We start from the raw sequence: 115,343 nt of genomic DNA, 5'->3' as shown, positions 1-115,343 counted from the left end.
CGGCTGCTTTCAACGCTTCAATGGCTCCAAGTGCCATGTCATCATTGTTAGCCAATACTGCTTCAATCTTGTCTCCGTGGGAGGCAAGGAACGCCTGCATTTTCTCCTGGCCTTTGACCCGATCCCACATCGCCGTGTCTTCCGCCAGCGCTTCCACTTCAATTCCGGCATCCTGAATTGCCTGTACGGAATATTTAGTCCGCAGCTCAGCGTCCTGGTGGCCAGGCTCGCCTTTCAGCATGACGTATTGCAGTTTGCCGTCCCCGTTTTTATCTGCTTCCGGGTGGGCCTTCCAGTAGTCCACAATGAGCTGACCGGAGATCGTGCCGGACTCTTCCGCCTTGGCTCCAACGTAATACACTTTATCCCACTTGTTCATGTCTTCGGCAACCGGCTCACGGTTCAGAAAGACAACCGGAATGCTGGCCGCTTTGGCTTTGTCAATAATGACACCTGCTGCGGTCCGGTCAACCGGATTCACAGCCATTGCGTTGTATTTCTTGGATACAAACAGATCGACTTTCTCATTCTGGGTCGGCTGTGCGTTCTGGCTATCCACGATATCGAGTGTGGCTTTACCTTCCGCTGCTGCGGTCATTGCATTCCGTACACCCGTCATGAACGTGTCATCGAACTTATAGATCGCCACGCCAATCTTCGGCGTTTCCGTTCCTGCGGCCGTCTGACCTCCTGTATCTGTTCCTGTACTTCCGCCTGCGCTGTCTCCGCCACTGCTGCACCCCGCCGCCGCAACCATACACGCTGTAAGCAACAATGTCATCCACGTTTTCTTCATATCCTAATGACCTCCCCCAAGTTCATTCGGCTTTACCGATGTCTTTATTATGAAAGGGTTTACAATAAATTCGAATACAATATCTTCCTCTGTTTTATCGAAATCTTCCTCAATTGAACCTTTACTGTACAAAAGGAAACAACAACTTCTGATTATCCATCCAGAACATATTGTCCGTACTGACCAGCTTCGTTTCCAGTGTTACCCTGGCTTGCACCTGTTGGTTGTTCAACCGTGCAACGGCCTGATTCACACCAAGATAACCTGCACTGAATCCATTTTGCACAATCAAGTGCTGAATTCTGCCTTCCTGTAACTGCTCTAACTGCTGCTGTTCACTGCCAAATCCCACAATCTTCACCTTGTTCCCATTGTTCTCGGACGTACGTCGATTCAGTTCATCCGCTGCCCCCAGAGAAGCAGGTTCCTGAAGGGCAATCAACCCGTTCACCTGCTGCTGGTCAAGCAGTTGCTTCGCCGCCTGCCAGCAAGCATCCCGTGTGCTGCATACGGATTGGGCCTCCACATGAATGTCCGGGTATTGAGCCAGTGATTCCTCTATTCCTAGCTCCCGGTTAATCAGAACAGGATTTACAGGATCAGGACCAAGCAGGGCTATACGTCCTCGCCCTCCCAGAAGCACAGCCATGGCCTGACCCGCCTGCCGTCCAGCTTCAACGTTATCTATCGAGATAACACTTGTTATGCCTTTAACAGGAAATTCATCATTCAACAAAATGACGGGAGTAATCACTCCGTTGGCATCTTTAGTCTGTGCCTTCTGAATGATGTCGCTGAGTGTCTTCTCACTCAAGGGATCGATCAACAGGGCCGATGCTCCCTGCTCCAGTGCCAGTGATACCGCATCCACCTGGGCTTGTTCACGCTCGCTCAGTGAATAAGTCCCATTTTGCAAATGCTCTTGCTTCACCTTTCCCTGTTCTGCTGTGAAGTCAGGGTTAGAAGGCGCGTAAGTTAACCCTTCCGAGGGGAAAGCCTCCACCGTAATAAGCTCCGCTCCCGCTTCTTTGGCAGCCGCTTCGGCCCCAAGACGTATCGCTTCTGCGAGTTCTCCGGTTCCCGCTGGCGTAATCAGTGCAATACGCGGCGGCGATCCCGCCGGATCAGCATTCGACATACCGCACGCTACACATAACAGCAGGCAACAAATTGCTACTGTCATGGCCATATAACGAAGGAGAAGAACTCTCATCCGTATGACTTCCACGCGAGGGCAGATGTTTATTTTCATAACGGGATGCCCCATCCAGTCCGTTCTATTGATCTTATTAGCTTTCATGAGCATCGTCCTCCTCTCGTTCCGATTGGATCGGAATCCGAATCCAGACGGTTGTTCCTTCCTCCAGCTCACTCTCAAATTCAAGACCGTAAGCTTCGCCATAATAGAGCTGAATTCGATCATGCACATTGCGTACAGCTACACCTGATCCTGCACCACTTTTCACGATAGGACTGCCCATTAGAAGTTTCGACATCTGCTCTTCCGTCATGCCGACCCCATTATCCGTAATACGAAATACCAGCTTGTCGTCCTCCCGGTATACACGAATCTCAATACATCCCTCGTCCATATGATATTCAATGCCATGCACGATCGCATTTTCAATGAGTGGCTGAAGCAGCAGCTTAAGTGTCAGGTTGTCCAGCGTATCTTCATCCGCCTTCATGATAAAATTGAATTTGCGCTTGAACCGCATTTGCTGAATCGTCAGGTAATGGTGGGCGTGCTCCAGTTCTTCCCTGACCGTAATAATCGTTTTGCCTTGACTAAGACTGATGCGAAACAATCGGGATAACGAAGTGATCATCGTAATGACTTCCTCATTCCGGCTCATGCCCACCATACGCACTACTGAATTCAACGTGTTGTATAGGAAATGTGGATTGATCTGAGCCTGCAAAGCTTCCAGTTCGAGCCGACGCTTCTGTTCCTGTTCATGAATGATTTCATTCATCAAGGTCCGGATTTTATAGACCATCAGGTTAAAACGACGGGATAAACGTTCCACTTCCAGTGGCCCCTCAATAGGAAGCTCCACGTTAAAATCCCCTCGCTCCACGGCCTTCATCTTTCGTTCCATCCGCCGGATCGGACGTGTCAGACTGGAAGAGAGGAATAGCGAGACGAGGATGACCAGTACCAGCACAACCAGCAGTACTCGAATCAGATATCCATTGACCTCCTGGCGGGATGTCATGATCTCATCCAGATAGGCCACACCTACGATTTTCCATCCGATATTGGCGACAGACTTGACCGCATTCAACCTTTTCTGCCCATCCGCCTCATCTTCATAGCTGCCGGTTGCAACCAGTGCCTGTTCGATATTTTCACTTTTGAGCCCCATGTACATTAATTGCTGCTGCGGATGGTAGACGATATTGCCCGCACTTTCGTCGATAATGTAGACGTATCCCCGCTGCCCCAGACTGACCCGGCGGCTCAGTTCGTCCATTTGTTTGAAGTTGATATCCACCAGCAGAATGACCTGACGATCCTGACCATTTTGGCGTACAGTAATGCCTTTGCTCATGGAAACGACCCATTTGTATGGGCCTGTGTACATGTTCTGAATATGAGGCAGCGAGAAACTAAGGTGATCCGGTACTCGGAGTGCAGATTGAAACCACCCTTGCTGTGTCACATGCGCACTCGGTTTTAATTCAGCTGAAGGTCTATTCTTGAGCAGATGCCCTGTTGAATCCAACAAAGTAATGGAGATGATATCTTCGCGGCTGCTGAGCAGCGTATCGAGCTGTTTATCTACCTGATCCCCTTCCCACGTACCGTCCCGCAGCATATGTTCTTCGATGGCTCGATACAGATGCGACATGCTGCGGACATAATCTTCCAGATTGTAACTGACCTGATCCACGATCTGCCTCGTCGTCAGCTCCGCACTTCGCTCCGCGGCCTGCGTGAATTTGTCATGAAGCAGCATCGCCATGATGGTCAGCACCAATACAATGAAGACAGAGAAGGACCATGTAATAATAAAGCGGATACTGCTGACTCTTGATGAACGAAGCCTGGACCGAAGCTTGAGCCAAAGGGATCTTATCCATCCGGCAAACATTCTCATCGACTTGTGCCTTCACTAGCTGTTAGTGCAGTCTGTTTGCGATATTCTTTGGGCGAGACGCCGATATGTTTTTTGAAGCAAAAACTGAAATAATTCGGTTCCGCGAAGCCTACCTGACCAGCAATTTCAAACGACTTCATCTCTGTGGATCGAAGTAATTCCTTCGCCGCCTCCATCCGGATCTGCATCAGATATTGCAGGAAGGTAAGCTGTACTTCTTTTTTGAAAATGCCACAAAAATAACCCGAACTGATATGCAGATGCCCACATACTTTCTGAATGGACAAATCTGGATCGTCGTAGTGTTCTTTGGTAAACGACAATGCCTGTTCCACAATATCCTTGTATACATGCTGCCTTCCGCTGGCAATGCGATGTTGAACGAGCAGACAAACCTCGCTCACCTTACCTTGCGCCTCAGACAACCCAGGCAAACGGAACAAATCGGCATACAACTGGAACCCTGCCCCAAAAATGTCCTCCATGGCCTCGCCCGATGCCTGGGCTGCCTTCCAAACGTTTGTTAAAACTTCAATCAGATACAGTTGAATGTCACTTCGCCCATGCTCCACCGTAATTTCCCGGAAAATGATCTCTAGCGCGTCCTCCAGCTCCGCCTGCGTACCCGCTTTCAGACAACGTGTCAGCGTTTGCTGCTTCAACTCGTCAAAACGCAATTTGCCCGCCGTCTGCCGTTCCACATCTGCAATATAGATAAGTGGATCAGTCCCCGGTACAAGCCGATAATCCAGTGCCAGTAGTGCATCCTCATAGGCATGCTTCACACCTGCCAGTGTGTTCACGATTGAGCCCGATCCAACAGTGGCAGGGATACGCAGATAGTGATTGATGCTGCGCATTACATTTTCCAGCGCCTGCTGCTGTCGTTTCTCTCCATCTTCTCCACCCCACCGATCTACATAGAGCAGCACAATCGTCTCCTGATGCATAAAAGCATGTCCGGCCCCATGTTCCGTCCATACCTCTGCGGCAATGTTTAGCGCAGCGAACTGCTTTAGCTCCGCATCCGCGGATTGTTCTCCGTCCATATGCAGAGTTAATACGGATACACCATAACGTTCACCGTGCAGATCCAGTCCACATTGCTTTGCTTTGCCATGGATATATTCCGGCGATTTTTGCCGATGCAGCAAAGTGGCCATCAGGTCCGCCTGTAACAAGGGCAGGCTTGTATAATAATGGTCACGCAGCTGCTGTACATCCTCTCGTTCGGCCACTTCAGCCGCCATCTGCGCACGCAATCTTGTAAGCAGTTCTGTCAGATGTCCCGCCGAGAAAGGCTTCAATAAATATTCATCCACACTCAGCGAGACCGCTTGCCGGGCGTAGTCGAATTCATCATATCCAGTCAAAATCACCACTTTCACAAGCGGATTTCGTTCCCTAAGCCTTTTGGCAAGTTCAAGTCCATCCATAAATGGCATGCTGATATCCGTTACCACAATATCCGGCTCCACTCGTTCCGCCATCTCCAGTGCTTCTCGTCCATTCTCCGCCAGACCAACTATGCGCAGATCGAGTGCTTCCCAATCTACCTCTACGACCAACCCTTCGCGTACATCCTCTTCATCATCCACCAGCAATACCCGGTACACGTCAGATTCCTCCTTTATTTAAGGGGCCATAAGCCCAAGCAATAATGTATATGTCGATATGATCCAAGGTTGCCATCATAATATACAATATAAATTTAATTATGTAATCGCTTACTTTTGAGATGATAAGATTGATATAATGTGCGCTCACAAACAAACATATGGTAAATTATTGAAAGTGGTTAACTATGAAATAGGATAGGAGTCTATTAACTGATGAATTACTTGAAATCCGTAATGATAACGACCGGTATTGCCGCAATATTAATTTGCAGTGGTGCAATCACGGAGACGATTCGAACCGATCGATTAGAAGCATCCACCGGGTCTTCACGCTGGGAGAACCAACCTCAAGAACTTCAGGAGAAGTTAACAAAATCATGGAGCGGAGGAATAGAGGCGATACGTAACACGCTGAATGAGAATAGTGAAAATGAGAATATAACTGAATGGAAACTGTTTTACAGTTTGGAGGATTCATTAAACACCCTTCCCAATCAAGAGCACTCTTCCTTCATCACTGCCTTTTATAGTAACGAACGAAGAACCATGCTGGAAACCAGGGATATCATGCCTGCCTTGCTTTTACATCCCGATCATACAAAGGCAATACTTTATTGGGAAAAGCATGATGGAACATATGCCATTATTACACTAGAATCGCAAATCAATGCAAACAACAAACCTGAATGGGATGTAAGTCATTCTTGGATAACCAAACAGCCCTCATCCACTTGAAGTGGGTCAGGGCATTGATCTCTTATCCATTCGTAATCCCTTATAAAGAGTTCTGCATGTACTTTAATCCGGTTCCGTTTCTCCATCCTCTTTTGCTGATAAAGATAGATTGGCATTTAAACCCTTCACATAAATCATCGTGGTATCCGGATTGATATGTCCCATCATTTCTGCCAATTGATGCAGTGGTGTATGCTCGGCCATTGCGTATCCGAACCGATGACGCAGATCATGGGAACTTAGCCCTTCCAGACCGGCTGTAGTCATCACCTTTTTGATCAAATGGCGCAGCGCCCTCTCCGTTAAGCGATCACTGGTTTTCTCGGAAGGAAACAGGTAAGGACTACCCGGTGCGAGGCCAGCCATGTATATCTTCAACAAAGCAATACATGTCATGTTCAGCGGAATTTTCCGTTGACCGTTTCGTTTATCGGCCCGTACGGTAAGTTGCCCGCTTCTTTTGCCCAATTCAATATCATCGGGAGCGAGATTGCATATCTCCATCGTTCGCATACCGGTATGATACATGAGCGTAAGGATGGTCTGATCCCGAAGCGAGTTGCCGTCCTCGACCGCAGATATGAATGATTGTTCTTCCTCAGTTGTCATTCGGCGGGGGCTGACCTTGTCTTCCGGAATGAATTTCAAAGGTTTGGAAGGATCACTGTTGATCCTGGATTCCGATGTAGCCCACTTAAAAAAACGCTTCAATGTAATCAGTCTGCGATTAATGGTAGATGGCTTCAATTGCATTACTTTTTGAGAATCTTCCCGGTAACTGACCAAAGTCGATGTATGCACTTCTTCGATATGAAATGAAATCTCTTCACCCCGAGAATCATTCCCTTTATACCATTCGGTAAAATGCTTCAAATCACTCGCATATTCCTTCAAGGTTTTAGGAGTCAATTCTCCCTGGATCGTAAGCATATGTATGAATTCCTGAACAACCATTTCCCCTTGTACCGAAGTACCAGATACCTTATCCATTAGAAAAAACCTCCAAATCTTGACTTATATTAGCGGACATGGTATTATCATATTAATCGATACATTAGCGGACATCAAGTCTGTGGGTTGAATATACCTGATTAGCGTTGATTTCTAAAATTAGCCTTTTCAAAATGGTCGTTTAAAAACTTATTTTTTGGAGGAACTACATGCAAACAGGTACAGTGAAATGGTTTAACGCGGACAAAGGATTTGGCTTTATCGAAACTGAAGAAGGAACAGACGTATTCGTTCATTTCAGTGCAATTCAAGGCGACGGTTTCAAAACATTGGATGAAGGACAACGCGTCCAATTCGAAGTAACTCAAGGTAACCGTGGTCCACAGGCTGAGAACGTTACTAAAGTTTAATTATATTAAAGCTGCCTTGTACAAGGCAGCTTTTTGTTTTATTACATCCAAAAACGAAAAGCGAGGTATGACAAATGGATAAAGAACAATTGATCACAGAAGTAGCCAAAAACGGCGGATTCTCCAAAAAGAACGCTGAAAAGGCCGTAACAGTTGTACTGGATTCGATTTTGGAAGCATTAAAAGAAGGCAAAGAGGTTCAACTGGTTGGATTCGGCAAATTCGAAGTGCGTAATCGTGAAGCACGTATGGGGAAAAGCCGTCGAACTGGTAAGGAAATTCAACTTCCAGCAGGTAAAGTTCCCGTATTCACTGCAGGATTAACCATGAAAGAAGCTTTAAACTAAACAGCAACAACAAGATTGGAAAAGAGGTTTTTATTCAAACACACAATGAACATTTTGATGTAAATTTCGTGTTTTCTACGGTTGATGATATCATTAACTTTTATTCCGGCAAGCAGACAAACCAGAATAACGCGGAAGAACACACCCATTCAACACCCCCATCAACAGAGTCTGCACAGACGCCACAACCACCCACTCGCTAAAATGAACCTTTCATCTTGGACAATAAGAAGCCCTGTTCCGCTCAAAACGGTCCAGGGCTTGATTTGTGTTTTTTGTGTCAATCGAGCACCCAGGGAGAATGAATTTTGGGTACGTCATTGATTAATTGTTTGGTATAAGGATGCTCCGCATGGTGAATAACTTCCTCCGCTCTCCCCGCCTCCACCATTCGTCCATGCTCCATAATACAGATCGTGTCGCTCACATAATAAGCCAGACCTACGTCGTGCGTAATAAACACAATGGTCATGCGGTTCTCGTCGCGCAGCTTGAGCAGCATATCCAGAATCGTTGAACGCGAGCATGCATCCACCATGGACGTCGGTTCATCGGCGATCAACACCTTAGGATGCAGCATGAAAATGCGGGCAATCATGAGCCGTTGCATCTGTCCACCGGACAGTTCAAACGGATATTTGTTATATAACTCTTCGAACTTCAAGTTGACGAAAGAACAGGCTTCCTTCATTTTGGCATATTCCTCGTCCTTGTTCAGCTTCAATCCCTGAAGTTTGATACAGTCTACCAGCAGCTTTTCCACCCGGTGAAATACGTTGAACGAAGAGAACGGGTCCTGGAAAATGGCCTGGATATCCTTCCAATAGGCTTTACGCTCACGATACCGCTTCAGTTGTCTAGGCTTGCCATCGTATTCGATCGCTCCACCCGTTTCCTTGAGCAAACCCATGATCATTTTCGCGAGTGTCGTCTTGCCACTGCCGCTCTCTCCGACAATGGAGATAATCTCCCCTTCATGAAAATCAAAGCTCACATCGTCCACCGCTGCCTTTTTGCGATTGCCTGTACCGTACACCTTGGTCAGATGGCGGCCGCTGATCAGTACCTTGCCCATCGCCATACTACCTCACTCCTTTCGGGAGCCTTGATCCGAGCCCATTAAAACCCAGAGAGAATCGTTTCATTGGTCTGCACTATCATCTGTGGCAGTTCGAACATCTTGGATTACATCTTTGTTTAAGCCGCTTTCCTCCTGATTTTGTTTCGTCTCCTGGGAATGTTCGTTAATGCTCTCCTGCTCAAAGTGACCGTCCTGCTCCTGCTCCCTGATCTGCTCCAGCATCTCCGGTGTCAGAAGACAGCGATATATGCGCCCATCGACTTGAATGTTCTCAATTTTCCCTTGGCGGCACTCGTCGGTCACCAGTGTACAGCGCTCTGCAAAGCGGCAGCCTTCCGGCACATTCTTCAGATTCGGTGGCGCACCGGGAATCGCCGCCAATTTATGCTCCTTCATGCCCTCTTCCGGAACAATGATGGAACCCATCAGCTTGCGAGTGTACGGATGCAACGGATTGAAAATCATCTGCTCTGCCGTGCCTCGTTCCACAATCTCCCCGGCATACATCACCATAATTTCATCCGTGACATGGTACAGCAACGGCAGCTCATGTGTGATGAACACCAGTGATTTGATTACTTTGCGCTTCAACAAATCCTTCAACAGTCGAATGACCGCCTTCTGGGAGGTTACATCCAGTGCCGAAGTAGGTTCATCCGCAATAAGCACGTTGGGATTCAGAATCGTTGAGATAGCGATAACCGTTCGCTGCTTCATGCCGCCGGATAATTCATTTGGATACATATCCAGTACATCCGGCGACAGATTCAATGATTGGAAGCGCTCCGTAGCCATCTTCCGCACATCCGACCGTTTCATCTCCGGACGATGCTCCTTCATGATATCTTCAATAAACCTGATAATACGCAGCGTTGGGTTCAGTGCATTCATGGCTGCCTGCGGAATATAAGCAATTTCCTTGCCCAGAATGCGCGAACGAAGCTGCTCTTTGTTTAGCTGCATAATATCGGTACCATTGATGCGGATCGAACCACTGCCATAATGAAGCGGCGGGAAATAAAAGCCCATCAGGCTGAGCGCCAGCGTTGATTTTCCACAGCCCGATTCACCTGCAATGCCCAGCGTCTGCCCCTCTTTCAGTCCGAACTCCACCCCGTCGACGGCAAAGACGTTCTCCTTGAGCCGGGTACGGTAATAGGTTTTCAGACCGCTGACCTGAAGTATAGGTTGGTTCATGGCCTTAGCTCCTTATTTTCGGATTGAAAATTTCGTCCATGCCCGTATTCATCAGATAAAGCGAGAAGGTAATGACGGCAATTGCCAGCGCCGCAGGAATGAAAGCCCACCACGCCCCTGCTACCGGCGCTTCAAACACAAGTGCCCAGTTCATCAGAATGCCGAGCGAGATCGTATTATACGGCCCCAGTCCCAGCATGGAGATGGAAGCTTCGGACAGAATGCCCGATGCCGTCTGGAGCACAAAAGCCATCACCACATAAGACGCGATATACGGCAAAATCTCATGGATAATGATACGCGGCGTACTGTGTCCCGAAATTTTCGCAATATGCACATGATCCCGGCTGCGCAGAGATGTCGTCTGGGCTCGCACAGCCCGGGCCGTCCAAGGCCAGCTGGTTATACCGATAATGATCGCCGTTACCAGGGAACTGCGTGAATCAATGCTGACCGAGATCAAGATCAGGATGATGAACGAAGGAATAACAATGAAAATATTGGTGATCGCCGTCAGAAAGTTATCCAGCATTCCCCCGATGTATCCCGACACCAGGCCCATAACCAAACCGATAACGGTAGCAAACACACCTGCAATCAGCCCCACACGTACGGATGTCTGGATGCCATACATCAATTCAAGGAAGATGTCCCGTCCAAAATTGTCCGATCCTAATAACAGGCCATCGCCAGGTGGCTGGAACGCCATTGCAATCATCTCAAGGGGGTCACTGCGATTAATGAGCGGATAGATCGTAACCAAGAGCAGCATGCCGACAAAAGTCACCGCACCGATCATGAATTTGGGTGACTTCAGCAAAATAGAGATCGAATGCTTCATATCACTGTTCCTCCATTTGAGCGGCCTTGATGCGCGGGTCAATGAAACCGTAGATGACATCAATAGTGAAATTCGCAAGCAATACAGCAATGGCAATCAGCAGCGTACACCCCGAGATTAGTGGATAATCCAGCTGCCTTATGGCCGTGAACAACCATGTGCCGATGCCCGGATAACTGAAGACAATCTCACAGATGAGTGAACCGCCGACCATCGTACCGATGGAGAGCGCAAGTCCCGTAATTTGCGGCAGCATGGCGTTACGGAACACATAACGCGCAATTCGGCCGTCGCGAATACCCAGCAGTTTGCTGTATAACACATAGTCTGAATTCAGCTCATAGATGGACATCTCCCGCATGCCAATGGCCTGACCACCAATGGTCACAAGCACAATGGAGAGAAACGGCAAGGTATGGTGGCGAACCACGGACATGATGAAGTCGAAGCTTAGCTGCGGCACCATCTGGAAGTCATATCCGCCTGATAAAGGGAACCATTTTAGTGATAACGCAAAGACATACAGCATAATAATAGCCAGAGTAAAAAAAGGAATGGAATTGATAAACAATGCTACCGGAAACAGTACTTTATCAAAAACACCCTTCCGGTACGCTGCAATCGCACCGAGCAAATTACCAATGATCCAGCCGACCAGGATGGCCGGAAGTTGAAGCCCCACCGTCCAAGGGACGGCGGAGGCCAGAATGTCCGTCACAGGCTTCGGATACAGTCCAAAGGACGTGCCCAGATTGCCAGTGAACAGATTTTTCAAATAGATGCCGAATTGGGTCCATAGTGGCTGATCAATGCCGAATTCAACCGTAAATGTCTCATACACCCGCTTGATGGAATCCGAGTCGGTCATCCCTGACGTCATTTTGGAAGCGATCATGCTCACCGGGTTACCTTCAATTAGTCTTGGCAAAATAAAATTCAGTCCGATGGCGATGACCAGGGTCAGGCCGTACCAGAATACTTTTTTGGCGACATATCTGGAATAGGCATTCATAGGATTTAGCACCCCCGAGTTTAGCGGATAAGGGCCTTATGTCTGAAGTGGCGTGTCACTTCATCATGTCCTGATTCAATATGAGTTCCTTAATTGTGGATCTGATATAATGCCTTAATACCTGCACCGTCCATCGAGATTTGCGGCGGAATGTTGGTTCCATCTCCTTCGGTCGGGAAACCTTTCCAGACTGATTCGTTCACCGTGTCAAACACCCATGGTCTGTACATCAGCGGAATGGAAGGGATATCTTTCAGCCAGATCGTATTTAGTTCGGTATACAGTGACTTCAGCTTCGCCTCGTCAGACACAGATGGAATCTCTTCAATAATGGCGTCTGCACGGTCATTTTGATAACGTCCCCAGTTCCAGAATGCCATCTCACCCATTGGGGCAACCCCTTTGGAGTACATGATTGTCATCGCGCGGTTCCATGGCTGGCTTGGGCTGACCCCGCCTGCAGGTGTGTTCATGATGATATCGAATTTGCCGGTTTGCAGATCATTGGTCCATACCGGGGATTCCGGGAATTTGGTACGAATTTCAATCCCTATGGCCTTGGCGCTCTGCGCTACGATCTCCAGGGCAGCGTTCCAGTCAGACCAGCCGTAAGGACATTCAACCTCGAAAGGTCCGAGGCGTGTGCCGTTAAGAACACGGATGCCGTCTTTGCCTTTGGTTGCTCCAATCTTGTCGAGCAGAGCGTTGGCTCCTTCAATATCCATCGTCCACTGCAAAGACTTGATGGCATCTTGGTCAATATATTTGGACTCGGCGTCCGAGTTCAAGGTCAGGGAAGGCTGCATTGGTGCGGAATATCCGCTCATGGCCAGCTCCGAAATTTTTTCATAGTTGATGCTCATGGCTATTGCACGGCGAACGTCAGCATTATCGAGTCCGGCTTTGGACAGATTGAAGAAAATGCTTGGCATGGAACCGGGCAGATAATACGGCGCATCTTTCAGATACGTTTTGACAGCAGCCCCGCCTTCCCACATCTTCCACACTTGAGGGATGAACTGCTGGGAGACGTCCACTTGCCCACTCTTGAACGCCAGATCTCCTGCGGCATTATCCTTGTAGATTACATGGGTGATGTACTTCGGTGCAGGCAGCTTGCCGAACAATTTCTGTCCCCAGTAGTTGTCGTCACGTACAATCGTAATTTTCTGGTCGTTGTAAAAGTGAAGCTTATATGCTCCGGTTCCCACCGGATTATCATTAACCTCTTTGCGAATCGCGGTCAGATCATTATTGTTCTTCTTCTCGATCTCTTCCCAGATATGCTTCGGCAGCATCGGGATCAGTTCAATGCTGTCCAGTACAGTCAGCTTGTTGGGGTTATCAGGATTCAGTTTAATTTCCACGGCCTGCGCTCCATCCGCTTTCACTTCACTGATGTAGGTCCAGAAGCTGCTCCAGTTGATATCGTATTTTTTGCCCAATTCATAGGTGTACACAACATCATCTGCTGTAAAAGCCGTTCCATCGCTCCACTTCGCATCCGCATTCAACTCAATGCGCAGCGTGGTTTCATCAGTCCATTCATACGAATTGCCCAAGAGAGGTTCAAGGCCACCGTCAAGCTGGTTCACCATAAACAGTGTCTCGTACACCAGTTCCCTGGAGTTGCCGTAATTCACTGGGAATGCGGGATTTCCGCTCAACAGATTGAAGTTGGTTGGTGGCCCCCATTGCAATCCATTGATATACAAGGTCTCATTACGCGGAGTCTCCTTGTTGGTCTGTGGTGCAGGTTCGTTCTGGGTTGTCGTGGTCGGTGTATCCACCGTCCCTTGTGGTTCGCTTACTGATGGTGGCTGAACACTTTGGCATCCGGCAAACAATGTGACCGACATGAACAGAGCGACGAGCGGTGTGGCAGCTCTTTTAAATCGCATTCTGAACCCCTCCGTGAATTCATATTGATGTTATTGGAAGCGCTTACTTAAAGTTATTCTATGACTTATCTCACACCAAACATTCCATCTCTTTTCTCAATTTTGAGACATTGTTTTTGCGGACAAACGAAATAACCAGCTCCGCATAGGGCAGCTGGTTATTTACCGAATAATGATTACTGATCCACAGAAGGCCAAGAAGAACGGTTTACTTGACGTATCCATTACGAATGGCAAAGACGACCGCCTGTGTGCGGTCTTCCACCTGAATCTTTTGCAAAATACGATGCACATGAGTCTTGACCGTACTCTCTCCAATAAAAAGCTTGCGAGCAATCTCCTCATTTCGTAATCCATAGGCCATCTGCTGCAAAACCTCCAATTCCCGTCCGGTAAACGGTTCCGGCAATGGTTCGTTTGCTACCGTCTCCTTCACTGAATCCGAATGACTCGGGGTTGAACGAATGGCAAGACTGATTACCTTGGCTGCCACCGCCGTGCGGTAAATGGCTTCCCCCCGGTATGCAGCACGAACCGCATCAACGAGTTCATCCGGCGCCGCATCCTTGAGCAGATAACCAACAGCTCCGGCACGTATTCCTTTGTACACATAGTCCTCATGATCGAATGTGGTCAGGATGACCACTTTGCAGTCAGGCAGTATCTTCATTAGCTCCGCTGTCGCTTCCAGTCCGTCTCCTGCTTCCATCTGTACATCCATCAATACGACATGTGGACGAACCTCTGCTGCCAAACGGACTGCTTCATGTCCCCCGCCCGCTTCGCCTACCACTTCCATATCCTGCTGTGCATTAATAATAAAACGTAAGCCATGCCGGACCAGATGCTGGTCATCCACGAGGAGTACACGTATTTCCTGTATGTCCTGCTCCATTAGTGTTCATCACCTCCTATAATCTCCTTCACATCTTGAGGAATAGTCAGGGTTAACTTCATTCCATGTGGATCGACTGCATCAATGGATAAGGAACCGCCTGCCCTTTCACATCTTGCTCTCATACTTGATAGTCCGAAACCGGGAGAGATCGGATTTTCTTTGCGATACATTCCGTTATCTTCCACAATCATATGTAGCTGGTGCTCCTTCTCCAAGATGTCCACCTTCACTTGCGAAGCCTGGGCATGACGAATGATATTCGTTAACGCTTCCTGGAGTACACGATACAATAATTCAGACGTTTCTGGCGTCCAATGACTCGTCTGCTCTTGGGGGGTGAGTTTGATCGTGAAACCTGCCATCTCCCGTATCTCATTCACCAGACTCGTCAAGGCGACCAGCCCGAGGCCTGCTTCATTGCTGCCCATCTGATGAGCAACAGTTCGAACCTCCTGGAGACATTGTCGGACTACTTCAAGCACCGTACCCATCGCTTTGTCGGCTTCCGCTGCATCCATCTTCATCATATATGGCAATGCCTGAAGCTGAACAATAATGGAGGTCAATCGGTTGCCAACACTGTCGTGCAAATCCATCGAGATTCGACTTCGTTCTTCAAGTACGGCATACTGCATCAATCGCACGGTAGCCTGCTCCAACTCCTGATGTGTATCCTGAAGCTCCTGATGGGCCTGTGTCAGTTCAGCGTGCACCTTCTGCAATTCCTCATAATGTCGTTTGCTGTCCTCTCTGCTTTCCCGCCTGATTCTCGCAGCCCAGCATAGAATATAAGTTACAGCATGAGCCATCGAATATACCAGAATCTGATTGGCTTCGTATTCATCCATATAGAGAAGCGCTGCATTCCCGATGATGATAACGAATCCAAGCAACGAAGAACGATGTATAGGCAATTTTAACGCAGTATATCCGATGAGATAAAAGGTTAATTCAAATATGCGATACTCGGCCTCGAAGAACTGGGCATAGAGCAGCGTTACTATCCAAATCACCAATATTCCTAACGTTCGCATCCGCTCATTTCGAAGTGACTGTGGAACCCAAACCAACATAAGGTATGGCAGCCTAACGATCAATCCTGCAACCAACTCGGCCCACGCCAATTCTTTGAAGGGCTCGATCAGACTGTAAAGCAGCAGCAACGTTAAAATAATATCTGCGGTATGATCCAGTACCACCTTTTGAATCTGCATCCATTTTGAATCGTTCTGCATAGCCATCCTTTCCAATCCTAAAGTTTGAAACGATTATACACCTCTGCCTTGAAAGCGCTGGACTTTGGCATACAGAAAATAACGCCGGGCAGCGATGCTTCCCAGAGGTAGAAACAACAGAGCATTGCTCAGTGAAACCACCGTATGATGCACATCCCATTGGCTGGCAAGCTGTCTCAGCACCATAACTGCGATTAGAAGCACGCTGCTGGCAAGCGACCCCTTGGACATCATTTTGCCTGTCGTTGGATGGATTCGAAGCTGTTCCAGATGTACCCGCCACGCACCAATTCCACAACCTATAATGAGAAAAACAATATATAACAGAATGTTGCCCACTGTTAATGGTGTGTTTACTACGCTCGACAGCACCCAATACGCAATGATCGCTGGCAAGACCCATAAACGGGATGTCTTCACTTCCTTCTCCCTTAGCGATAACAATAGAACAATGACAGCTACAATCACAATATTCATCATGTTTTTTTCCTCACCTTCTCCACGTGTTCTCTGATCTACATTCAGTGTAGCCGAATTCAACGGGAGTTAAGTCCACCTATAGATGGATTGGCTCTCTTAACTTCTTCCATCCAGGGGCTTAGTGTGGATATGCATGGTTCCATGAAATGTCATAATGATGAGCAAATGGAGTTCAAAATAAAAAAACTGGCTCCATAAGGAACCAGCGATAGTCTCGTTTTTTACATATCAATTCACGTACACCAACCTACCTGCTCTTCAGAAGCTCACGCAATGTCTGCGGATCGTATGTAGAGACCAGTCGTTCCAAATATGTGTCCAACCACACCTCATCCTGATCCCACCATTTCAGTTCCAGCAATAAAGCAATGATCTCGTCGTCGAAGCGCTTTTTGATTGGTTTGGCTGGATTGCCACCCACAATGGTGTAAGGCTCGATGTCCTTGGTGACTGTCGCATTGGAAGCGACGATGGCACCGTCTCCAATCGTGACACCCGGCATGATGGTTACATTTTGTCCAATCCAGACGTCATTGCCCAATACTGTGTCTCCCTTAAAAGGCAGCTGATCCAGCGTAGGAGTTACTCTCTCCCAACCACCACCAAAAATATTGAAGGGATACGTCGTCATCCCCTCCATCCGATGATTGGCACCATTCATAATGAATGTCACACCTTCGGCAATTGCACAGAATTTACCGATCACCAGACGATCACCCAGGAAATCATAATGATGCTGAATGCGGTCATAAAATTGCTCGGGTGGACGACTGTTGTCACTATAATACGTATAATCACCGATCAACACATTAGAGCGCGGCGGCAAATTTTGAATGTAACAAACGGTACGAATATTATCGTTAGGGAAGAGTTTCGTTTTATCGGGAGCCATATGTGTTCCCTCCTTTTCCTCATTGTACCAAAAAGGGATTCGATCTGACCATCGAATCCCTTTTCTCGTTCTCCATAGAACAACGCTACTCTACCGGAGAATTTTTTTTATTTGGATGTAAGTGTTACTTGTGCAGCCGTTTGATCCCAATCCACGGTCAGTCCCAGTCCTTCAGAGATGAAGCGTACCGGCACAAGTGTGCGACTATTCTTGATAATCGCTGGTGCATCGATTTCGAGCGTTTCACCATTCACCGTTGCCGTGCTGCTTCCGATCTGGAGCACAAGCGTCTGGTCATTCAGAACGGCTGTTACCGTTTTCGCTGTTTTGTCCCATGTTACTTCTGCACCCAAAGCTTCAAGGATGGCGTTCACGGGTACCATGACCCGGCCACTTTGCTCTAGCGGGTCCTGATCCGGGAACGTAATCGCTTTTCCATCAAGGGATACAGTAATTGCTTTGTCTGTTGTTCCTGTTCCGTTATCCGTGCCCGTATCTTCGGAAGTCTCAGGCAAAGGTGTTACTTCACGTCCAAGCTGCTCTTGCAGATTGGCAAGTCGGTTCAGGGCAAACGTCGTCAGCGATCCCGCTGCCATGGAGCCCATGCCTCCGCCTCCGCCAAAGTTACCGCCAGGACGTGTCTGGGTATTGCCTGTGCTGTCTGTTGTTCCTGTTCCCGTTGTGCCATCCGGCGGTGTTGTACCATCGGGAGGTGTCATGCCTTCAAAACCTTCCGGAGGCGTCATGCCTTCCATGCCCTCTGGTGGTGTCATGCCTTCGAATCCTTCTGGTGGTGTACCACCCATGCCACCCATACCGCCTGTTGCATCAGCGTTGGCAGAGTATGCAATGTTGGATTCAAACTGCTCAGTTGTGTAGAATTTCGTTGGATCTGCTTCTACATATGGACGAATGATATCAGCCAGACCTGTGATACGGTCCTGAATGCCTTCCATATAATCCGTCAACTCATTGACGTAGCTCAAGTATTTTTCCTTATACTCAGGCACGGCCAGCAGGTTGTTGATCATCGGTACATTTTCCATGCTAATGCCCAGTACTGGTTCGTCCACAGATACGTTCGTTGCGTTGGTGTTGGTCGTCGTTGATCCTGCTGTTCCACGTCCGCCTCCACCGGAGTATCCATTAAAGGACATGTTAAAGTCCCAAGGTACAACTGTGAATTTGCCAGCCGCATCGCCGTAGAGCATGTAGTTATGCCCTTTGTCACCGCTATAGCTGTCATAGTTGCCAAAGACCATGTTGCCCGCGATATATTTCAGTGCCGAATCCACATCCAGCACACTCTCGATATCACCTTTTTCGCCTTCAGGCATGTCATTCAGCGTTTTGATGAAGTTTTTGAGTTTGGTTTTATTCTCGTCCGTACCCAAATCTTCGGTGATGGTGCTGTAGTCACTACCTTCTGAATATTGCAGGTAACTCTTCTCATCCGTATCGTAGAGGACACCGTCCTCATAATCTTCACCGTAATTGCGTTCCAGGTAACTGTCATCTACTGCTTCGACCCCGGTATAGAAACCAACCAGTTCGCCGTTGATATACAGATTTACGTAGTTCGTCATCGGTACATCCATGCCAATGCTGCGCAGCGCTTCATAATGAAGAACTTCACGCATGTACGATGGATCGGCGTAGTTGTTGTTCAGGACCATTTTATCCAGACCGAGCAGGGATTGTGTTTTGTCGTATTTATCGAACTTCAGTCTGAAGCTGTAACGGTCGGAATCTTGCATCGAGGCTACGGATTTCAAAGTCAGATTACCCTTGGTGGAGAAACCAACGTTATCCAGCTTGTTACCGTCAACTTCCACACTTACCTTCTTATAATCCTTATCCAGCGGGCTTTCGAGCATGCTCTTCCAGTCTGCATCATCAATCGTAACATTCACATCAATGACGTTGTCCGTTTGGAACAACGATTCATAGGCTTGCGTGACGCCTGTGCTAGTGCTTGTATCCTCTGCGGCAAACGCAGCGTTTGGGCTTCCTACCAAAACAAAAGAAGATGATGTTACCATCGTCACGGACAAGGCCGTTACTGCAACTTTACGTAGTAAACTATTCAAATGATGAATCCTCCTTCTTGGTTTCTGTTAAGCACCTTAGGCTTATGAAACCATGGTAGAGGACAAACCTTTAATGAATCTTAAATCAATGATTCACAACAAAAAGTAGCCCATCAGGCTACATAAGTTGAACTATAAATGTTACACCTTATCACTCCGATTGCAGTACCATTTTCCGATCGCTCTTATCCCCAGATTTTCATCATTCCCTTTGTCCAAGGGAAAAAATCCGGTGATAAAGGCGAACGCTTCGCTTCTTCAAATTGGTTCTGCACTCTCCGTTTAAGTGTAAAATTGAGCTTCAACTTATATAGACGCCTGCCAGGCTACTTGTTCTGATCCTTTACTGCTCGGTAACGGTAACACCTGCTGCTTTGTAGTAGTCCTCATTCACGTTGTTTAGAATGTTGGACTTCAGCAGAATGCCTACTCCGGCAAAGAGTCCTATTCCATTTGCGTTACCTTCGATTCGGTTATTTTCAATCAACACATTCTCCGGGTTTCCTTCGCCAATATTGCCCGCTCCAGCATCGCCTTTGTCGCGCTCAAGCCGCACGCCCCAGTAGCCGCTGGCAGTATTGTTACGGATCACATTGCCGCGTATTACTGTGCCCGGTCCGTTCAGCACTTTGATTCCTGCTGCATCGGCAATCGTGGTTGTATTCTCGATGAGATTATTCTCGATTAATGTATCCGGGGTGCCCATGGTTATCGAAATGCCGATTTGGCTGTTCGTAATCGTGTTGTCATGAATGTAGTTTCCTTTACCCGACTTGCTGTGGTTGCTGGGTGCTGAACCCCCTGTATTGCCAAGTCCGATCCCTGCACCTGTCAGCACATCCGTAATCACATTACCGGAGATTTCATTCAAATACTCCAGTTCACCATGAAGATCAATAGCATCCAGCTTTGTTCCGCTAAATGTATTGCCGCGCAGCACGTTGTTATGGGCTACAAACTGGATCAATGCTCCATGTCTGAGATAAGGTCCCTCAAACGTACTATTCTCCACCACATTCCATATCGTATCATTGTCAAAGCCGAGCCGATCGGTCTTGGCCGTTCCCTGAATGGAAATTCCGTAGCCTGAACCCCCAGGGCCCAGATCTGTTGCATTACGGAATGTTGCATGCTTCACAACGACATCTCGGCTGTGTTCGATGCGAACAGCCATTCGTTTGAATTTCTCCACAATTACGCCGTCGATCGTAATGTCATACGATGGTTCCTCACCATAGTTGGCGATGTGGATCATGCTATCCGGCCCCCCTGCGGAGGGATTGTTGGATTTGTGATCGGTTGTGTAGCTGCCAGACCAGGATGATGTTATGGTCATGTTGGATACGAGAATGCTGTGCTGAGCCGATGCTTTCAGGACGGCGCTGCCCGTCACCTGATCCAGCGATGTCTTGAGCACGGTTCCTCCACTGCTCTCTCCTCTCAGGTTCACCCCGGATTTGAGCATCAGGTTGGTGGTTCCATCCGGCCCGGACAACAAATTGTACACTCCATTAGGCAAAAACACTTCATCACCAACGTTAGCCTCATCAATGGCGGCCTGTATTGCAGGTCGATCATCACTCGTATTATCAGCCAGATTTGCTCCGTAATCCCGTACATCAATCGTACGTCCGGTTACAGCATGAGGAGAATGGATAGTATGCGATGTTCCATCTGTCTCCGTCAGTCCTGGAGCGATAAAGGGCACCGTCCCTTCAGGTGGTTGTGGCTCAATGTACGGAATCAGGGCAACAGGCGTTCCTCCCCCTGCATAAGGAGCATACAGATGCACATCGGTCAGACTCGTATAAATACTGAAATCAGAATTGCCATGCCCAGTAATCCGTACATAACGTGCAGAAGTGTCCGGGATATCAAATGCCTGCATTTCTGTTGTATCCCCACTGCTTTCGCCATTGAATACCTGGGTCCAATGATTCCCGTCAACAGACGTTTCTACCTCAAAAAAGGTCTTCCTGACATCCCCTTTGTAAAAACCAATCCCAACATAGCCCACTTGCTGAGCCTGACCCAGATCAAACGTGATCCATTGCCCCTCTCCGGCAACAGACCAGCGTGTATAACTGTTATTGTCGATGGTATTGGTCGCCAGGTTGCCATCGCTACCGCTTGCCGAGACGAAAGCAACAGGCAAGGATGATACCGGAAAGGCAAGGGTGGTTATATCGGTTGATAAAGCACTGCTGACGTTTCCGGCTTCATCAATCGCCCTCACTTGAAACGTGTACGATGTTCCGGCTGCAAGTCCGCTGTCACGAAATGACTGTTTGCCTTGTTCAGCCAGCAAAACTCCATCCCGATAAATCCGGTAGGCAGATACAGCTGTATCATCGCTGGCCGCTGGCCATCTCAGTTCCGTAAAATCCGTTCCCCAGTTTCGAATCTCAAGTATAGCTCCCTGCTCCCATTCTGGTGACTGCGTGTCACTGCCTTCTTCGATTAAAGCAATGACCGATAACTGTGGACGCGGATTACTCGTTCCGTTGGCTTCCTTGGTGTATACGTTCACGGAAACACCTGTTGATTCCGCATCTGCGAGCAAAAATGCAACCTGCCCCGCATCTGGACGACTCTTCACAACATCGGTTACATCCACTTCATAGACGGCTGGGCTTCCACTACGATCTGCAGTGACCTGGAATTTGCCAAGCAGCGAACTTTCGCTGAGACTTTGGACCGGAGCATTCGACCAGGTTAACGATGATTCGCTCCAGTCTATTTCATCCAAACCGTAAAGAGACAACTCTGTATCAATATTCGATGTGCCTTTTTTGGCGGCAATCCGTAGTCGATACCGATCTCCTTCGGGCTCATTTCCGGACATATCAAACTTGAAATAAACATATTTCTTGGTCGACGAAGCGGAAGAGATGCTTAGTAATCCGGTGCTGGAGCCCGTGGCCTGATTGAAATTCAGATCCGGCTTGCTGCTGTCAATCGCCGCATCGTCGCTTGGCAGCTTGCTTGCGATGACCTTTTCAATCAACGGTTTTTCTTCTTCCTCTTCTTGATCTCCAGGCGAAGTGTCTTCGGGATTGTTTTTGAAAATAATGGGCTCCGTAACAATCCGGTTCTTCACATGTTCATCAAGGAAGGTCCATGCCTCCGCATTGGCAACCTCGGAAGCCGTCCCTGTAAATCCATGGCCTTGACCGGGTACGATTTTCATATCCACAATCGGGACACCCACAGATTGGAGCTGTCCCGCGAAAGTAACACTGTCGGTGTAAGGAATGGTGGCATCAGCATCACCGTGCCGAATCCAGAACGGTGGATCATCCGGTGAAGCATACGTGCCCGGCATGGCAAGTCTGGCCTGCTCCGGAACATCGAACGCACGATGCCCGCCAAGCAGAGCTGTGACCGAGCTATAGTTATTGGCAAATGTCGTCGTAAAATCAGCGGGTCCGTACCAGTCGGCGACCGCCTGCACTTTGTCGGAATACTCAGGCCATCCGCCAGAACCTTCAAGATCAGGTACATCTACCGTCACCCCTGTATCGAGCTCTACAGTGTCACCAGCGACCATGTCTCCTGTTGTGCCGAGTAATGCAGCCAGATGGCCGCCCGCAGATGATCCCCAGACGCCGATACGACTCGGGTCCAGATTGTACTGGGCTGCATGGGCCCGCAAATATCGGATAGCGAGCTTTACATCCTGAATCTGGGCAGGGAACGGCGCCTCAGGCGTCAGCCGGTAGTCCAGAGATACACCGATATAACCGCGTTTAAGTACATAATTGCATATGGAGTTCAATGCCTGCTTCCGGTCCCCGTGATTCCATCCACCTCCATGGATATAGACCATGACCGGCATCGATTCAGCTGCCGCTGTCTCGGGAACAGCAATGGATGAATAGATTGCTCGCCCACCAGCTGTGCCAATCTCCACATCCTCGTATAAAGTCACTCCTTGTGGTGGCGTAAATTCAGTATTCTCCTCTCCAGGCGGCACTGGGGATGGGGCAGGCGTTATACCGGGAATAGCCTGACCGTAAATGGCAACATTGTCGATATACATGTTGGCCTGCATGGCATCTCCTGTCCGAAAACGAATTTTCACTGTGCTGTTATTGTTCGCTTCCGAACCCAGCGTCCAGCTTTTTAGCGTATTCCCTTCCTTGTTCTTCACGTCAGGAGTGCCTGGGGGAAGTTCAAATGTCTCCAGCGTTGCCCAGGAACTGCCTCCATCCTTCGACCATTCGATAATGATGCTTCCGCTTATATAGGACGACGCACGTGTGTAGTAGCTCAGCCGAATATTTCCGTATCCAGTCAGATCAAGTGGCAGCGCAAGTGCGTCTGTTCCGTCAATCTTGATCATGTTGGGCAACGAGGGGGCGGTTGTGGAAGACGATGTTTTGGCCTTACTTCCACCTGCCCCTTCCTGCAGCCAGGGAGCTCTCAATGCAATTCCGCCTGTAGAGCCAAAATTGTCCGGATCATCAAAGTTTTCCGCGTAAATCTCCAACTCTGGGCCCTCCGGATCTGGGATATTTTCTTCCTGTGTAGCATTTAAAATAGAATGAGGAACAGCGTCTTCCATCGCCCGGACTTCATGCACGGGAACGGCAATACCGCTAATGAGTGTGACAGACATGGCAACAAGTACAACCCGCTTCTTCCACGTTTTGAACACGTCATTCACTTGTATCCCCTCCGTATTCAGCTGACTCACTACACTGGTTCCATCCCGCTTAGTTAGCGACGCGGTGCCGACACGCCTTCACCTTTTTTAAATTTCTCCGTGGCTTCCTCGATTGCCCGATCGCCGCCCTTGGATTTCCATTCTTCTACCACTTTCGGCCAATCGGAAATTGGCTCCTTACCATAAACCATCTTGATCATGTGTGTGAGCAATACTTGAGGAGGTGTATCCGAATTGGGAGCAATATCGGGATTCTGTACAAAAGCTTCCAAACGCGGATCAAAGTTAATCCCATCCCGACCTTCTTTGGCTAAGATGGTATCGTAAATATTCATCAGCTTTCTGCCTTCCTCTGTCAGCGATAACGAGCCTTTATTGTACGTTGTGTCCTGTACGAACCATAAGAACGACTGACGGTAACGCTCTTCGTCCACACCAGCAGAGTCTGTTGGCGCTGTGTATGAAATCACGCCATTATCCTCTGTATAGGTCTCTCCTTCTGTGCCGTATGTGAAAAACTTTTCGGCTTCGTCAGACACCATCCAGTTAAAGAAACGGATAATGGAAGCCGGATCAGCCGCATCCTTATTAATAAAGTAGGCACGTGTCACCGGACCGTACAAATAATAACCGCCCTTTCCGTCAGGACCGACAGGGGAAGGAATAATCTCGATTTTCGCATCGGGAACCGACGCTTTAATCTGCTTCTCCCATTGGATCAGTTCGTTGGCGTTCATGGACCACATGCCCGCCTTGCCAGAGAGAATCGTGTTTTTGAATACGGTGGAATTGATGGTCGCGAACTCTTTGTTGATCAGCCCTTCTTCGTACATCGTCTTATAGACAGTGAGGGCTTGCTGCATATTCTCGTTATCCATGAACTTCGGTACAACCTGGTCGCCCTGCTGCTCCATCATGGACAGGAATTGCTGTACGTCATAGGCACCGAAAAAGGTATCTGCATATTTGAAATCCTCACGCCCCATATATGGATTCTCCACGCCGAGCTTCTTAAAGGCCCGCAAAACATCCATTGTCTCCTCAACCGTAGTAGGCACCGGCAGTCCCGTTTGATCCAGCAGATCCTTGCGAATCCAGGTTGCCCGGCGGGATGGATTGGATAAATATTCGGGGATGGCATAGATATGGCCGTCATGAGTTACCTGGTCCCAGGCTTCCTTCGGTACGGCTTTGAGCAAATCTTGCCCGTACTGCTGCAGCAGTTCATCCAGCGGCTGAAATACCCCGGCTTCGACCGATCCGGCCATCTCTTTGCCGTTGACGCCGCCGTCACCCTGCACCACGTCAGGAATATCATTGGTGGCAAACATCTGAACCATTTTCTGTTCATATTCCTTATGGGGCACCAGGACAATTTTCAGATCGGTATTCGTCAGATCCTCGAGTTTCTTCACCCATTGATCCTTGTTAATGTCTGGTGACTTCTCCACATACGTATACGCCAGCGTACGTAGTGAAATGGAGAATTTTGTTTTGCCGTCTCCCCCGCCCTCACCGGATGCCGCTCCGCTGCCTTTGTTGCACCCCGTCATGACAGCTGCCGCCAGCAATAGCGCCATGCCTGAGACCATCCACTTTTTCATGCTACCCCTCTTTTCATCCTGATTTAGGTACCACTCGTTGATGAAGCGCTTTCAAATAGATGTTAAAACATCCCCACCGCCTGCAACAATGGGGATGTTTTAGATGAGATTGCGTTTTCTTTAGGTCAGCACTCAGCGCTCCACAGCATCCAGTCATATAGCACTATATAAATTGAACGTACAAACTTTACACTCATCCACTGCGATTGCAGTACCCTCTTCCGATCGCTGTTATCCCCAGATTTTTTTGATTCCCTTTTCAGAGGGAAAAATCCGGGGATAAAGGCGAACGCTTCGCTTCTTCAGATGGGTTCTGCACTCTTCGTTATTGTGTAAATATTCAGTTCATCTTATCTAGTACGTCTTGGATACCTCGATCTTCTTCGTTACACCGTTGTCGGTAAAATAGAGATGGATGCCGTGATCCTGGTCATCAATGAAATAGGGGACATACTTCGGCTCCTCGATCTTATATGGTACCAGCAGCGTTACAATTCTATGGCTTGAAGCAGGGCGCGTTTCTGCGCTCAGATGATAATGTCTTTCCAGCCCTTCGTACTCTTTCGGGTCCACCTCTGCGAATTGATCCGTCTGGCTGAGCGACAACTCACCGGAGGATGCATATACAAACGTGCCCTCAAGCCCCGCCTTATTACCGTTCAGACGGAAGCTCTGCCCTTTCAGCTGTAGCGGGTGCAGTGCATGGAATAGCCATTGAACGCTGTCCGGCTTCTCCAGGTCAATGTGGTCCACAATGACGAAATAGGATGATTGCAGAAAATGAATCTCCCGTACAACACGCTTCACATGGGGCACGGTGCTGGCATAGGCATCGGTCGCTATCGCGCGCACATAGCCATCGCCGTCCCGCCAATAGGCCTCCTCGATCTGCCCAGTTGCGGCCATATTCAGCACCTTGTTGTTCTCAGCATACTGACCTGTTCCACCAATCAATAGGTTGTTTTTGGAGCGTGTCTGCCTGCGCCATTCCCGGTGAAAGGAGCTACCGTGGGCGATATAATAGCCTGTGTCCGCCGCAAGCGGCTCACCGAATGCATGTAGGGTGAAACTGTTTTGATCCGCATGACTGTGGCTGATGGAGCCATAACGGCTCGACTTGAGCAGCAGCATAACATGCTCATTCGGATCATCCATCCGGTGATGCATGGCTACCCACCCCACATCACGGAACCACTTAAGCGGCTCGATGTCCACAGGTGACTCTTCCTCCACCTGCGGATAATCGTGGCGGTATACCAGATCGTCAAAGTTAAAGTCCCACCAACCGTAGTTATAAAAAGCTCCCTCTGTCCCCGGATCGGATTGGCGGACACGCTCAAAGTACCACTGGTACCAGCGGTTGCCTGTAACACCTGCCAGTTGGCGGACAAGATAGCCTGTTTTCAAGTTTACCGGGTCACCCAGCGTAGACTGATCTCCAAAGCTGGCGCGCCGAGCGTCGGGCGGGTACACGTAGAGTGGAAAATCTCCGGTACGCTGGAAGAACGGCCGACGAAAGAAATCGATGCCCGCATAGTTTCGCAACAAATTCATCGCTTCGGTCACATAGGCCATGCCTGTTGTCCAATACATTGGACCTTCAGCCCAACCTCCATCACTTCCTCCCCAAGGGGAGTACAGACAGGCATAATAATCGACCGCATAATCCAGCCACTCTGCAGCCTGCTGCTCCTCATGCAACAAGGCCATACAGCAGGGCACAAGCACGGAGGATAATGAACGCACGGCATGGCTGTCATAAGGCACATGATGGATCTTCGAACGGACCATCACATGATGGGCTACCTGTTCTGTTCGCCGCAGCAAACTGCGCCTTACCACCTCTTGCTCTTCACTGTTCAACTCATCATGCAGCCAATCATAGCCCCAAGCGAGCGCAGCTGCGACCCGAAAGGCCGCCTCATCGTTATAATCACGGGAGGTCGTTCCCTCCGTATCCCAAGCCGCCACATGTAACAGCCAGGTTTTGGCTGCTTCAAGCAACCGTTCGTCACGTAGGACCCGCCCAGCGATGCTGAGATGACGAATCGCATATAACGTTTCCTGACAGTCAATGTACATTTGCCTCCAGAGCGGAGCGACACGTTTGTTCTCCGGGTAAGGCATCGGTTCGCTGATCAGCTCGCGGTTGGCCCACGGTTCCACAGATTTCTCCATAAACACATCCCAGCCGCAATATGTAGCATCTGATGCAATACCATCCGCAAGTGTCCTTAGCCCACTCTCTCCGAGCCATAGCCGAGGGTGAGACGTGTCCGTGGCAACATACCGCTGAGCTCGAGAAGGTAACGGTGTCTCTGGCAATCCCGCTGGCACCGTAAACCGCCTCACCTCACTCCATGCCGAAATTTCCTGCTGCTTACCCAGCACGGCGTCCGCTTTGACTTCGCTATCTTGCTGCACTGGTTGATCTACAAGCAGCGCATATCGCCAATAATACTCCCCAGGTTGCAGCACCCGGTTAGGCGTGAAAAAGTTATACGGGAGCGGCGCAAAGGTCATCGTCTCTTCTTCCTGAAAAGAAGGCCCCACCGACACCTGCAGCAGATAAGCATTCTCATCCTCTTGCTGCGCCGCCATCCAGGTAAATCTCGGCGGATTTTCTGCCAGAACGGTATGTTCATCAGGAGCGTAGTCCACATGGAACGGCCCGCTGATTGGTTGGTACAACGGTCTTTCTGCAAGCTTCCGCTTCACTTCCATCGTATCGTCCCCTCCTTATCGCAATGGTGTTGCATCAACGCATGTACATTCCGCCATTGATTTCAATCGTTTCTCCGGTTATAAAAGAACCCAGCTCGGAACACAGGTACAGCGCCGCTCCTGCGACATCATCGGGTGTCCCTTCCCGTCCAAGCGGAATGCTGCTTACGGCAGAAGTTCGGCCTTCCGCCGAGGTGAACGTAGCATGGAATGCCGTTTGCCCAATGAAGCCCGGTGAAAGGGCATTGACCGTAATCCCGCCTGGAGCCAGTTCTTTGGCAAGCCCTTTGGTTAACGCAATGACGGCCGCCTTGGAGGCTGCGTAAATAGCTGCACCCGGGCCGCCTCCATTATGAGCCGCTACCGAGGTCAGATTGATAATTCGGCCGCCTCCAGCCGCCCTCATGCCAGGAATGACCGCTTTGGATACAAATACGGCGCTCTTCAGATTGACATCCATAATCCGGCTGTAAAGCTCCTCGCTCATCGTTTCAATGGGGCTCCGTTCCACCAGATGCCCTGCATTATTAATTAACAGATCAATCGGACCGCCGAAGCGGAGGGTGATATCCCCAACCATCGATTCTATGGCATTCGTATCGGTCACATCTGCCTGAAATGCAGCTGCTTCACCGCCAGCATTACGGATGGCGGCCACGACCTCCTCCGCCCGATCCATATTATGCAGGCCATTCACAGCCACCTTTGCTCCGCAACGTGCCAAAGCCCCAGCAATGGCAGCACCAATTCCTCCGCTGGAGCCGGTAACCAGCGCAATTTTGCTCTGCAAGTTGATATTCATGTTCTATCTTCCTCCCTGTTATAGATTTAATTAAATCCGCTTGCTATGCTGATCTGCGGGAAGCGCCATCGTAATGGTCGTTCCCAAGCCTTGCTCACTCTCAATCATCAAGCCATATGTTTCTCCAAATACCAGCTGAATCCGGCGATGAACATTCATGAGTCCGATGCCTCCGCGATGGTATACATCATCGGAATCTTCGCCTGCCAGACGATTCAATTCCAGACGGTCACGCAGCTTCTCCAGGCGTTCCTCGCTCATACCCATACCGTTATCCTGGACGATGACAAGAAAGCGATCTTCCAGGCGCCGAGCATCGATACGGATAAAGTGACCGGGCTCCATGCCTCGTGGAAATGCGTGTTGTAGCACATTTTCGACCAGTGGCTGAAGAGTGAGTCGAACCATTTTTTCCAACAACAGATCCGGTGCAATGATGACCTCAACTTCAAGCTCCCGATCCATGCGATGTTTCATGATGGAAAGGTAGGCCAGCACATGCTTCAACTCATTGGCAACCGTAATTTCCTCCAGATTGGTCTGAATGGAATAACGGAGCATATGAGCCATCGATTCCACCATCTGTGCAATTTCTTCGGAGTCCTGTACGACGGCATAACATTTGATCGTTTCCAGGGTGTTGTAGAGAAAATGCGGATTGATCTGCAACTGAAGCGCCTGAAATTCCGCACGGTGCCGTTCCAGCGCCTCCTGCTGAAGCTCGATTTCCGACTTCTGGCGGCGCAGCTCCGACTCGTATACACTCTCAATCATGTCCGACAGGCGGCTGACCATCAGATTATAGCTGCGGATCAGCACACCAATTTCATCGCGCCTTTCCTTCATCTCCACCTTGTTCCAGATTCCCTTCTCCGTCTGTCTCATTCCGTTCATCAGCACACGAATGGGCTCCACTTGAGATGCTCCGATTCGGTAGGCCACTACAAGCGCAGCGAGCAAGGTCCCTGCACCAACCCATAAGGTCGCCGAACGGATCGTTGCAATCGGCCTTTGCAGCTCCGACAGCGGCACGGAAGCGACAAAACGCCATCCCGAATATGCCGAAAGCTCCGATATGAGCAGCCGTTTGGTGCCATCCGTGTTCTGTTCCAGTGATCCTGCCTCCATGTGCATAAGCCTGTTCACAGTGTTGGACGGCATCGCTGTCTGCGCCTCTTCATCCCCGGGTGTGTAGATTACAGTTCCGTTCTGATCCATCACATACTGATACCCACCTTGACCGAGGTCGAGTTCTCCCCATATTTTGTCAAGCTCCAGCACATTTACTTCCATCGCCAGTACTCCGTTAGGCGTATAGGAGGACACCCCTCTAATCCGGCGCGCAATCGTAATCACATTGGCACTCTGTCCACTGCGAATACTCCGGGTAAGCAATGTCGATTCGCCATTTGCAGGAGTTTCAGCCAGCAACTCCTTATACTGCTGTGCTGCGTCGATATCCGGTATGCCGGCTGAATTCTGGTTGTCATCAATGACAACACGCCCGTTTTCCCCAATAACATATAGGAACTTGATCTGTGGGTATAACATAAAAACAGGCGGGAACACGTTCGTCTTAATCTGACGGCTGTACTCGTAATAGGCATAACTGTCCTCCGAATTCATATCGAGAAAGTGCTTCACACTTCCGTTCGAGAGGATGGAGTAGGTCGCACGATCGTAATTTTGCAAATACAGATCAGTCTGGTACGCCGTATTGCGCATCGTTTGGGCGATATTGTCCGCAAGCTGGTCGTTCATTTCAGTCGAGGCATAGGTATAGGTGAACAGGCCGATGGCGGACAGAGACAACGTAATCACGACGGCAAAATGAAAGAACAGGCGGATGGACAGGCTGCGCTTCATCATTCAATGCCCAACTTGCTGCGGTATTCGGACGGTGTCAGTCCGGTAATTTTCTTGAATGTTTTCGTAAAATGGGGATGGTCCGCATATCCCACTTCGTAGGAAATATCCGTAATCCGGTTGCCCGGCTGTTCCAGCATGCGTTTGGCCAGTTCCATTTTGCTGCGTATCCGGTATTGGATAAACGTCTGGCCTGTCGTCTGCTTGAACAGCTGGCTAAAGTAGGACGGGTTAAGGCCCAGCTTGGCAGCAATCTCGTCCAGCGAGACTTCGCGGCGCAAGTGCTTCTCTAGATAGGCTTTTGCTTCTTCCACCGGATGTTTGCGCTTGCCACTGCGCTTTTCCTTGATCGTCTTCATTAACATGTGGATCTCGTTGCCCAAAGCCTCGAAGCACTCTTTTGAGGAAGCGCTTTCATTTATCTTGCAGGATGTACTCATCGTTCCGTTGCCACGTGCATTCATTCGGGCCACAATCAATTCCAGCAATTCCTGAAAAAGCTCCGCTGTCTGCTCAGGCATTAACGAATATGCCGGATAGCGACCAGACCATGCTGCGAGCAGCTCCGTGACATCGGACTGTCTCAGCTCCCATATAGCCTCTTCCAGACGCATCGCCCAATCATTCAGCTCCCTCACGGGTACAAGGGACACCGTAGGTTTATCCTCTTCGGTGGCCAGCAATTTGAGCAGCAGTTCATGTAGCTCCTGTCGTCCCACAGGCTTTAGCAGATATCGCTTTACTCCATAATCCATACAAGCTCTTGCATATTCAAAGTCTGAATAACCGGAAACCACAATAATGCGCATCGTACTTCCTTGCTCGGATAAACGTCGGCACAGCTCAATACCATCCATCGTCGGCATGCGGATATCCGTAAACAGGATGTGTGGCCGAAAGGCCCCTACCACCTGAAGGGCCTCTTCCCCATGCGCTGCCTGTCGTATCTCACAGTCGAACAGCCCCGCTTGCTTGATCATTTTTGCCAGACCCATCCGAATCATCGGTTCATCGTCCGTAATCAAGATTCTGAACATCGCCATTCCCCCGTTTCCGTCAGATCTGTATGCTTCTTGTACTTAAGATTTGACGGAGCCGACCATGATTCCTTTTACAAAATGCTTTTGCAGGAAAGGGTAAATGATAATGATCGGCAAGGTGGCGATGATGATGGTTGCCATTTTGATGCCTTCCGGCGATGTATGTGCAAGGGTGCTATAGACGGCAGAACCTGGATCGACGGAAATATCGTCACTCTCAAACAGCTTCTTGAGTGTTACCTGGATCGGCCACCAGGCCGGATCATTCAGATAATAAAGCGCGGTGGAATAGGCATTCCAGTGGCCCACCGCATAGAAAATGCCGAGTGATGCCATGGCTGGTTTGGACAATGGGATGACGATACGCCAGATGATGTCGAATTCCCCACAGCCATCGATGCGGGCAGCATCGATCAGTTCACCCGGCAGCTGTGCAAAGAAAGAGCGCATGACGAAAAAGTTAAAGGCATTAATCGCTCCTGGCACAATCAGTACCAGCGGATTGTTGACCAGATGCAGCTCCTTCATCAAGATGAAGTTCGGAATGAGCGGCGCCGAGAACACAACGGTCACTAGGACAAACATGACAACCAGGGAGCGCCCCTTGTACTCTGGACGGGAAACGGGATACGCCAGCGATGCCGTTGCAGCGAGATTGACCAGCGTCCCGAACAACGTCACCCCAACCGATACCGCAAATGCCCGCCAGAACGAAGCATCGCCGAATACATATTCATAATTGATCCAGGTAAAAGCAACAGGCCAGAAGCTGACCTTTCCGCCCATGATCGCTTCCGAGCTGCTAAGAGATTGAGCCAGCACATTAATGAAAGGCAGAATCATCGTCAACGAGAGCAGCGTAAGAAAAACGAGATTTCCAATGCGGAATATACGGTAACGGACACTGGGGGTACGCATCTATCTCGCCTCCTAATACAGGCTTTCGCCGGTTGTTTTTTTGCTGAAGAAATTACCGAGTAGAACAAGCATCAAACCCACGACCGACTTGAACAACCCGATAGCCGTTGTATAGCTGTATTGCTGTGAGAGCAGGCCAGCTTTGTAAATATACGTATCGAGAATTTCGCCCGATCCCAGATTGAGCGGATTCAGGAATACGAACACACGCTCAAAGCCCAGATCAAGGAACTTTCCGATGTGCAGCAGCAGCAGGATCATAATCGTCGGCAGTAAGGATGGCAGGGTAATCGACCATATTTGCTTCAAACGTCCGGCTCCATCCACCTCTGCCGCCTCATACAGATCGGGATTAATTCCCGCAATGGCAGCCAGAAAAATAATCGTTCCGTAACCGGAGTCACGCCAGATCCCGGAACCGATCAGAATGGAACGAATGTACGAGTCTTCTCCAAGAAAGTAGATCGGTTGCATGCCCAGAAATCCAAGTGCCTTGTTCACCACCCCGGCATCCATCGAGAAAATACCCATGAAGATACCACTAATGACGACCCAGGACAGAAAGTGAGGCATGTAAACAATCGTTTGCAGCAAACGCTTAAACACAATCATGCGTACTTCATTCAGCAAAATGGCCAGTAAGATCGGAACCGGGAATGCAATCACCAGATCATATAGTCCGAGCAGAAGTGTGTTGTTGAGAATTCGTAAAAAGTCATAATGGCTGAACATCTTCTGGAAATGCTCCAGGCCTACCCAATCACTTCCGGTAATGCCTTTGAAAATGTTGTAGTTCTGAAAAGCAATGATCGAGCCGAACAGAGGCACATATTTGAAAAGGAAAAAATACAAAATGCCCGGTACGGAGAGCAGATATAGTATCCGGTATCGCCACAGATAACGTCCCGCATCTCCGAGCCGAGTGCCCAGACCAGACGAGTGAAGTCTGGCTGTTCCCCGGCTTGGCGGCGCAATATCCGCCGGCTTCACGTCTTCTCCCCTCCTTGCTTCTGTGATTGCATGGCTTTCAAATTATCAGGAACGTTCTCATCCCATGGGATTTCATTGAATTCAACGGAAATATAATCTGGCTCCCGGTCGATAATACGCGAGAGCTCGCGTGTGAACACCTCCACTATCTCCTGCTTTTGCTCATTCGTCCTGCCTTCATACAGCCTGATCGTAATTTCTGGCATCCGAGTTAAGCTCCCTTCACCATATAATGTAAACGCTTCAACAACTTCATCTTAGCGTTCCTGTGAGAGAGCAACAATGGACTGTCTTTTCGTTCACTTGTGTTTTCTTTAGGTGGGGATGATGGTAGAGGGCTAATATTTCGGATGGGCTTATGACAAACATCACTTCCTTCCTCCCCATTCAATGATACATTTGTTTACGACCAATTGACCAAATAAGTAATCCGGTCAACTCCGAGTTGTCTTTTATCATTGCATACGATCAGGAGGTGCATATGCCATGAAAACTATCGATCGAAGGCAGCAGGTCATTGACTCTGCTGAGAAATCGTTCGCGTTGTTTGGATACAAAGCCACTACAATGGAGCAAGTTGCAAGACTGGCTAATGTGGGCAAAGGTACGATCTATACTTTTTTCGAGAACAAGGAAGAACTGTTCGGAGAGATCCTCCACTCGATCATTACTGATATGAAGCGGATTACAGAGCACACTGTGCAGGACGACAAACCATTTCTTGAGAACGTACACCAGAGCATGGACGCTTTGCTGGAGTATAGAGAGGAACATGAGTTGTTAATCAAGCTGTTTCAGGAGGTGAACGAATTCGGCACGCCTCAGGCGAAAGAAGGTTTGCAGAAAGTAGAGACAGCCATTCTCGAATATTTAGAACGTCAAGTTCAGCGCGCTATGGAACTACAGCAAATTCGTGAAGACGATCCCAGACTGGTCTCTTTTGTCCTGCTGAAGCTGTATGTCACCTTAACTTCCGATTGGAACAAAGCGCATCCTTCGCTGCACAAGGATCAGATCAAGGATTTCGTGGGCCTCTTTCTCAAAAGTGGATTATCCCCTACATAAAGAAAGATGTGAACATGAATCCTTTATCAATTAGAGATAGATATAGCAACAGAGTAGCGTAATGATGGGGAGAGAACATGATGAAATCATTCACTGTATTTGGGCAGGATTTGAAATCTGCCTTCAAGAAACCAAAAGTATTTATTCCGATTCTCGTGGTGCTGTTCATTCCGGTACTGTATAGCGGTCTTTTCCTCAATGCGTTCTGGGACCCTTATGGCAAAATGAATGAACTGCCTGTTGCCGTGGTCAACACGGATCAGGGGGCAACCTACAATGACAAATCGCTGGAAGTCGGACAGAATCTGGTCGATGAATTGAAAAAAAGTGATGACTTCAACTGGCAATTTGTGACCCGAGAAGAAGCCGAGCAAGGCATGGAAGACAACACATTTTACATGACGATTGTTATTCCGGAGGATTTTTCCGAGAAAGCAACCACTCTGATGGATGACCACCCACAACCGGCAGAGCTGATCTATGAACCCAATGAAGGATACAACTTCCTAGCGGGGCAGATTGGCGGGACAGCGGTCAAACAGATCAAATCCAAAGTCTCTGCGAAAGTGACGGAATCATATACGGAAACCCTGCTGGATCAGGTAGAGAAAATCTCTAGCGGTTTGGCAGATGCCGGAGACGGCGCAGGTCAGATCAACGAGGGTGCGGTTAAGCTGGATGAAGGTGCCTCCAAGCTGAAAGAGAACCTATCCAAACTGGCCGATGGAACCAACCAACTCGAAACAGGCATTACCCCGTTAAAAGAAGGCACGAACACCTTAGCTCAGGGTATTGGTGAGCTTCATACGGGAGCCAACTCCCTTTCCAAGGGTTTGTCCCAATTGGCGGCAGCAGGTACGAAGCTCGGTGACGGAGCAGCACAGGCTGAAGCTGGCGGCAAAAAGTTACAGGCTGGGATTCAATCTGCTCAGGAAGGAGTCGCAAAATTGGATGCTGGACTGGCAGCAACCGAGGAAGGCAGTGCCAAGCTGACCGCTGGATTGCAGACTTCAGTCGGAGGCAGTGGCAAAGTAAGTGAAGGTGCCAAGGCCGTTGCGCAAGGTCTTGCCCAATTAGCTGAAGCTAGTCCAGAGTTAGCTGCTAACCCGGCTGTACAACAGTTGCTGGCAGCAAGCCAGGCTGTTGCCGCTGGTAGCGAACAGGTATATCAAGGTGGACAGCAATTGCTCGAAGGCAGCCAAAACCTGCAAGCTGCTCAACAGCAGCTGCACCAAGGCAGCAGCCAGTTAGTGCAGGGTGAGCAGCAGCTTCTGGAAGGAGCAACGCAATTGTCCTCTGGTCAGGTACAGCTTGCGACTGGCCTGCAGCAGTTCAACACCAAGTTGTCTGAGGCTGCCGCTGGCGGAGCCAAACTTTCAGAGGGTTCGAGTCAATTAAACGCAGGTGCAGGGAAACTGGTTGATGGGTTGAGCCAACTTTCAGACGGAATCACCACCATTGCCGACGGTTCCCGCAAGCTGGATAACGGCGCAGGAGATTTAAAAGAAGGTACTGCCAAGTTGAGCGACGGCTCTGGTGAGCTAGCCACCAAGCTGAATGATGCCGCCGATCAAACAGGTAGTGTGAAAAAGACGGATGAGCTCGTAACGATGTATGCAGAGCCTGTTCAGGTGGATGAACATAAACACAATGAAGTGCCCAACTATGGTACAGGATTTTCGCCATACTTCCTGTCATTGGGACTGTTTGTCGGGGCATTGATTGCAACGCTGGTTGTACCAACTCGCAGCAGCTCGGTTACCGATGCGAGTGGCTGGAATCGTTTTGTGAGCAGAACGCTGGCTTTCACGATCATGAGTGCCGTGCAGTCCCTGCTCGCTTCCTGGCTTGTCTTGTCTGGCTTGGGACTGGAAGTTCAAAGCGTGCCTTTGTTCCTTTTATTCAGTTTCGTTACCAGCCTGACCTTCATGTACATCATTCAGGCTCTGGTTACTTGGTTGGAGAATCCCGGCCGCTTCCTGGCGATCCTCATGTTAATCTTCCAATTGACCACCAGTGCAGGTACGTTCCCGTTGGAGCTCATTCCGAATTGGCTGAAAGGTTTCAATCCATGGCTGCCAATGACTTATTCGGTAACCGGGTATAAAGCTGTTATTTCGAGTGGACAGTTCAATGTGGCATGGGATCAGATCGGAATTCTGTGTATCTTTGCGGTGATTGGTCTGGCAGCTACCTTTACCTATTTCATGATGCATCGCACAAATGAGGTAGAAGAAGTAAATAGTGAGGCAGTGCTTCGCGTGTAGGGATGGAAAAATAAAAAGCAAGGCGTGTTACAAGCAACGTCCCCGCCACAACAACAGCGGGTGTTTGCTTAAACATGGCCTTGCTTTTTTTGATCATGAAGAAAAAGAGGTAGTAAACTGCTCAAACACTTAGTATGTAGAAGTAACATTGGTACTTACCACAACTGTAAATAGCAGGACAAGTATAATGAGAATAGCATAGAGAGCCGTCCCAATAATTCCACAGACGAGACCCGCAATGGCCAAACCTTTCCCTTGTTCCATACGAATTCTGAGTTCTTTCAGTGCCAGCGACGCAAATATGATAGCTACGATACCAATAAAAAATCCCAAGTATGGTATGGTGAGCGACAAAATCCCCAAGACAAGAGCTGCAATAGACTTGCTATTGGTTTTTGGTACTACATAAGGTGGTGGCGGAAGCGGATCGCTATAATAACGGTCCACATCATTGTGACGTTGATCCAAAGGTAAATCCTCCCTGTTTATTAAGTAGTCTTATTATACTTGATTAACTGGAAAAACATGCTCCATTATTTGTAAATATTCCGATTTTATTATATTTATTTACTTATTTGTCCGGAAACACGAAGCATTTAAGAACACAGGAATTATGATATTCTATTTTAAGTATAAGGAGGTTTATTATGTATAAATTTGCGCCTTTTCTATTGTCGCTTACTTTTCTGATGACGGGTTGTAGTGAAACGGATAAATCGTCCGATGCTTTGAAGTCGGTAGAGCTTCATGAGGAAAATATCCAAACTATCAAGGAACTACGTGAAGAAAACGCTCGTCTTCAGGAACAGATCATTCAACTTCAAGAGAACGTACATAGCGAGGAGCTCAGAAACAATTTAAGAGAAACTCTAAACATGACGTTTAAACTGATCAATGCCATGGAGTCTGGTGATATTGCGTATATTGAGTCCGTATCTTCCCCCAATGTAGTTATTTCCAAAAACAGCAGTACCATGATTATTTATAATGCAGGCCACTCCTATGAAGTCGATTTCCTTAAAGGCATACAGTGGGATGAATTCGAATTTAGAGGTTATGACCAAAAGGATGCGGACCACTTCATGCTGTTCATAGCCAAATACATCACGACAAAGGGTTCGGAAGGAAATATCGCATATGAGTTCTCTTTTGTCCGTTCCCCAGAAGGAAATTGGCTATTTGACGGTTACATCTCTTGAATGAAACTTAGTCAAAAAAATACGTGATGCTACATTTGAATGTAACATCACGTATTATAAAAATTTCTATGTTTGCTTACCCTTCCACTTCCACCCGCTGCAAGAACGTGCGCGTGCGCTCCAGCTTGGCATTGCCAAAGATCTGCTCCGGCGGACCCGCCTCGGCGATTTCGCCGTTATCCATGAAGAAGACGCGGTCAGCGACATCGCGGGCAAAGCTCATCTCATGGGTGACGATCATCATCGTCATATTCTCCTGTGCCAGCTGCTTGATGACACGCAGCACTTCTCCGGTCAGCTCGGGATCGAGTGCCGAGGTCGGCTCGTCGAACAGCAGAATTTCGGGTTGCATCATGAGTGCGCGTGCAATCGCTACGCGCTGTTTCTGTCCACCGGACAGATTGGCGGGATAAGCATCCGCCTTGTCAGACAGTCCGACTTTACCGAGCAATTCCAGACTTCGCTGCCGGATGATCGCTGTGCTTTCTTTTTTCAACGCCTTCGGTGCCAGTTCCAGATTCGCCTGTACCGTCAGATGCGGAAACAGGTTGAAATGCTGAAAGACCATGCCCATACGATCCGTAATCTTCCGAATATCCGCGGCACCAGCATACGATCCGTTCTCAGCCAGCGCCTGCCCTTGAATGCGAATGGTGCCACCCGAAATATCCTCAAGATGAATCAGGCTGCGCAGCATCGTACTTTTACCCGAACCGGAAGGCCCGATTACGGCAATGACTTCACCAGGCTCCACGTTGAACGATACCTGCTTCAGCACATCAAGTGTACCGAATGATTTTCTTAATTGATTCACTTCTATAATATGTGTCATATGCAGACAGTCCTTTAATTGATGAGATTGGATAACTTCATTAACTTCTGTTCCATGCGCGTTTACTCAAATGTATAACGTTTCTCCAGTGCCTTGAAGAACAAGGTAAGTACCATGGTCATCAGCAAATACATAATAGCTGCAATCAGGAATGGTGTCAGACGGAAATCCCGGTTTACTGCGGCCTGTGCGTAATGGAGCAGCTCAGGTACAGCAACAGCATACAACAATGCCGTATCTTTGATAAGGCTTATGGATTCATTTGCAGTGGCAGGTAATGCTACCCGAAACATCTGCGGGATGATGACTTTCGTCATCGTCTGCCATTTGCTTAGGCCCAGTACCTGTGCAGCTTCATGTTGTCCTTTATCAATCGAGAGCAATCCACCTCTGAAAATCTCGGCAAAATAGGCACCATAATTCAAAATAAAAGCTAGTGCTGCCGCCGTGAAACGGTCAAATACAAGATACTCCCCTACGCCTGGAAGCAGCGGCAGACCGAAGCAAAAGAACAACAGCTGAAGCATCAGCGGCGTTCCCCGCATCACATATACGTACGTATGAGCGATCCATGCCAACGGCTTGAATCGGCTTTTCATCAATAAGGTTACTCCAAATCCAAGTGGTACTGACACTATAATGGCCAACAAAAATAAAAAGATCGTGGTCTGTGCCCCTTCAAGCATGGGCTTCATGATGCCCAATAAATACTCCCAGCTCATCGCAATCGGCTCCTCTAATCTGTTAACCCCGCATTCCGCAGGAGACTTGCTCCTTTTTGGAATCCGGGGTCATGTTGTTTACTACATATGTCAGGCAAGTGGCCTGATCCTATTTCAAAACTTCATCTTCACCAAACCATTTGGTGGAAATCTCGGCTGCTGTGCCATCGGCATTCAGCTCATCCAACGCTTTTTGCAGCTGATTCAGCAGTTCTTCATTGCCTTTTTTCACACCAATGCCGTATTGTTCCGGAGCAAGGGATTCATCCAGCAGTTTGAACGTTCCCTCTTCCTTGGACATGTAATATCTCGCGACCACTTCGTCGATGATGACAGCATCCAAACGTTTCGTCTTGAGATCGGTAAGGGCCAGTACATTGTCCGGGAATTCGGAAGCATTCACTTTATCCTTCAGAGGACTTGCCGCGAGTGCATCTGCTGCAGAGGACAAGGCCTGCAATCCTACATTTTTGCCATCCAGTTCATCCAACTTCGTAATCGGTGAGTCCGCGAGTGTAACTGCAACCTGGCTGTTCTCCAGATACGGCTTCGTGAACAGCACTTTATCTTTCCGCTCATCCGTAATCGTGTACCCATTCCAGATCAGGTCGATTCGGCCGCTGTTCAGCTCCGATTCTTTGGAAGACCAATCAATGGGCTGGAACGTAATTTCTTTACCCATTTTCTCCGCTGCCGCTCTGGCATAATCAATATCAAAACCAACAATTTCATTCTTGTCATCCCGGAAGCCCATTGGAGCAAATTTATCATCTATCCCAACAATAATGGCATTATCATCTTTGCTTCCCGAGCTGGAACATCCCGCAACAACAATCATGCATATGCTGATCAATAATAGAAATATCGCTTGTTTTCTCATCTCTCTAACCCCTCCATGTCTATAACCAAAACCCAAACGCTTTAGTTCGTTACCACGTTATCAGAGTCTTATAATAACATAGCATAGGAGAAGAGTCGAGCCTCTTACCTTTTCCTTATCTTAGAACCAGCTTAATTGTCAACAATTTGTGAAAAAGCTGCTTTCACTTTCATAGGCTCTACCAGCTTCTTACGCACCGATATATCCCACTCCCCCGGTTCCTGAAGCGTCTTCAGTTCTGTACAAGCTTATGACAATGAGCAACATTCTTCTCTTGTTCTTCGTCTGGAAGATATTAGGGAGGTGGATAAAATAAAAATCTTCATTACTGTGAGAACGTTGGCTTCACTCGTGTTCCTTACAACTTTGCTGATATTATCCGGCTGTAATCCTACTCCAAGCAACGGCACAAACGAACCTCCCTCTTTCCCATCGCCCAATACAAAGGAAACCGAAGTGGGTTCACTAGAGGAGAACGCTCAGGAAGTGGAGTCCAACTTACCTCAAGAACTGCCTACGCCAACTATCCAGAGCGAAAGCGGCATCTCTATTCCTGCTATACAGGGCAGTTATTGCTGGGGAGGTATGTGTGCTGACTATGCGGGTGATGTGGAATTGCTTGAAGGTAAAGTACCTGTCTCGGTTTTGGTGGGCGAGAACATATCTATTCACTTGAGTACGGATGTACCACCTAACGAGTTCACTCTGGTTGAATATGTGAACGGGGAGGCACGTCCCATCTCTTTGCGAGAAGGATCATTCCAGTTTGCACAGGAAAAAGGTACTCATTATTATGGAGCCTTTGTCGGCTGGTCTTCCCCAAAAAATTCGCAGGTTTCCTTGGGTGATACCTCTTTTGCCTTCGTAATCCGTGGTGTCGAAAAAAAATAGACCCAAACAAGGCCCCTCCAATTTTGGAGAGGCCCTACTCATTTTGTTCTATTGCTGCACTTTCTCGCGATCTTTCCCTTTATCCGATTCGCCCGCATTTTTGTTGGCGGCATCGCGATCCTGCTGCATCTCCTCAACGGTTTTCACTTTGAGACGTGCAGCACCTTCATATTCCTTCGTTGGAATCAGGTTGCCTGCAGCAAGTCTTGCTTCTGCCGCGGCAATCGCATCACCATATTGTGGCAACCATTCGGCTTGGGCGACCAGCATCTCGTCGACCATTTGCCAGATTTCTTTTGGATTACATACGGCACCCACGAGTGGGTCCATCATGAACGCCTGACGCAATAGTTTGTCGTCACCATGTACCGCAGCTTCCACCGCAAGTCGTTGTACGGAAATGCTCACATTACACACGGCAGCCGGGCCGAGTGGCAGGTCGCCTACATGTGGCATCGAAATGCCGTTACGGTCCACATATCCCGGTGCTTCGATGATCGCATCATCAGGCAGGTTGGAGATCACACCGTTATTGACGGTATTGAAGTGTCCGCGGTATACGCGTCCCGTTTCCAGCCCTTCTATAATGTAGGAACCATGTTCTCCGCCTCGTTTTTCCGGGGCAAATTGCATTGGCTCATCCTTCATCCAATTCGGGAAATCAGTCTCAAACCAATTTCTTCCCTCTGTACATACACGCAGATACCCGCCCGTCTCGCCGTTAATCCAGCTGTCCAGATCAATCCAGTCCTTGATCTCTTCCGGACGTTTGCGATACCAAGGCACATATTCGCTAAGGTGACCATTCGATTCCGTACTGTAATAACCAAATCGGCGCAGCATATCAATCCGCACTTTCTCGGTACGGCTATACTCTGGATGTTTCTCGAAGGCTTCGAGCAAATCACCCGTAAGGTCTTTACCTTCATGGGATGCTTTGATGTACCAGGTCTGATGATTAATTCCGGCACATACGATATCCACTTCATTCATTTTCAGTCCAAACGCTTCCGCAATCTGGTGATGCCCATGCTGTACCCCGTGACATAGTCCAATCGTGCGAACACCGCCATACTTGTTGCAGGCCCATGTCAGCATAGCCATCGGGTTGGAATAATTGAGGAGCAGCACATCCGGTGTGCTCTGTTCACGAATATCTTTACAGATGTCGAGCATTTCGGCAATTCCACGCTGTCCATACATAATCCCACCTGCACACAATGTATCGCCGACACATTGATCTACCCCATATTTGAGCGGAATATCTACATCGGTTGCAAAAGCTTCCAACCCGCCCACACGGATTGTACACAGCACATACTTCGCATCCTTGAGCGCTTCTCTCCGGTCTGTTGTCGGCTGAATCTGAATATTCAGTCCATTCTCGCGAATATCGCGCTGACACAGCTCGGTAACCATGTCCAGATTGTGCTGATTGATATCACAGAACGCTATCTCAATATTGTTGAATTCCGGTACCGCGAGCAAATCCCGCAGCAACCCCCGTGTAAATCCGATACTGCCCGCCCCGATAAATGCCACTTTAAACGACATGCACAGTTCCTCCCGTAATCCGAGTATATTCGCCCCGGTTAATGATCTCACTTCATGAAATCATTGTAGCAACGGGTTGTAAGGAAGCGTTATCAAAATCATGACCTCTTCGCAGCGAGGTTGTCAAAAATCCTCACTTTTGCTTCAACCGCCGTACTTTCCAGATAAACTGCACGATTTATTCTTCAGCGGGATAATGACTGACATGTCGTTCCATTGAAGAACGACATTCAACCGGAGTTCGGCCTGTATATTTCTTGAATAACATATGAAAATATTGTCTGCTCCCCACGCCCACGTAATCGGAAATTTCAGAGATTGGAATATTGGTCTGCTGCAGCAGCATCTTCGCCTTTTCCATTCGGAGCATCGTGAGATAATCGGTAGGCGTGCGCTTCGTCTGCTGGCGAAAAATACGGTGCAAATAGCCTGGATGCAGATTCACCGCTGCTGCGATATCCTTCATTTGAATATTGCGATCCATATTGTGATGCATAAATTCAATCGTCCGTTTTACGTACAGCTCTGTCTGATCCAGCGCACTTCGGTTGATTTCCCCGCGTAGTCTTGCGACCCGAACCAGCAGTTGGATAAACAACGTGCGTACCAGCGTACCTTGCTCAGGCGACTTCAGATCACGGGCTTCGCGATGATGCGAGCGTTCCTCCGGCGGAATGATCCGCATGGGTGCAGAAGATCGTCCCTGCTCCATCAGTCCACGCTGATCCAGCTCCAGCACCAGGCTTTTCATAATGTGGTACACCTCTTCCGGGTCAGGCAAAACCAGATAAGGCGAGGCATGGGATAGAAAAGCATGGACTTCTTCCTCTTCCAGCGCGAGCTGGCGAATGGATGGATGCCCTGGCTCCGAACGGGCAACTCCAAATTCCACATTGAGCATGCGGCACGGTACGCCATCCTTCACCAGCAGACGGTGTGGAACCCCCGCGTCCAGCAGAATGAACTGCCCTTTTTTCAATACTGCCTGTTCCGAGCTGCCATCCTGCATCTGTACATCGACCCGGCACATTCCCGAAATAATGTACATGATCTCCGTGGAATCATGATCATGATAGGACATCTGGTAGTTGTCCCATTGCTTGTAATAATACGCGTAGAAACGCGGTCCATAGTCCTCAGTACGCAGTTTCTCCTGAAACAGACTGCCTGTCCAATGTTTTGCTTCCAATGCCTGCACCTCCGTTGCTGCAACGATCCTCACTTTTCTCCATTGTAGCAAGTCTGGGTGATGTATTTCACCCGTGCAAAAGAAAAATAATTGCGATTTTAAATTAGATAATCATATAATTAGTTATAAATCTAATCAATTTTGTTTCATCCAATCTATAGCCAGGAGGTCTTGAGACTATGAAAACTACATTTTTTTTGGTGAGGCATGCATTAAAAGAAAAGTGCATCGGTGATGTTCCCATCACATCCGAGGGAGTAGTACAAGCTAAATCAACAGCACTTCATTTAGCTAACGTACCTGTCACCAAAATCATTACAAGCCCACTTCAAAGAGCGATCGACACTGCGGCACATATTGCTCTCCAAACAAACATTACAGTGACTGAAAACTCGCGTCTGCGGGAACGCGCCAACTGGGGTGACCTGCCTGAACAAACCTTTGAAGAATTCATCGCGATGTGGGACCGATGCACAAATGATCCAGACTATCTCCCACCCGTAGGTGATTCCTCTAAGCAAGCAGGCGAACGTTTGGCCTTTTTCCTAACGGAATTGACGAGTGTAGAGCCACCAGACAGCTATATCGTTCTCGTTACTCATGGAGGGTTAATTACAGATTTTCTCGTAAACACATTCCCAGAGCATGAACTTAACGTCTGGCATCCTGATTTTATCGCGATGCAAAGTCAGTTGATTCCCGAATGCTCCATCACCACATTGATTTATGGAAACGGGAAGTACACCATTCAAGATTTTGCATCCGTATCACATTTGGAAGGGTGAAGCCGTATGTTGCTTCGTTTAGCCATATCAAAAAAACTCCGGGTAACCTCCCGTACGCCTAAACGCACTGAGGTTACTCCAGAGCTTCACTTAATACAATAGTAAACACTTCCTATAACGAAATAATACTTTTGAAAACCTATCGCCTATTACTTCTCACTTTTCACCCTTACCCGACTTGGGCGTGTGGAACTTGGGCAGTGTAACCTTCGACCAGTCGATATCCGATGCCATGTAGAAGGACGGGTAGGACGGCTGATTGTATCCACTGTTCTGTCCAGCAATGCCGACACGATACATAGCATCGTGCATCAGCGTGTACAGTTTACGGTCAGTCTTCTCGGTGCTCAGGTAGATGCGGATCGCTGAGCTGTCCTCAGTTCTCACCAGCATCTCTTCCCGCCAATCCCCGAAGATATCCGCAACGAGAGATGGCGTACCCTTGGTATAATTGTTAGTCAACGTTCCGGTTGCGGTCAGCAGCGTGCCGCGATTCCAATCTTTAATCGTAGGTGTAACATCGATGGCACCGTCCACGATCTGAGTTGTCATATCGGCGGCCCATCGTATATTCATATTCGTGCCCGGGGCTTTATCGCTTATTTTCTCTCCGCTGGCTGTCCACAATCCTACAGCCCATGTCTCCAACCCGCGACGAGTCGGGTCCACATCACCGATCATGCCACGTCCGGTATCTTTGCCCGTGTATCCGCCATAGATCACTTCCCCAGTCTTCGCATCCCGCAGGGAATATCCGTATGGCGCCCATGGACCGCCCTCATGCACCATGAAGATTTCCAGTCCCGGACGATCCGGATCGATATCCGCTACATGAAGCGCATCCCCATGGCCCAGACGTGCAATCGTTCCCGGAGCAGCACTCTCCGCAGGCATCAGGTCCTTGGAGCTGTACAGCACACTGCCATCATGATCAATCGTGGCCGAGCCGTACACAATCTCCTGTTTACCGTCTCCATCCACATCAGCAACACTGAAATAGTGCGCACCTTGCGTTGTAATGGAGCCATACTCTGGATCAGTACCGTCCACCCCATGCGGACCGTCATTGAACGGGTTCTTCATCGGTGTCCAGCCACTGTCGACTTTCCATTCACGTTTGAGCTTTTTGCCATCCCAGTTGTAGGCCACCATGGTCGAACGTGTGTAGTATCCGCGTGCAAAGATCGCAGACGGTTTCTTTCCATCCAGATATGCCACGCCTGCCAGGAAACGATCTACCCGGTTCGCTGGTTCAATACGCGCCATTGCGTAATCGCCCCACATCAACCCATCATCCTGCCGTCCCGGTTCATAAGGAATGGTCTCCAGCTCTTTGCCTGACTCTCCTTCGAACACCGTTACATACTCAGGTCCATCCACGATAAAACCTTCGAACTTGCGCAGCTCATTCTTGTCACTGCGGCTTGGTGCATACACATCGATGAAGTAATCGGCCAAGCTCTCAGCATCCTTCTGAGACAATGGATAACTATACTTTTTCTCAATCCCAAAAGCTTCCTCCAATGTAGCAGGCCAGTTGCCCTTCACGACCTCTTCATGTTTATGCCAGTTTTTGAACATATCCACGACATGATCATAGTAACCATCTGCACTTAAACGGTAATCATCTTCGTTGGAGTATCCTGCCTTGCGATCCTGCTTCGGAAGGGTGATGTATTTCTCGGAAGTGACCTTTCCTTTTTTGTTATAATTGATAATCTTGGTTCCCGGTGCGGTCTTGAACATCAGCTCAGCCTTACCATCCCCGTCAAAATCATAAACGAGCATTTGTGTATAATGAGCACCCGAACGGATGTTAACCCCGAGATCGATCCGGTACAACAATTGTCCGTCCAGCGTGTAACAATCCACGTAAGTTTTACCGGTGTAGCCTTTTTGCGAGACATCCTTGGAATTAGAAGGGTCCCATTTTACAAAAAACTCATACTGACCGTCCCCATCCACATCACCCACACTCATGTCATTCGCAGAATACGAGTAGGCTTCTCCCACTGGCGTCACACCATCGACCGGTTTTTGCAAAGGAATATCGACGTAGCCGTTCGCCCAAGGTTTGACAGTTGCACTGCGTTTGCTCTCCTTGCCCTTATTGCTTACTGCTGCCACTTCATAACGGGACGACGATTTGCCTGAGGCATCAACATAGTTGGTGCTGTCGGTGACCGTAGCAATCTTCTTGCCATCACGATATACGTTGAAATCCGTGCCTGTCAGACCTTTATCGCTATACCCTGTAGCCTCGTCACCAAGCAATCTCCAACTGAGAAAAATACCCTCGGAAGTAGACGCCGCAACCAGACCGCGATCAAGATACTCAAGCTGAATGTCTTTCAAAGAACTACCTCCCTTATGTGACTGCACACTGGCCTCAGCCGCGCTGTTCTCACTGGAAGCTGCTGCTCCGCTCGCACCCGCTGTTCCCGCAACGAGCAAAGCAACGCTTAGTGCCGAAGATAGCATTTTGGCTGCAAGTGGCATACGCACCTTTCTGCGATTGGAGTGCATACCTGAAACCGATCCCTTATGTATCGGCGCTGTTATTTTGGATTTCATCGACCTTCACTCTCCTTGAGACAGAATGGGTGATGCTTATGGCTGTGCTTCGATCGTGGCGACATCCGTCAATCCATACAGACGTTCATATCCTTCAAATTTTACTGAATACGCTTACAAAAAGTGCAAGAGAAAAACTTCCTCCTATACTGATTCTCTCGACTCTCCCCCTTCCATTTTGTCATCAATCAGAGCAGCTTCATCCTGCCCATCGGGTATTATTATAGACATCCTGCCTGCTGCTAACATAGGCAAATATCCGTCCAAAACGATCAATATTCAGTGTTGTTCAGGACTCTATCGAAACGAGCACACCTTATTCCGAAGATTAGCGGGCAATAGAAAAACTAACGAACTCCAGTATCGTTAACTGGTAAAAACCATCGAAACAGCGTGACCACAGGGCGAAAACCTGGTAATAACGTGTATACGATTCGTTAAAACACTGCACCGTCTCCATTACACAAAATAAGACGCACTCTATTCGTAAAAATTGAAAAAGGGGCGTCCCCCAGTCATGAACATGACTGGGGAACGTCCCTTTTACGTATTCGCTCCTTTTAAGGCTCAATGCCCCAGACCAGGGTACCGCCTTTGTAGAGGGTCACCTTGTTCCAGTCCTGATAGGATGTTTTGGTTGGATCGTAGGAATAATCATTGGTTTCATCAAAGTTGCTCCAGTCCGTTTTGTACATGCGGAGCTGGATATCCCCCGACTGTCCACCTGCCTGGATCGCACCTGCTCCAGAAGTAAAGCTCAGCTCTACATAGGAATCGGTAAATGTGCGTTGGATGTTATCTCCACCGACCTGAGCCCAGTCAATTGCAGAGTCCATCGCTGCGGTACCTTCTTTTGAAAAGTAATAACGGATTTTCAGATCACTCAGGTTTACAGCCGTGTTACCTACGTTTTTGATGTTGAAATACGGTTTGATTTGGTTATCTGCCGCGTTGGTATCTCCCGCACGATATTGCAGAACCAGGTCACTGGTCGGAACAACTACACTTTGTGGTGTTGCAGAAGCTGCGGCAGAATTGACACTTTCCCCAGCAGCGTTCACGGCACTAACCACATAATGATAGGTTGTTCCATTGATCAGACCTGTGTTGGCATACGATGTGCCGCTCACGCCCGTAGCAACCGTAGTGAATGGACCTGATGCACTCAACGCTCGTTTCACGTTATAACTGGTAGCTCCTGCAGAAGCCGCCCAGGATAAACTGATTTGAGCATTACCTGCCGTAGCTGTCAATGCTGTTGGTGCGGCAGGAGCGGTTACGCCTGCAACCGGCACAGCACTTTGTACTGCCGAATTCACACTCTCACCCGCAGCGTTCACGGCACTAACTACATAATAATAGGTTGTTCCATTGATCAGACCTGTGTTGGCATACGATGTGCCGGTCACGCCCGCAGCAACCGTAGTGAATGGACCCGATGCACTCAACGCCCGTTTCACGTTATAACTGGTCGCACCTGTGGAGGCTGTCCAGCTCAGGGAAACCTGTGCGTTACCTGCTGTCGCAGAGAGTGTTGCGGGAGCTGCTGGAGCTGTCGTTCCACCCCCTCCACCATTGCTGGCAGGAAGAACAGGGAATGAGTTTTGCACCAACATGACGAATTGGTCATGGAACCAGTGACCTGACACTGGTGCATTAGGTAGCGCACCCGTCAATACACCATCACGAGTTGTAAACGTTGGATCACACATCCGGTCGAAGCCTTTACCTTCGTTGTTCGGAATTTCCGAGCTGGAGCCATCAGACTCCCCTGGAGGCTTGACCCATACATAGGCATCCAGATGGGCTGGTCCTGGTGCTGCTTTAGGTGCTTCACCTATGCCTGCCCCACTGTTATTACACCAGTTCCCCCGGTGATCGCGCTTGTCCACACGCCCGGAATTCACGTACGTGTTCATATCACTGCCTGTGGCAGACGTTGGACGGTTCACCCCGCCCCATCCATTGCGGCTGGTATCAATCAGGAAGCCTGTGCTGGCCGGCCAGCCAGCTTGTACAAATCCGCTATACAGCGCCGCAGTGAAATCAGTTTCGTCAAAGTACGGATTCCACTCATAAAACTTGGAGGACTTGATCGGTTGTCCACCAATATTCAGATCCGGATTAGGCAGATTCGGTTCATTCAGCGGTGTGCTGTTCGCCGTGTTCGTAATGAAGCCATCGGCGCTGTTCAGACCTGCTGCTGTTCCTTGGACAACGCTGGTATACAGCGAGATTGCACCTGTACGGTTGTTATCCCAGCCCAGCCAGCCGGAGTGACCAATATCCAGGTAGTTGTACACATTCGGAATGGCATGCAGCTTTTCCAAGGCGTATTTCACACCAGCTTCATAAATGCCTGTTGAACTCGCCTGCGCACAAGCTGGTGTGCTCAGATTAGTTACCAGATTGGGCAGACTGTCCGGCTCAATGATGGCGATGATGCGAATGTCCTGATACTTGGGCTTTGCAAAAATATCGGCGATTACATTGATATAATCATTTTTATACGTCTGCAGTGCAGCCTGTGTTAGTGGAAGTTCACCATTGGACGCAAGTGCATGACAATCCCGCCCAGGCAAGTTGTAGATAACGAATGAAGCGGTAATTGGAGTACCTGCCTTCTTTTGTGCCAAGGCGGCATCCAGATGCTGCTCCACACTTTTACGTCCGGCATTGTCTGTTCCACCATTAATAGCGGCAATACGGTCGATCCAGACTGCCGTTGGATAGGATTTGACCGTTTCCATCTTGGCTATTAACGACGTATCACTGGTGAGAGCGATGGACGTATCCACGAGAGCCGAATAATCCTGGTTTAAATACGCTGTAGCTCCAACAAACGGATTATCCACATGCGCTTCAGCCGCCTGACTCACTCCTGGAGCCATGCCCGGGAAGATTCCCGCCGCGAGCAGCGTTGCTGCCAGCATTTGTTTTACACTTCTGCGAAGGAACTTTCCGCCTTTCGATAAGGTTTTCGATCTTGTCATTAGGGTTCCACCTTTCCTGTACTTGGATTGGGTATATACTCATGTCTGATCCTCTGTGTCGGCAAGATGCTATGCACGGTAGAGAACATATGGATGAGCTGTAGGATCTTCACCTCCATGAATGTAGAAACATTTGGGACAAGTAGGTCAACAACAATAAGGTGTGAAACAAGAAACAGAAATGGTGTCTTACACTGAGGTTAAGCGACAAAGCAAGGGGGATAACATATGTAGGTGTGTGCGGGTGATCTTTGGTGAACGGCTTTCAAGGCATTGCTCAGACTCAAACAAAGTAAGCGCTTACTTTTAGAGGTTTTAAAAAAAGGCTTACCCTCGATACAAACCTCACATCGCGTGTCCACCTCCTTATGAATCGATTATACTCCATGTAAATATTACTGTAAATTGAATTTATTAAAAATTATTATATTTAATTCCATAAATCTAGCAGGAATTCCGAGATGCGCCTCCCCAAGCCATAAAAAAGGCCCATCACAGGCTTATTCCCCGTAATGAGCTATTTCACATGCCATATTCTCATGCTCTCTTTTTTATGGAAGCACTACAATATCACCCGGTTTCAAGCCGTTCAATACTTCAGTCTTGTCATCTGTCTCGATGCCTGTTTGAATCGTCTGCTGTGCATATTGCCCGTTGCCCTGATCCAGCATCACATATGCCGTATCCTGATCCCGCATGACCGCGAGCGTCGGAACGACCGTTGCTTTCTCCTTACGCAGCGTTTCAATCTTGCCCTCCAGACTTAATCCACCGATCAGCTTGGCGTTTGGCTTCAGATCAATGACAATATCGAATTGGGAAGGCTGTTTCAGATCGGTTTCTGTTCCCTTTTTGGCAAACTTGGAGATTTTGCTGACCTTTCCGGTTAACGGAACCTCCTTATTGCCCGTCATATGTACACTTACAGGCATACCTGTTTGGATTTTGAATAGCTCCTGCTCGCTAATGGTCGCCACAAATTGTAATTTGCCCGTGTCCACAATGGTACCCATATACTGACCTTCTCCCACCATACGTGTCTTGGTCTCCGAATCGTTCATCAGAAACACACCGGATACCGGCGCGTACACAGTGGATAAACCAATGACCGCTTTCTTGGCCTGAACCTCCTGCTCCTTTACAGCGATGGATTCCTTGTTCATTTCGTTGGTCAGTCGTTTTGTTTCCCGCTCGGCGAAGGCTTTCTTCCGTTCTTCTTCGGTAACCCCCAATTGCTCGGGACCCTCTCCTTGAGCAAGACCAATCTCATTCAATTGAGCTTCCAGCCTCGATTTCTCAATATCGGTTTCCAACTGCTGCACTTCCGTCTGCAATGCTTTCGAATCAAGTGAGAACATCACGGCTCCCTTGTGAATGGGCTCCCCATTCTCGATATTCCACTGCTTTATTTTCGAGGCAAAAGGAGCGTACACATCCGTCTGTTTGGCATAAGCAGACTTGCCTTTGACCTGAATTTCCTGCGTGATCGTCTCCTGAGTAACTTCAAATGTAATGGGCTGCGGGGCCTCGATGGGCGCTTCGGGTATCGGTTTATATTGCTGGTACAGAAAGTATCCAGCGCCCGCGAGCAGTCCGATCATGATGATTCTCTTTATCCATTTGCTTATTGCCGAGTTCTTCATTGCCGTATGTCCCTTCATTGAATCTGTCTGTTCAATCCCTAAACTGTGCTTCCCCTATATCTCTGCTTTATTTATGCCGATTTTATCACCTGCAACGCATTTGTACGCGAGGCGCTAATCGCCGGATAGATTCCCGAGAGTACTCCGGTCAACACCGCAAACGCTATACCAGCAGGTAGGGTCGACGTCTCAATAACCACTTGGAGAGGTGTGCTTGCCTCCATCGAGATTTGTCCTTGGAGTAGTCCATTTACCCCCTGAATGGCTCCGTAAGCGATGAAGACGCCAACAATGCCACCCAACACTCCAAGTACAGCAGCTTCAGTAATGAACATCTGCCTGATCTGCCACAGATTGGCTCCTAGCACCTTCATGACGCCAATCTGTTTGCGGCGCTGATGAGTGGACATGATCATCGCAACAATAATGGACAGCGAAGCCAGCAGCATGACGAATATCCCTATGCCCATAGCGGCCTTCTGGTACATGCCAAGCTGTTCCTTCATCGCCTGCTCCTGATACAGATTGCTGTCTGTCATTAGCGTCAGCTTCTGAATCTGCTCCTGCACTTGTGCCACATACTTCTTGTCCTCTACCTTCACGAGCGCCGAATTCAACCGTCCTGCTGCCGCGGCCTGTGCCTGACTGCTCTGGAACTGTTCCGCGAGCATCCGGGCGGTTTCGAGGGAAACGTAGACCTTTTTGTCATACATGGCATTGTTCTCACTCATGCCGCCAGGCACCTTCAGTACCCCCGTCACTCGCAAAGGCGAACTTGTTGTGGCTTTGGCGGAATCATTCATGTCCTGATATTTCAGGTTAAACTGTGCTTGAAACAGCTCGGTTTGGGTAGACATCAACGCCATGTACTGCTGTAAAAACTCGTCATTAAACGAATCCTCCATGAGCTTGTTGTTCAGTTCGCGTATCACCTCGGCATCTACAAGTCCGAAGGTTGCACCGTAATTCACAATAGCGGCTCCGCTAATCCCCGATGCCCCGCCTTTGTCAAAACGGTAGCCGAAACGGCTCAATGATCCAAGCTCTGTACCGATGACTTCCACATTGGAGCTTTTGCCATCCAATGTAGCCATCTCCAGCATATCCAGCTTCAGCATCGGAGCAACGGCGACAACATGCGGAAGGCTGGCAATAATATCGATTTTTCGAGCCGTTAGCGCTCCTCGTTCGAAGGTGGACGTCTGCCCATTACTTCCGCCCGAACCGATTCCCTCATTGGGTGATACCGTAATCTCATCCATTTTGTAATTCTCATTTAACGTTTTCTCACCATAGACCTGTACCGACTGCCCCACGCTTAATGCAATAATCATGGCCGCACAGCCGATGGACAGGCCAATCATGCACAGTAGAGTTACCACCTTCCTGCGCACAATCTGTCCCCATGACATTCGCAACACATCCAGAACTCTCACAACCGCTCTCCTTGCTCTACTGCCTTGGACTGGCTACTCTCCACCAAGCATCCGTCCTGCAATGTAATGACAACCTGCATCTGCTCCGCCACTTCAGCCTCATGCGTGACAATAACGAATGTTGTATGCATCTCCCGATTCAGCTGTTGCAAAATGGAAATGATCTCTTCCTCCGTTCGGGTATCGAGGTTCCCGGTAGGCTCGTCCGCGAATATGACGGACGGCTCCGTAATCAGTGAACGCGCAATGCTGACGCGCTGCTGCTGCCCTCCCGATAGCTGGGAAGGGAATAATTCGGACTTGCCGATAAGGCCAACCTGTTCCAGCAGGTGCATCGCCTTTTGCTTACGCCGTGATGGGCGAATGCCCTGAAACACGAGCGGCAGCTCTACATTTTCCCGAATTGTCAGGTTCGCCAGCAGCTCATACGCCTGAAAAATAAAGCCAATATGTGTCCGGCGGAATTCCGCCAGTCGGTTCTCACTCATACGCACAATATCCTGATCTGCTATAAGGATCTTGCCTGTGTCTGGCTTCATCAGACCTGCCATCAGATGCAATAACGTCGATTTGCCTGAACCGGAGCTTCCCAGCAGTGCAACCATCTCACCCTTACCCACGGATATGTTAATGTCCTGCAACACGGGAACAGTCCCTTGTGTATTGCGGAATGTGTGTGACACCTGTTCAACTCGCAGCATGAATCTGGCTTCCTCTCATCGATGTAATAGAGGTAATTATAGCCATCAGATGTATCGGTCCAATCTGGACTTGTATCCAATTTGTAAAATCAGCCTTTAGCTGCATTGGATTGAAAGGCCTTCTTTGGATTTATGCAAAATGTTCAAATCACAAAAAGGCCCTATGGGTTCAGTCCTTAACATAGCGACTTGATTCCATAGGGCCTAATTTCTGAGCTTTCATATTCACATCTTTACCAAGCACGGAAGCTAAACCGGTATAACTCGCTTTTTTCCATGGAGCTCCCGACAACAAAAAGATTGCTGTCATTCCATTTCAACTTGATAAAGTAATCAATATTTCGGTAGATAACCGTATCGGACCCCAGCTTGCGGTCATTCAGATAGGCAATGTGCACCTCGTTCTTCTGTCCTTCGAGTGTCAAAAAATAGGCAATGCGGGACTCCTCCTCATCCAGATCGAAGCTCCAGATGGGCCCTTTCACCAGCAGCTCAAACTTCTTGGTATCCGCTCGATATCTATACAATCCCTGTTCGTTGTTGATCATGCCCTGAATCAGCATGTCCCCATTCTTCAATACCTTAAACTGCTGTATATCCTGGGCAGGGGTGTATGCGGTGATATCATTTTTGTCGTTCAGAGAGAAGCTATAGACGGCGTAATTTTCTTTCAGTTTGACCAGCACATACACCCGTGATAGATCCCGGCTAATCTCATATGAATCCAGCATAATCAGGGTATCATCCGGACTTGAAATGTTACTCACCTGCGCAACCTTGGCAACTAACTCATCATAACTGTACAATTCATGTTTCTTTCCTGTATCCAGATCCACCATGTTGAACACCAGGTCATCATATCCGATGTAGGATTCATTACCTACAAAGACACGTGAATAGGAGTTGTCATTCTTCAGCTTATGATGTTCTCCTGTTTTCAAGTCATATTCATAGGTTGTCTTCTGCGCCTGACTCGATCGGTATTGGGAGTAAATCAGCTTGCTCTGATCCGGACTCAAGGTAATGCCATACTCTGTATTCGTGGCGATGTCCTTCAAGATGTTATCATCCATATGCAGCTGCGACAGCTTGATCCCGGTATAGGAACGATCCGGCCGATTCAATATGACCGTGTTGGGATCTGCTACCTCAAAATCATAAATGGCAAAGTCATTGGGCAGCTTGGTAGCCGACTCAATCTGAATGGTGCTGCTTGGCGGCGGGGTGAGGCGGCTGTTGAACTGTTTATCCGGCAGAATGACGGTTCTGGGCTTCCCATGTCCAATGCTGAACAGGCTACCAATGCCAAAGATACCTCCGACAAATACAATCAGCAAACCGGATAACATAAGCATATCGCGATATCTGCTCCAAAATCCTCGTTTCTTCATACGTCCGATTCTCCAGGCAGACTGATATTCACCTGTGTTCCCTTGTTTAATATACTCTTCATCTCCACCGTTCCCCCATGCTGCTCCACCGTGTTTTTCACAATTGACAAGCCCAGCCCAGCGCTTCCCTTCTCTGTCCTGTTCATCCCGTTATCCCTGTAAAAGGGTTCAAATACATGCTTCAGCGCTTCCTCCGGAATGCCTTCTCCTTCATCACGAATCAGTATAGCTACTGATTCCCCCAGCCGAAATGATTGGACCTGAATGATGGAATTCACATTCCCGTATTTGACCGAGTTATCCAGCACATTCAAAAAAACTTCCTTGAGCTTATTCCAGTCCCCCTGGACATACAGCATTTCTTCCAGCTCATAGCGAATGCCAATATTGTACTTGCCCGCCTTGATGGACATGTCTTCGCAGGCTTCCCGAATAATATTGGATACATTCACCTGCTCAAAACGAAAGGTCTGAATCGGTGTGGACGATACGGTCACTTCCAGGATATCCGCAACCATGACGTTGAGGCGTTGGCTCTCGTTGATAATATATTTCAACCCTTTGTCGAAGAAAGCTTGATCCGTAAATCCATTATCCCGCAAAATCTGGGCATACCCCAGTATCGTGGTCAGCGGTGTCTTTAATTCATGCGTCACATTGTCAAAAAAAACCTTGTTGCGTGCCTGTAAATGCTTGACCTCATCCCGTTCTCTCTCAATCACGTCAATCTGCTCCTTTACCCGAGCAATCATGACCGTAAAGCTGGAAGCCAGCTCTCCAATCTCATCTTTCGTGGAGATGTGGATGTCTGCATTCAGGCTGCCTTGTGCAACTTCGGCTGAACGTTTTGTCAACACACGAATCGGCTTCGTAATCTGGCGTGAAATAAAGACAGATCCAATGAAAACAAACACAAAAATGACGGCTGCAAAGCCCTTGATGGTGTTCTGAAAGCGCAGATGCCGTTTGAACAGATCCGTATAATCCCTTTCCAGCTGGATAATGCCAAGGATGCTCCCCTCCGACAGCACAGGGAAAGACAGATTCCCTGTTACTCTGCCTTTGTCCACCACGGTTGTATAGGCGATCTTTGATTTCATGGCAGCCTGTAGATCAGAGGTTTGAGCAGCAGCCAGCTTCGCCTTCGCACCCGTGCTGCTAAAGGGAGTGCCATCAGACCGATAGACCACGACCTTGCCGCCTACTGCGGAGCCGATCTGTTCTGCGAGGTCTCGATTCCCTGTTCCCAGGGAGTCCTCACTAATCCGTTTGTTATGAATCAGGAAGTATTGATTGAGCGCGATATCCAGGTTTTTTTTGGATTGCACCATGTCCTCCTGCACTTCCCTGTACATGTTCTCCTCACCCACTTTATTCGAAATAATGAGCAAGGCCGAAAAACCGATAAATACGATGACCGAGAAAAGAACGACCATTTTGAACTGGATCGTCCACTTCATGTATGCACCTGAATATTCAGTTTGTAACCTACGCCGAAGACCGTCTCGATAAGTGAAATCCCCTGCTCCCCACTATCCAGCTTCTTGCGGATGCGCTGAATATGAATGTCTACCGTCCGGGTATCTCCGGGAAAATCAAATCCCCACACTTTATCCAGCAACTCGGACCTTGTATGTACTTTGCGGTGATGGTTGACCAAATATAAGAGCAGATCATACTCCTTATTGGTCAGTCCGGCGCGTTCCCCATCTTTCCAGACTTCACGCTCATCCTTGCGTATCTCAATATGTCTGCCAAGCCGTACCACTTCATAAGACTGATTCTCCAGCGTCTCGCTGATTAGATCAATCCGGCGGAAAATGGCCCGAATGCGCACAACTACCTCACGAATGTCGAATGGCTTGGTAATATAATCATCCGCCCCCAGCTCCATGCCGAGCACCTTGTCCAGCATATCGGACTTCGCCGTAATCATAATTACGGGAATCTTCGAATTCACAGAAAGTTGTCTGCATACATCGAACCCGCTCATATCAGGCAGCATCAGGTCGAGCAGGATCAAGTCTGGTCTGGACTCTCTGAGCAGATCCAAGCCCTCTCTGCCTGTTGCTGCTTCAATCATCTCAAATCCTTCCTTGCGCAAAGAATAGGACAGGATGTCGCGAATGGACTCTTCGTCTTCAATAATCAAAATCTGTTTCGGTCTCATGATGAATCTTAATCTCCCTGCTCTATGAATTTCATCTGCCTTATATTTTGTATCTCTGCTCCAGGATTGAACAGAGGTTCACCGGAAATGTTACAACTCGGATACAAGTCTGGCGTCTTTGGAAACATCATCCCGATATACTTGGAACACAGAGAACAAACCAGACCGGACAAAGTCAGATCGGTATCCAAAGGGGAAAACATCACGTGAACAAAACAACCATTCATGATGCTTATGTAAACTATAAATCAGAAGTGACACGGTATCTATCTCAGATCGTCAAAAATCAACAGGATGCAGAGGATCTCACGCAGGAGTGCTTCATCCGAATGATGAATGTATCGGCAGATATTCCGGAAGAGCGGCTTCTCTACTACCTCAAAAGAATTGCCCGCAACCTCGCCATGGATACATTCCGCAAGCGGACCCGTACACTGAAGCGGGACAGTAAGTTGGAGATGCAGACGTATCACTGTGATACATCCGAATTGGAGATCACTGAAGGTGTTAACGATCTTGTGTCGATCATTAATAATACAGAGCATCGCAAAATTCTTGAATTACGCGTGATTCACGGGTACAGCATCAAGGAAACCGCCCAGCTCGTCAACCGCAGTGAAGGCATGATCAAATCCTCGGTATTCCATGCTGTCAATCGGATTCGGGCCAAAGTCATCTCATAAGAGATGGCTTTTTTCATGAGTAGAAATGACGTGAAATCAACATCTGATGTTAGAAAGTATCAAAATTTGTTCTATGGAGCATGACAAAGGACTCATTTTTACAAAAGTCGAGTTCGTTTTTACAAATTGTTATGACTATGTGAGATTTTGGTGTGTTAGAATATGGACGAACTCATGTTTTAACTAATATTTGGGAGGGATTTGGTTGGGTAAATTGACACGTATGCGAGGAGTATGGGTAAAATCACTCCTGGCATTATCCATGGCATTGCCGCTTCAGATTGGATTGTGGAATGGAGATGCATCGGTTCAGGCCGAATGGGCAACAGACCCTGCACCGTTCATTCAGGCAAAGGTTGTTAATGGAAATGCAGGCAAGAAAGTATTGTTCGACAATACTCATGCACAGACAGCCGGAGCGGCTGACTGGGTCATTGACGGAGGCTTCTCAGACTTCGGCAATGCACTCGCGAACGATGGATATTATGTAAAGGAACTGCGCAAGACGTCTCCTTTTACCTATGACGATCTGAAAGATTATAACGTGTTTGTTATTGCTGAACCGAATGTTCCCTTCAAAACAACAGAACAGGCAGCGCTGAAAGAATATGTAGAAAAAGGCGGCAGCATCTTCTTCATTGGAGATCACTACAATGCTGACCGTAACAAAAACCGTTGGGACGGTTCTGAAGCGATTAACGGCTATCGTCGTGGCGCATTCGAAGATCCAGCCAAAGGCATGAGCACAGAGGAGCGTAACTCTGAGGCGATGCAAAATGTAACCAGCACGGACTGGCTGTCCGATAATTTCGGCGTACGCTTCCGTTACAACGCATTAGGCGATATTAACGCCACTAACATTGTGCCTGCTGGACAGGCATTTGGCATTACGGAAGGTGTATCTGCTGTAGCCATGCATGCAGGGTCCACACTTGCGATCACCGATCCAACAAAAGCTAAAGGTATTGTATACCTGCCGAAAACGAATGCGGCTTGGCCAAACGCTGTTGACCAGGGCGTATACAACGGTGGTGGAGTTGAGGAAGGTCCTTACGTAGCCGTATCCAAGCTGGGTGCAGGTAAAGCAGCGTTTATCGGGGACTCTTCTCCGGTTGAGGATGCTTCACCGAAATATCTGCGTGAAGAGACTGGCGCTCGCAAAACAACATATGACGGCTTCAAAGAAGTGGATGATGGCAAATTGCTGGTCAATACCGTTAACTGGCTTGCTACTCAAGAAAATTACACTAGCTTGACTCAAGTGAGCGGACTTCAACTGGATAATGCAACAGCATTGCTTCCGTTCGAACAACCTGCTGCTTCCACAGAACCACAGGCTGAACCTTGGGCTGCACCAGCTGCAGGATACAAGTGGTATGATCGTTCCACGTTCAAAGCAGGTTCTTATGGTGGACCAGCTTCAAGCGCGAACGCTTCCTACAGCTTCGTGAAGCAGGACACCCTGCCTAATGCGGAGGATTTCCAGATCCGTGTGGTTGTAGAGAACATGCCTGCTAACACAACCGTTTCCGGTTACAGTGCAGGGATTTACCTGACTGGCGGAACACAGGTCGCCATGATTCAGAATGAAGGTGGTACATGGCCGACTTCGTACGGTTACAGCTCCAACTTTAGCGTAACTTCCGACAGCAAAGGTCGCGCAATCAAAGACCTGAATGTTCGGATCAAACCAGGCACAACCGGTGCTGCCAGCCTGCGTCTGCGTTTGAACGGCAGCAACCTGATTACCAATGCAGTTACCGTCGGCAATGTTCCGGCTGAGCAGCTTCCGGAAGAAGAAGGACCAATCCCGGCAACAATCAGCATTGCTGATGCTCGCACCAAAGCAGCTGGTTCAACAGTTACGGTTGAGGGCGTAGTTACTACAGAGCCAGGTGCTTTTGGTGGACAATCCTTCTATCTTCAAGACACAACCGGCGGCCTTTATGTTTTCCAAAGCACTGGCGGCTTCCACGCTGGAGATGTGGTTAAAGTAACCGCAGCAACGGCGCTGTACAACAGTGAATTTGAGCTTACGGATATCGTAGCGATCGAGAAAACGGGTACAGCCTCCATCCCTGCTGCCATTGAAGTGCCAGCAGTTACGGCTGCAAACCAAGGTCAACTCGTTCAATTGAAAGAAGTAACTGTTGAGAACATCATTAGTGCAACACCGGTAGGTTCCTTTGAATTTGATGCAGTTGCAGCGGACGGAACAAGCACGCATGTTCGTGTGGATACACGCACAGGTGTAACGCAAACGACCTTCCCTTATGCAGCAGGCGATAAAATCAGCGTGACTGGTGTTGCCGCTATTTTCAAAGATGTATTTCAACTGAAGCCTAGAAGCTTGAATGATTTCGTAGCAGTTGAAGAAGGCGGCGAAGAAGGACCTTCTACGCCAGCTGTTGGCGCACCAGGTAAACCGGCGCTGACATCCAACAATGGTTACAGCAACGGTCTGTCTGAAGGATCTTATACGGTTACGATGAACCTCTGGTGGGGTGACAATGGCACAAGCTATAAGCTGTATGAAGATGGCGTGCTGATTGACACACAAAAGCTGACTGACGCTACACCAGGGGCACAATCAGCCCAAACAACGATCAGTGGCAAAGCTAACGGTACTTATACCTACGTAGCTGAGCTGACGAACTCCAAGGGTACAACTCGCAGTGAAGTACTCACAGTACAAGTTGCGAATGCTGCACCTGGCAAAGCCGTTCTCTCCCAAGACAATTGGGATGGGGACGGCAACTACAAAGTGACGATGAATCTGTGGTGGGGAACAAATGCAACAGAATACCGTCTCTATGAGAATGGTCAACTGATCGATACCAAAGCACTGAACGCAGTAACACCTAATGCACAAAGCGCTGTGACAGATGTATCCGGTCACACGAATGGAACGTACACGTATCGTGCCGAGCTGATCAATGCAGCGGGTGTGACAAGTACGGAAACGATTACGGTACAAGTAACGAAATCCGCTGTATCTCTGCCAGCAGCAAGCTAAATCTCAATAAGGAATGCCTAACGTTTTAACCAAGCATTGAAAAACCGAAGCAAGTTTGCCGGGACTCCAGGCACTCGCTTCGGTTTTTTTGTTATTTTTCTCTTAAGATTAAATTCTCTTCAAAGTTGTTACCATTCATATCTGTCCACTCAATGACAATAGTTTGGTCTTCATTCCTACTGACTTGTGAACCTTTTGTTCGCGTTATAGGAAAATCTATCGATTTCGAAGTTAAATCGCTTTCTTTTCTAATTATTCTTCCTTCATTTATGTTAATTTTATATTCTTTAATATCTTCTAAATTATCTTTTTTATAAAATATAGTAAAGGCTCCATTTTCCGCTCTTTCATTTGTTACTGTGGTATCTAGCTCGCCTCTCCAATGTTCACTCTCTCCCATCAGATTAATTCTTGTTTGCAATTTGGAACAACCCGTGAGAGACATGGCGACTATTAAAATAAGTATAGTTATAGATACCCTATAAAATACAAAAAGCAGCACCTGCTAATGCATGGGCTGCTCTTCCGATAGATCAATAATGGATGGAAACATATCCATCATGTTCTTTATTTTATTCGTCTCTATACCAGCTTCTTGCGAATGTATCCCGAGATCAGATCAATGATCGTGATCATCACGATGATCCCCAGCAGGATAATCCCTACTCGTGGCCAGTTCCGAGTACTGAGTGCAAAGATCAGCGGTGTACCAATCCCCCCTGCCCCGATAACCCCCAGAATGGTTGCGGAACGCACATTAATCTCGAACCGATACAACGTGTAGTTAAGGAATCCAGGTAAAACCTGTGGCAGTACAGCAAACCACAGCTGCTGCATACGAGTCGCCCCGGAAGCGAGCAACGCTTCAGAAGGACCATAATCAATATTTTCCACTTCATCAGCGAACAGTTTACCAAGCATCCCGATGGAATGCAGTCCAAGGGCGAGTACACCCGCGAAGGAACCCGGACCCACCGCCTTGATAAACAGCAAAGCCATAATAATCTCCGGGAACGTACGGATAAAGCTGAGCACCATTTTGCCCGTACCCGATAAAGGACGGAAGCTGCTCATATTTCGGGCAGACCAGAATGCAAACGGGATACACAGTACAGCGGAAATGACGGTACCCAGCACCGAGATCGCCAACGTATCCAGCAGTCCTCGCAGCAAATCCTCACCCTCAGGCAGATAAACAAAGTCCCAATCCGGGGAGAAAATCCCGGCGACAATCGCCTTCATGATCTGACCAGCGGTTTCTTTCAAACCGGTGAACGGTACACCGGCAAGTGCCCAAGCATACACAAGAATAAGCAAGATTACAATGACCCAACGAAGCGGGTTCTTCCGTGGTTTGCGCCGGATTACGCTTGTTTCATTTTTCATCATAACAATTTCTCCCGCAGCTTAGTACTTACATAATCAATGATCAGAACAATGACAAGGGTAAACAGAATGATTACACTCGTTTTGTCATATTCCAGAAATCCAAGTGTTGCTTCATAATACAGTCCGATACCCCCAGCTCCAACCAATCCGAGAATCGCAGCGGCACGCACATTAATCTCAAAGGCATACAGTACATAGGAAGTAAACTGAGCGGCCAGTTGTGGCACCACGCCATAAACAATCAGTTGAATCCGGTTCATACCGACAGCCGTCATCGCTTCAAGCGGTCCCTGATCAATCGTTTCCAGCGTTTCGTAGGTCAACTTGGCAATCAGTCCCACCGAGAAGACGGCGAGTGCCAATATACCAGGAATCGGTCCCAGTCCAAATACAGCAACGAACAGCGCCGCAAGCAGCAGGTCAGGCACGGTACGGATCAGGTTCAGTACAAAGCGGGCTGGATAATAGATCCAACGGCTAGGCATTAAGTTGCCTGCACAGATGATCGAGACCGGAATTGCGATGATCGCACCGATCGTTGTACCAATCAGAGCCATACGGATCGTCTCCAGCATGCCCTGAACGATGTTGTCAAAGTAACTCCACCGCGGCGGGAACATCTCACGCAGCAAATCCAGCATGTTGGGCAAACCTTCAAACAGCTCACTGAAGCTGGCATCGGTCTGTCTGGCACTTGCCCACAAAAGCAGCAGAATGATAACTAGCGTGAGCAGATGTTTGGTACGCCCCGGTGGTTTGGGACGGTGGATAGCCGAGCCTGAACCTGTGCCAGGACGCTTTCCCTTTCCTGATTCATTCTGCAATGATCCATCTATCGATACGTTTACGGGTTGCTTCATACCAGAACTTCTCCCCGCTGTTCCTGTACAGCCTGTTTATCCAGCAGCTCGTCTGCCAGAATAGGTCTGCCATAAATTTCTGCAAAACGCTCATCCGTTGCTTCGGATACCGGACCATCAAACACCACTTCGCCGGCACGCAATCCAACAATACGGGTCGCATACTCTCTGGCTAGGTCAATAAAGTGAAGGTTAACGATCGTTGTAATACCGAGATCCTGGTTGATGCGTTTCAGATCATCCATTACCTGCTTCGTTGTTAGTGGATCGAGTGAAGCGACAGGCTCGTCTGCCAGAATGATTTTAGCTTCCTGTGCAAGTACTCGGGCTATAGCCACCCGTTGCTGCTGCCCACCGGACAACTGATCTGCACGGGAATAGGCTTTTTCTGCGATATTTACCCGTTCCAGTGCTCCAAATGCGAGTTCTGTATCTTCTTTTGGAAAACGACCCAGAATGGTACGCATCGTGGAATGATATCCCACGCGTCCAGCAAGCACGTTACGAAGCACACTGGAACGTTTCACGAGATTGAAGCTCTGGAAGATCATGCCGATATCCCGGCGAATCATGCGAAGTGATTTGCCATGAGCTTTCGTAATCGACTTGCCATTAATCAAAATCTCACCGTCACTGATATCATGAAGTCGATTAATGGAACGTAGAAGCGTCGATTTTCCCGCACCAGACAAACCAACGACGGCAATGAATTCTCCTTGTTTAAATTTCAGATTAATATTATTCAGGCCCTTGGTGCCGTTAGCGTATGTTTTCGTTACATTGTGAAGCTCAATCATGGCAGTAATCCTTCTTTCATTAATATGGTATTTCGCAGGGTCACGCTGTAATGGGACAAGCCAGCGCAGCGTATGTCACGCTGAACTGGCCTGCCCGCTGATACGATGAAGTTATCCAATGAAAAGATAATCAATGCAAAGCGATCATTAACGATCTTTCTTTTGATAGAAAACTACTCGGTTTTTACTTTTTCGTTGTATTGACGAACGATATCAAACTTGCTGTCATCAGACTCTACATAACCTTCGTGTGTGTAGATTTCTTTGATAATTTCGTGACCTTGTGGATCTTTACCGATGTCGATGAACGCTTGTTTGATCTTCGCTGTCCAATCTGCATTCATGTCTGTACGTACTGCGATTGTATCGTTAGGAATTGGCTCAGTGAACGCCAGTACACGAGTATCTTCAAATACAGTCGGGTAGTCTTTCGCTACAGTGTTACGAGCATCTTGGAAAATTGCTGCAGCATCAACGTCGCCGTTCAGTACTGCCAATACGCCTTGGTCATGGCCTTTAACCGTGATTGGCTGTACATCTTTCAAAGGATCAAGGCCTCTGTCGAGCAACAGGGCTGCCGGCCATACATAACCTGCGGAAGAAGTTACGTTCTGGTAAGCGATTTTTTTGCCTTTCAGATCCTCAACGGATTGGATCGGCGAGTCTTTTTTCACAATAATCATGGATTTATAAGAATCTGCCAGTTCCTCAGTTGGAGCGCCAGTCTCATCATTTACACCAAAACGTTGTGCCTGAAGGATAACTTCAGCTGCGCCTTTTTCTTTGGCAAGTACATAAGCCGTCGGAGGCAGGAAACCTACGTCCACTTTATTGGAAGCCATTGCTTCAATAATTGTGTTGTAGTCTGTGGATACGCTGACCTTCACCGGGATACCCAATTTGTCACCCAGCAGCTTCTCGAGCGGTTTTGCTTTGGCTTCGAGTGTATCTGCATTTTGTGATGGAACGAATTGTACAGTCAGCTCAGTCGGCACATAACCTTCAGCGGCTTTGTCTGTCTCTGCCGTATCAGTACTGGATGAATTCGAGCTCGTATCAGCCCCGTTAGCCGAACCTGTTGTACTACTGTTAGACCCACAAGCACTTAGAAACAGAACCAAAATCAACAATGGTAAAAATAAAGCAGACTTCTTCAAGCGAACACCCTCCAAAGAGTTTCTATTTTTCATTACTTGTCTACTATAGTCGTCAATTATTTGCGCGATGTGAAACGAAATTTGGAGTTTTGTAAAGTTTCCTGTCAGGCTGTCAGAGCGGCTTTGATCTGTTAGAATAGCCTCATTACGGTTGATAATCCAAGTAGAAATGGTGATTCCCTTGTACTCTGCCGCTAGAATGACCTGTGATTTGATATGTTTAAACTTATATATTTAGAGGAGATTGTAAAATGACATCCATAACAACTACTGCAAACTTCGACATCATGGTAACCAGTGACCTTCATGGGGCCATTCGTCCCATACATTACAACACCAATGCCTATCGTCCAGCCGGACTTGCTTTGCTTGCTTCGCTGATCCGGCGTGAACGGGAGCGTTCACCCGAATTGCTGCTCGTGGATAACGGTGATCTGTTGCAGGGCTCTCCTTTAGCCTCGTATGCTGCGTCCTTTGTTTCAGATCACGAAGTGCATCCCTTCATTAATGTTCTGAATGAACTTGGATATGATGCAGCCGTGATGGGCAATCATGAATTCAACTACGGTCAGGACTTGCTGCGTAAAGCCGTTGAAGATTCCCATTTCCCTTGGCTATCTGCAAATATTGTTAATGAAGGAAAGCCTGACGAAGAGGTACCACACACTGCACCTCCTGTAGCAGGCATACCCGCCTTTGGTCCTCCCTATCTGATCAAAACTTTGTCTTCGGGTGTAAAAATTGCTTTGCTGGGTGCAACGACACACTATATTCCGAATTGGGAGCATCCGAAAAATATAGAAGGTTTACAGTTCCTTGATGCTATGGAGACTATTCGTGCGTGGGTTGGCTATATTCGTGAACATGAACAGCCGGATGTGCTCGTGGTCAGTTATCATGGTGGTTTTGAAAGTGATCTGGAGACAGGCGAACCTGCTGAGCGGTTAACCGGAGAAAATCAGGCGTACGCCATCTGCCGTGACATTCATGGGATTGACGTTCTTCTTACCGGACATCAACACCGTCAGCTTACCGCTGAAATACATGGTGTGACCGTGGTTCAGCCTGGATTTAGCGGGAACGGTGCGGGTCATGTATCCATTGAGTTGGACCGGTTATCGAATGGAAAGTGGCAGATTGCAGGAAAACAGGCTAGCTTGCTGCTCTTGGACGAGAATAGTGAAGTTCAGCCCGATGCGGCTGTCATGAGACTGACGGACGAGCTGGAAGCAAAAGCACAGGCATGGCTGGACCAGCCGATTGGCGAGGTGGCCGGAGATTTATCCATCACCGATCCTGCCGCCTTGCGGCTCGCGGCGCATCCCTTCATTGCTTTTGTACATCAGGTGCAGATGGAAGCAACGGGAGCTCAAATCTCCAATACCGCATTACTCAGCGAAGAAGCCCGCGGTTTCGGTTCCCTCATTACCGTTCGGGATGTGTTGTCTAACTTTATCTATCCCAACACACTAACGGTGCTGGAGCTTCGGGGTCAGGACATTCGAGATGCATTAGAGCAAACGGCGCGTTACTTTGAAATGGAGCCTTCAGGCGAAGTAGTCGTTAATCCTGCTTACATGCAGCCGAAACCACAGCATTATAATTATGACATGTGGGCGGGCGTCGAATATGAGCTGGATATCTCCAAACCTGTAGGAAGTCGTGTGGTGAAGCTGGAACGTGAGGGCATACCTGTTGCGATGGACGCGACGTACTCTGTCGTGATGAACAGTTATCGCGCGGCAGGTGGCGGTGATTATGCGATGTATCCAGGCAAAAAGGTACTTCACGAAGGCGCCACGGATATGGCGGCACTGGTGGAGGATTATATTCGCAGACATCAACCACTAACAGTGGAGCAGGCGAATAACTGGCGGGTTGTTGGTCGTACTGAGTAATTTCTGTAATTGAAGGAGTTTAATCATTACCCTAAGTCGTACTACTTCAGAAATGCAAAGAGCAGAACCTACATCACAGGTTCTGCTCTTTCTATTATAATGAAACCAATGCCCCACGCTCATCCGCCGAGCGCATCTCCGCTTCAATTAACTCAAGTGTGCCTGTTGCACTCTCCGGTGTACATACAGATACAGGCGTACCTGCTTGAACAGACTGGATAAAATATTTGAGTTGGTGATAATATCCCGAGTCGGGTGACAGCTCAGCGACAAAACCGGGAGCATCGTTCGGATTTACTTTCAGCTCGCCATTCTCAAAGACCAGATTTCCCTGCTCCAAATTAACGCGATAGGTCATCGAGAAACCGTAGTCTCCCCCCAGCGTCCAGTCAGCTTGGGCATTCAGTACTTTTCCGTCAGGGTATACATAATTGGTCGACACGGTATCATAGCCACTTCCCGGAATGACGTTGCGAGCCAGCGTGGATACTTGATCCGGTTTGCCGAACACCCAGTGAATAATATCCGCATCATGGATGTGCATATCTAATATGCAGCCACCGCTTTTCTCCCCATCCAAAAACCACTCTTGAGGCAAACCTGAACCCCTGAAGAAATAACCTGCGTTGACCGCTCCATAACGACCGTCTTCTACTACGGATTTCAGATAGGCATAGGCTGGCCAGAAGCGTAAACATTGACCAATCATCAGTGTTTTCCCGGTCTCTTTGGCCGTCTGTGCCATCTTCCAGCCTTCCGCCGAATGACGCGCAACCGGTTTCTCACACAACACATGCAAGCCTTTCTCCAGCAAGGAACACGTTAATTCGGCATGCAGTGGCGTAGGCAGCGTAATATCAATGATATCCAGTTCTTCTTGCTCTAGCATCGCGTCGATGTTGTCGTACAAACGATAAGGTGTGAGATCATATACCTCTTGCTCTGTCGCCATATTGCCGGCTGCTTTACCGTTCTTCAGTTCCTCTATTCTCAGATCGCAGATGGCTACCAATTCCACGGGTTCCCCTTCTGAGGCAAGGCGTACATAGTTATCAAAATGCATACGTCCCATAAACCCAAAACCGATCAATCCCACTTTTAACATATTTCTACCTCCCATATAAAAACAGAATTATTTCCTTATAAACGTTGTTATCTGAATTCATTCCTGAGAACGTCCAAGAATGGCATCCATCGCTCTGGATGTATTGAATATGATTTGCTTCGAATGATGAGTGTATGGTGGAATCATCTCAGCAGTCACATAGTTGTCGTAACCAATGGCCTGTAATGCCTGCATCACCGCCGAATAATTCACATCTCCAGCCAGCAGATCCACAAATCCATGAAGTCCTCCCGCTTGACGACGGTAATCTTTGAAGTGTACCTTTTTGATCCGATGACCCAGAATGCGAACCCACTGCTCCGGGTAACCGTTCTGCACCACATTGCCCACATCGAAATACGAACCTATATAATCTGAGCTAAAAGAATCAATAAAGGTACGCAGCTCTAGCGGTGACACCAAGAATTTGTTCCACACGTTCTCAATGCCAATCGATACTCCAGCACTTTCCGCATACGGCAGCAGATGCGCAAGGGCTTCTTGTGCCCGTTCATAGGCAACTTCATAATCCGTAACTTCACTGTCTGGAATAAAGTCCACACCCACCGCACCCGGAATGACCAGAATGGTATCCACACCAAATGCCGCGGCAAGCTCCAACTGTTTTTTACACACATCCAGTGCTTTCGTGCGAATCTCCGGACGGGCGCTCGTCATCGGGTAATCCCAGTACAATCCGGTTGCAAGTCCCGCGATTTCGAGTTCGGCCTCTTCGAGACGTCCCTGAATATCACGTACCTCCTGATCCGTCGCAGACAGACTCAGCTCGCCTTCTCCATTAAGCGAGAGTTCAATCCCTTCAAAGCCAGCTTGCTTCGCCGTCTGAATACAATCCGCAATAGAAGCATCTCCTGGAAACGACCATATGTTAATCCCTTTTTTCATCCGAATACCCTCCTTCAAAATATGAATACCTGTTCTTCAGCATCGCATCGCTATCCTAACTGAAAATGACCAAACCGGGCAGGCAAATGAAAGTTTACAGCCCCCGTGGGCTGCCATGCCTGAAACTCCCGATCTCCCTGCACATTCTCATCAATACGGTAAACGTTGACCCTCCAGCATACGCCTTTAGTCAGGGGCGACTTGAAGTTACTCGCTGGAATATGGATCACATACACCCGATGGCCCTGAGGATCCACTTCTACAGCCGTTTGCAACCCCTCCAACTGCCAGGTTACATCTGCCTTCAATTCTGAACCTTCGCTGTTATTGTGAATGAGTGCATCAAATATTACGTTGTGCGGACTGACCTCCAGTTCGATATAATTCCTGCCATCGCCCTGTTCATCAATGAACAGTTCAACTACATCCTGCTCGTACAATGGCTGATCCCTTTCCGTGAAATCAGATACAACGTAATCATCCTGGCATACAAAGCGAATATGCAAGTATTCGGGACTCCAGCCAAAACGGACTTCTGTGGATTGATGAGGTGGTCTGCCTGTTACCGTGTCCACCAGTTCCACTGGAACACATCGTTCCCAATCCGCAGTCGAGGGAAATCCACTCTGTGCAACTGACCTAAGTGGTTCGCAGCAATAACTCGGGCTCCGTTCCACAGGGAGAGAGCGCATCTTAATCCTCTCCTTTTTTAGCTTAATCCGTGATGTTGTCTCTCTCGTAAAGACATGTGATAATACATATATTATAAATAAATTATGTGATTATTTATTTAGGAGATAAAGAGATTATTTGCACAATTCCGTTCAGTTTTAATTAAATCTGTTTGTGCCAATCTCATTGAAAAAGGAGATGGGATTTATGTCTCTCCAACAAGGGGTATATCCTCTGCAACGCACCGTCACTTACAAGGAATGGTCTCCCAACGTACATTATGCTCAGTTCCAGAGCCTTCCTCCCGGTAAGCTGGCCAGGCGGCGTTTGTATGATTTTGAACTTCTGTACGTCTCTCAAGGTGAAGCTGCAACTTATATGGACGATAAACACCATATTTTGAAGGCGGGTCAGCTAATCTTGCTGCCTGCCGGGGTCTATCATCAGAACGAGGTGGTTTCGAACCCGGAAGCATGTTTCATTGGCATTCATTTTGATTTTTTCAACGAATTGACCATTCAGACCGAGGCAGATATGGTTGTTAACGAAGAGACTGTTCTGCACCATAAATTTGCAGTGGAAGCTTGCGCAGAGGGCATGACGCCGCTATCTATCAACCCGGTGTATACCCCTTCTCCAGCTACCGTGCAGCTTATGGAGCAATTGGTACATGAATTTACGATGCGCCTACCGGGATATGAACTGGTATGTAAAGCCTTGATGCTGCAAATATTGACCCATCTGCTGCGTTCATCCTGGCGAAGTTCGTCACGCCATGATTCGGTACACGGAGAGAAGCTGCTCGAACTCATGAAACATATAGAGGCTGCCCCTTCCGACCCGTGGACCAATTCGGGCATCGCCAAACAATTGAACCTGAGTGTGGATCACATGGCCAAATTGTTCAAACAGATTGCGGGCATGCCGCCCAACGAATACATTCAATCCATCCGCCTGAGTGAGGCACGTAAGCTCTTGCGGGAAACCGATCTTTCCATTGAGGCTGTCGGTGTACAAAGTGGTTACCCGGACATTCATTATTTCAGCCGCATGTTCCGCAAATATGAAGGCATTTCACCTCGGGAATACCGGAAGTTATCCAGAATGTTATAAAAAAAGGAGCAGCCTGCCAATTTGCAGTCTGCTCCATGCTTTTTGAAATATCGCTAACCCAAATGGTTCATTTTTCCGTGCCAAACTATACCCTTTAATTCAGCCTATATAGGTAATTTCCGCTCAATATCATTCTTTCTACTTATATTGTAACGTTTTTTTTATGTTTTTTATAGACTGTTTTTTGGGCGATTCCTACACTATACTGCTAAATACAAATCAAAAAAAGAGGTGCTTCAGTATGGATAACCAAAAAAATCTCTTAGATAATGGGCCTTTTTTTCATGGTACTAAAGCAGAACTGAACATTGGAGATTTATTAGAGCCGCAATACTTATCCAATTACCAAGATAAAAAATCTAACCATATTTACTTTACAGGAACATTAAATGCTGCCAAGTGGGGTGCTGAATTAGCAAAAACGAATGCAAAAGAAAGAATCTACATTGTAGAACCATTAGGAGATTTTGAAAATGATCCTAACTTAACGGATAAAAAATTTCCCGGCAACCCAACACGCTCATATAGATCTAAATCACCTCTAAAAATAGTAGCTGAATTAGTTTCCTGGGAAAGACACTCCGATGAAGAGATCAATCATATGCTTACATCTTTAAAAAAATTAAGTGAAGAAGGGAAAAATGTGATCTACGATTAATTCTTAACCAAAAAAATTCCCTTCGTCCAAATCAGGACAAGGGAACTCTTTGGTTGATAGCTATTCGATTTTGCCATTGGAAGACTGGCGGAATATGCAGCGGTACGGGACGATCATTTTGACAGCCACTTCATACGAATGATCCAGATAATCGAGCAGCTGTTTAACCGCGAACATGCCCATCTCCAGCTTGGGTACATGAATGGTCGACAACGGCGGAGAGGTGAATTCGGATATTTCAATATTATCTACCCCAAAAAAGGCGATATCCTCCGGAATACGGAGTCCCTGTTCGGTTGCAGCACGCATGGCCGCAATCGCCATCATATCACTGGCTGCAAAGATGGCTGTAGGTCTGTTCGCATTGTTGGTAAATGCCTGCTTGGTCAATTCATAACTCAGCGAAACATCCCATTTCACGTCGATCACCCAGTCATTATCAATAGATAATCCCGCATCCGTCATGGCACGGCGATAACCAAGAAACCGTTTTTCCTCCAGAAAATCATTTTTGAATTCTGCTCCGCCAATGTAGGCAATGATCCGATGACCTTGGGCAATCAGATGATTCGTTGCTTCCCTCGCTGCCTCTTCACGATCATATCCGACGACTGGAATGTTCGGGTCCGTAATATCCACACCCACAACAGTCCGTACATTGGCCTTGAGCCAGCGATAGGCTTCCGGATCAATCCGTTCCACCACAATCATGCCGTCAATCTGATGTTCCTTCACCAGAGACTGCAGCTGCACGATATCCCCATCATTTTCGATGCTGTACACAAATTCCAGACGCATGCCCGCTTCAGCAAGCTGCTTCTCAATCCCTTCCATAATGACTGAAAAATAGGGACTGTTGTATTTATTTTGAGGAATAGCCACCACACATCCGATCGCATATGCCGTTTTGGGCTGGACCTTTTTCTTCTTGGCCGGACGCTGTGAACGATAACCCAGTTCCTCAGCGGTGTCCCATATTTTTTTGCGGGTTTCATCGCTGACCGATCGATTGACATCGTTCTTCATCACACGTGAAACGGTAGAGATCGATACACCAACGCGGTCTGCAATATCCTTCAATTTTGCCATGTGAAGTCCCCACCTTTCCTCTACCTATGTATTTAAACCCCATTCGTATTGGGGCAATTTCATCTCTGCAAACACAAATTTGCGGCAAATATAATTCTATATTTCTACTGGCCAGAAGTCAATGAAATGGTGCACGGGCGCAGTTTTTTATAAAATAATAGCGGCAGTCAGGGAGCTTGATGTCCCCCATAACTGCCGCAATTTTAATCCTTTTTAAGAAAACGTATGAAGCATTGCCACCTCTTTATCTGCTTATTGCATCTTGGAGGCCAAATCCTTAAGCGCTGCGTTCAGATCACCATCTCCGGCAAGTGGAAGTTTGAGTGATTGCTCACCATACGTCCAGACCAGATCGGTTTTTTTGGTTGTAAAGGGAGATATAATGCCATACTGCTGCGCATCCAGGAAGATTTTATTATCTTCGCCTACAGTGGCAATATAAGCATCCGCTGCGGCCTTGTTCGCGGGAATCGAGTACCCCTGCTTCGCCAGTTCTGTCTGTCCTTCCGGACCTGCTAGCCAAGCCAGCAGCTTGTAAGCCGCCTCTTCATGCTTTGTATTGGAGCTGATTGCAAGACCTGCTGGCTGAACAACGGTTTGATTCGTCTTGAATTTTGGCAAATAAGAGATGCCGTAATCCACGCCAGCCTCCTGGTAGTTGGTTGTATTCCAGCTGCCACCCGGATTCATCGCTACTTTGGATGTAGTAATCGCAAGGTTCACCTGTCCACCCAAACCTTCAATCTGTGCAGGTGTGGTGTTGATCTTTTTATTTTTGGTCAAGTCGATAAAATAGTTCAACACTTCCATCGCTTCAGGTGTCTCCAGCGCAAGGGAGCCATCGTCATTCACCAGCTTCGCGCCGTTGGACCACAATTCCGGCTCCAGGAACCAATCCATCGTTGATCCTGGTGAAATGGACAAGCCCCACTGCACAATGTTTCCGGCGTCAAAACCCGCTTCGTCTGCGCTTTTCCCGTTCTTATCCAGCGTCAGCTTGGTTGCAATGTCGGTAATTTCATCCCACGTTGGCTCAAGCGATGGAAGGGGTGCTTTATGAGGATTCGTGGCTTCATTCTCAAAGATCGCTTTGTTGTAATACCATACGATGACGTTGGCATCGATAGGCAAGGATACTTGTTTGCCCTGATATTGGTGAAGACCGAGCAGACTTTTGTCCACATTGTTCAGATCAAACTGATTTTCCGCGAGCAAGCCGTCCAATTCCTTGAAAATGCCCAGCTCGGCGTATTTCTCCACGTATGCATAACTCGTTTTGAACACATCTGGAAGTGTGCCCCCCGCTGCATTCGCTGTTAGTCCGTCCCAGTAGCTGCCCCAATCCTTGCCTTCGAGTTTGACCTTAATATCGGTATTGGCCTTCATGAACTGATCCAACAGTTCCTGTGTACGATGAAGCTCTTCTGCCGTCCCCCACTGGGAGTATGTGATCGTTACAGGTTCACTCTGGCTGCTGCCGGAACCAGAAGAGTCGGCGTTTTCGGACGATCCCCCATTTCCACATCCACTGATCACCACCATTGTAGCAAGTACAAGTGCCCATACATTGAATAGCCGTTTACTCTTCGCTCTCATATACACAGCTCCCCTTTAAGTCATATCAATAAGTCCTGTTCACCTGAAAACCGGAAAGCAGGCAGCCACTCTACCCTTTGGTGCCCGTAAGCACCACCCCCTCGACGATATAACGTTGTGCAAACAGATACAGCAGACCGATAGGTACAATACTGATAAATGCACCCGCAGCAAGCGCCGGCAAATCCTGGCTCGTCTGACCAATTAACAGCTGTAGACCCACGCTCAGCGTAAACATTTCTGCGTTTTTGATATACAGGAACGGCCCCAGAAAATCGAGCCAGGAGTTCACAAAGGCAAAAATAATGGTCGTCATAATAATGGGTTTGGACAGCGGCATAATGACTCGTGCATATACCGTCCAGCGATTGCCGCCATCGAGATATGTAGCCTCGTCCAGCTCCTGGGGAATAGTCATGAAAAACTGTCGGAACAGGAAGATATAATAGGCACCTCCAAGCCAGGCTGGCACAATGAGCGGCAACCAGGTGTCAATCCAGTTCAGCTTGGAAAAAAGAACGTACGAGGGAATCATCATAATGGATGGAGGAATCATTAAGGTAACAAGTACAACCGGGAACAGAATATTCCGATACTTGGTTGCAAAACGGGAGAAACCGTAAGCGACAAGTGAACTGGACACCACCGCTCCCGCTGCCACAAAAAAGGAAATGATAAATGAGTTCTGAATCCACTGCCACATCATCGGCTGCACAGCGAACAACCGTTCAAAGGCTTCCAGGCTGAATGTGTCTGGCAGGATGGTTGGAGGTACCTTGTAGGTTTCCGCTTTGGTTTTCAGCATGGTCGAGAGCATCCATACAAGTGGCCCTGCGAACAGCATTAATGCTACAATCAGCATGGTATATTGGGACGCTTTTACCGCTATTTTTCGGCTGTTCATGTAACTCTCCTCCTATCGTTCTCCCTCGTAATACACAAAGCGGTTCGATACTTTCATCAGGATCAGGGTGACAAGCGAGATCACGGCGAACAGGAAAATCGACTGCGTCATCGCCATGCTGAATTTCAGATCGGTAAAGGCCGACTTGTAAATATTGTAGACAAACGTGTAAGCAGAGTAGTTCGGGCCACCCTTGGATAGCAGCAGCGCTTCCGTAAACATCTGAAAGTTATACATCGTCTGAATAATGATGACAAACAGGATGGAAGGACTAATCATCGGCAGTGTAATTTGGAAAAATCGGCGAATCCCACTTGCACCGTCAATTGCAGCAGCTTCATACAAATGTCTGGGTACATTTTTCAGGGCAGCCAGGAAGATCAGTACTCCACTGCCCGAAATCCAGACTTGAAGCATGATGATAACAGGCTTGATCGTATGCTCCCCGCCAATCCAGTCCACTTTGCCTATACCCAGCGCGCCAAGTCCGGCGTTCAGGATGCCGAATTCGGAGTTGAATACGAGCCGCCAGATAATAACCGTTGCCACAATGGGCACCAGTGTCGGTAAATAGAAGAAGGTGCGGAACAAGGCAATACCTTTGACATTAAAATTAAGCAGCATCGCCAGACCCAGCATACCCGCCGTTACGATCGGAACACCGAATACAACGAAAAACATCGTGTTCATCAAGCTTTTCAAGAAGATGGGATCATCCATCATGTGCGTAAAATTATCGATCCCGACAAAATTAAAGTTGGTCGCTCCCGGAAGTCTCGCATCCGTAAAGGCGTAGAAAACCGAAGTCCCGAAAGGAAATAGGAAAAAGGTGATAAATCCGATAATCCAAGGCAAAATGAAGAGAAAGAACAGCAGTGTGTCATATTTTCTCAACCTGTTCATGATGACACCCCTCAGCCTGAAATTTCTTCTAAATAGACGTACCGTTCTTCCAAAATAGATTTCTCTGCCGCCAGGGCAATAAGCAACGCGTTACGACCAACCTGAGCACTAGCAAAAGGCTGTCTGCCTTCCTGTACACATTTCAGAAAATCAATGCGTTGGGTCTGTCCACCCGTGTGTCCACCCATAATGGAATCCGACGTCACATCAATCTCCAGATGGTCCTTCGTCCAGTCCTGCCCGCCAACGATATCAATCGTTTTGTCATTACGGGCCACCATCTGGCCGCCGTTCTCTCCGATCAAGCCAATCTCAAGCCCTTCTCCCATCAGATTGCGCGGTTTCAGATACATGCACAGGCCCAGATTGGCCTTACTGCCGTTATCATAATCAATGGTGATAAATGCATGGTCGACGATGGAGGTATCCGAAATTTCTTTCGTGGGATAGTGACTGTATGAATTCTGAATCCGATTGGGCTCTCCTTGCTTCAAGACATGCTGGCCTCCAGAGGCAAACACACGGATTGGCTTCGCCTGGATCATCCAGTTGAAAATATCAAAGTGATGACAATCCTTCTCTACAATCGCGCCCCCAGACTTGGTCTTGTCATAGAACCAATCCGCAGGTGGGAACGGATCACGGAATTCCTTGCACCACATCAATTTCACGTCACCAAGACGTCCGTTCTCCAATTCCTTCTCCATTCGGCGATACAGATTCGAATATCGATAAACCAATCCGATCTGCAATACCTGTCCAGAGGCTTCCGCCGCTTCTATAATGGCATCACAGTCCTCAATGGTATGCGCGACCGGTTTCTCCAGAAATACATGCTTGCCAGCTTCCAGAAAAGCGACTGCCACTTCGCGATGCAAATAGTTCGGAACACTGATGACCACCGCATCCAAATCTTCCTTGGCAAGCAGTTCACGATAATCGCTAACTATGGTGGGGTTGCTATTCTTGAGTTCAGCCAGCGTACGTGCCACATTGGCTTCATTCATATCACAGATATAACGAACCTCACTCTCCTCGAGCAAATCAAAACCAATGCAATGATGTGACCCCATGTCTCCTACACCGATAAAAGCCATTTTTATCTTCCCCATGCTTACACTCTCCGTTGCTCGTTAATTTGCGGCAAATGCCATGAAACCAATTCGATGTTAAGAAATCTAACAGGACTGTGACTATGTAACGATAGTAAAATAGTTTTAATCCCTTGTCAATTGATTTTGGCTAAATTTTTAATTATTTTGCGGCAATATATTTGCAATGCATTTTACATACTACTAAACAGTATAACTCTTTATTCATCATAAATTAAGCGTTTACATTTTTGTTGTATTATCATATACTTTAATTTGTATTTATTTTTATTTGCGGCAAATATTATATTCAAGTTATGAATACTCATGTCCAAAATTCAATAAAACACGCCTATTTCCAATAGAAAACATAATAAATTCTGGAAAAATATCTGTTGTATCTCCTGTACCCATCCCCTATAATGCAATTTAGACACGGAATCCAAGAACCAAAAACACATTTTGTATTTGCCGCAAACCAAAATCTCATCTTCCAGTTGTTTATTTCCCCATTACTACCATGACTCTTACATAAAACGTTACTATTCTGCTACTTCATGTGGATCAGAAAGGAGTTGAGCTCTCCTAACTCTCCCCTCATAACGAATTTCGGGGTGGGCAGAACGAGGTATCATTCAAAATCCATTATTCAGGAGGTATACCATGACAAGATTGTTTGATAAAAGCAAGCGGAGCCTTGGATTGTTTTTGGCTTTTGTCCTCATGATTACCCTGCTATTGCCTGCGGGAGCCTTACCCAAAGCCTCTGCTGCAACCATCACCATTGATGGCAATGTCAGTGACTGGAGCAGCGTTAGTGCTCTAACCACCAATAGCGGCACTGCCCAGACGCTCAAGGTGACCAATGATGGAACCAATCTCTATCTGCTTATTCAAGGCTCTGGTCTGAGTACAACGATGGGCAACTTCTGGATCAATACCGATAACAATACTTCAACCGGTTACCAGGCTGCGGGCTGGGGAGTTACAGGTGTGGAGTGGCTGCTTGAAAATACGGGGTTATACCGCTATGGCGGCAGCGGAACCGACTGGGTCTGGAACTTCAACAGCACGTTGACCAGCTCCCAATTCTACCGTAGCTCCACCGTCATTGAGGTCGCTATTCCTCTCTCTACACTGCAAATCAGTGCTGGCAGCACAGTGCGAGTCGGGTATATCGACAACAGCTCGGATACATCGAGATTGCCCGCGTCTGGACAAACACTGCCAGCTTACCTTCTGACCTCGGCCGGATCGGGTGGTGGTACGGGGAACAATACCGTAGTGAATCCCGTAGAGCTGGACAGCCCACTCAACAATCCATTCAAAGGCTGGGCGCCTTCGGCCAAGAGCACAACATATGCACAGCCACACAGGCTCGTATATGCCGGAGTGACTTGGAAGGAGCTGGAGTCTACCAAAGGCACATATGATTTTAGTGCGATTGAAGTCGCCAACAATTTTGCCTACTGGAAAAGTAAAGGCGTCAAAGTGGTGTTTCGCTTCATTCTGGATAGCCCGACAGGACAGGCTCACAGGGATATTCCCGACTGGCTCTACAATGACATGATTGCACGCGGAGAATCGCCTGGGACCGTATACAACGATACAACCGGAGGCATGGGTACGGGAAACAACATGGGCTTCTCTCCCAACTACAACTCCACCTATCTGCAAGAACGGCACAAATTAGCCATCGAAGCCATCGCGGCAAGATACAACACCAATGATCGTCCGGTCGCCTTTGTTCAGATCGGTTCACTCGGACACTGGGGCGAGTTCCATACATGGCCTTATGTCGGACCAAATGGTGAAACCAATTACACAGGCGCTTTCCCTACCAATGACATCTCGAACAAGTATGTTCAGCATTATATTGATGCCTTTGCTGGCAAAGAGGACAAAATGCAGGTTCTGATCCGGCGCAGTATCGCCCTGGCCAAAACCAATAATAAAGGCATGGTCATGGGCATGTTCAACGATGTGTTTGGACATAAAGACAGCTTCGATGCGGATTGGGGCTGGTACACAGGCACCCAGAATGGCTATTGGGATGATATCGGTCAACAGCAGCCAGCACATGCGAACTTCTGGGAGACACGTATCTCAGGCGGCGAATTTTACGGGGGAGCTTCCGGTATGCTTGCGGCATTAACTACCGGTAGCGGATTTACGGAAACGTTGCGTCAGACGGAGCTTAGTAAACCAAGCTGGCTGGGACCAAATTCCCCTGCGTCGCTTCCGCTGAATCATGCCTTACAGGCCAATATCGATGCACTCAAGAAACGAATGGGTTACCACTTTGTAGTGAAGGAAATCTCCCATCCATCCACCATTAGCGGAAGCACGTTTACAACAACGATTAAAGTGGAGAATAAAGGCGTACAGCACTTCCCGTTTGCCTGGCCAGTTGAAATTCAACTGCGCAGCGGCAATACCGTGGTCGCCAAGAAAACAACAACCGTTAATCTGACCACGTGGAAAACGGGTACCTACACCGTGACCGATTCCATTCCGGTCTCCGGTCTTGCTGCCGGAACCTATGATATCGCGATTGCGATCATTGACCCGGAAACGAATAAACCTGGTGTAGACTTTGCCAATACAAATAAATTGACCGACGGCTCGTTCAAACTGAGCAGTGTAACGAAGTAATCTCAAATTACTTCGACTAGTGAAAATGTAAAGAGCAGGAATGGGGGCACTATGCTCTCATTCCTGCTCTTTTTCGAGTGAATCATCATTGCCAACTTACCGAACAACCGTCATTATGATTTTTTCCAATAACTATTGCGCCTTATTCCGCAGCTGACTGTAATACAGTTCGCTGTAGAAGCCACCTTGTTCCAGCAATGCGTCATGCGACCCCTGCTCCAGGAGCTGACCATCCTTCAGTACAAGAATACGATCGGCTTGGCGGATCGTGTTCAGTCTGTGAGCAATAACAAAGCTGGTGCGGCCTTGCATCAGGCGCTGCAGCCCTTCCTGGATTTTGATCTCCGTGACGGTATCGATACTGCTGGTCGCCTCATCCAATACAAGAATGGAAGGATCGGCCAGAATTGCCCGGGCAATCGCAAGTAGCTGCTTCTGTCCCTGACTTATGCCACTTCCGTCGGCCTGAAGCACTTTATCGTACCCGTCCTTCATTCGCACAATGAAGGAATGAGCATTCGCCAGCCTCGAAGCGGCTTCTACCTCTTCGTCGGTCGCATCCAGGCGGCCGAATCGGATATTTTCACGAATCGTGCCCTGGAACAGGAATGAATCTTGAAGAACAAATGCCATGTGTGAGCGCAAATTCTCGCGCCGAATGGTCGTAATGTCACGTCCATCCACCGTTAGTGTACCGGCTGTAGGATCATAGAAGCGGGATAACAGTTGAATCAATGTTGTTTTCCCCGCCCCGGTCGGACCTACCAGAGCAATCATCTCGCCCGGCTTGGCTTCAAAGTTAATTTCATGCAAAATATTGCGTCCCTCATCGTATCCAAAGGATACCTTGTCGAAGCGAACGGCTCCCTCCACCTTTTCGAGAGATACTGCTGCGCCTTCATCCTTCGCTTCCTCATCCTCATCCAATACCTCGAACACGCGCTCCGCACCAGCAATCGCAGACAACAACGTATTCCACTGGTTGGCCAGATCGTTGAGCGGCCGGGTAAACTGACGGGCATATTCTACGAAAATGATAATCACGCCGACGGTAACGGAACCTTGAATCGCCAAGATCCCGCCGATGCCTGCGACAATCGCAAAGCTCAGGTTGTTCAGGCCATTCATCAGCTTTGGAATAAAACCGGAGATGGTCTGTGCCCAGAAACCGGACAACCGGATCTTCGTATTTCGTTCCTCAAACCCGCGAATGACCCGTTCTTCCTGCGAGAACGCCTTGATAATCTTCTGTCCTGACAATGTTTCCTCAATATACCCATTGAGTTCGCCGAGATTACGCTGACGTTGTTTGAACAACGGCCCGGTTCTACGGGTAATCCAGCGCATGCCAATGGCCATCAGCGGTACCACGATAAATGTAAGCAAGGTCAGCAGCGGACTTAACCAGAGCATCACGCCAAACGTTCCGATCAGAGTTAACACACTGGAGAAAATCTGGATGGCCGAGCTGTTCAGCGTACCGCTGACATTCTCAATGTCATTGGTAACCCGGCTCATAATCTCCCCCTGCTGACGCTTGCCGAAGAATGGAATCGGCAGTTTGTGCAGATGGGAGAACAGATCATACCGCATGCGGAACACGGTCTCCTGTGCAATTTCAATCATCCATATATTTTGCAGCCATGACGACAAGGAAAAGAGAACATAGACTGCCACCAGACCCAATAAAAATGTCGTCCAACTGGAACTCGTTGCTTCTCCATCAATGAATTTATCCACAGCTACACCGACCATATATGGTCCAAGCAAAGCGAGCGCAGAACTGGCAAATACCATCAGCAGCACCATCGTCAGCTTGACCTTGCGACGGGCCAGATACGTCCAGATTCGGCCTAACGTACCAGACCAGTTCTTCGCCCGTGCCTTCGGCTTGCGACCTCCACCTGCATTCAGCGTATCGGGATCAATCGGCGGCGGGGGCTGACGGAAAGGTTCAATGAATGCTTTGAACATGTGGTGTACCCTCCCCGTATTGTGATTCATAAATTCGGCGATACAGTTCAGATGAATCCATCAGATCTTCATGTTTCCCCTGTCCAATCAGACGCCCATCGTCCAACAGCAGAATCAGATCGGCAGAGGTGGTTGAACTGATTTTCTGCGTGATGATAAACGTTGTACACGACAGCTCTTCCAGTGCACCCAGCAGCCTTGCTTCCGTGGCTACATCGAGAGCACTTGTACTGTCATCCAGAATCAAGATGCTTGGACGACGAATCAATGCACGGGCAATCGAGAGCCGCTGCTTCTGTCCACCCGACAGATTGACTCCTCGCTGACCGAGCTGTGTATCGTAGCCATTCGGCAGCTTCTCAATGGTCTCGTGAATCTGTGCACGCCGCGCTGCTTCCTTAATCTCTTCGAGCGTTGCGTCCTCCCGGCCCCAGGCGATGTTATCCCGTACCGATCCGGTAAAGAGGACTACTTCCTGCGGCACATAACCGATTGCTCCGCGCAATGTGGCAATGTCCAACCGTTCTGCGTCATTACCATCTATACGAACCTCGCCTTGATCTTCGGTATAAAGCCTTGGAATAAGCTGTACCAGTGATGATTTACCCGAGCCTGTCGCTCCCATGATGGCGATACGCTCACCTCGTTTGGCTGAGAACGTAATGTCCTCCAATACGGTAATTTCACTGCCCGGATAGCTGAATCCTACACCTTGGAAATCAACTGCACCCTGGATAACAGAATTCCCTTTCCCAGCTTGTGCAGAACTATCTGTGTCCATGGATTGACCCGAATCCGAAACTTCCTCCGTGTCAAAAACTTCGTTAAGCCGTTGTGCCGAAGCACTCGCTCTGGAGAAGGTCACCAGAATCCAGGACAGCGCAGACATGGCGCCAATGGTGCGGAGCAGATAATTAATGACTGCGACGACTTCACCCACGGTTGCACTTCCGGTAGTGATATCACGTCGTCCAAACCATAGCACGGCGATGATACAACCATTCATCATGAGCAGCATGAATGGCATTGTCGTCTCCGTCAAGCGCAGCGCGGAAATCGTGCCCTTCATCAGCTTGCCGCTATATCCGGCAAACCGTTCAATCTCGTGGCCCATCCGGACGAAGACACGGATCAGCCGAATGCCTGTCAGATTTTCCTGGATGACTCCGTTGACGGCATCCAGCCTGCGCTGCACATTGCGGAACAGCAGCGCTGCCTTTTTAATCATCCAGATGACAAACACGAGCAGTACAGGCACCATCACAACAAGCAGCAGACCAAGCTTCGGATTTACCACAACCGCCATGATCATGCTGCCAATCACCACCAGCGGCACACGCGTCATGAATCGCAGACTCATAAACACCGTATCCTGCACCTGTGTGACGTCCCCGGTCAATCGGGTAATCAGAGATGATGTGGCAAACCGGTTAAATACGGCATAAGAGAACGCTTGCACTTTGTCATACAGCTTCTCCCGCAGATCGTAACCGAAGCCAAGACTCGCATGTGACGCAAAAAACGAACTCGCAATACCCGCGGCAAACGCCACGACGGCACTGCCCACAAGTACTCCACCCCATACCCAAACCACTGACAGATCTCCTTGCTGGATACCGTTATCAATGATCTTCGAGATTAAATAGGGTTGAGCCAATTCGACCGTCAATTCAATCAGCATCATGACCAGTGCTGCGATGGCGGCGACTCGATACTTCTTCAAGTAGTACAACAGCTTGATCATAACCATTCCTCCGGCCCAGAGCGTTTAATCTTCGTGACGATTTGGTATGTTCACGCAGCCAGCTCCGTTAGTCTCTTTCCATAACTCTATGTAAAATTTCACGTATCCAATACGCTTATTATATCGCATTTTGAACCTTCAAATCGCTAATATCTTCTTTCCTTTTTATTATTAACCTGAAATAGACTTGGAGTGAACATGCATCTACAACAAAAAACCTGGGCAGATTGCCCAGGTTCCAATTCGAATATGTTTGTTGACACTCAACTCATTCCAGCTGTTTTACTCCGACTTCTGAAAATCGGCCTGCTGCTGTTCATAGATTTCATAGAAATCATCCCAGACAAGTACATTGTCCTTTTCCTTGCTCCACCATTCTTTGTACCACGTTTCAATCTCCGGGCCACCACCTTGTTCCCACTTTTGCTGCGCTTCTGCAGCAGCCTGCTCAACCGTATACTTACTACCGCTAATAATGGAACGGGTGAAAATATCATTAATGGCTGTTGTCACATTGGTAAGCTTCACCTGAAGCTCTTTGGGCAGCTGCGGCATATGTTCCGAATGGGTAACGCCTTCTCCCACTGGCAGATCGTTCATGTATACTTCCCGTGCTTCCTTGAAAAGACGAAGTCCTTCCTTCTGGGATGGGATTTCCTCACTGAACAGCATTTCGGTGTAACCACATTTGCCTTCCTCCAGGCGGCTGTACAGCATCGCGTAATCTCCAGCCCAGCTTATTTCCTGTTTGTACTTTTCCTGGTCAGATATACGCGGGCAGCCCTGTTCGTTCAACGTATAATGAGTGCCTTCGAACCCGTTCTTGACCGTTCGGCCTGTCTCGGTTTTGGTCAGAAAATCGATATATTGAATGACGGCTTCCGGATTTTTGGCACGGGCATTCACAACGGCCGTCATCTGTACCGGGTTATTCCATACCATCGTATATTGACCCACCGATGTGGAAGGCAGAGCAATGACCTTCAGCTTGGCATCAGGCACATTTTGCATGAGCGTATCCAGTTCCTTGGCCGCAAATCCGGTGTAATCAGCCGTCATTGCCGCATACATGCCTATTTTCCCGTTCAGGAAATCCTGCTTGGACTTGGCTCCATCCTTGTCGGTCAGAAAATCCTTGTCTACTACCCCCGCCTCAAACAATGCCCGCTTAAACGCTGTCATTTCCTTCATGTGATTGGGGCCGACCACGATCTCCCCGTCCTCCACGTTCACCCAATTGGCATTGTACATGTAGCGGAATAATCCCGCAGTGTCCCCAAATTGCAAACCTCCGATTCCAAAAGTATCGTCTGCACCGTTCCCATCCGGGTCATTCTCTGTGAACGCCTTGGCGACCGCCAGCATCTCTGCTTCGTTCGTTGGCACCTCCAGGTTCAGCTTTTCCAGCCAATCTTCACGAATGAAGAAACTGGTCAGCGGAAATACCTCGTTCATTCGGCCCACTTCATATAATTTGCCATCGCTCTTGATCCCAGCCTTCTTTAACTGTGGATACTTCTCCATCAGCGCTTTATATTCCACACTGGAGTTCTCAATCAGTTCATCCAGCGGCATCAGTTGTTTTTGATTAAATAACGTATTCCGAATAGGCGTTCCGAATTCAAAAATAACATCCGGTGCACTGCCCGAAGCGAACAGAACGTTTAATTTGGACTGCGATTCCCAGCGGGGCACCGCCGTATATTTGACATTGGCCGGGCCGTTCTCATTGATCCACTTTGACCACATGTTATCCTCAATCGTTCCCATACCGCTTGGTACGGCGCCCCGATCATAGATCGTCGACGTTATATTGCCGCGCGCACCATCCCCTTCAGCCTGCTCACTTCCACTTCCTCCTGAACACCCTGCCAGTATTCCGCCGATCAAGCCCAGAACAAGACCAGACTTCATCCATGCCTTGATGGATATCACCATAAGATCAGACCCTCTTTCTTATATAATGTGAAATGAAATAAGCGAATAGCTTGCAGCCTGCACTACCCTTTAATGGAGCCCAGCATGACCCCTTTAACAAAGTACTTTTGCAAGAATGGATACACTGCCAAAATGGGAATGACCATCACGATTACGGCCGCTGCCCGAATACCTTCTGGCGTTAGATTCGAAATCATCGTCGGATCGGTAAAATCCTGCACGTTCAGATTGGACATAATCATATTTTGGACCAATACAGTCATGTTGTACTTGGAGGTATCATTGATGTAAATCATCACACTCATGAATGAATTCCAGTACCCTACACCATAGAACAGAGCAATGGTCGCCAGCAACGGTTTGGACAGAGGCAGCACGATCCGAAATAACAAACCGAGCTCTCCGCATCCATCGATGCGTGCAGCTTCGTCCACTTCCCCTGGCAGATTTTCAAAATACGATCTCATAATCAGCATGTTATACGTACTTACCAGACCTGGCAGCCAAAGTGCACCATAACTGTTCACCAGCCCAAGGTTCTGCACCACCAGATAAGTCGGAATCAATCCGCCGTTAAAAATCATCGTGAATACCATCGCCATCGTAAAAAACCTACGGTGGTAAAAATGCCTGCGCGACAGCGGATACGCCGCCATAATTGTAACAGCCATACTCAGCCCCGTACCGATTAACGTAATCTCGACACTGTTCCAGAACGCATTCAGGATCGGCGTCCCGGTCAATAGACTGTGATAGGAAAACCAGGTGAAATCGACTGGCCATAACCCTACTTTACCGGATACTACGGCTCTCGCATCACTCAACGACAAAGCCACAATATTCAGAAGGGGCAGGATACAGCTGATAGCGACCAATGTTAACAACACATAATTGATCATATAAAAGACTTTTTCTCCTCGTGTTTTTCTCACTCTGCTCCGCCTCCCTTACCACAAACCTTCGTTAAATCGACGTGCAATATAGTTGGCACAATAGATGAGAATAAAAGCGACCAGCGATTCAAATAATCCCATCGCCGTCGTCAGGCTGAACTGTGCTCCCTGAAGACCTGTGCGATAAATATACGTACTGATAACATCGGCAACCTCGTTCACGTTAGAGTTCTGAAGCATATACACTTGGTCAAATCCAACTTCCATCACGCGCCCCATCGACAGAATAAGCAGTAAAATAATGGTGGAGCGAATGCCCGGAAGGGTTACGTGCCAGATCTGTCGCATCTTGCTCGCCCCATCCATCTGTGCAGCTTCGTACTGGCTTGGATCGATGGTCGTTAGTGCCGCCAGAAAAATAATCGCGTTAAAGCCCATGTCCTTCCAGATACCTGACCCGACAAAAACAGCGATCCAAGAGCCTTTGTTGTACATGAACGGATACGGCTCTCCCGTCCAGGCTTCCACCCATCGGTTCACGATTCCGTTCTCCAGTGAAAATACGGTCATGATCATCATTGCAATGATGACCCATGAGAAAAAGTGCGGCATGTACACCACGGTCTGCACGGTCCGCTTAAACGCCATGTTTCTCACTTCATTCAGCATGACAGCCAGAATAATCGGGATGGGAAAACCCACGATAATGCTAAGCAGACTGAGAAATAGAGTATTACGGATGATCTCCACTGTGCGCGGATCGCTGAACAAGGTCTGAAAATGTTGAAAGCCCACCCATGGACTGTTCCAGAGCCCGTCATAGAAGTTATAATCTTTGAAGGCGATGACCAGCCCCCCAATCGGCGCATAACGAAAGATAAGATAAAACAGGATCACCGGAAGAAACATCAATAGTAGCGGAATATTCGTCTTGAAACGGCGAAGCCGCTGCTGCCGGATTCTCTGCCTCACTTCGCTGTCAGGCGGTTCCAACCTTGGCGGCCCTGCGGCTAGCTCTCCCTTCATGTTCATCACTCCTCTCTGCTGTGGATGTCTATAGTTGTATTTTAGATAAAAATGTAAGCGTAAACATTCGATATTTAACGATCCTTTTTTAAATTTCTACGCAAAATAACCCCACATCGTGGGGCTGTGTTCGGTAACGGCTTCTACTCGCTGCTCTCATGGCTCGGCTGCTTGCGAAATTCGCGGGGCGACAGCCCGGTCATCTGTTTGAACACGGTTGTAAAATAACTGGAGTTATCGAACCCGGTCTGTTCGGCAATGTCCGCCATGCTCTGCCGGGTACTGTGCAGCAGTAACTTCGCCTTATCCACTCTACGCTTGCTGACGTACTGACTGAAGCCATGACCGGTTTCTTTTTTGAACAGGTGACTGAGATAATTGGGGGTCACGTGAACATGTGCGGCTGCCGCCTGAAGATTACAATTTCTGGAATAGTTCATCTCGATGTACTGAAGGACCCGTGTGACCACGTGATCCTGTTGTTCCTGCGTAAGCCGGACTAGCATACCAAGCCATTCATCACTTTTGCAGCGTGCCCAAGCCATCACTTCCGCTACCGTATGAATCCAGAGCAACGGATCTGGGCCGAACTTGTCGACACTCGCAGACTGCTGAACACGGAACTGCTGCATTAACAGATCGGTCATCACTTTCATGAGCAGCTGAATCTCGGCTTTGCATTCAGGGAGAGGCATCCGGGATGCATGGCTGAACAGTTCATCTATCCGTGCAGCCATTTGCGGCATCTGCTGGTTCAACAAGAGTGCTGCCAACTCATCACGCAATTGATCCGATCTCTCTACCAGACTGTACTGTTCCCTAATTCGGTTATCAGATTGTCGCTGGCAGTATCGCTCATGCGCTTTGCGCAGAACACGACAGGCCTCATCCAGAGAGAAGGGCTTGAGCAGGAACTCCATCGCACCATAACGGATGGCGCGCTGTGCATATTCAAACTCCCGATAGCCCGTCAAAATAATGATCATAATGTCCTGACCACGATCATGGATCTGTTCTGCCAAGTCCAAGCCATCCATCACCGGCATGTTGATATCCGTAATAATTAGATCCGGTGTACAACTGTTTACGGCCTGCAGCGCTTCTTCTCCGTCGGCAGCTTCACCAACTACTTCCCACCCGAGTGGATTATTGGAAACCAGATGTATTAATCCTTGCCGAAACATCACTTCATCATCGACTACGAGCATTCGTCCATTCAATGAATGTATTCTCCTCTCAGCATGTTATCTGTTCACGTCCAGCAACCTATCCAAGCTGATAGGGCAAACGAAGCCGCACCAGCGTTCCCACTTCAGCAGTAGATTCGATCTGCACACCATAAGGCTCACCATGAATCAGTTCGATTCGTCTGAGTACACTTCGCATGCCAATATGTTGACGCTCCTCATCAGCGTGTGCCAAAGGTGCCAAAATACGATTCATCATGGTTGGGTCCATCCCGCATCCGTTATCGGCTATCTCCAGAATAAGCATGTCCGATTCTGCATCATTTCCCGCGTATCGGAACCCGCGAATCTCCAGACGACGATTGTCCCTTTTGTCCGCAAAGGCATGAACAAACACATTCTCCACAATGGGTTGCAGCAGCAGTCGAATCACCTGGCACCGGAGCAGTTCAGGAGGAACAGAAATCTCGATCGATAAGGCCTCCTGATATCGGGCCTGCTGAATCTGCAGATAATGGTCAATCTGGGTCATCTCATCCTGTAGGGTAGTCAACCGCTGGACTGGCTCCAGTGTATATTGCAGCATCTCGGACAAGGCCGTAACCAGACGCGCCGACTTCTCATCTCCTAGCATATAGAACTTCCAGAAAAACATGCTTAATGTGTTATACAGAAAATGTGGATTCAACTGGGCCTGTATAGCCTTGAGCTCAGCTTGCTTTTCACTTAACTCGCGCTCATAGACTTCATGAATCAACGTATCGATCCGTGATGCCATCGCATTGAATCGTTCTCCAATGAAGCCCAGCTCATCCTGTGTCTGAATCTGAACGCGTGTATCAAATTGTCCGTCGCGCACTCTTTTCATCGCGTTAACCAGGCTGGCCAGTGGACGCAGCAGCCTGCGGCTGATGATGGTAATAATGATCCACGAACACAGAACCGTGGCTGCCGCGGAAAATACAGCGACTTTGACGATAATCTTGCCCTTATGCTGAATCTGAGCCAAGGATACTTTGCTGATCAACGTGAACTTGGCTTTGTCCGACGTTTGTTTTGTATACAAATGAGCGGTCCCCTGCTCGTCCCTAATCTCGGTTGCCCCCATGCTTAGTTGTGTAAGCGGTGGTGGGTCCGCATCTTGATTATGAAACGCATATACCAGTTTCCCATCTGCATCCAACAAATACGCGGCAATATCTTCATTAAGACGCAGGTCCTTGAGATAGGATTCAAACAGAGAGGTATTAAAGAGGATTAACATGACTCCATACGTCTCCAGATCAACAGAACGCATTAAGCGCCCTGCCAGAATCCAGTTGGATTTCTCCTCTTGAAGAAAAGCATCTGCGTCCAGACGGTTCCATATATATTCTCCTCCCGTCCCTTCCAGCTTATGGACCATCTCAGCCAAATATGAAGGGTCCATCTGTTGAAACGAGCCGGCAAACGTACCGAGATTAAATATGTTTCCCTTAAGATCATAGATTCGAATTCCCATGATCTCCGGTGCATCGAGACGAACCTGATACAACTGGTCATCCAGTTCATCTTCCAGCTTCATCTGATCATAGGAGGAAATGCCCGCAGCCTGCGCCTTAATTGCATTTTTCACGGAGGGATTCAGCGTAATGTAGTCCGTCACTTTATACATGTCGTGCACCCTGGAATCGAGTCTTGCAAGTACCTGTTCTGCGGTAAGACTATACTGGCGACTCACTTCTTCATTAAACAGCGAAATATGTATGCGATAAGTAATTAACCCCGTGATGCCTGATATCAATACAGTCGCCGCCGACAGAAACAAAATCAGTTTTGTTCTGAATTTAAAGCGTTTACATAATTGAATCCATCTCATCACTCTTCGCACCTCACCCTTGTCCCGTACCACTTTATTCTTAAAAAAGATATCATACCCCTATGTAAAACAACAGAAAAACCCTGACCCCGTATCGACGGTAGTCAGAGTTTCTACCTGCTCTATGAAGGATAAGCCGTAAGAACATTTTTCGGAACAGTATTTCCCATAGAAGACTATTTGCCGTATGTCTGCTCCAAACGTTCTTCTTCATTGGTGGATAACAAAATGTTCAGCAGCCCCATCACGTTATTCGCTTCTGTTCTGGCTTCCGTATACTTCTCGGCAAATGCAGCTTCGTCCTGTTCCGGATCTATTGCAGCCAGTTTGGCCCACGACTCGCGGGCTTTATCGTAAAGTTTCGTTAATGTGATGTCATACGTATGCTGCGCAACAGGTGCCATGGAGTCGAACTCCGCTGCATTCTTGAAAAATACCATCGAGTCCTTAAAGGACTGACTGGTGTAATCCTTGTTCTTCATGGCATCCTCCGTGAGTAACAGCGCCTGACGAGAGATAAACAATGTCTTCACCATGGCACGCTCCAGATTGGTTGCTTCTTCCCATGACACATAGGACACTTCCGGTGCCTGAACGGTTGTGAAAAAAGGAAAGGCATCATCGATCAAACGCTGTGAATCGGAATGGATTGGAATACCTGTATTCATATTCACTACCGCATCACTATAGTTGGCGATGTTAATATTTTTGGAGCCTTCTTCACTTACCCTGCGAACCGGATGATCGTTAAGCGGGACACGGATATAGCCAAGCTTGTCTGCATACTTCTCCTTCAATTCCTCCAGTGTAGAGTCCACTCCGATTTTGCCTTCTTCAGGCGAAGACCCCACTGTATCGGAAGTTGAGGAGGTGCCCGCAGAGTCTTCAGCATTCGTATCTGCTGCCGACGAGTCAGTTGTTGACGTGGCCGAGCCATTGGTTGCTGTAGCCACCGTGCCAGCATCCTGAGCAGACTCCTTCGTCGTTGCTTCCTTCGTCCCACCGCCACATGCAGTCAATATGGCAACCAAGCTGAAAATGGCCGTGAACATCTTGATTCTATGATTCCATCTCATTTTGTAATCTTCCCCTTATCTTATGTATGTACCTGAGTTCAATTAACCTCTGCTTCAATCCATGAATAGTTCATTCCATAAATATCCTTTCGGATAACATAGATATATCACTGTGTAATCTGGTCTTTATTTTATCATAAGTTAAATACTGGGTGTATACGACAATGTGCCTGCATGCTCACCTGCACTTCTGGCTGTCCCATTCTTACTTATGGAGAGAACAAAAAACACGGTCATCCATGAAATGAAGGACAACCGTGTTGATATGTATGCTTAGTGATCTGCATTATTCGTTTCAATTCATCGCGCATGGATGATGTAACAGGTTCAGGTTCCTCTTATTTAATGCCTTTGGCCTTCTCCATATGATCAGCCCGAATCTGGGGATCCGTGGAATTGACTGCGGACAGCATGTTGTAGATCGCCTGAATATCCTGTTCTTTATACAACGTTTCGGGGACTTCGGTCTCAAGCCTTTCCGTTTTACGCAGAATGGTCTCCACCAATTCATGATCATAGATAATCAGTTCATCCGAATTGACATACCGCACAGCTGGATCAACACTGATCCGGCAGCGATTGGTGAAGGTCACCATGGAGACGAGACGAACTCTTTTATAATCGCCCAGGTGTGCCTGAATGGCCTCCACATGCCCCCGGTGCTGCATCAATGGGTTATACATCTTGATTCGGCTGCTGCTGACTGTCCAGTTGGCCTCTCTTCGGCCTCCACGAATCTCACCCGTCGTCAGGTTTCGTGTCTCAATCACGAAGATCCCCCGCGGACCGATGACAACATGATCAATCGATGAATAACCCGAGCGGGACTTGGTATTGGCAACAAGCAAGTCGTTCAGAACTTTGTATTCACCCGGAAGAGCATGCAGCTGCTGGGCAGTGCTTGGTTCCTCTGGCTGACGGGTCCAATCTCCATCTGATTTCGTTTTTTTACGTCTACTGCGGACCATACGTGTGGGAATAGGGGCCGTTGACGGTAAAGATGAAGCGGAAGCTGATATCTGGTTCGCGAGCTCTGGCTGTGACTTGAACAGAGACAAGATTTTTTTGAACATGGGCAAGCTCCGTTCTATTGTAGTGTGGGTTTCGCACATCCATTATGTATACTTCTATTACTTATGTCGGATAAAGAGGGGCAAAAATAAAGGGAAGAGGGCCAAAAATCCATTGTTTAACTAAAGTATATACGATTCTTTAACCAATACTGTGACTTTAGACGCATACGAGAAGGAAAATTTTATAAAAACAGCGTATTCCTTTCTATTGAAGAAAAAGAACACGCTGTTGTCTTGGGTGTGAGGATTAAGCCTGTAAATAATATGTGTAAAGCACCTGTGTACCCTTCTCATCCAGACCGTTGCTGGATATTTCCTGATACAAAGATTCAGCCAAGGCCAACCCTGGTGTCTTCATGCCCATGGCTTTGGCAGATTCGAGAGCGATACCCATGTCTTTGATAAAATGTTTCACATAGAATCCAGGCTCATAATCGCCTGCGATCATGCGCGGACCTAGATTGCTAAGTGACCAGCTTCCGGCTGCACCGGTAGCGATGCTCTTCAACACATTCTCCGCGTCCAGACCGGATGTCTTGGCATAAGCGAGCGCCTCGCACACACCCATCATGCCTGAAGCAATCGCGATCTGGTTGCACATTTTGGTATGCTGTCCTGCTCCCGCCTTGCCTTGCAGCACAATATTGGTGCCCATTTGCTCGAACAACGGACGAACCGCTTCAAAGGCCTCCGTGCTGCCGCCAACCATAATGGACAGCTTGGCATCCCGTGCTCCGATATCCCCACCGGAAACTGGTGCATCCAACGCATGCAGTCCTTTGGCTTCCGCGGCTTCATAGATCCGTGCAGCCAGCAGTGGACTGGATGTGGTCATATCAATCAGGTAAGAGCCCGGTTTCGCGTTCGCCACGAGACCATCTTCACCAAGATAAATCTCCTCAACATCCTTCGGATACCCCACCATCGTGATGATGACATCACACTCGGCTGCCAGTTTGCCTGGTGTGTCATGCCATACGGCACCTTCCTTCACCAACGCTTCCGCTTTAGCGGCCGTGCGCGTATAGACATGCAGCGGATAGCCTGCCTGCTGGATGTGCCCTGCCATGCTTTTGCCCATTACGCCTGTACCGATAAAGCCAACTTTCGTCTCTCCAGGTGCCTTCGTTGTATTTGTCATCGTAGGTTTCCTCCTATTTCTCTATACTTCGTTTGGAGCCTGTCTTCTAAACTTGCTATATCTGTATGTTAATGCTTTCTGTCTCTTCCGTCTATCTTGTTTCGTCTTCTATTGTTCAAAAAAATAAAATAGGAATCGAAAATCCATTTCTTGTACAACCTAACGGAAACTTCCTTGAACGGAAAGGAGAATTCCCATGAGCCGTGAAAAGGGAGAAATCACGATATGGCTGTCCTTTTCCATCATTTTGTTAAGTGCAGGCCTCGTGTGCCATGTTCTGTCCATTCCGGCGATTCTGGATTATGCAGGCAGAGATGGCTGGCTATCGGTAGTCGCTGCTGCTCCCTTCTTTTTGTTATTTCTATGTATGATGTTCGTTATTATCCGACGGGTACGCGGGCAGCGTTTGACGGACTGGATTACGCGGGAATTTGGCGCAATTCCTTCATGGATTTTCCGTATCACTGCCTCACTCATGCTGCTTGCACTTGGATCACATACCTTATATGAAACAACAAACTGGACGGTATCCACCTATCTGCAATTCACCCCACCCTATGTGCTCGCAGGCGTGGGAGCACTGGTTGCTGCCTGGGCGGCTGCCAAAGGTATCCGTTCCATTGCCATGACTTCAAGTCTTCTGCTTCCATTTGTGATCCTGCTTGGATATTTCGTGATGTCAGCCAACATAAAATACAAGGACTATGGCCAGTTGTTTCCCATCATGGAATATGGTTCCGGCCCCGTCCTAAGGGGCATGATCTATTCGCTTGCTGGACTGATGGAAATCTGGATCTTGATGCTGTTCCAACACGATATCAAAAGTAAAATTCGCTGGTGGCATCTTCTGCTGCTCGGGTTATTCATGCTCAGTATGGCGATTGGTCCAACGCTGGGAGCCATCGTTGAGTTCGGTCCGGAGGAAGCAGCAAAACAGCGAAATAGCCCCTATGAGCAATGGAAGCTGGTGAATATAGGAAAATTGCTCCAGCACGTGGACTTCTTGTCCATCTATCAATGGCTAAGCGGTTCATTTGCCAGAGTGGCGATCTCCATCTATCTTATCGTCGATCTGCTCGATTTTCGCAGACCCAAGAAAAGGTACGTTGCCGTTCTAATTGTAACCTTCATCATGTGTGGAATAGCTGTACAGTGGTGGAGAATTGATTACGTTGACTATTATGTAAACCATATTCAATTCCCCGTGATGCTGGCCTATGTATCCACGGTAACAATCCTGTTGACCCTCGCCGCATTCATACACAAAAAAGACAAGGAGGCTCCCGCCCATGCCGCTCACAACCACACCAAAGAAAAACCCCCATCTGGCTGAACCATTCCGAATCAATGAGCATAATCTTACGACGTTTTTTACAGGTTCAGATGATGTGATCATCAGCAGCCATATGATTGGGGAGTCTCCACAGCAGATTGTCATCGTGTATTGCAGCGGTATGGTCGACAGCAAATCCATATATGATATTATTCTTCCCGAACTGACGCGAACGTACGAGAGTACTCACTTTGTTCGTGCATCGGACATCGAGAAGTCCATTACCCTGCAATGGACAAGTATAGACATACAGAATAATCCGCTGGGAAAGGAACTCATGTCCCTGCGAGTGTTTGAGGGGCATATGCTCATCTGCATTCCTTCCATCCAGAAGATGTGGAGCATGGATATATCCAACATTCCTACACGGTCGCCGGATGAATCCACTACGGAAGTATCGATCCGCGGGGCACGAGATGGTTTTATCGAACGACTATCAGTCAATATTGCGTTAATTCGTACACGCCTGCGTACGGCCGAATTAGCCTGTAATATTGAATTAATTGGTTCTCGCTCCGTGACCAAAGTCGCCCTGATGTATATTAAGGACATTGCCAATCCCGAGCTGATTGATGATGTGAAGAATAGGCTGCGCAAAATCGATATCGAACGCATTATGACCGCCAATGAACTAGAGGAATTATTGTCCCCTTCCAAAGTCACATTGTTTCCGGTAACCCACTACACGGGCAGACCTGATTTTGCGGCGGAATGTCTTCTGAACGGACGTTTCGTCATTATCGTGGATGGCAATCCCAGCGTCATCATCGGACCCGTCAATTTGTTTCTGCTTCTCAAATCCCCTGAGGATGCCAGCTTCCCTTTTCTTCCGGTGAATGTGGGCCGTATGCTGCGTTTTATCGGGCTATTAATAACCGTGTTCTTGCCTGGTTTCTATATTGCGCTGACTTCTTTTCACATGGACCAGCTACCCTTTCCACTCGTAGCCACGATCTCGGTTGGGCGCATGGGTCTACCTATGGAGTCTGGTGTGGAAATGTTTCTCATTATGCTTCTGATGGAGCTATTCCGGGAAGCAGGGGTGAGGCTTCCCAGCGCCATTGGTCAGACGCTGACCGTTGTTGGCGGATTGATTATTGGGGATTCGGCTATCCGTGCAGGCATGGTTTCCCCGCTCATGATTGTCGTCATTGCTGTAACCGTAGTGGCCGGAGCAACGATTGTGAATCAGGTCATGACCAGTTCTGTTCTGATTCTGCGTTTTTTCTGTTTTGTACTGGGGGCATCCCTTGGCATCTATGGGTTCATTCTGTCCATTATCCTGTTCCTGATCTATCTGACCGATCTGAAATCGTTCGGTATTCCTTATCTGACACCGCTCAGTCCGCTTAATTTCAGACAGGCGCTGGCCTCGTTGTTCAAACTTCCGAAAGGATGGATGAAACGCAGACCTGTCTATTTGGAAACGCAGGAGCCGCGCAAAGAAGGGAATGAGCGATGAAGCGGCTTATACAACGATGGTTGCTAGGACTGCTAAGTCTCTCTCTTTGTTTTGTGACCAGCGGGTGCTGGAGTGCCTATGAGATCCAACAGGTGGACTATGCCAAAGCGATCGGGATCGATTACAAGGACGGGATGTATCACATGTATGTTCAAAGCATGGACTTTGCCAGTGTAGCCAAGAGCGAAAATTCAACCAAAACTGCGGAAGCCCCACCCGTGTGGGTTGGACATGCATCGGGGAGAACATTGAATCTGGCGGTAAACGAACTGTTCCGAAGTTCCCAGCTCCATATCGCTTGGGGCCATGTGACGGCCATTGTCATGGCCGAAAATGTCCTGACAAGCAAGCATATTACGGAAGTGTTCGACATGCTTGGACGTTTCCCTGAATCACGTTATACAACTTGGGTATACGGCACTCGCGATCCATTGGAAAATATTCTGAGCGCCACGTCCATATACAATATGTCGCCGCTGGACAGTATTCTGCATAACCCTCTTCCCTCATTCCTGGAAGAATCGCTGTTTCCTCCAGTGCTCAGTTTCAAACTCATTGCCACCCATAATGATGCGTCCACGACAACTTATCTTCCTTGCATCACCATGAACAAGGAACACTGGTCGCAGAACAAAAAAAATTATGAATTGTTTATGATTGACGGTGCTTTTTTTGAAAGAACCGGGGATAAATTTGAATATTTGCCCCATAGTACAATTCCTGGATTCCATTGGTTACTTAAGGATATGCGGCGTGCGCCATTGATTATTGAGAACGAAGGAACCATCTATGGCGCGCTCAGCGTTGGTTTGCCCAACGTCAAAATTGTGCCTGTCATTCGTGGGAATGAGGTTTATTTCAACATCGATGCCAAGTACCTGACCGCCTTGTATGAATATATCACCCCTGTTTCCTATGACGAGATGGTCCAATTCAGCGAGAAGACATTGCGGGAGCAAATTTTGCAAACGTATCGCGAAGGTCTGAAACGTGGGGTCGATGTCTATGGACTTCAGGAGAAGGTTTATCGCAAAAATCCAAGCCTATGGCGCAAGCTGTCCAACAACGGCTCAAAGATGATCCTGACGGAAGATTCCATTCAGAAGCTGGACATTCATATTACCATTCCATATACGGGTAAATTCCGTAGGAAGGTATAGCCATAACAACTCCCCTGCCGTATGAAACGGACTAGGGGATTGTTTGGTTTATGCTGTGATTAATATGTGTAGGGGGCTGAAACGTTTCATAACTTTCGTGAGATCTTCTAATCTTCGTTGTCCAGGGATGTATGCATCCCTCTTTTCTTTAAAAGCTAAATTTCAATCCTAAATATTCGACTATTATCCATGAAACAGGCCAAAGTAATGGAACATGAACAACCCAGTAAGGGGCTTTATATCGCCCATTCTCGTAACTGATCCCACAATAAAAAATCGCAAATAATACACCTAAAGGATAGGTAAAGAGAATTTTAACCAATAGATCACGGGAAGTATCATATGTATGTGGATACGGTGCCGATAAGGACATACCAAGTCCAAAAAGAGCCATAGGCCAAATGAACAAAGTAACTCCATAGAAAATCAAAAATAATAATAAATAATTGTATAACTTCTCATTCTTCCTCTTGCTCATATGCCCTCCTGATTGCATGAACGTATTCGCACAACGTGAAAAACCTTTATTAGAAGATTTTACAGGATGGATATGGAAATATAAATAGTTTATTCCTTGCTGATTAATAAAAAGACCTCCAACCATACAGGTTAGAGATCTTTTTATGATGTTAAATTATTGTATTTACCCTATGCAGCGACCGTCTATCAGACTATTTTCCATTCTGCCTATAGTACTCCATTATACGCATGCGTGTGGTCAGTATTAGGGTCTGTGGCAGTAGCACCACAAATATAAAAAGCGGCACGATCAGTACCAGATGAGCAGCAAAATTCTCTGCGCCAAACGATGGTTTGGGAAGTTCAATGAAGTACCACCAGCACGGGATGGCAACAAACCAGGTCAGTCCGGTAGAGATGAATAACTCCTTCACCCCACTCCATAGAAAACAAAACACAATGGCAATGGTTAACGCGAACCATGGATGGGGCTGCCCCGTCCAACTCCTATCTAAAAAAATTAGCAGTGGATACAACAGTGTCGTGCTCCATCGCCAGATGCTGTTGGTGTACAGTTTCATGAGATTCCCCCTTTGTAACAAGCAACCCTTTTACTTTATAAACAATACCTTTGCTAAAAAGTTGGACCTTCTGATCCATTGGTTTGCATGCATAATTACCAATTTACGGCTCATACTACCATAAGGAAATTATATAAGGAGTGACAACATGAGGTTAAAAAGCATCATCGCCGTTGGAACAGTGTTAACTTGCTCGACTCTGTTATGGGGCTGTGGCAATGCCAATATGAACCATGCTTCGCAGCAGAAGGATACTGTTCAAACCGAGAGCTGGAGCGATCCCAAACGACTGGAGGCTTCCCATCTTGAAGCGCTGGAACGGATGGAAAAGGATCATATTCATCGCATGGTTTCGCTAAATGCGAGCATGGATGAAGACAAAGTAATGACCACTCTTGAACGATCCACCCAAAAGCTGGAGGAAATGAGACCGCTCGCTGAAATGCTGCAACATGAGGGCCATCCAACACTGTTACAACGAATTCAGGAGATGGCTGGAGATATTCAAGGCTCGAAACAAGTGGTTGCTGAGATGAAAAAACTGCCTCAGGACGGTAAAATTAAGATTCAGTCTGAAAATTCCGATTCCTTGCACCACATCAGCAGTTTTCGCGATTACCACCAGTACATGCAGGAGAAAATTCAAACGTTGAACAAGGAGAAGTCAGCTACACGTTAATCAGTATCGGCTATTCGGAAAGCATTGCTCCACTGTATAAAAAAAAACCATAATAGTTAGGTGGGAAGGTTCATTCCTATCTAACTATTTTCTTGTAAAGAGGTATTACTCTACCCTGCTGCGATCCCTGCGATCTTCTCTGTCCGCTTCCTCCATTTTACGAATATATCGCTTCAGTTCTTCTTTATGAGCTTCGAGTTCATTCAGCTTTGCAGATGCCCCATCCATAAATGACTGCATCTTATGTGTCAACTCTGTTGCGGATGTACCGATCCAGTCTTGCTGCAATCGGCCATGAATGGAGCGCATTTTCTGTTCCTGCTGCATGAGCCGTTGCTGCAACTGCTCACACTGCTGAACAGCCCTTCTTAAATCAGACAAGGATATGGATATTCTGCCCATTTCTCATTTCCTCCTGTTAATCCTTCTATGTAGAAATGCATTAGTGTTGGTCTGCAATTAAAAATTCTTCTCTTTTACGTTCAATATATTCCGCAATTTCGCTAATGGATTCCTGATACCAACGATTGATTGCTTGTAACGTTGCTGTTGCGTTATAGGCGATGGGTGTAAAGGACTGACTTTCGCTGGTAGATATATGTGTCTGAAACATCTGAATCGAAGTCTGGGCATCATTCGAGAAGCCACTTAAACTTAGCCTCATCTCCCTAGCAGCCTGCGCTAACTCTTCCGGTGTTAATTGAATCTTGCTCCCGCCTTTTCCACTAACAAATCCTGTAGCTGCTGCGATCAACGGAGGAACAATACCTGCCATCAAATTGGAGAAGGTGGCAAATGCCTCCTGATGGGCCGTCCACCTAGGAGAAATATCAATGGTTTCACCAGTGTTCCGGTCTATTAGCGGTCCTTTTAGATTCCCATTCTCATCAAACTCGTATTGATCCATGGAATGATACCCTTTGCCTTCGTCCTTCGAGAATGAATCAAAAAATCTTATAATATCACCAACATGAAGCTTGTCCAGATCCACACCTATTCTTACGTCATGAACTAACATGGGCGAGCCTGCACCCAGAGGCTGAAAAGGAACCTTTAACTGAAACTGAAATTTCCAATTCTGATACATCGCATTAGCGGTGTCAAAGTCCTGACCCTTATACACGGTACTTCCTACGTGCCTGTCATATTCACTTATTCCCCCAGCCCCTACAGAATCATTGGGATGAACCACGTTAACCATTTTGTTATCAAAATGACCCTCATTGACCTTGGACAAACTGACATCATCCAGGAGATTCGTTACACTAGGAGCACTATACGTCATCCCAGACACATCCTGACGAGCAGCTACATATTGAGCTAAACCGCCACCCAGGGAATGACCCGTCAATGAAATGTCTGAATCAGGGTACGCCGCCTTCACCGCCTCATACAATTCCTCAGCTTGGTGAAACTGATTATTTTCCCAATCCATGTTATCCTTCATAAGCTTGAAGGGACTATTTTTAAATATATTATGACGTTCTGGATCGGTTATCGCATCTTCAAGCCTTTTGGTTCTACCACCTACGACATCGAAGGCATCTGTCTCAATATCAGCTGCTTTTCCAATAATACCTTCAGGTTCAGTACCTCTATAACCGATGATAACTTGATTTGTTTTGGGATTCTCAAGAACTATAGCATCAAATCCTGAATACGCACTATGCAGACTTGCACCCTTTGGTTCAACCGTTCTCCAATCCTTGTACTCATCCTTGTCCAAAATATCACTACGACCTGCAGGAACATCCGTATATGCAAGCTCAGATATTTTTAAATATAATTCGTCAGTCATGTATTTATCCATCCTATTCACCCTTTCTTCTAGTTAACGGAAGTTGTATAATGCACATTATCAAACGACAACATTAGGAATATGAGGTGATTACTTGAAAAAATCAGGATTACTTTTTATATTAATGATCTGCGCCATATCATTCACTTTAGGAGGATGTATGTCAAACGAGAAAAAAGAGATTATTCAAAAAGCTCAGGTAGCAAGCCAAGCCTATTTTAAAGAAAAGTATGGAATTGATGTTGAATTCACAGACCATAAATTTATTCCCGCTGATTTATCCCATACCGTTTCTTTAACTGGATATGTGAAAGGAAACAAAGATCAGGAAATATTCACTATGGTCGATTATGATACCTATGAAGTCAAAACGGGTTCAGTGCCAGATGAAATCAAGCCTCTTCAATAAATGAATTCTACTTAACTCAAACAAACATATACGATTTTTTTATCTGAGAGCCTTGTAGATATACTCGGCTCTTTAATTATGTAATAAGGAACCACTTCACTAGATTCCATCCTCTTTTTCCAAAAGAAGTAGAATCATTATAGTGCATCTTCGGCGTGACGTGTACATAACAACTGAAAAATGAATACAAAGTCTTTATCCTTTTGGGTAGTAGACAGTAGGTACATTCAAGTACTTAGGCAGTTGTTACCAGTAATAAGCTCACACTTTTGCGTGTATACGTGAGGAAATAAATTTAGCTTTATCCTAATAAAGTTAGTAGGCAGTAACTGTCCACATAATTTCTATATATGCCACTGCCCTCACTTTAACATGCTATTCATTCAAAGGTATTTACCCTAATCATTCATGATTCATTCCACCCACAAGGATACCCATATAAAAATGCTGAACAACATTACTGGCATAAGCGCCCCAGTGGCTAACATGATCCAAAGTGTTACTGGCCTTACATTCAGGAAGTATTGATCAAACCAGTGAAATCTTTCTTTCCGCCATTTGGCAAACTTGAGTTGCCTGATCATACGCTTCAACATTTTCTGCCGCTGCTTTCCTTCTTCCACTTCTTCCAGCGTACGTCGCAACTCGTCATACAAACGCGCCTCTTCCTGCTCAGCCAGTGTGGTTGTCGTCATTCTGCATCCCCTCCCTTACCTAATTAACACGGAAACGCGTCCAAAGTTTGGAATTATATAGAGAACTGAACTTAAGATTGCTCACGTTCCACAATCATCTTCGCCAACTCCTGATCTGAATTTATTAATAACGGACCGTTCCCTCAGAAAAAGTCCGGAGCGAGCTATCTCTCCTAATGTAGACAACAAAAAGCGATCCTCTTCCATGACTAGCGTCAAGCTGGAGAACCGCTATAATGTACTGTTTAATACTACTTATACAGGTTAAACATCGCAGTGTGTTACACCGACAAGATTAACCCACGTTTTCGATTAATGTGTTCAAACATACCGCACCCTGCGCACGCACATTAACCACAATAATTGGCGTATCCAGCATGCCGTGCATCCAGGACATATACTCCTCAACTTTTTCGTTGGGAAGAATCGTCAGAATGACCCCTGCAAATCCACCGCCGTGTATACGGCAAGCGCCATCACCCAGCTTTTGCAGATAATTTTCAGTTAACGCCAGTGCGATACCAATCTCCTGTTCCTTCACCGAGCCGCTCTGATATACATTCTGGAGCCACTTCCAGGATGAGTTCCCGGATGCCGTAATCAGATTCAGGAAATCAGCAAAACGCCCTTCCCGCAAGGCCTGTACCTGACCGTCCACCCGATTGTTTTCCTCCAAGAAATGCAGCGCACGCAGTACCGCACGATCCCCCGCTGCTTCACGTACCTGTTTGAGATTGGCATAAATCGCCTCGGCCGTAATTTCTCGGACATATTCGCTGCCCAACGCTTTAGCAACCGCTCTCATCTCATAAGGAACTGCAGCGTAGTCCTCAGTCAGATCCGCGTGATTCCCACCTGTGTTTACAATGACCAATGAGTAGCCGTTTTGTTGGAAATTCCATTGAACAGGCTCAATTACAGGCCCGGCCGGATTCTCAAAATCAATCGCAATTAGCCCTCCATAGGCACAAGCCATCTGATCCAGCAGACCGGAAGGTTTGTTCCAATATTGATTCTCCGCATACTGACCAATCTTGGACATGACCACCACATCCAGTGATCCATCGTTGTAGAAATGATTCAGAATCGTACAAATCAGCATCTCGAACGATGCCGACGAGCTCAGCCCGGACGCCGAGAACACGTTACTGGAGATGTACGCCTGGAAGCCGCCCACTTTGTATCCGAACTTCTCAAATCCCGCAGCCATACCACGAATCAACGCCGTAGTACCGTCGTCCTCTGCTTTCGGTGCCAAATCCGTGAGATCGATTACATATTTCTGGTCATAGCCTTCTGAATAAAAGGTAATCACCGAATTCGTCGTTGGCGCAGCCACCGCAATCGTATCCAGCGTAATACTACCAGCCAGCACCTTACCATGGTTATGATCCGTGTGGTTGCCTCCAATTTCGCTACGTCCAGCCGCGCTGAACAATTTGCTGCCATCTTGTACGCCAAAATACTGTTCGAATGATTCATTGAGCTTGGTGTAACGTGCTGTCTGTTCTTCTAGTTGTTGCTGACCGTACATTTGGGCAAGCAACGCTTGGCCTGAAGTGGATTGGATCAGTTCCAGTGGTTGAGTAGTCATTGATAATCCTCCTATGGATATGCAGCATTTATTTTTTTGACGTAAATGATGAACAATACGGGGAACAATCTATGCCCCTTTACTCTCCCATTATCTCAGCTTCGTTTCGTAAAAGGTAGGGTAGAATTGAAAGTTCAAATTAATTATATTTCACAATCATAGGCTTAACTTTGCTCCAATTTACGTTCGCTTATTTCAGAAAGGGTGCGATGCTATCCTTCAACGAAGTTACCGGATGACCCATCAATTGTTCAAGGTCCTTCGATGTAGATACCGTATCTATACTGCTTAAAAAAGGGTAGATCCAGTGCTGCACCGACACATCCTCGCTGTGAATAACGGTCTTTCCTGCAAACGCTGTAAGCACTTCAGCCAGATCAGCAAAGGTCCAAGTTTTTGACGCGGCCAGCTCATAGATTTGCTGCTCATATCCTTTGCCTGCGAGTACGTTCGCAATTGCCTGTGCAAGATCGCTACGTGTTACAGCATTGAATCGCCAATTTCCTGGACGAGTTGTCAGTACACCACTTTGTATTGCCTCATTTAATCCGAGTACATCCACAAAATCAATGTACAGCCCGTTGCGCAAAATCGTATACTTCATACCTGAATCAAATATGACCTGCTCGGTAAGTCTATGAACGCTTACTGGAATTTTAAGACCCGTCTGCGGAAAAGCAAAGCTGGTATAGAGGATATGTTCAACCCCTGCTTTCCTCGCTGCATTAATTACACTAGTATGTTGAGTTAGCCGTACTGTATCATCGGTATGTGAGCTAGAGATCAACAGCAATTTATTCACACCGGTAAAAGCTTTCTGGCATGTTTCCGGACTATCATAGTCCATGAAACGAATCTCTCCACCCTGATCCTTCAGAGCTTCTAAGGTTGAGGACATCCCCAAATTACGGACACCTGCAATAATTTGGGTAGCCGGGATCTTGGCTAGCAGATTTGCGATAATCAGATTGCCTAGTTGTCCATTCGCTCCAGTAATCATAATAGACATCGTGTTCTTCCCCTCCTATAAATGAATTACCATTAAGTAGTTAAGCTATTAACTAAATGGACAGAATGATCAGCTGGACTTCAACATATTCCTCGCTGAACTAATCATATTCCTTTCCACATATCCGACCCCAGAATCTTCTATTTTAACACCTTTTCAAACAGCATTAAGACCTGTTCAGCTTCTGTAATAAAGCAATTAACTGATGCTGCTCCTGTTCATCCAACTTGCCCATCTGGCTAGCCACAGCTTCACGGTTACCCGGCAGATGCCCACTTAATAATGTCCTTCCAGCATCGGTAATGGAAATCACTGTCTTGCGACCATCTCGTGCATGTTCAGCTCTTGCGATATAACCATCACGCTCCAGTGGAGTTAGCAGTAAGCTGATGTTGGCCTTGGTAACACCAATTTTTTCGGCAAGCACTGAAGGAAGCATTGTTCCCCCATCTTTGGCAATCTCTACGAGTATGCGGATTCTTGCTCCGTTCAGCCCTTGGGATTGCCAGTATTTTTCCGATACGGCTACCAGGTTGGCAGTCGCCTCAACCATCGTGAAAAAAGCTGCATTTGGCAGCGGCAGATGAAGTAAATACTCCTGCAGCGCATCTCGTTTAGAGTCAATTAATGGCAAGTTTTCTTCTTGTGAATGATCCATACGTTCTGTTCCTCTCCATTTAGTTAACAACTTAACTATTTAGACTAAGATAACTTTCCCCATTGAAAATGTCAATTCATTAAATTTTGACCATGAAATTAATTCATTCAAATTGCCCAAAAAGCTTGCCCCATAATTGGAACAAGCTTTTTATCTATTTTTCAACAGGTTCAACTTCAATCTGATCAACAATAAATTCATTGTCGGCTTTATCGAAGGTATACGTGATATTGAAGTCACACACATATGTAGGAGATATGCCAATAGAGCCGGGAAGACTTAATTTTATTTTGTGATTATCCAATGTATAAATAACCACACCGCCGAAAGCAAGCTTACCTTGATGGTAGTCTGGTGCTGGATCAAAATCATAATTGAAGTTACCTACTTGCCCTTGTGAAATCACTGTAATCGCTAATGTACCATCATCATTTTTAGATATACGCGATTTAATATGCTCAGCAACAATATCCTCATAACGCTGTACTTTAATTTCAGATAAGTTATCGGAGTTAACGACATGAATTTCATAGTTATCCAAGCCTGTCCCTCGACCAGTCTGAATGATTATTACAGCCTCTTCCTTACCATCACCGGTAAGATCGGTATAAAATAACTGCGGCTTCGTTCCCGAATGATGAGAAATGCTCCAATCAAAATCTTTTGTGCGCCCATTTATATCTAGAGTTACGCTTTCAATTGCATCTTCCGTTTCTTTAATTGCATAAAGTTTTACTTGTTCATCCTCAGAAGATCCGATTAATTTCAATTTTGAATTTGTCTCTTGTTCCGGTTTCGTTGTTACCTGCTTGGTGGGAGACACAACCTGTTCCAGATGGACAGCGCCTAACGATTCGGTTTGGCATCCTCCAAAAAGAACTACACTCAACAACATCAATGAAGCTATTTCTTTTATCAAATCACTGTCCCCTCTCACTAAATAGCTAAAATTAATCCAATGAATTTAACCGAATGGTTACCTTCCTCGTTTCACGATCATTAGAATCAAACCAGTCTTTAAGTACGTTATATTCACTTGTTTCTAATGCTGCTGTTTCAATCGTGAAATGGTTATTGTCTATCCATTCATAAGAGATGATGGGCCAGGTTGGTTTCAACATGAAAGCTTCTTCCAAATCAGTTGATGTATATGGGATGATTTCTAATTTTTTGAGATCCACGGCAACAAGGATTTGTCTCTTAACCAGACCGCCTTCATCATAAGCATATCGAATTAACACCTGCTGATAGTCAGAGGAAAGTTTATAATCTTGTAAAATGCCCTCAGGCATCGGCAAGCTATGCGTCCCTCTATCATCAGTTTTCACCAAAAGGGTATAGCAAGCTTTGTTTCCACAGCCATACTTCAGCATTGAATATGTTTCCGAAGAAGGCACCTCCAATACTTCCACATGTGTACGATCTATTTCAGTTTGGAAGTCCTGTTCATTCATCAGGTAGCGCCTATACTCTGGGACGTCGTTAAGAGGTAATTGCAGGGTTGCTTCTTCATTCGTGATTTCAATGATATTGGGTAATGAAGATGCCTTGTTATACAAGCCTGAAGAGTTGGTATCGTTATCATTTTCCACCTGATATGTGGGAGGTTCTAACCTAGAAAACCATATCATTATTACCGCTGAAGTAACGAGTACTATAACTAGTAGCAAAAAGAACATTTTCTTTTTCATAGCACTCCTCCTTCGTGCATGGTTTCGATCCAGAACCAAATGGATTATACTACAAAGATATCCATTTTTGGTGTCAGATCGGTTTCAATGTTATTTTCATGAGATAACCCACTATTCAGGTTAAGAGGTGAATCTATGAACGTTTTTTTAAACAAACAACCAGATAAACGTCGTATAAACGTAGCGATGCTTATGTATCTCGTACTAATGATTTTATTTTATGGCATTTATGTTTCCTTGGAATCGGATCGGATAGCTCAATCACAACAGTGGACTTCCGGTGGTTCCATAAGCGACCAAGCGATCGAGTCAATGAGTCAGCTGGGAAGATGGACGTCAATTACTGAATTACTGTTTCTAATTCTTTTCATACTGGTGATGATTATCATGATTACGCGGTACCCGAGAAATGTAGGAAGATTACTCCCTTTTGCCTTATGGAATGTCGCTTTGTTTGTCGGGGTTGGCACGGTCAGTTTGGTGGGTTCACAGGTCACGTCAATGTCCGTTGGCAACTTGGCACAACCAATCTTCGTACCTGCGTTTCTATTGGTAGCGTTGTTCATATATGTGGTTTGGGGATTAATGAAACGTGGATAACGTGCGGGAAGATTAAAAATATTCAAAAACCTTTGATTATATTCCAGGATGTCTGGTGAGCAATCAAAGGTTTTTTGTCTAAAATATATATGTCAGTTTAACGTTAAGCTTCGTCAACATCGATCAGATACACCCGCTCCTGGAATCCACCCCGTGCCTCGGCTTTGTCCGCCCGTAGCTTATCAAGCTGCGCTATATTAACACCATGCACCTCAGCTAGCGCCCGAATCACTTCGAGCATGTCAGCCAGTTCTTCCAGAGCTTCCTGATCGCTTTCTGCATTCAAGTACTCATCCGTCTCTTCTTGCAGTTTCGTTCTTAGTTCTTGCTTATACTCCTCCGGGTCGAGAATGCGTGTGCGGCATTCCTTACCACTGGATGTGATAATATGCGGAATCTTGTCCCGTACCAATTTGTTGTATGTAGGCATGTGGTATAACATCCTTTCTGCTGTGAGAGCTTTCGAGCCTCGATCCAGAATCTCCCTTTTTGCCATTATACAAGTTGCCATTAGAGGATGGGTTGATTTAATAGAAAATAATTAACAAACACACCAACGGACACGAAGTCAACAATGCCGCTGTCAAACTGATCTGTGCCGCAACTCGTCCTCCGGTAAACTCTTGCCGTGAAAAGAACATCCAGATCGAGAGGTACGTAGCGCTTAGTGGAAATGAAATTATCCCTCTAAACGTACTCGGTTCCATATACCCATGCATCATACTTTTACCGATTAGGATTAAAGTAACCAATTCCAATATAGATAATATAAAAAACGCAATAGCAATCACTCTTTTCAAAATGTACACCTACTTTCCAAATGCAAAGCAAGGAGTATCCTTGTATTCCCTGCATGATATATCCTTTATTTGGATGATGTCATCTTGTAAGCGTAACATAGATTAATCAATCTTACTCTGATGAATTATTTATTATTCGTTTGGATAACTCGTACAATATCTCTTCTGTTCGTTGAAGAAGCTTTTCGATGTTGTTCAGTTCTAGTGGCTGGTCATGTGGATAATCCACTAGGGATGATATATGTTGCATCGTGCCGATGAACAAGGCAATATCTAGTCCGGGTTCAGTCTCCGTATGCACTAAAGGCAAGATTTCATTCATGGTGAGTTCTTTGGGTGGATGAACTGAATGATACTTATGGATATAAAGTGCCTTAATCATGGAGGTTAGAGCCCAATCACATAGAATTAGGCAGGCTTTGAACTGATTGTGATTACACATGATGGCGGCAAGTTTGAGATGATACTTAGCATGTTGGTGATAGGCCATTATTGTGGTACGTAGCATATGGTAAGCAGGAATGTGTTTGGACCTAGGTTGTGTGGAGATATCATGGTCTTGCAAACGTGGGGTAAAATCTACTTGGTGATTACAATGTGCTTCGGTTATGGACCAATTTCTTGCCATCGTCATCCCTCCAAAGAGTTAATCCCAATATTATACATTAAATAAATATTCAAAGATATAATTTTATTAAAATATACGATTTATATACTCATGTTTAGCCCCCAAAATCTTGTCTACACTTTTACATAGAGGGGGTGCATAGTGTGGATGATAGAAAAATTTTAAAATTAGTCGGTGCACGAATTAAAGTTTTAAGGAAAGATAAGGGACTATCACAGGAGGCACTTGGAGAAAAAGGTGGATTCCATTTTACATACATTGGACAAGTTGAACGCGGAGAAAAGAACGTTTCTTTAATTAATCTTGGTAAAATTGCAGAGGCGTTGGATGTAAACGTTTCTCAACTTTTTGCTTATGTGAATGATGAAATTGAATTGACCGAGACGGATATTATGATTCAAGAAATAGTGGACATGTTGAGAGATGCATCTTTAGATAATATTCAATTATCCAGGAACATTCTAAAAGAGATACTAAAGAGTTACGGAACAAATCAAAAATAAGGCAAAGCAACTGTTTAACTAGTTGCTTTGCCTTATTTTCCCGTCATTTTAACATACTCAGATAGCTTTCGTTTTTCTACAAGTAGGGTAGTTGCTACATCCCCAAAATTCCGCCCCAGCTTTATTCTTACGTTTAACCATTGCAGCACCACAACTGCACTTGATATTAGATACGGTTTTAGATAAAGATTGCTCTTTCTTGGTCGTAGTAGTTTTTACTTTTCTATTGGAAGGCGTCCATTTCCCCCAACTGCGTAGCTTGCTGTCTACTAAACCACCGTGCCAATAATCCACTTTGAATTGATCAGCTTCTTTTCTTGCTGGACCCGTAAGATCAGATGTCGTCACGATCAGAGACAAAATACAGTCATGATTCCTTTTCGCACCTACCAGCTCACGAACAGTCATTACTTGCACCTTATTATGATCAGCATAGCATTTTGCCTGAACCGCTGTTTTTTCGCCACGCTTATCAGTGATAACCAAATCTACTCCTCCATCTTTACCCCCAACGCCAACTTCTTTTACGGTATAACCGTTGTCTCTAAAATAGAGTGTAAGTAAACGTTCGAACTCTGCTCCGGTCATTTTATCTAGTGGTAAAGTTAGAATCACTTCGTCTGTTCTACACGTAGAGGAGGCACGATTAAATCCGCTACTCACAGGTTTTTTAGTAGTCTGTTTCTTGTGTAGGTTGGACTTTTTTCTTTTCTTTTTAGAAGGCTGTAATAGTCCAGCAACACAGATAATGTAACAACACCAATAACGAGCCATATAATCTCATTCATATTCATGATGTACTCCTTAATAATCAAGACTACCAAATATCAGAGAATTTCCTTTTAGGTAAAGGTAAGCTTAGATTTACTTCTTCAAAATATGCTAAGTCAACTAATTCCGTTAATCTTTCATATAAGTTTCTATACTCATATCCATCTTCTATTAATTCTACTATTAGCTCTTTTAGATAAATTTTATTAGTTTCATTAAATTCAGCACTACACAATACATCTATCCACTTTCTTTGTTGCTCGCTACCCACTGACTCTCTGATATAAGAACGAATAACCTGTGAAATATTTTCCCAATCTAAGCTAGTAGAACAAAGAGCATTTATACAATTGTCTTTAATGATATCCATTTCACTATTTTGTATAGATTCGAATAGAATTTTCCCTAAAATTTCCTTTGAGAAATTTCTCGTTCTCAAAGAGGCTAGAATATAACTCGATAAGGCCCTTGCAATTTCATTATCACTTTCAACTAAATTTTCTAATGATCGGCCATATCCAATTATATGAGGTAGTAATCTTTTCCTGCGTCCATCGACATTATCTTTCTTCAAGTGTTTGAAATATAAAACAAGATGTTCTTGAGTTAATAGCTCTTCTCTGTTAAGTGCACCAATTAAGATACTCGTTGTAAAACCACTGAATCCATCTGTATTCTCTATTTGCAAAAGTTTGGTTATTTCATTTTTCAAAATATTTACTTTTTCTTTTTCAGGATCTACCAATAACATACGATTTAATAATGATGCTAGGGAAAAATATATTTTCTTTTCATTAAGAAAATATTGTACTATTTCATTGAAGAGTGAAACAGATTCTCCATCATACTCTTCTGGTAAACTTACCTTCATCAAAGGTGGTAATATTTTTAAACTTATCGACTTTTTTGAAGTCCATTCATGTAAATCATTTAATATTGATTCGTCCAAATAAGGCTTCTGGAATGCTGGAAAACCGGCTTGTATCCAACTTCCGATTTTATAAATCCCATCAACTTTATATGATTTTTTTTCAATAATTTTATCTAAACCTCTAAAATATTCAATGTATTCGTTGTAGTCTTCAAATGAAAAGTATAAAGACACTATATCATCATGATCATGGGTAAGAAGATTATTAGAAAAATTGTATATGAAACTTGATCTTGTGTTCTGAATTAATTCCTTCAAGTATGGAACAGCACTTTTATAGCTCTTGGGATTCATTAAGAATTTAAGAACCTCAACTATTATTTTCAATTCCTTATCTGAATTTTCATGTGTTGAAATAAATTCTTCTATTCTTTCTTTGTTTGTGATTATAGCTTCTCTAACGCGTGGGTTAGCTACTAACGGGTAACGTTTTTCTCTCCCTTTTGTATCCGACATAATTTTATGAGTAAATAAAATAGCAATCATAATTGTCCATTTTTTTTCTTTATATTGTTCAACTATTTCACTTGTATACTCTATAAATTCATTTTCTTCTTCATCCTCATCTTCATGATCAATAGATAGTTCGAGAAGATTCATTAGGATTAAAATGATATTATCTTTAATTTTTAAAGTTTCCTTACTTAGAATTCTAAGTAATTGAATTCCGTAATCATTAATATGGATGGATTCTTCAAACAAATCTCTTTCTGGTATATTCTCACAAGCATCTATAACCCACTGTTCTAATATTTCGTATTTTACCCCAATATTGAAAAGTAGTGCTGCGTCTTTGCGATCTTGTAATGTAACTAATCTTGATAATGCCTCTTCTAAGTAAACATCGTAACCGAATACTTTTTCATAAGTACTTATATAACCATTTAATTCTGTACTGATTATGTTTTTAAATCTATGATGAAAAAATTCTTTTATACCCTTCTCAGCGTAATGTTCGGGTAGAGTTTTAATTTTTATATGAATTTCATTGGGTGAGATCACCTTATGATAGTCAAGTATTTTAATTGCATTTTGTAGTGCACTAATTTCTTGAAATGGTTCTCTAAAGGCTCTATCATTGAGAATATCAAGCAATAGTTGAGAACCTCTTTTTAGTATCTTATCCTCATCTTCAGAGTCAATTTGATTACATATAGTTATTATTCCAGAAGCCTCTCCTGGCAAATTCCTTCCAATCCTTCCAACAAAAAAAAGAACAACATTTCTCCAATGAGCTGATCTAGAAATAGCTTTAAATCTGTCTAATCTCTCAAGTGTATCTTTAGCGCTATCCACTAAGTGACATGCTGTGAAGAACTCTCGCATAACAGTTAGTGAAAATCCTATCTTTCCAAGTTGGGGACTTTCAAGCAATACAAGTCTATCCTGAACCTCTGTTAAAATATTCCCTACCTTCTTAACTAATTCTTCATCAGTTATATAAGGATTGTCATAATATAAATAATCAATAACACTATCTCTGAATTCACTAGTGTCCATTAAAGCATTTGAATTGCTTTGAGTAGCAAGATAGTGCAATTTATATGCGATAAATTTATGAATTCCATATATCAAATTTTTATCTGTAGGTACTAGGTTAGCATTCTTATTCTGTTCTCTATTATAAATAGTGTCCATATATTTTTGATATAGTTCTTCTCTTTGTTTTGGTGGAGTAGCACCAGCACGAATGATTACAAGTAGAATTGTAATTTGCAATGGCGTCTTTGTTAGATCTGCAACGACATCATCTTCTAAACAACTCGTTAAAACTTCAATTATTTTCCCGCCTCGTTTACCCAACTGTACTCCTTCACGATTCTCAACCCATTTTTTCGCATATTGTTGAGCTTTGTTTTTTGAGAGTTTATCTAATTTTAAATGCAAATAATGGTCAGGATTGAATTCTTCAGAGTACCCTTGCGGACGAGTTGAAGCAAGAACCTTTAAATTACTATTATAAACTGACTTTATTTGTCCTATAAAAGTTATAATTGCATTTATCATTTTACTTCGCACATTTTTTTCAGGAACCTCATCCAAACCATCTAAGACTAGTAAAATCGGATTATTCTTCAAGATTTGATGTACATTATCTGTTGTTACTTTCTTTCCAGTGCTACTACTCATATCATAAGAAATATAACTAAATAAGTTAGTATTCTCTTCATTTAAATTAAACCAGTGAGCAAGATCTTTTAATAGTATTCTGAAGGGGATTCTCGGAGTACAATCATCTAATGCAACTCCATCGATAGAGAATTCTGCCAACCTGCCTGTCAACCTTGCACGATGAACCTGAGATACAAATTGTCCAACAGTTGATTTTCCTTGCCCTGGGCCTCCAACAAATACCATTCTCTCAACTGAATCATCAAACAAAAACGATAATGCAGAATTTCTATCTTCATCAGTGCTGGCTTGTTTAAGCCATTTGGGTATACTGTCAGAAATTAATCTTTCATGACTCAACGTTTCAGGGATCACATCAATATCAAAAAACACGTTTTGTAATGGAACTGTTGAGTCCTCATCACCTGCATCATCTAAAGCAGCCGCCTGATCCTCAGTTAATCCTTTTTGACAATATAATTGCACAAGTTCATCTAGGCTATCATTTTCTTGATCTACATTGTTTAGAAGTCCCAGTAGGCGTGCTATGATATCCCCACTAACTAAAAATTGA

96 protein-coding genes (2 of these 96 cut by a window edge) are annotated in these 115,343 nt (G+C 46.9%); 21 read left to right on the top strand and 75 right to left on the bottom strand.

Translation table 11 applies throughout. The features are described from left to right. From CS562_RS10835 to CS562_RS10820, 4 genes are all read right to left on the bottom strand, one after another. Nucleotides 1-796: the 5' portion of a galactose ABC transporter substrate-binding protein gene (locus tag CS562_RS10835; RefSeq protein WP_076290272.1), read on the bottom strand. Its footprint begins 266 nt before the window's first position; 796 of the gene's 1,062 nt are visible here — the first part of the coding sequence; its start codon is at nt 794-796; the stop codon falls past the left edge of the window. Between the two features lie 121 nt (nt 797-917). Beyond that, a complete protein-coding gene (locus CS562_RS10830; protein WP_180287096.1) occupies nt 918-2,096 on the bottom strand; it encodes a sugar ABC transporter substrate-binding protein in 1,179 nt (392 codons plus the stop codon). Next, nucleotides 2,086-3,894, bottom strand: a complete 1,809-nt coding sequence (locus tag CS562_RS10825) for a cache domain-containing sensor histidine kinase (RefSeq protein WP_373561721.1) — start codon at nt 3,892-3,894, stop codon at nt 2,086-2,088. Before CS562_RS10825 ends, CS562_RS10830 begins: the two co-directional genes overlap by 11 nt. A 2-nt stretch (nt 3,895-3,896) precedes the next feature. After that, a complete protein-coding gene (locus CS562_RS10820) occupies nt 3,897-5,516 on the bottom strand; it encodes a response regulator (RefSeq protein ID WP_099855594.1) in 1,620 nt (539 codons plus the stop codon). 216 nt (nt 5,517-5,732) lie between these two features. Here CS562_RS10820 and CS562_RS10815 point away from each other — a divergent pair, with 216 nt between their 5' ends. Then, nucleotides 5,733-6,254: a hypothetical protein gene (locus tag CS562_RS10815; protein ID WP_099855592.1), complete on the top strand. Its 522-nt coding sequence runs from the start codon at nt 5,733-5,735 to the stop codon at nt 6,252-6,254. 63 nt (nt 6,255-6,317) lie between these two features. On the opposite strand, the gene CS562_RS10810 is transcribed toward CS562_RS10815, so the two are convergent. Next, nucleotides 6,318-7,244 (bottom strand): tyrosine-type recombinase/integrase, encoded by a 927-nt coding sequence (locus tag CS562_RS10810; protein ID WP_099855590.1) that lies wholly within the window; start codon nt 7,242-7,244, stop codon nt 6,318-6,320. Between the two features lie 170 nt (nt 7,245-7,414). Here CS562_RS10810 and CS562_RS10805 point away from each other — a divergent pair, with 170 nt between their 5' ends. Together CS562_RS10805 and CS562_RS10800 are read left to right on the top strand one after the other, a co-directional pair. Beyond that, complete coding sequence (locus CS562_RS10805) at nt 7,415-7,615, top strand: cold-shock protein (protein ID WP_062320808.1); 201 nt, start codon at nt 7,415-7,417, stop codon at nt 7,613-7,615. Between the two features lie 74 nt (nt 7,616-7,689). After that, nucleotides 7,690-7,962 carry an HU family DNA-binding protein gene (locus CS562_RS10800; protein ID WP_053783990.1) on the top strand — a complete coding sequence of 91 codons (273 nt, stop codon included), beginning with the start codon at nt 7,690-7,692 and terminating at the stop codon, nt 7,960-7,962. A gap of 280 nt (nt 7,963-8,242) precedes the next feature. Here CS562_RS10800 and CS562_RS10795 read toward each other — a convergent pair whose 3' ends face one another. The 19 genes from CS562_RS10795 to CS562_RS10705 all read right to left on the bottom strand — a co-directional run bounded on the left by CS562_RS10795 (nt 8,243) and on the right by CS562_RS10705 (nt 34,408). Next, nucleotides 8,243-9,043: an ABC transporter ATP-binding protein gene (locus tag CS562_RS10795; protein WP_062320810.1), complete on the bottom strand. Its 801-nt coding sequence runs from the start codon at nt 9,041-9,043 to the stop codon at nt 8,243-8,245. A gap of 60 nt (nt 9,044-9,103) precedes the next feature. Next, nucleotides 9,104-10,240 (bottom strand): ABC transporter ATP-binding protein, encoded by a 1,137-nt coding sequence (locus tag CS562_RS10790; RefSeq protein ID WP_083678983.1) that lies wholly within the window; start codon nt 10,238-10,240, stop codon nt 9,104-9,106. Nucleotides 10,241-10,244: 4 nt separating this feature from the next. Beyond that, nucleotides 10,245-11,081, bottom strand: coding sequence for an ABC transporter permease (locus CS562_RS10785; protein WP_063567844.1), 837 nt, complete (start codon nt 11,079-11,081; stop codon nt 10,245-10,247). Between the two features lies 1 nt (nt 11,082). Next, nucleotides 11,083-12,093 carry an ABC transporter permease gene (locus CS562_RS10780; protein WP_063567843.1) on the bottom strand — a complete coding sequence of 337 codons (1,011 nt, stop codon included), beginning with the start codon at nt 12,091-12,093 and terminating at the stop codon, nt 11,083-11,085. 89 nt (nt 12,094-12,182) lie between these two features. Then, nucleotides 12,183-13,994 (bottom strand): ABC transporter substrate-binding protein, encoded by a 1,812-nt coding sequence (locus CS562_RS10775; protein WP_099855589.1) that lies wholly within the window; start codon nt 13,992-13,994, stop codon nt 12,183-12,185. Nucleotides 13,995-14,202: 208 nt separating this feature from the next. Continuing rightward, a complete protein-coding gene (locus tag CS562_RS10770; protein ID WP_099855587.1) occupies nt 14,203-14,889 on the bottom strand; it encodes a response regulator transcription factor in 687 nt (228 codons plus the stop codon). Continuing rightward, nucleotides 14,889-16,133, bottom strand: a complete 1,245-nt coding sequence (locus CS562_RS10765) for a sensor histidine kinase (RefSeq protein ID WP_099855586.1) — start codon at nt 16,131-16,133, stop codon at nt 14,889-14,891. The genes CS562_RS10770 and CS562_RS10765 overlap by 1 nt, the downstream gene beginning before the upstream one ends. Before the next feature lie 27 nt (nt 16,134-16,160). Further along, nucleotides 16,161-16,667 (bottom strand): DUF1453 family protein, encoded by a 507-nt coding sequence (locus CS562_RS10760; protein ID WP_099855584.1) that lies wholly within the window; start codon nt 16,665-16,667, stop codon nt 16,161-16,163. 187 nt (nt 16,668-16,854) lie between these two features. After that, nucleotides 16,855-17,499, bottom strand: a complete 645-nt coding sequence (locus CS562_RS10755; protein WP_099855582.1) for a Vat family streptogramin A O-acetyltransferase — start codon at nt 17,497-17,499, stop codon at nt 16,855-16,857. Between the two features lie 107 nt (nt 17,500-17,606). After that, on the bottom strand, nt 17,607-19,589 hold the full coding sequence (locus tag CS562_RS10750; RefSeq protein ID WP_099855581.1) for a CotH kinase family protein: 1,983 nt from the start codon (nt 19,587-19,589) through the stop codon (nt 17,607-17,609). Nucleotides 19,590-19,932: 343 nt separating this feature from the next. Beyond that, nucleotides 19,933-24,288, bottom strand: a complete 4,356-nt coding sequence (locus CS562_RS10745) for an alpha/beta hydrolase fold domain-containing protein (protein WP_257219451.1) — start codon at nt 24,286-24,288, stop codon at nt 19,933-19,935. Nucleotides 24,289-24,311: 23 nt separating this feature from the next. Next, complete coding sequence (locus tag CS562_RS10740; protein WP_179087188.1) at nt 24,312-25,862, bottom strand: extracellular solute-binding protein; 1,551 nt, start codon at nt 25,860-25,862, stop codon at nt 24,312-24,314. A 354-nt stretch (nt 25,863-26,216) separates the two neighbouring features. Continuing rightward, nucleotides 26,217-28,586: a DUF4962 domain-containing protein gene (locus tag CS562_RS10735; RefSeq protein ID WP_099855577.1), complete on the bottom strand. Its 2,370-nt coding sequence runs from the start codon at nt 28,584-28,586 to the stop codon at nt 26,217-26,219. Between the two features lie 34 nt (nt 28,587-28,620). Continuing rightward, nucleotides 28,621-29,388 (bottom strand): SDR family NAD(P)-dependent oxidoreductase, encoded by a 768-nt coding sequence (locus CS562_RS10730; protein WP_099855575.1) that lies wholly within the window; start codon nt 29,386-29,388, stop codon nt 28,621-28,623. A 30-nt stretch (nt 29,389-29,418) separates the two neighbouring features. Then, nucleotides 29,419-31,257, bottom strand: coding sequence for a cache domain-containing sensor histidine kinase (locus tag CS562_RS10725; RefSeq protein WP_076290284.1), 1,839 nt, complete (start codon nt 31,255-31,257; stop codon nt 29,419-29,421). Further along, the gene (locus tag CS562_RS10720; protein ID WP_099855574.1) at nt 31,254-32,291 is read right to left on the bottom strand and encodes a response regulator transcription factor; all 1,038 of its coding nucleotides are present in this window, start codon (nt 32,289-32,291) and stop codon (nt 31,254-31,256) included. Before CS562_RS10720 ends, CS562_RS10725 begins: the two co-directional genes overlap by 4 nt. 42 nt (nt 32,292-32,333) lie before the next feature. Further along, nucleotides 32,334-33,212 (bottom strand): carbohydrate ABC transporter permease, encoded by an 879-nt coding sequence (locus CS562_RS10715; protein ID WP_099855572.1) that lies wholly within the window; start codon nt 33,210-33,212, stop codon nt 32,334-32,336. Nucleotides 33,213-33,224: 12 nt separating this feature from the next. Beyond that, the gene (locus tag CS562_RS10710; protein ID WP_257219463.1) at nt 33,225-34,142 is read right to left on the bottom strand and encodes an ABC transporter permease; all 918 of its coding nucleotides are present in this window, start codon (nt 34,140-34,142) and stop codon (nt 33,225-33,227) included. A 56-nt stretch (nt 34,143-34,198) separates the two neighbouring features. Next, nucleotides 34,199-34,408, bottom strand: a complete 210-nt coding sequence (locus CS562_RS10705) for a tautomerase family protein (RefSeq protein ID WP_076290286.1) — start codon at nt 34,406-34,408, stop codon at nt 34,199-34,201. Between the two features lie 280 nt (nt 34,409-34,688). On the opposite strand from CS562_RS10705, the gene CS562_RS10700 reads away from it, so the two are divergent. Beyond that, complete coding sequence (locus CS562_RS10700) at nt 34,689-35,267, top strand: TetR/AcrR family transcriptional regulator (protein WP_099855568.1); 579 nt, start codon at nt 34,689-34,691, stop codon at nt 35,265-35,267. Between the two features lie 80 nt (nt 35,268-35,347). After that, entirely contained in the window at nt 35,348-37,534 is a 2,187-nt protein-coding gene (locus CS562_RS10695) for a YhgE/Pip domain-containing protein (RefSeq protein ID WP_099855567.1), read from the top strand. Between the two features lie 129 nt (nt 37,535-37,663). On the opposite strand, the gene CS562_RS10690 is transcribed toward CS562_RS10695, so the two are convergent. Further along, a complete protein-coding gene (locus CS562_RS10690) occupies nt 37,664-38,002 on the bottom strand; it encodes a DUF4190 domain-containing protein (protein ID WP_099855565.1) in 339 nt (112 codons plus the stop codon). Nucleotides 38,003-38,181: 179 nt separating this feature from the next. Between CS562_RS10690 and CS562_RS10685 the strand changes: the two genes are divergently transcribed. After that, the gene (locus tag CS562_RS10685) at nt 38,182-38,733 is read left to right on the top strand and encodes a mediator of RNA polymerase II transcription subunit 4 (protein WP_099855564.1); all 552 of its coding nucleotides are present in this window, start codon (nt 38,182-38,184) and stop codon (nt 38,731-38,733) included. Nucleotides 38,734-38,809: 76 nt separating this feature from the next. Here the strand turns inward: CS562_RS10685 and CS562_RS10680 are convergent, their stop codons facing one another. From CS562_RS10680 to CS562_RS10670, 3 genes are all read right to left on the bottom strand, one after another. Next, on the bottom strand, nt 38,810-39,565 hold the full coding sequence (locus tag CS562_RS10680) for an amino acid ABC transporter ATP-binding protein (RefSeq protein ID WP_099855562.1): 756 nt from the start codon (nt 39,563-39,565) through the stop codon (nt 38,810-38,812). A 62-nt stretch (nt 39,566-39,627) separates the two neighbouring features. Further along, a complete protein-coding gene (locus CS562_RS10675; protein ID WP_099855561.1) occupies nt 39,628-40,287 on the bottom strand; it encodes an amino acid ABC transporter permease in 660 nt (219 codons plus the stop codon). A gap of 109 nt (nt 40,288-40,396) precedes the next feature. Then, entirely contained in the window at nt 40,397-41,167 is a 771-nt protein-coding gene (locus CS562_RS10670) for an amino acid ABC transporter substrate-binding protein (protein WP_024628860.1), read from the bottom strand. Between the two features lie 303 nt (nt 41,168-41,470). Here CS562_RS10670 and CS562_RS10665 point away from each other — a divergent pair, with 303 nt between their 5' ends. Beyond that, nucleotides 41,471-42,058: a hypothetical protein gene (locus CS562_RS10665; protein ID WP_175383551.1), complete on the top strand. Its 588-nt coding sequence runs from the start codon at nt 41,471-41,473 to the stop codon at nt 42,056-42,058. A 48-nt stretch (nt 42,059-42,106) separates the two neighbouring features. On the opposite strand, the gene melA is transcribed toward CS562_RS10665, so the two are convergent. Together melA and CS562_RS10655 are read right to left on the bottom strand one after the other, a co-directional pair. Further along, the gene (gene melA / locus CS562_RS10660; protein ID WP_099855558.1) at nt 42,107-43,612 is read right to left on the bottom strand and encodes an alpha-glucosidase/alpha-galactosidase; all 1,506 of its coding nucleotides are present in this window, start codon (nt 43,610-43,612) and stop codon (nt 42,107-42,109) included. Nucleotides 43,613-43,790: 178 nt separating this feature from the next. Then, nucleotides 43,791-44,801 (bottom strand): AraC family transcriptional regulator, encoded by a 1,011-nt coding sequence (locus tag CS562_RS10655; RefSeq protein ID WP_099855936.1) that lies wholly within the window; start codon nt 44,799-44,801, stop codon nt 43,791-43,793. Nucleotides 44,802-44,980: 179 nt separating this feature from the next. On the opposite strand from CS562_RS10655, the gene CS562_RS10650 reads away from it, so the two are divergent. Continuing rightward, on the top strand, nt 44,981-45,586 hold the full coding sequence (locus CS562_RS10650) for a histidine phosphatase family protein (RefSeq protein WP_099855556.1): 606 nt from the start codon (nt 44,981-44,983) through the stop codon (nt 45,584-45,586). Between the two features lie 156 nt (nt 45,587-45,742). Here the strand turns inward: CS562_RS10650 and CS562_RS10645 are convergent, their stop codons facing one another. The 8 genes from CS562_RS10645 to CS562_RS10610 all read right to left on the bottom strand — a co-directional run bounded on the left by CS562_RS10645 (nt 45,743) and on the right by CS562_RS10610 (nt 58,494). Continuing rightward, nucleotides 45,743-48,085 (bottom strand): rhamnogalacturonan lyase, encoded by a 2,343-nt coding sequence (locus CS562_RS10645; protein ID WP_099855933.1) that lies wholly within the window; start codon nt 48,083-48,085, stop codon nt 45,743-45,745. Between the two features lie 635 nt (nt 48,086-48,720). Next, complete coding sequence (locus CS562_RS10640) at nt 48,721-51,153, bottom strand: glycoside hydrolase family 6 protein (protein ID WP_099855554.1); 2,433 nt, start codon at nt 51,151-51,153, stop codon at nt 48,721-48,723. Nucleotides 51,154-51,704: 551 nt separating this feature from the next. Then, the gene (locus CS562_RS10635; protein ID WP_180287095.1) at nt 51,705-52,754 is read right to left on the bottom strand and encodes an efflux RND transporter periplasmic adaptor subunit; all 1,050 of its coding nucleotides are present in this window, start codon (nt 52,752-52,754) and stop codon (nt 51,705-51,707) included. Nucleotides 52,755-52,867: 113 nt separating this feature from the next. Then, complete coding sequence (locus CS562_RS10630; protein WP_099855551.1) at nt 52,868-54,232, bottom strand: ABC transporter permease; 1,365 nt, start codon at nt 54,230-54,232, stop codon at nt 52,868-52,870. Beyond that, nucleotides 54,229-54,933, bottom strand: a complete 705-nt coding sequence (locus CS562_RS10625) for an ABC transporter ATP-binding protein (protein WP_099855550.1) — start codon at nt 54,931-54,933, stop codon at nt 54,229-54,231. The genes CS562_RS10630 and CS562_RS10625 overlap by 4 nt, the downstream gene beginning before the upstream one ends. Before the next feature lie 233 nt (nt 54,934-55,166). Beyond that, nucleotides 55,167-56,324, bottom strand: coding sequence for a hypothetical protein (locus CS562_RS10620; RefSeq protein WP_076290299.1), 1,158 nt, complete (start codon nt 56,322-56,324; stop codon nt 55,167-55,169). Continuing rightward, a complete protein-coding gene (locus tag CS562_RS10615) occupies nt 56,321-57,784 on the bottom strand; it encodes a sensor histidine kinase (RefSeq protein WP_099855548.1) in 1,464 nt (487 codons plus the stop codon). Before CS562_RS10615 ends, CS562_RS10620 begins: the two co-directional genes overlap by 4 nt. Further along, entirely contained in the window at nt 57,781-58,494 is a 714-nt protein-coding gene (locus tag CS562_RS10610) for a response regulator transcription factor (protein WP_076290301.1), read from the bottom strand. The genes CS562_RS10615 and CS562_RS10610 overlap by 4 nt, the downstream gene beginning before the upstream one ends. Nucleotides 58,495-58,700: 206 nt before the next feature. Between CS562_RS10610 and CS562_RS10605 the strand changes: the two genes are divergently transcribed. Together CS562_RS10605 and CS562_RS10600 are read left to right on the top strand one after the other, a co-directional pair. Continuing rightward, a complete protein-coding gene (locus CS562_RS10605) occupies nt 58,701-59,177 on the top strand; it encodes an RNA polymerase sigma factor (protein WP_180287094.1) in 477 nt (158 codons plus the stop codon). Between the two features lie 205 nt (nt 59,178-59,382). Next, complete coding sequence (locus tag CS562_RS10600) at nt 59,383-62,193, top strand: chitinase N-terminal domain-containing protein (RefSeq protein WP_257219450.1); 2,811 nt, start codon at nt 59,383-59,385, stop codon at nt 62,191-62,193. 91 nt (nt 62,194-62,284) lie between these two features. On the opposite strand, the gene CS562_RS10595 is transcribed toward CS562_RS10600, so the two are convergent. The 5 genes from CS562_RS10595 to CS562_RS10575 all read right to left on the bottom strand — a co-directional run bounded on the left by CS562_RS10595 (nt 62,285) and on the right by CS562_RS10575 (nt 66,396). Then, on the bottom strand, nt 62,285-62,614 hold the full coding sequence (locus CS562_RS10595) for a hypothetical protein (protein ID WP_125477261.1): 330 nt from the start codon (nt 62,612-62,614) through the stop codon (nt 62,285-62,287). Nucleotides 62,615-62,775: 161 nt separating this feature from the next. Beyond that, the gene (gene phnE / locus CS562_RS10590; RefSeq protein ID WP_099855543.1) at nt 62,776-63,582 is read right to left on the bottom strand and encodes a phosphonate ABC transporter, permease protein PhnE; all 807 of its coding nucleotides are present in this window, start codon (nt 63,580-63,582) and stop codon (nt 62,776-62,778) included. After that, a complete protein-coding gene (gene phnE / locus CS562_RS10585) occupies nt 63,579-64,442 on the bottom strand; it encodes a phosphonate ABC transporter, permease protein PhnE (RefSeq protein WP_257219449.1) in 864 nt (287 codons plus the stop codon). Before phnE (CS562_RS10585) ends, phnE (CS562_RS10590) begins: the two co-directional genes overlap by 4 nt. Next, complete coding sequence (phnC, locus tag CS562_RS10580; RefSeq protein ID WP_063565947.1) at nt 64,439-65,239, bottom strand: phosphonate ABC transporter ATP-binding protein; 801 nt, start codon at nt 65,237-65,239, stop codon at nt 64,439-64,441. The genes phnE (CS562_RS10585) and phnC overlap by 4 nt, the downstream gene beginning before the upstream one ends. 173 nt (nt 65,240-65,412) lie before the next feature. Then, the gene (locus CS562_RS10575) at nt 65,413-66,396 is read right to left on the bottom strand and encodes a phosphate/phosphite/phosphonate ABC transporter substrate-binding protein (RefSeq protein WP_064640434.1); all 984 of its coding nucleotides are present in this window, start codon (nt 66,394-66,396) and stop codon (nt 65,413-65,415) included. Nucleotides 66,397-66,647: 251 nt separating this feature from the next. On the opposite strand from CS562_RS10575, the gene CS562_RS10570 reads away from it, so the two are divergent. Beyond that, the gene (locus CS562_RS10570; protein ID WP_099855542.1) at nt 66,648-68,294 is read left to right on the top strand and encodes a bifunctional metallophosphatase/5'-nucleotidase; all 1,647 of its coding nucleotides are present in this window, start codon (nt 66,648-66,650) and stop codon (nt 68,292-68,294) included. Between the two features lie 94 nt (nt 68,295-68,388). Here CS562_RS10570 and CS562_RS10565 read toward each other — a convergent pair whose 3' ends face one another. From CS562_RS10565 to CS562_RS10555, 3 genes are read right to left on the bottom strand one after another with little or no spacing between them, the layout of a single operon-like run. Further along, the gene (locus CS562_RS10565) at nt 68,389-69,399 is read right to left on the bottom strand and encodes a Gfo/Idh/MocA family protein (RefSeq protein WP_099855540.1); all 1,011 of its coding nucleotides are present in this window, start codon (nt 69,397-69,399) and stop codon (nt 68,389-68,391) included. Nucleotides 69,400-69,456: 57 nt separating this feature from the next. Next, the gene (locus tag CS562_RS10560; RefSeq protein ID WP_099855539.1) at nt 69,457-70,305 is read right to left on the bottom strand and encodes a sugar phosphate isomerase/epimerase family protein; all 849 of its coding nucleotides are present in this window, start codon (nt 70,303-70,305) and stop codon (nt 69,457-69,459) included. Between the two features lie 50 nt (nt 70,306-70,355). Next, the gene (locus tag CS562_RS10555; protein ID WP_099855537.1) at nt 70,356-70,997 is read right to left on the bottom strand and encodes a carbohydrate-binding family 9-like protein; all 642 of its coding nucleotides are present in this window, start codon (nt 70,995-70,997) and stop codon (nt 70,356-70,358) included. Between the two features lie 187 nt (nt 70,998-71,184). Between CS562_RS10555 and CS562_RS10550 the strand changes: the two genes are divergently transcribed. Both CS562_RS10550 and arr read left to right on the top strand, forming a co-directional pair. After that, on the top strand, nt 71,185-72,090 hold the full coding sequence (locus CS562_RS10550) for a helix-turn-helix transcriptional regulator (RefSeq protein WP_099855535.1): 906 nt from the start codon (nt 71,185-71,187) through the stop codon (nt 72,088-72,090). A gap of 241 nt (nt 72,091-72,331) precedes the next feature. Further along, the gene (arr, locus tag CS562_RS10545; RefSeq protein ID WP_099855534.1) at nt 72,332-72,748 is read left to right on the top strand and encodes an NAD(+)--rifampin ADP-ribosyltransferase; all 417 of its coding nucleotides are present in this window, start codon (nt 72,332-72,334) and stop codon (nt 72,746-72,748) included. A gap of 60 nt (nt 72,749-72,808) precedes the next feature. On the opposite strand, the gene CS562_RS10540 is transcribed toward arr, so the two are convergent. The 5 genes from CS562_RS10540 to CS562_RS10520 all read right to left on the bottom strand — a co-directional run bounded on the left by CS562_RS10540 (nt 72,809) and on the right by CS562_RS10520 (nt 78,352). Next, on the bottom strand, nt 72,809-73,837 hold the full coding sequence (locus tag CS562_RS10540) for a LacI family DNA-binding transcriptional regulator (protein ID WP_099855532.1): 1,029 nt from the start codon (nt 73,835-73,837) through the stop codon (nt 72,809-72,811). 252 nt (nt 73,838-74,089) lie between these two features. Next, on the bottom strand, nt 74,090-75,433 hold the full coding sequence (locus CS562_RS10535; RefSeq protein WP_099855530.1) for an ABC transporter substrate-binding protein: 1,344 nt from the start codon (nt 75,431-75,433) through the stop codon (nt 74,090-74,092). Nucleotides 75,434-75,503: 70 nt separating this feature from the next. Further along, the gene (locus CS562_RS10530) at nt 75,504-76,337 is read right to left on the bottom strand and encodes a carbohydrate ABC transporter permease (protein WP_099855528.1); all 834 of its coding nucleotides are present in this window, start codon (nt 76,335-76,337) and stop codon (nt 75,504-75,506) included. Between the two features lie 12 nt (nt 76,338-76,349). After that, nucleotides 76,350-77,240, bottom strand: a complete 891-nt coding sequence (locus CS562_RS10525; RefSeq protein WP_072735121.1) for a carbohydrate ABC transporter permease — start codon at nt 77,238-77,240, stop codon at nt 76,350-76,352. 11 nt (nt 77,241-77,251) lie between these two features. After that, the gene (locus CS562_RS10520; protein WP_099855526.1) at nt 77,252-78,352 is read right to left on the bottom strand and encodes a Gfo/Idh/MocA family protein; all 1,101 of its coding nucleotides are present in this window, start codon (nt 78,350-78,352) and stop codon (nt 77,252-77,254) included. Between the two features lie 642 nt (nt 78,353-78,994). Between CS562_RS10520 and CS562_RS10515 the strand changes: the two genes are divergently transcribed. Then, nucleotides 78,995-80,986 (top strand): DUF4832 domain-containing protein, encoded by a 1,992-nt coding sequence (locus CS562_RS10515; protein ID WP_099855524.1) that lies wholly within the window; start codon nt 78,995-78,997, stop codon nt 80,984-80,986. 132 nt (nt 80,987-81,118) lie between these two features. On the opposite strand, the gene CS562_RS10510 is transcribed toward CS562_RS10515, so the two are convergent. From CS562_RS10510 to CS562_RS10465, 10 genes are all read right to left on the bottom strand, one after another. After that, complete coding sequence (locus CS562_RS10510) at nt 81,119-82,960, bottom strand: ABC transporter ATP-binding protein (RefSeq protein ID WP_099855522.1); 1,842 nt, start codon at nt 82,958-82,960, stop codon at nt 81,119-81,121. Then, nucleotides 82,941-84,704, bottom strand: coding sequence for an ABC transporter ATP-binding protein (locus CS562_RS10505; protein ID WP_099855520.1), 1,764 nt, complete (start codon nt 84,702-84,704; stop codon nt 82,941-82,943). The genes CS562_RS10510 and CS562_RS10505 overlap by 20 nt, the downstream gene beginning before the upstream one ends. 282 nt (nt 84,705-84,986) lie before the next feature. Next, the gene (locus CS562_RS10500) at nt 84,987-86,642 is read right to left on the bottom strand and encodes an extracellular solute-binding protein (RefSeq protein ID WP_099855518.1); all 1,656 of its coding nucleotides are present in this window, start codon (nt 86,640-86,642) and stop codon (nt 84,987-84,989) included. A gap of 62 nt (nt 86,643-86,704) precedes the next feature. After that, nucleotides 86,705-87,574, bottom strand: coding sequence for a carbohydrate ABC transporter permease (locus CS562_RS10495; protein WP_099855516.1), 870 nt, complete (start codon nt 87,572-87,574; stop codon nt 86,705-86,707). A gap of 15 nt (nt 87,575-87,589) precedes the next feature. Then, nucleotides 87,590-88,561, bottom strand: coding sequence for an ABC transporter permease (locus tag CS562_RS10490; protein WP_099855514.1), 972 nt, complete (start codon nt 88,559-88,561; stop codon nt 87,590-87,592). A gap of 143 nt (nt 88,562-88,704) precedes the next feature. Further along, nucleotides 88,705-89,781 carry a response regulator transcription factor gene (locus CS562_RS10485; RefSeq protein ID WP_099855512.1) on the bottom strand — a complete coding sequence of 359 codons (1,077 nt, stop codon included), beginning with the start codon at nt 89,779-89,781 and terminating at the stop codon, nt 88,705-88,707. A gap of 46 nt (nt 89,782-89,827) precedes the next feature. After that, nucleotides 89,828-91,606, bottom strand: a complete 1,779-nt coding sequence (locus tag CS562_RS10480) for a cache domain-containing sensor histidine kinase (RefSeq protein ID WP_099855510.1) — start codon at nt 91,604-91,606, stop codon at nt 89,828-89,830. A gap of 176 nt (nt 91,607-91,782) precedes the next feature. Beyond that, nucleotides 91,783-92,682, bottom strand: coding sequence for a hypothetical protein (locus CS562_RS10475; protein WP_099855508.1), 900 nt, complete (start codon nt 92,680-92,682; stop codon nt 91,783-91,785). A 338-nt stretch (nt 92,683-93,020) separates the two neighbouring features. Beyond that, nucleotides 93,021-93,755 (bottom strand): nuclease-related domain-containing protein, encoded by a 735-nt coding sequence (locus CS562_RS10470; RefSeq protein ID WP_064640469.1) that lies wholly within the window; start codon nt 93,753-93,755, stop codon nt 93,021-93,023. 247 nt (nt 93,756-94,002) lie between these two features. Then, nucleotides 94,003-94,896 (bottom strand): NAD(P)-dependent oxidoreductase, encoded by an 894-nt coding sequence (locus tag CS562_RS10465; protein WP_076290322.1) that lies wholly within the window; start codon nt 94,894-94,896, stop codon nt 94,003-94,005. A gap of 196 nt (nt 94,897-95,092) precedes the next feature. Here CS562_RS10465 and CS562_RS10460 point away from each other — a divergent pair, with 196 nt between their 5' ends. From CS562_RS10460 to CS562_RS10450, 3 genes are read left to right on the top strand one after another with little or no spacing between them, the layout of a single operon-like run. Next, on the top strand, nt 95,093-96,229 hold the full coding sequence (locus CS562_RS10460; RefSeq protein ID WP_076290323.1) for an endospore germination permease: 1,137 nt from the start codon (nt 95,093-95,095) through the stop codon (nt 96,227-96,229). Continuing rightward, nucleotides 96,186-97,691 (top strand): spore germination protein, encoded by a 1,506-nt coding sequence (locus CS562_RS10455; protein ID WP_090807766.1) that lies wholly within the window; start codon nt 96,186-96,188, stop codon nt 97,689-97,691. Before CS562_RS10460 ends, CS562_RS10455 begins: the two co-directional genes overlap by 44 nt. Beyond that, nucleotides 97,688-98,851, top strand: a complete 1,164-nt coding sequence (locus CS562_RS10450; protein WP_099855506.1) for a Ger(x)C family spore germination protein — start codon at nt 97,688-97,690, stop codon at nt 98,849-98,851. Before CS562_RS10455 ends, CS562_RS10450 begins: the two co-directional genes overlap by 4 nt. A gap of 148 nt (nt 98,852-98,999) precedes the next feature. Here the strand turns inward: CS562_RS10450 and CS562_RS10445 are convergent, their stop codons facing one another. Both CS562_RS10445 and CS562_RS10440 read right to left on the bottom strand, forming a co-directional pair. Beyond that, complete coding sequence (locus tag CS562_RS10445; RefSeq protein ID WP_099855505.1) at nt 99,000-99,329, bottom strand: hypothetical protein; 330 nt, start codon at nt 99,327-99,329, stop codon at nt 99,000-99,002. Nucleotides 99,330-99,522: 193 nt separating this feature from the next. Further along, the gene (locus CS562_RS10440; protein WP_099855503.1) at nt 99,523-99,891 is read right to left on the bottom strand and encodes a hypothetical protein; all 369 of its coding nucleotides are present in this window, start codon (nt 99,889-99,891) and stop codon (nt 99,523-99,525) included. Nucleotides 99,892-100,039: 148 nt separating this feature from the next. Between CS562_RS10440 and CS562_RS10435 the strand changes: the two genes are divergently transcribed. Further along, nucleotides 100,040-100,570, top strand: coding sequence for a hypothetical protein (locus CS562_RS10435; protein ID WP_099855501.1), 531 nt, complete (start codon nt 100,040-100,042; stop codon nt 100,568-100,570). A 105-nt stretch (nt 100,571-100,675) separates the two neighbouring features. Here the strand turns inward: CS562_RS10435 and CS562_RS10430 are convergent, their stop codons facing one another. Then, complete coding sequence (locus CS562_RS10430; RefSeq protein WP_099855500.1) at nt 100,676-100,972, bottom strand: WXG100 family type VII secretion target; 297 nt, start codon at nt 100,970-100,972, stop codon at nt 100,676-100,678. A gap of 40 nt (nt 100,973-101,012) precedes the next feature. Next, a complete protein-coding gene (locus CS562_RS10425) occupies nt 101,013-102,368 on the bottom strand; it encodes a Tle-like phospholipase domain-containing protein (RefSeq protein ID WP_180287093.1) in 1,356 nt (451 codons plus the stop codon). A gap of 94 nt (nt 102,369-102,462) precedes the next feature. Between CS562_RS10425 and CS562_RS10420 the strand changes: the two genes are divergently transcribed. Then, nucleotides 102,463-102,777 carry a DUF1433 domain-containing protein gene (locus tag CS562_RS10420; protein ID WP_125477260.1) on the top strand — a complete coding sequence of 105 codons (315 nt, stop codon included), beginning with the start codon at nt 102,463-102,465 and terminating at the stop codon, nt 102,775-102,777. Nucleotides 102,778-103,190: 413 nt separating this feature from the next. On the opposite strand, the gene CS562_RS10415 is transcribed toward CS562_RS10420, so the two are convergent. The 6 genes from CS562_RS10415 to CS562_RS10390 all read right to left on the bottom strand — a co-directional run bounded on the left by CS562_RS10415 (nt 103,191) and on the right by CS562_RS10390 (nt 108,424). Next, nucleotides 103,191-103,472: a hypothetical protein gene (locus CS562_RS10415; RefSeq protein ID WP_099855497.1), complete on the bottom strand. Its 282-nt coding sequence runs from the start codon at nt 103,470-103,472 to the stop codon at nt 103,191-103,193. A gap of 295 nt (nt 103,473-103,767) precedes the next feature. After that, a complete protein-coding gene (locus CS562_RS10410) occupies nt 103,768-105,066 on the bottom strand; it encodes a galactokinase (RefSeq protein ID WP_099855495.1) in 1,299 nt (432 codons plus the stop codon). Between the two features lie 190 nt (nt 105,067-105,256). Then, complete coding sequence (locus CS562_RS10405) at nt 105,257-106,075, bottom strand: NAD(P)H-binding protein (RefSeq protein ID WP_099855493.1); 819 nt, start codon at nt 106,073-106,075, stop codon at nt 105,257-105,259. A gap of 166 nt (nt 106,076-106,241) precedes the next feature. Further along, nucleotides 106,242-106,733, bottom strand: a complete 492-nt coding sequence (locus CS562_RS10400; RefSeq protein WP_099855490.1) for a MarR family winged helix-turn-helix transcriptional regulator — start codon at nt 106,731-106,733, stop codon at nt 106,242-106,244. 154 nt (nt 106,734-106,887) lie between these two features. Then, complete coding sequence (locus CS562_RS10395; RefSeq protein WP_099855488.1) at nt 106,888-107,652, bottom strand: hypothetical protein; 765 nt, start codon at nt 107,650-107,652, stop codon at nt 106,888-106,890. A gap of 31 nt (nt 107,653-107,683) precedes the next feature. After that, the gene (locus CS562_RS10390) at nt 107,684-108,424 is read right to left on the bottom strand and encodes a hypothetical protein (RefSeq protein WP_099855486.1); all 741 of its coding nucleotides are present in this window, start codon (nt 108,422-108,424) and stop codon (nt 107,684-107,686) included. A 135-nt stretch (nt 108,425-108,559) separates the two neighbouring features. Between CS562_RS10390 and CS562_RS10385 the strand changes: the two genes are divergently transcribed. Then, on the top strand, nt 108,560-109,024 hold the full coding sequence (locus tag CS562_RS10385) for a hypothetical protein (RefSeq protein ID WP_099855484.1): 465 nt from the start codon (nt 108,560-108,562) through the stop codon (nt 109,022-109,024). A gap of 103 nt (nt 109,025-109,127) precedes the next feature. Here the strand turns inward: CS562_RS10385 and CS562_RS10380 are convergent, their stop codons facing one another. Together CS562_RS10380 and CS562_RS10375 are read right to left on the bottom strand one after the other, a co-directional pair. Continuing rightward, nucleotides 109,128-109,454 carry a nucleoside triphosphate pyrophosphohydrolase gene (locus CS562_RS10380; RefSeq protein WP_099855482.1) on the bottom strand — a complete coding sequence of 109 codons (327 nt, stop codon included), beginning with the start codon at nt 109,452-109,454 and terminating at the stop codon, nt 109,128-109,130. Nucleotides 109,455-109,936: 482 nt separating this feature from the next. After that, nucleotides 109,937-110,452 carry a HEPN domain-containing protein gene (locus CS562_RS10375; protein WP_180287092.1) on the bottom strand — a complete coding sequence of 172 codons (516 nt, stop codon included), beginning with the start codon at nt 110,450-110,452 and terminating at the stop codon, nt 109,937-109,939. A gap of 143 nt (nt 110,453-110,595) precedes the next feature. On the opposite strand from CS562_RS10375, the gene CS562_RS10370 reads away from it, so the two are divergent. Beyond that, nucleotides 110,596-110,955 (top strand): helix-turn-helix domain-containing protein, encoded by a 360-nt coding sequence (locus tag CS562_RS10370; protein WP_099855478.1) that lies wholly within the window; start codon nt 110,596-110,598, stop codon nt 110,953-110,955. Nucleotides 110,956-111,012: 57 nt separating this feature from the next. On the opposite strand, the gene CS562_RS10365 is transcribed toward CS562_RS10370, so the two are convergent. Both CS562_RS10365 and CS562_RS10360 read right to left on the bottom strand, forming a co-directional pair. Next, nucleotides 111,013-111,729 (bottom strand): restriction endonuclease, encoded by a 717-nt coding sequence (locus tag CS562_RS10365; protein WP_257219448.1) that lies wholly within the window; start codon nt 111,727-111,729, stop codon nt 111,013-111,015. 43 nt (nt 111,730-111,772) lie between these two features. After that, nucleotides 111,773-115,343: the 3' portion of an NACHT domain-containing protein gene (locus CS562_RS10360; RefSeq protein ID WP_099855476.1), read on the bottom strand. The gene runs 488 nt beyond the window's last position; only the last 3,571 of its 4,059 coding nucleotides appear in the window; its start codon lies beyond the right edge, outside the window; it ends in the stop codon at nt 111,773-111,775.

Origin of the sequence: Paenibacillus sp. LK1, from assembly GCF_002750415.1 — a bacterium.
Lineage (GTDB): Bacteria > Bacillota > Bacilli > Paenibacillales > Paenibacillaceae > Paenibacillus > Paenibacillus taichungensis.
Note: the sequence above shows the minus strand (reverse complement) of the source record. Positions and strands in the feature narration are given on the sequence as shown.

Bases quoted from the DNA above. Each gene is read 5' to 3' on its own strand.
- CS562_RS10830 (WP_180287096.1), bottom strand. From the start codon at position 2,096: ATGAAAGCTAATAAGATCAATAGAACGGACTGGATGGGGCATCCCGTT.
- CS562_RS10825 (WP_373561721.1), bottom strand. From the start codon at position 3,894: ATGTTTGCCGGATGGATAAGATCCCTTTGGCTCAAGCTTCGGTCCAGG.
- CS562_RS10815 (WP_099855592.1), top strand. From the start codon at position 5,733: ATGAATTACTTGAAATCCGTAATGATAACGACCGGTATTGCCGCAATA.
- CS562_RS10810 (WP_099855590.1), bottom strand. From the start codon at position 7,244: ATGGATAAGGTATCTGGTACTTCGGTACAAGGGGAAATGGTTGTTCAG.
- CS562_RS10805 (WP_062320808.1), top strand. From the start codon at position 7,415: ATGCAAACAGGTACAGTGAAATGGTTTAACGCGGACAAAGGATTTGGC.
- CS562_RS10800 (WP_053783990.1), top strand. From the start codon at position 7,690: ATGGATAAAGAACAATTGATCACAGAAGTAGCCAAAAACGGCGGATTC.
- CS562_RS10795 (WP_062320810.1), bottom strand. From the start codon at position 9,043: ATGGCGATGGGCAAGGTACTGATCAGCGGCCGCCATCTGACCAAGGTG.
- CS562_RS10790 (WP_083678983.1), bottom strand. From the start codon at position 10,240: ATGAACCAACCTATACTTCAGGTCAGCGGTCTGAAAACCTATTACCGT.
- CS562_RS10785 (WP_063567844.1), bottom strand. From the start codon at position 11,081: ATGAAGCATTCGATCTCTATTTTGCTGAAGTCACCCAAATTCATGATC.
- CS562_RS10780 (WP_063567843.1), bottom strand. From the start codon at position 12,093: ATGAATGCCTATTCCAGATATGTCGCCAAAAAAGTATTCTGGTACGGC.
- CS562_RS10775 (WP_099855589.1), bottom strand. From the start codon at position 13,994: ATGCGATTTAAAAGAGCTGCCACACCGCTCGTCGCTCTGTTCATGTCG.
- CS562_RS10770 (WP_099855587.1), bottom strand. From the start codon at position 14,889: ATGGAGCAGGACATACAGGAAATACGTGTACTCCTCGTGGATGACCAG.
- CS562_RS10765 (WP_099855586.1), bottom strand. From the start codon at position 16,133: ATGGCTATGCAGAACGATTCAAAATGGATGCAGATTCAAAAGGTGGTA.
- CS562_RS10755 (WP_099855582.1), bottom strand. From the start codon at position 17,499: ATGGCTCCCGATAAAACGAAACTCTTCCCTAACGATAATATTCGTACC.
- CS562_RS10740 (WP_179087188.1), bottom strand. From the start codon at position 25,862: ATGAAAAAGTGGATGGTCTCAGGCATGGCGCTATTGCTGGCGGCAGCT.
- CS562_RS10735 (WP_099855577.1), bottom strand. From the start codon at position 28,586: ATGGAAGTGAAGCGGAAGCTTGCAGAAAGACCGTTGTACCAACCAATC.
- CS562_RS10730 (WP_099855575.1), bottom strand. From the start codon at position 29,388: ATGAATATCAACTTGCAGAGCAAAATTGCGCTGGTTACCGGCTCCAGC.
- CS562_RS10725 (WP_076290284.1), bottom strand. From the start codon at position 31,257: ATGATGAAGCGCAGCCTGTCCATCCGCCTGTTCTTTCATTTTGCCGTC.
- CS562_RS10720 (WP_099855574.1), bottom strand. From the start codon at position 32,291: ATGTTCAGAATCTTGATTACGGACGATGAACCGATGATTCGGATGGGT.
- CS562_RS10715 (WP_099855572.1), bottom strand. From the start codon at position 33,212: ATGCGTACCCCCAGTGTCCGTTACCGTATATTCCGCATTGGAAATCTC.
- CS562_RS10705 (WP_076290286.1), bottom strand. From the start codon at position 34,408: ATGCCAGAAATTACGATCAGGCTGTATGAAGGCAGGACGAATGAGCAA.
- CS562_RS10700 (WP_099855568.1), top strand. From the start codon at position 34,689: ATGAAAACTATCGATCGAAGGCAGCAGGTCATTGACTCTGCTGAGAAA.
- CS562_RS10695 (WP_099855567.1), top strand. From the start codon at position 35,348: ATGAAATCATTCACTGTATTTGGGCAGGATTTGAAATCTGCCTTCAAG.
- CS562_RS10685 (WP_099855564.1), top strand. From the start codon at position 38,182: ATGTATAAATTTGCGCCTTTTCTATTGTCGCTTACTTTTCTGATGACG.
- CS562_RS10680 (WP_099855562.1), bottom strand. From the start codon at position 39,565: ATGACACATATTATAGAAGTGAATCAATTAAGAAAATCATTCGGTACA.
- CS562_RS10675 (WP_099855561.1), bottom strand. From the start codon at position 40,287: ATGAGCTGGGAGTATTTATTGGGCATCATGAAGCCCATGCTTGAAGGG.
- CS562_RS10670 (WP_024628860.1), bottom strand. From the start codon at position 41,167: ATGAGAAAACAAGCGATATTTCTATTATTGATCAGCATATGCATGATT.
- melA (WP_099855558.1), bottom strand. From the start codon at position 43,612: ATGTCGTTTAAAGTGGCATTTATCGGGGCGGGCAGTATCGGATTTACA.
- CS562_RS10650 (WP_099855556.1), top strand. From the start codon at position 44,981: ATGAAAACTACATTTTTTTTGGTGAGGCATGCATTAAAAGAAAAGTGC.
- CS562_RS10645 (WP_099855933.1), bottom strand. From the start codon at position 48,085: ATGCCACTTGCAGCCAAAATGCTATCTTCGGCACTAAGCGTTGCTTTG.
- CS562_RS10640 (WP_099855554.1), bottom strand. From the start codon at position 51,153: ATGACAAGATCGAAAACCTTATCGAAAGGCGGAAAGTTCCTTCGCAGA.
- CS562_RS10635 (WP_180287095.1), bottom strand. From the start codon at position 52,754: ATGATCGGACTGCTCGCGGGCGCTGGATACTTTCTGTACCAGCAATAT.
- CS562_RS10625 (WP_099855550.1), bottom strand. From the start codon at position 54,933: ATGCTGCGAGTTGAACAGGTGTCACACACATTCCGCAATACACAAGGG.
- CS562_RS10620 (WP_076290299.1), bottom strand. From the start codon at position 56,324: ATGAAGAAACGAGGATTTTGGAGCAGATATCGCGATATGCTTATGTTA.
- CS562_RS10615 (WP_099855548.1), bottom strand. From the start codon at position 57,784: ATGAAGTGGACGATCCAGTTCAAAATGGTCGTTCTTTTCTCGGTCATC.
- CS562_RS10610 (WP_076290301.1), bottom strand. From the start codon at position 58,494: ATGAGACCGAAACAGATTTTGATTATTGAAGACGAAGAGTCCATTCGC.
- phnE (WP_099855543.1), bottom strand. From the start codon at position 63,582: ATGATGAAAAATGAAACAAGCGTAATCCGGCGCAAACCACGGAAGAAC.
- phnE (WP_257219449.1), bottom strand. From the start codon at position 64,442: ATGAAGCAACCCGTAAACGTATCGATAGATGGATCATTGCAGAATGAA.
- phnC (WP_063565947.1), bottom strand. From the start codon at position 65,239: ATGATTGAGCTTCACAATGTAACGAAAACATACGCTAACGGCACCAAG.
- CS562_RS10570 (WP_099855542.1), top strand. From the start codon at position 66,648: ATGACATCCATAACAACTACTGCAAACTTCGACATCATGGTAACCAGT.
- CS562_RS10565 (WP_099855540.1), bottom strand. From the start codon at position 69,399: ATGTTAAAAGTGGGATTGATCGGTTTTGGGTTTATGGGACGTATGCAT.
- CS562_RS10560 (WP_099855539.1), bottom strand. From the start codon at position 70,305: ATGAAAAAAGGGATTAACATATGGTCGTTTCCAGGAGATGCTTCTATT.
- CS562_RS10555 (WP_099855537.1), bottom strand. From the start codon at position 70,997: ATGCGCTCTCTCCCTGTGGAACGGAGCCCGAGTTATTGCTGCGAACCA.
- CS562_RS10550 (WP_099855535.1), top strand. From the start codon at position 71,185: ATGTCTCTCCAACAAGGGGTATATCCTCTGCAACGCACCGTCACTTAC.
- arr (WP_099855534.1), top strand. From the start codon at position 72,332: ATGGATAACCAAAAAAATCTCTTAGATAATGGGCCTTTTTTTCATGGT.
- CS562_RS10540 (WP_099855532.1), bottom strand. From the start codon at position 73,837: ATGGCAAAATTGAAGGATATTGCAGACCGCGTTGGTGTATCGATCTCT.
- CS562_RS10535 (WP_099855530.1), bottom strand. From the start codon at position 75,433: ATGAGAGCGAAGAGTAAACGGCTATTCAATGTATGGGCACTTGTACTT.
- CS562_RS10530 (WP_099855528.1), bottom strand. From the start codon at position 76,337: ATGAACAGCCGAAAAATAGCGGTAAAAGCGTCCCAATATACCATGCTG.
- CS562_RS10525 (WP_072735121.1), bottom strand. From the start codon at position 77,240: ATGAACAGGTTGAGAAAATATGACACACTGCTGTTCTTTCTCTTCATT.
- CS562_RS10520 (WP_099855526.1), bottom strand. From the start codon at position 78,352: ATGGGGAAGATAAAAATGGCTTTTATCGGTGTAGGAGACATGGGGTCA.
- CS562_RS10515 (WP_099855524.1), top strand. From the start codon at position 78,995: ATGACAAGATTGTTTGATAAAAGCAAGCGGAGCCTTGGATTGTTTTTG.
- CS562_RS10510 (WP_099855522.1), bottom strand. From the start codon at position 82,960: ATGTTCAAAGCATTCATTGAACCTTTCCGTCAGCCCCCGCCGCCGATT.
- CS562_RS10505 (WP_099855520.1), bottom strand. From the start codon at position 84,704: ATGATCAAGCTGTTGTACTACTTGAAGAAGTATCGAGTCGCCGCCATC.
- CS562_RS10500 (WP_099855518.1), bottom strand. From the start codon at position 86,642: ATGGTGATATCCATCAAGGCATGGATGAAGTCTGGTCTTGTTCTGGGC.
- CS562_RS10490 (WP_099855514.1), bottom strand. From the start codon at position 88,561: ATGAAGGGAGAGCTAGCCGCAGGGCCGCCAAGGTTGGAACCGCCTGAC.
- CS562_RS10480 (WP_099855510.1), bottom strand. From the start codon at position 91,606: ATGAGATGGATTCAATTATGTAAACGCTTTAAATTCAGAACAAAACTG.
- CS562_RS10475 (WP_099855508.1), bottom strand. From the start codon at position 92,682: ATGAGATGGAATCATAGAATCAAGATGTTCACGGCCATTTTCAGCTTG.
- CS562_RS10470 (WP_064640469.1), bottom strand. From the start codon at position 93,755: ATGTTCAAAAAAATCTTGTCTCTGTTCAAGTCACAGCCAGAGCTCGCG.
- CS562_RS10465 (WP_076290322.1), bottom strand. From the start codon at position 94,896: ATGACAAATACAACGAAGGCACCTGGAGAGACGAAAGTTGGCTTTATC.
- CS562_RS10460 (WP_076290323.1), top strand. From the start codon at position 95,093: ATGAGCCGTGAAAAGGGAGAAATCACGATATGGCTGTCCTTTTCCATC.
- CS562_RS10455 (WP_090807766.1), top strand. From the start codon at position 96,186: ATGCCGCTCACAACCACACCAAAGAAAAACCCCCATCTGGCTGAACCA.
- CS562_RS10450 (WP_099855506.1), top strand. From the start codon at position 97,688: ATGAAGCGGCTTATACAACGATGGTTGCTAGGACTGCTAAGTCTCTCT.
- CS562_RS10445 (WP_099855505.1), bottom strand. From the start codon at position 99,329: ATGAGCAAGAGGAAGAATGAGAAGTTATACAATTATTTATTATTATTT.
- CS562_RS10440 (WP_099855503.1), bottom strand. From the start codon at position 99,891: ATGAAACTGTACACCAACAGCATCTGGCGATGGAGCACGACACTGTTG.
- CS562_RS10435 (WP_099855501.1), top strand. From the start codon at position 100,040: ATGAGGTTAAAAAGCATCATCGCCGTTGGAACAGTGTTAACTTGCTCG.
- CS562_RS10430 (WP_099855500.1), bottom strand. From the start codon at position 100,972: ATGGGCAGAATATCCATATCCTTGTCTGATTTAAGAAGGGCTGTTCAG.
- CS562_RS10425 (WP_180287093.1), bottom strand. From the start codon at position 102,368: ATGACTGACGAATTATATTTAAAAATATCTGAGCTTGCATATACGGAT.
- CS562_RS10415 (WP_099855497.1), bottom strand. From the start codon at position 103,472: ATGACGACAACCACACTGGCTGAGCAGGAAGAGGCGCGTTTGTATGAC.
- CS562_RS10410 (WP_099855495.1), bottom strand. From the start codon at position 105,066: ATGACTACTCAACCACTGGAACTGATCCAATCCACTTCAGGCCAAGCG.
- CS562_RS10405 (WP_099855493.1), bottom strand. From the start codon at position 106,075: ATGTCTATTATGATTACTGGAGCGAATGGACAACTAGGCAATCTGATT.
- CS562_RS10400 (WP_099855490.1), bottom strand. From the start codon at position 106,733: ATGGATCATTCACAAGAAGAAAACTTGCCATTAATTGACTCTAAACGA.
- CS562_RS10390 (WP_099855486.1), bottom strand. From the start codon at position 108,424: ATGAAAAAGAAAATGTTCTTTTTGCTACTAGTTATAGTACTCGTTACT.
- CS562_RS10385 (WP_099855484.1), top strand. From the start codon at position 108,560: ATGAACGTTTTTTTAAACAAACAACCAGATAAACGTCGTATAAACGTA.
- CS562_RS10380 (WP_099855482.1), bottom strand. From the start codon at position 109,454: ATGCCTACATACAACAAATTGGTACGGGACAAGATTCCGCATATTATC.
- CS562_RS10375 (WP_180287092.1), bottom strand. From the start codon at position 110,452: ATGGCAAGAAATTGGTCCATAACCGAAGCACATTGTAATCACCAAGTA.
- CS562_RS10365 (WP_257219448.1), bottom strand. From the start codon at position 111,729: ATGGCTCGTTATTGGTGTTGTTACATTATCTGTGTTGCTGGACTATTA.